107 protein-coding genes (2 of these 107 running past the window's edge) are annotated in these 115,343 nt (G+C 44.2%); 51 read left to right on the top strand and 56 right to left on the bottom strand.

What is annotated here, in order from left to right; translation table 11 throughout:
- Positions 1 to 1,768, bottom strand: the 5' portion of a protein-coding gene (gspD, locus tag ACGHAV_RS03665) for a type II secretion system secretin GspD (RefSeq protein WP_390376583.1). 278 nt of this gene lie to the left of the window's left edge; 1,768 of the gene's 2,046 nt are visible here — the first part of the coding sequence; the start codon lies at positions 1,766 to 1,768; the stop codon falls past the left edge of the window.
- 98 nt (positions 1,769 to 1,866) lie between these two features.
- Complete coding sequence (gene gspC / locus ACGHAV_RS03660; RefSeq protein WP_390376580.1) at positions 1,867 to 2,796, bottom strand: type II secretion system protein GspC; 930 nt, start codon at positions 2,794 to 2,796, stop codon at positions 1,867 to 1,869.
- Between the two features lie 129 nt (positions 2,797 to 2,925).
- On the opposite strand from gspC, the gene hslR reads away from it, so the two are divergent.
- From hslR to ACGHAV_RS03635, 5 genes are all read left to right on the top strand, one after another.
- The gene (gene hslR, locus ACGHAV_RS03655; RefSeq protein ID WP_390376577.1) at positions 2,926 to 3,330 is read left to right on the top strand and encodes a ribosome-associated heat shock protein Hsp15; all 405 of its coding nucleotides are present in this window, start codon (positions 2,926 to 2,928) and stop codon (positions 3,328 to 3,330) included.
- Positions 3,331 to 3,353: 23 nt separating this feature from the next.
- Positions 3,354 to 4,253, top strand: coding sequence for an Hsp33 family molecular chaperone HslO (gene hslO / locus ACGHAV_RS03650; protein ID WP_390376574.1), 900 nt, complete (start codon positions 3,354 to 3,356; stop codon positions 4,251 to 4,253).
- A 634-nt stretch (positions 4,254 to 4,887) separates the two neighbouring features.
- Positions 4,888 to 6,450: a phosphoenolpyruvate carboxykinase gene (locus tag ACGHAV_RS03645; protein ID WP_390376571.1), complete on the top strand. Its 1,563-nt coding sequence runs from the start codon at positions 4,888 to 4,890 to the stop codon at positions 6,448 to 6,450.
- A 280-nt stretch (positions 6,451 to 6,730) separates the two neighbouring features.
- Entirely contained in the window at positions 6,731 to 9,157 is a 2,427-nt protein-coding gene (locus ACGHAV_RS03640) for a TIM-barrel domain-containing protein (protein ID WP_390376568.1), read from the top strand.
- Positions 9,158 to 9,301: 144 nt separating this feature from the next.
- The gene (locus ACGHAV_RS03635) at positions 9,302 to 10,477 is read left to right on the top strand and encodes an MFS transporter (protein WP_390376565.1); all 1,176 of its coding nucleotides are present in this window, start codon (positions 9,302 to 9,304) and stop codon (positions 10,475 to 10,477) included.
- A gap of 17 nt (positions 10,478 to 10,494) precedes the next feature.
- On the opposite strand, the gene envZ is transcribed toward ACGHAV_RS03635, so the two are convergent.
- The 11 genes from envZ to prmA form a co-directional block, all read right to left on the bottom strand.
- The gene (envZ, locus tag ACGHAV_RS03630) at positions 10,495 to 11,829 is read right to left on the bottom strand and encodes a two-component system sensor histidine kinase EnvZ (protein WP_334013996.1); all 1,335 of its coding nucleotides are present in this window, start codon (positions 11,827 to 11,829) and stop codon (positions 10,495 to 10,497) included.
- Positions 11,830 to 11,880: 51 nt separating this feature from the next.
- Positions 11,881 to 12,603: a two-component system response regulator OmpR gene (ompR, locus tag ACGHAV_RS03625; protein ID WP_390376562.1), complete on the bottom strand. Its 723-nt coding sequence runs from the start codon at positions 12,601 to 12,603 to the stop codon at positions 11,881 to 11,883.
- A gap of 194 nt (positions 12,604 to 12,797) precedes the next feature.
- A complete protein-coding gene (locus ACGHAV_RS03620) occupies positions 12,798 to 13,898 on the bottom strand; it encodes a DUF2855 family protein (RefSeq protein WP_390376559.1) in 1,101 nt (366 codons plus the stop codon).
- Positions 13,899 to 14,105: 207 nt separating this feature from the next.
- On the bottom strand, positions 14,106 to 15,011 hold the full coding sequence (locus ACGHAV_RS03615) for a phosphoribulokinase (protein ID WP_334013993.1): 906 nt from the start codon (positions 15,009 to 15,011) through the stop codon (positions 14,106 to 14,108).
- Positions 15,012 to 15,160: 149 nt separating this feature from the next.
- Complete coding sequence (locus ACGHAV_RS03610; RefSeq protein ID WP_390376556.1) at positions 15,161 to 15,913, bottom strand: glucosaminidase domain-containing protein; 753 nt, start codon at positions 15,911 to 15,913, stop codon at positions 15,161 to 15,163.
- A gap of 312 nt (positions 15,914 to 16,225) precedes the next feature.
- Positions 16,226 to 17,518 (bottom strand): phosphoribosylamine--glycine ligase, encoded by a 1,293-nt coding sequence (purD, locus tag ACGHAV_RS03605; RefSeq protein WP_390376553.1) that lies wholly within the window; start codon positions 17,516 to 17,518, stop codon positions 16,226 to 16,228.
- Between the two features lie 20 nt (positions 17,519 to 17,538).
- Positions 17,539 to 18,354 carry a class I SAM-dependent methyltransferase gene (locus ACGHAV_RS03600; RefSeq protein WP_390376550.1) on the bottom strand — a complete coding sequence of 272 codons (816 nt, stop codon included), beginning with the start codon at positions 18,352 to 18,354 and terminating at the stop codon, positions 17,539 to 17,541.
- Between the two features lie 330 nt (positions 18,355 to 18,684).
- Positions 18,685 to 20,283, bottom strand: coding sequence for a bifunctional phosphoribosylaminoimidazolecarboxamide formyltransferase/IMP cyclohydrolase (purH, locus tag ACGHAV_RS03595; protein WP_390376548.1), 1,599 nt, complete (start codon positions 20,281 to 20,283; stop codon positions 18,685 to 18,687).
- 82 nt (positions 20,284 to 20,365) lie between these two features.
- Positions 20,366 to 20,659, bottom strand: coding sequence for a DNA-binding transcriptional regulator Fis (gene fis / locus ACGHAV_RS03590; protein ID WP_012520109.1), 294 nt, complete (start codon positions 20,657 to 20,659; stop codon positions 20,366 to 20,368).
- A gap of 30 nt (positions 20,660 to 20,689) precedes the next feature.
- Positions 20,690 to 21,688 carry a tRNA dihydrouridine synthase DusB gene (gene dusB / locus ACGHAV_RS03585; RefSeq protein ID WP_390376997.1) on the bottom strand — a complete coding sequence of 333 codons (999 nt, stop codon included), beginning with the start codon at positions 21,686 to 21,688 and terminating at the stop codon, positions 20,690 to 20,692.
- Positions 21,689 to 21,952: 264 nt separating this feature from the next.
- A complete protein-coding gene (gene prmA / locus ACGHAV_RS03580; protein WP_390376543.1) occupies positions 21,953 to 22,831 on the bottom strand; it encodes a 50S ribosomal protein L11 methyltransferase in 879 nt (292 codons plus the stop codon).
- Between the two features lie 253 nt (positions 22,832 to 23,084).
- Here prmA and ACGHAV_RS03575 point away from each other — a divergent pair, with 253 nt between their 5' ends.
- Complete coding sequence (locus ACGHAV_RS03575; RefSeq protein ID WP_390376540.1) at positions 23,085 to 23,852, top strand: substrate-binding periplasmic protein; 768 nt, start codon at positions 23,085 to 23,087, stop codon at positions 23,850 to 23,852.
- Positions 23,853 to 23,966: 114 nt separating this feature from the next.
- Here the strand turns inward: ACGHAV_RS03575 and ACGHAV_RS03570 are convergent, their stop codons facing one another.
- The 3 genes from ACGHAV_RS03570 to ACGHAV_RS03560 form a co-directional block, all read right to left on the bottom strand.
- Positions 23,967 to 24,260: a high-potential iron-sulfur protein gene (locus ACGHAV_RS03570; RefSeq protein ID WP_334013986.1), complete on the bottom strand. Its 294-nt coding sequence runs from the start codon at positions 24,258 to 24,260 to the stop codon at positions 23,967 to 23,969.
- Between the two features lie 211 nt (positions 24,261 to 24,471).
- A complete protein-coding gene (locus tag ACGHAV_RS03565) occupies positions 24,472 to 25,101 on the bottom strand; it encodes a flavin reductase family protein (protein ID WP_390376536.1) in 630 nt (209 codons plus the stop codon).
- Positions 25,094 to 25,285, bottom strand: a complete 192-nt coding sequence (locus ACGHAV_RS03560; protein ID WP_334013984.1) for a CPXCG motif-containing cysteine-rich protein — start codon at positions 25,283 to 25,285, stop codon at positions 25,094 to 25,096. Before ACGHAV_RS03560 ends, ACGHAV_RS03565 begins: the two co-directional genes overlap by 8 nt.
- Positions 25,286 to 25,403: 118 nt before the next feature.
- On the opposite strand from ACGHAV_RS03560, the gene ACGHAV_RS03555 reads away from it, so the two are divergent.
- The 3 genes from ACGHAV_RS03555 (at position 25,404) to ACGHAV_RS03545 (ending at position 28,291) form a co-directional block, all read left to right on the top strand.
- Positions 25,404 to 25,691 (top strand): hypothetical protein, encoded by a 288-nt coding sequence (locus ACGHAV_RS03555; RefSeq protein WP_390376533.1) that lies wholly within the window; start codon positions 25,404 to 25,406, stop codon positions 25,689 to 25,691.
- A gap of 96 nt (positions 25,692 to 25,787) precedes the next feature.
- Entirely contained in the window at positions 25,788 to 27,938 is a 2,151-nt protein-coding gene (locus tag ACGHAV_RS03550; protein WP_390376530.1) for an exonuclease domain-containing protein, read from the top strand.
- Between the two features lie 89 nt (positions 27,939 to 28,027).
- On the top strand, positions 28,028 to 28,291 hold the full coding sequence (locus tag ACGHAV_RS03545; RefSeq protein ID WP_334013981.1) for a TIGR03643 family protein: 264 nt from the start codon (positions 28,028 to 28,030) through the stop codon (positions 28,289 to 28,291).
- A 41-nt stretch (positions 28,292 to 28,332) separates the two neighbouring features.
- On the opposite strand, the gene ACGHAV_RS03540 is transcribed toward ACGHAV_RS03545, so the two are convergent.
- The 5 genes from ACGHAV_RS03540 to aroQ all read right to left on the bottom strand — a co-directional run bounded on the left by ACGHAV_RS03540 (position 28,333) and on the right by aroQ (position 32,565).
- The gene (locus tag ACGHAV_RS03540) at positions 28,333 to 28,815 is read right to left on the bottom strand and encodes a hypothetical protein (RefSeq protein ID WP_390376527.1); all 483 of its coding nucleotides are present in this window, start codon (positions 28,813 to 28,815) and stop codon (positions 28,333 to 28,335) included.
- Positions 28,816 to 29,014: 199 nt separating this feature from the next.
- Positions 29,015 to 29,926 carry a hypothetical protein gene (locus tag ACGHAV_RS03535; protein WP_390376994.1) on the bottom strand — a complete coding sequence of 304 codons (912 nt, stop codon included), beginning with the start codon at positions 29,924 to 29,926 and terminating at the stop codon, positions 29,015 to 29,017.
- Between the two features lie 367 nt (positions 29,927 to 30,293).
- Positions 30,294 to 31,637 carry an acetyl-CoA carboxylase biotin carboxylase subunit gene (gene accC, locus ACGHAV_RS03530; protein ID WP_390376524.1) on the bottom strand — a complete coding sequence of 448 codons (1,344 nt, stop codon included), beginning with the start codon at positions 31,635 to 31,637 and terminating at the stop codon, positions 30,294 to 30,296.
- Positions 31,638 to 31,651: 14 nt separating this feature from the next.
- Entirely contained in the window at positions 31,652 to 32,110 is a 459-nt protein-coding gene (accB, locus tag ACGHAV_RS03525; protein ID WP_390376521.1) for an acetyl-CoA carboxylase biotin carboxyl carrier protein, read from the bottom strand.
- 14 nt (positions 32,111 to 32,124) lie between these two features.
- A complete protein-coding gene (aroQ, locus tag ACGHAV_RS03520) occupies positions 32,125 to 32,565 on the bottom strand; it encodes a type II 3-dehydroquinate dehydratase (protein ID WP_390376518.1) in 441 nt (146 codons plus the stop codon).
- 425 nt (positions 32,566 to 32,990) lie between these two features.
- On the opposite strand from aroQ, the gene ACGHAV_RS03515 reads away from it, so the two are divergent.
- Positions 32,991 to 33,728, top strand: a complete 738-nt coding sequence (locus ACGHAV_RS03515) for a hypothetical protein (RefSeq protein WP_390376515.1) — start codon at positions 32,991 to 32,993, stop codon at positions 33,726 to 33,728.
- A gap of 16 nt (positions 33,729 to 33,744) precedes the next feature.
- Here the strand turns inward: ACGHAV_RS03515 and ACGHAV_RS03510 are convergent, their stop codons facing one another.
- From ACGHAV_RS03510 to cutA, 3 genes are read right to left on the bottom strand one after another with little or no spacing between them, the layout of a single operon-like run.
- A complete protein-coding gene (locus ACGHAV_RS03510; protein WP_390376512.1) occupies positions 33,745 to 34,818 on the bottom strand; it encodes a M23 family metallopeptidase in 1,074 nt (357 codons plus the stop codon).
- Positions 34,799 to 36,634, bottom strand: a complete 1,836-nt coding sequence (locus tag ACGHAV_RS03505) for a protein-disulfide reductase DsbD (RefSeq protein WP_390376509.1) — start codon at positions 36,632 to 36,634, stop codon at positions 34,799 to 34,801. The genes ACGHAV_RS03510 and ACGHAV_RS03505 overlap by 20 nt, the downstream gene beginning before the upstream one ends.
- Before the next feature lie 13 nt (positions 36,635 to 36,647).
- Entirely contained in the window at positions 36,648 to 36,968 is a 321-nt protein-coding gene (gene cutA / locus ACGHAV_RS03500) for a divalent-cation tolerance protein CutA (protein WP_390376506.1), read from the bottom strand.
- Between the two features lie 252 nt (positions 36,969 to 37,220).
- Here cutA and ACGHAV_RS03495 point away from each other — a divergent pair, with 252 nt between their 5' ends.
- From ACGHAV_RS03495 to idi, 4 genes are all read left to right on the top strand, one after another.
- Positions 37,221 to 37,757 (top strand): FxsA family protein, encoded by a 537-nt coding sequence (locus ACGHAV_RS03495; protein ID WP_390376503.1) that lies wholly within the window; start codon positions 37,221 to 37,223, stop codon positions 37,755 to 37,757.
- 346 nt (positions 37,758 to 38,103) lie between these two features.
- Positions 38,104 to 38,394, top strand: a complete 291-nt coding sequence (locus ACGHAV_RS03490) for a co-chaperone GroES (RefSeq protein WP_012520088.1) — start codon at positions 38,104 to 38,106, stop codon at positions 38,392 to 38,394.
- Positions 38,395 to 38,434: 40 nt separating this feature from the next.
- A complete protein-coding gene (groL, locus tag ACGHAV_RS03485) occupies positions 38,435 to 40,072 on the top strand; it encodes a chaperonin GroEL (protein ID WP_390376498.1) in 1,638 nt (545 codons plus the stop codon).
- 244 nt (positions 40,073 to 40,316) lie between these two features.
- Positions 40,317 to 40,868, top strand: coding sequence for an isopentenyl-diphosphate Delta-isomerase (gene idi, locus ACGHAV_RS03480; protein WP_390376495.1), 552 nt, complete (start codon positions 40,317 to 40,319; stop codon positions 40,866 to 40,868).
- Here idi and ACGHAV_RS03475 read toward each other — a convergent pair.
- From ACGHAV_RS03475 to ACGHAV_RS03450, 6 genes are all read right to left on the bottom strand, one after another.
- A complete protein-coding gene (locus ACGHAV_RS03475) occupies positions 40,865 to 41,782 on the bottom strand; it encodes a Brp/Blh family beta-carotene 15,15'-dioxygenase (protein ID WP_390376492.1) in 918 nt (305 codons plus the stop codon). The two genes, idi and ACGHAV_RS03475, sit on opposite strands and share 4 nt — an antisense overlap.
- Complete coding sequence (locus ACGHAV_RS03470) at positions 41,761 to 42,906, bottom strand: FAD-dependent oxidoreductase (protein ID WP_390376489.1); 1,146 nt, start codon at positions 42,904 to 42,906, stop codon at positions 41,761 to 41,763. Before ACGHAV_RS03470 ends, ACGHAV_RS03475 begins: the two co-directional genes overlap by 22 nt.
- Positions 42,907 to 42,908: 2 nt before the next feature.
- A complete protein-coding gene (locus ACGHAV_RS03465) occupies positions 42,909 to 43,811 on the bottom strand; it encodes a phytoene/squalene synthase family protein (protein WP_390376486.1) in 903 nt (300 codons plus the stop codon).
- Complete coding sequence (gene crtI / locus ACGHAV_RS03460; protein WP_390376483.1) at positions 43,801 to 45,366, bottom strand: phytoene desaturase family protein; 1,566 nt, start codon at positions 45,364 to 45,366, stop codon at positions 43,801 to 43,803. The genes ACGHAV_RS03465 and crtI overlap by 11 nt, the downstream gene beginning before the upstream one ends.
- The gene (locus ACGHAV_RS03455) at positions 45,359 to 46,216 is read right to left on the bottom strand and encodes a polyprenyl synthetase family protein (protein ID WP_390376480.1); all 858 of its coding nucleotides are present in this window, start codon (positions 46,214 to 46,216) and stop codon (positions 45,359 to 45,361) included. Before ACGHAV_RS03455 ends, crtI begins: the two co-directional genes overlap by 8 nt.
- An 82-nt stretch (positions 46,217 to 46,298) precedes the next feature.
- A complete protein-coding gene (locus tag ACGHAV_RS03450; protein WP_390376991.1) occupies positions 46,299 to 47,018 on the bottom strand; it encodes a bacteriorhodopsin-like in 720 nt (239 codons plus the stop codon).
- 250 nt (positions 47,019 to 47,268) lie between these two features.
- Here ACGHAV_RS03450 and ACGHAV_RS03445 point away from each other — a divergent pair, with 250 nt between their 5' ends.
- Both ACGHAV_RS03445 and ACGHAV_RS03440 read left to right on the top strand, forming a co-directional pair.
- Positions 47,269 to 47,433, top strand: coding sequence for a hypothetical protein (locus tag ACGHAV_RS03445; protein ID WP_390376477.1), 165 nt, complete (start codon positions 47,269 to 47,271; stop codon positions 47,431 to 47,433).
- 259 nt (positions 47,434 to 47,692) lie between these two features.
- On the top strand, positions 47,693 to 48,049 hold the full coding sequence (locus tag ACGHAV_RS03440) for an ArsR/SmtB family transcription factor (RefSeq protein ID WP_390376474.1): 357 nt from the start codon (positions 47,693 to 47,695) through the stop codon (positions 48,047 to 48,049).
- A 44-nt stretch (positions 48,050 to 48,093) separates the two neighbouring features.
- Here the strand turns inward: ACGHAV_RS03440 and ACGHAV_RS03435 are convergent, their stop codons facing one another.
- Entirely contained in the window at positions 48,094 to 49,917 is a 1,824-nt protein-coding gene (locus tag ACGHAV_RS03435) for a DUF885 domain-containing protein (RefSeq protein WP_390376471.1), read from the bottom strand.
- Between the two features lie 263 nt (positions 49,918 to 50,180).
- On the opposite strand from ACGHAV_RS03435, the gene ppiC reads away from it, so the two are divergent.
- A complete protein-coding gene (gene ppiC / locus ACGHAV_RS03430; protein ID WP_390376468.1) occupies positions 50,181 to 50,462 on the top strand; it encodes a peptidylprolyl isomerase PpiC in 282 nt (93 codons plus the stop codon).
- A 65-nt stretch (positions 50,463 to 50,527) separates the two neighbouring features.
- On the opposite strand, the gene ACGHAV_RS03425 is transcribed toward ppiC, so the two are convergent.
- The 3 genes from ACGHAV_RS03425 to ACGHAV_RS03415 form a co-directional block, all read right to left on the bottom strand.
- Positions 50,528 to 51,682, bottom strand: coding sequence for a GGDEF domain-containing protein (locus ACGHAV_RS03425; protein WP_390376465.1), 1,155 nt, complete (start codon positions 51,680 to 51,682; stop codon positions 50,528 to 50,530).
- A gap of 158 nt (positions 51,683 to 51,840) precedes the next feature.
- On the bottom strand, positions 51,841 to 52,524 hold the full coding sequence (locus ACGHAV_RS03420) for a hypothetical protein (protein WP_390376462.1): 684 nt from the start codon (positions 52,522 to 52,524) through the stop codon (positions 51,841 to 51,843).
- A gap of 148 nt (positions 52,525 to 52,672) precedes the next feature.
- The gene (locus ACGHAV_RS03415; protein ID WP_334013964.1) at positions 52,673 to 52,846 is read right to left on the bottom strand and encodes a DUF6435 family protein; all 174 of its coding nucleotides are present in this window, start codon (positions 52,844 to 52,846) and stop codon (positions 52,673 to 52,675) included.
- 475 nt (positions 52,847 to 53,321) lie between these two features.
- Here ACGHAV_RS03415 and ACGHAV_RS03410 point away from each other — a divergent pair, with 475 nt between their 5' ends.
- The 5 genes from ACGHAV_RS03410 (at position 53,322) to speA (ending at position 58,886) form a co-directional block, all read left to right on the top strand.
- The gene (locus tag ACGHAV_RS03410; protein ID WP_390376459.1) at positions 53,322 to 54,479 is read left to right on the top strand and encodes an NAD(P) transhydrogenase subunit alpha; all 1,158 of its coding nucleotides are present in this window, start codon (positions 53,322 to 53,324) and stop codon (positions 54,477 to 54,479) included.
- A 2-nt stretch (positions 54,480 to 54,481) separates the two neighbouring features.
- A complete protein-coding gene (locus tag ACGHAV_RS03405; protein ID WP_334013962.1) occupies positions 54,482 to 54,763 on the top strand; it encodes an NAD(P) transhydrogenase subunit alpha in 282 nt (93 codons plus the stop codon).
- Between the two features lie 11 nt (positions 54,764 to 54,774).
- Complete coding sequence (locus ACGHAV_RS03400; protein WP_334013961.1) at positions 54,775 to 56,163, top strand: NAD(P)(+) transhydrogenase (Re/Si-specific) subunit beta; 1,389 nt, start codon at positions 54,775 to 54,777, stop codon at positions 56,161 to 56,163.
- Between the two features lie 257 nt (positions 56,164 to 56,420).
- Entirely contained in the window at positions 56,421 to 56,846 is a 426-nt protein-coding gene (locus tag ACGHAV_RS03395) for an arginine decarboxylase (protein ID WP_390376454.1), read from the top strand.
- A 126-nt stretch (positions 56,847 to 56,972) separates the two neighbouring features.
- A complete protein-coding gene (speA, locus tag ACGHAV_RS03390) occupies positions 56,973 to 58,886 on the top strand; it encodes a biosynthetic arginine decarboxylase (RefSeq protein ID WP_390376451.1) in 1,914 nt (637 codons plus the stop codon).
- An 18-nt stretch (positions 58,887 to 58,904) separates the two neighbouring features.
- On the opposite strand, the gene ACGHAV_RS03385 is transcribed toward speA, so the two are convergent.
- Positions 58,905 to 60,050: a serine hydrolase domain-containing protein gene (locus ACGHAV_RS03385; protein WP_390376449.1), complete on the bottom strand. Its 1,146-nt coding sequence runs from the start codon at positions 60,048 to 60,050 to the stop codon at positions 58,905 to 58,907.
- Between the two features lie 356 nt (positions 60,051 to 60,406).
- Between ACGHAV_RS03385 and ACGHAV_RS03380 the strand changes: the two genes are divergently transcribed.
- From ACGHAV_RS03380 to ACGHAV_RS03370, 3 genes are read left to right on the top strand one after another with little or no spacing between them, the layout of a single operon-like run.
- The gene (locus tag ACGHAV_RS03380) at positions 60,407 to 61,903 is read left to right on the top strand and encodes an AlkA N-terminal domain-containing protein (protein WP_390376446.1); all 1,497 of its coding nucleotides are present in this window, start codon (positions 60,407 to 60,409) and stop codon (positions 61,901 to 61,903) included.
- A 2-nt stretch (positions 61,904 to 61,905) separates the two neighbouring features.
- Positions 61,906 to 62,376, top strand: coding sequence for a methylated-DNA--[protein]-cysteine S-methyltransferase (locus ACGHAV_RS03375; RefSeq protein WP_390376443.1), 471 nt, complete (start codon positions 61,906 to 61,908; stop codon positions 62,374 to 62,376).
- Complete coding sequence (locus ACGHAV_RS03370) at positions 62,367 to 63,251, top strand: DMT family transporter (RefSeq protein WP_390376440.1); 885 nt, start codon at positions 62,367 to 62,369, stop codon at positions 63,249 to 63,251. The genes ACGHAV_RS03375 and ACGHAV_RS03370 overlap by 10 nt, the downstream gene beginning before the upstream one ends.
- An 18-nt stretch (positions 63,252 to 63,269) precedes the next feature.
- Here ACGHAV_RS03370 and ACGHAV_RS03365 read toward each other — a convergent pair whose 3' ends face one another.
- On the bottom strand, positions 63,270 to 64,691 hold the full coding sequence (locus ACGHAV_RS03365) for a diguanylate cyclase domain-containing protein (protein WP_390376437.1): 1,422 nt from the start codon (positions 64,689 to 64,691) through the stop codon (positions 63,270 to 63,272).
- 218 nt (positions 64,692 to 64,909) lie between these two features.
- Between ACGHAV_RS03365 and glmU the strand changes: the two genes are divergently transcribed.
- The 11 genes from glmU (at position 64,910) to ACGHAV_RS03310 (ending at position 81,247) form a co-directional block, all read left to right on the top strand.
- Positions 64,910 to 66,268 carry a bifunctional UDP-N-acetylglucosamine diphosphorylase/glucosamine-1-phosphate N-acetyltransferase GlmU gene (glmU, locus tag ACGHAV_RS03360; protein WP_390376434.1) on the top strand — a complete coding sequence of 453 codons (1,359 nt, stop codon included), beginning with the start codon at positions 64,910 to 64,912 and terminating at the stop codon, positions 66,266 to 66,268.
- 214 nt (positions 66,269 to 66,482) lie between these two features.
- The gene (locus tag ACGHAV_RS03355) at positions 66,483 to 67,523 is read left to right on the top strand and encodes a Gfo/Idh/MocA family oxidoreductase (RefSeq protein ID WP_390376431.1); all 1,041 of its coding nucleotides are present in this window, start codon (positions 66,483 to 66,485) and stop codon (positions 67,521 to 67,523) included.
- A gap of 137 nt (positions 67,524 to 67,660) precedes the next feature.
- On the top strand, positions 67,661 to 68,464 hold the full coding sequence (locus ACGHAV_RS03350) for a DeoR/GlpR family DNA-binding transcription regulator (RefSeq protein ID WP_390376429.1): 804 nt from the start codon (positions 67,661 to 67,663) through the stop codon (positions 68,462 to 68,464).
- A gap of 2 nt (positions 68,465 to 68,466) precedes the next feature.
- Complete coding sequence (glmS, locus tag ACGHAV_RS03345) at positions 68,467 to 70,299, top strand: glutamine--fructose-6-phosphate transaminase (isomerizing) (protein WP_390376426.1); 1,833 nt, start codon at positions 68,467 to 68,469, stop codon at positions 70,297 to 70,299.
- 355 nt (positions 70,300 to 70,654) lie between these two features.
- On the top strand, positions 70,655 to 71,662 hold the full coding sequence (locus ACGHAV_RS03340) for an ABC transporter substrate-binding protein (protein ID WP_390376423.1): 1,008 nt from the start codon (positions 70,655 to 70,657) through the stop codon (positions 71,660 to 71,662).
- A gap of 19 nt (positions 71,663 to 71,681) precedes the next feature.
- The gene (locus tag ACGHAV_RS03335) at positions 71,682 to 73,577 is read left to right on the top strand and encodes an ATP-binding protein (protein WP_390376420.1); all 1,896 of its coding nucleotides are present in this window, start codon (positions 71,682 to 71,684) and stop codon (positions 73,575 to 73,577) included.
- Between the two features lie 116 nt (positions 73,578 to 73,693).
- On the top strand, positions 73,694 to 74,761 hold the full coding sequence (locus ACGHAV_RS03330; RefSeq protein ID WP_390376417.1) for a GGDEF domain-containing protein: 1,068 nt from the start codon (positions 73,694 to 73,696) through the stop codon (positions 74,759 to 74,761).
- Between the two features lie 249 nt (positions 74,762 to 75,010).
- Positions 75,011 to 76,318 (top strand): OmpP1/FadL family transporter, encoded by a 1,308-nt coding sequence (locus ACGHAV_RS03325; RefSeq protein WP_390376414.1) that lies wholly within the window; start codon positions 75,011 to 75,013, stop codon positions 76,316 to 76,318.
- Between the two features lie 177 nt (positions 76,319 to 76,495).
- Positions 76,496 to 77,500: a purine phosphorylase gene (locus ACGHAV_RS03320; protein WP_390376411.1), complete on the top strand. Its 1,005-nt coding sequence runs from the start codon at positions 76,496 to 76,498 to the stop codon at positions 77,498 to 77,500.
- 102 nt (positions 77,501 to 77,602) lie between these two features.
- Entirely contained in the window at positions 77,603 to 79,774 is a 2,172-nt protein-coding gene (locus ACGHAV_RS03315) for a TonB-dependent receptor (protein ID WP_390376408.1), read from the top strand.
- Positions 79,775 to 79,954: 180 nt separating this feature from the next.
- Positions 79,955 to 81,247, top strand: a complete 1,293-nt coding sequence (locus ACGHAV_RS03310; RefSeq protein ID WP_390376405.1) for an NAD(P)/FAD-dependent oxidoreductase — start codon at positions 79,955 to 79,957, stop codon at positions 81,245 to 81,247.
- Between the two features lie 68 nt (positions 81,248 to 81,315).
- Here the strand turns inward: ACGHAV_RS03310 and ACGHAV_RS03305 are convergent, their stop codons facing one another.
- Together ACGHAV_RS03305 and ACGHAV_RS03300 are read right to left on the bottom strand one after the other, a co-directional pair.
- Positions 81,316 to 81,882 (bottom strand): YceI family protein, encoded by a 567-nt coding sequence (locus ACGHAV_RS03305; protein WP_390376402.1) that lies wholly within the window; start codon positions 81,880 to 81,882, stop codon positions 81,316 to 81,318.
- 22 nt (positions 81,883 to 81,904) lie between these two features.
- Positions 81,905 to 82,432 (bottom strand): cytochrome b, encoded by a 528-nt coding sequence (locus ACGHAV_RS03300; RefSeq protein ID WP_390376399.1) that lies wholly within the window; start codon positions 82,430 to 82,432, stop codon positions 81,905 to 81,907.
- A 331-nt stretch (positions 82,433 to 82,763) separates the two neighbouring features.
- Here ACGHAV_RS03300 and ACGHAV_RS03295 point away from each other — a divergent pair, with 331 nt between their 5' ends.
- Both ACGHAV_RS03295 and ACGHAV_RS03290 read left to right on the top strand, forming a co-directional pair.
- Positions 82,764 to 83,210: a hypothetical protein gene (locus ACGHAV_RS03295; RefSeq protein ID WP_390376396.1), complete on the top strand. Its 447-nt coding sequence runs from the start codon at positions 82,764 to 82,766 to the stop codon at positions 83,208 to 83,210.
- An 81-nt stretch (positions 83,211 to 83,291) separates the two neighbouring features.
- Entirely contained in the window at positions 83,292 to 83,729 is a 438-nt protein-coding gene (locus tag ACGHAV_RS03290; protein WP_390376393.1) for a hypothetical protein, read from the top strand.
- Positions 83,730 to 83,739: 10 nt separating this feature from the next.
- Here ACGHAV_RS03290 and ACGHAV_RS03285 read toward each other — a convergent pair whose 3' ends face one another.
- On the bottom strand, positions 83,740 to 84,684 hold the full coding sequence (locus ACGHAV_RS03285; protein ID WP_390376391.1) for an alpha/beta fold hydrolase: 945 nt from the start codon (positions 84,682 to 84,684) through the stop codon (positions 83,740 to 83,742).
- 179 nt (positions 84,685 to 84,863) lie between these two features.
- On the opposite strand from ACGHAV_RS03285, the gene arfB reads away from it, so the two are divergent.
- The 3 genes from arfB (at position 84,864) to ACGHAV_RS03270 (ending at position 87,236) form a co-directional block, all read left to right on the top strand.
- A complete protein-coding gene (gene arfB / locus ACGHAV_RS03280; protein ID WP_390376388.1) occupies positions 84,864 to 85,280 on the top strand; it encodes an alternative ribosome rescue aminoacyl-tRNA hydrolase ArfB in 417 nt (138 codons plus the stop codon).
- A gap of 126 nt (positions 85,281 to 85,406) precedes the next feature.
- Complete coding sequence (locus ACGHAV_RS03275; protein WP_390376385.1) at positions 85,407 to 86,072, top strand: hypothetical protein; 666 nt, start codon at positions 85,407 to 85,409, stop codon at positions 86,070 to 86,072.
- A 183-nt stretch (positions 86,073 to 86,255) separates the two neighbouring features.
- A complete protein-coding gene (locus tag ACGHAV_RS03270) occupies positions 86,256 to 87,236 on the top strand; it encodes an outer membrane beta-barrel protein (RefSeq protein WP_390376382.1) in 981 nt (326 codons plus the stop codon).
- Between the two features lie 68 nt (positions 87,237 to 87,304).
- On the opposite strand, the gene ACGHAV_RS03265 is transcribed toward ACGHAV_RS03270, so the two are convergent.
- Positions 87,305 to 88,684, bottom strand: a complete 1,380-nt coding sequence (locus ACGHAV_RS03265) for a S8 family serine peptidase (protein ID WP_390376379.1) — start codon at positions 88,682 to 88,684, stop codon at positions 87,305 to 87,307.
- 209 nt (positions 88,685 to 88,893) lie between these two features.
- On the opposite strand from ACGHAV_RS03265, the gene ACGHAV_RS03260 reads away from it, so the two are divergent.
- From ACGHAV_RS03260 to ACGHAV_RS03250, 3 genes are read left to right on the top strand one after another with little or no spacing between them, the layout of a single operon-like run.
- On the top strand, positions 88,894 to 89,391 hold the full coding sequence (locus tag ACGHAV_RS03260) for an RNA polymerase sigma factor (RefSeq protein ID WP_390376376.1): 498 nt from the start codon (positions 88,894 to 88,896) through the stop codon (positions 89,389 to 89,391).
- Complete coding sequence (locus tag ACGHAV_RS03255) at positions 89,388 to 90,245, top strand: anti-sigma factor (protein ID WP_390376373.1); 858 nt, start codon at positions 89,388 to 89,390, stop codon at positions 90,243 to 90,245. Before ACGHAV_RS03260 ends, ACGHAV_RS03255 begins: the two co-directional genes overlap by 4 nt.
- Positions 90,235 to 90,768, top strand: coding sequence for a hypothetical protein (locus tag ACGHAV_RS03250; protein ID WP_390376370.1), 534 nt, complete (start codon positions 90,235 to 90,237; stop codon positions 90,766 to 90,768). The genes ACGHAV_RS03255 and ACGHAV_RS03250 overlap by 11 nt, the downstream gene beginning before the upstream one ends.
- Positions 90,769 to 90,980: 212 nt before the next feature.
- Here ACGHAV_RS03250 and ACGHAV_RS03245 read toward each other — a convergent pair whose 3' ends face one another.
- Positions 90,981 to 92,168, bottom strand: a complete 1,188-nt coding sequence (locus ACGHAV_RS03245; RefSeq protein ID WP_390376988.1) for an MFS transporter — start codon at positions 92,166 to 92,168, stop codon at positions 90,981 to 90,983.
- A 986-nt stretch (positions 92,169 to 93,154) separates the two neighbouring features.
- Between ACGHAV_RS03245 and ACGHAV_RS03240 the strand changes: the two genes are divergently transcribed.
- The 3 genes from ACGHAV_RS03240 to ACGHAV_RS03230 are packed head-to-tail and all read left to right on the top strand — an operon-like array spanning position 93,155 to position 94,944.
- Complete coding sequence (locus ACGHAV_RS03240) at positions 93,155 to 93,712, top strand: DUF3299 domain-containing protein (protein ID WP_390376368.1); 558 nt, start codon at positions 93,155 to 93,157, stop codon at positions 93,710 to 93,712.
- A 5-nt stretch (positions 93,713 to 93,717) separates the two neighbouring features.
- Positions 93,718 to 94,200, top strand: a complete 483-nt coding sequence (locus ACGHAV_RS03235) for a hypothetical protein (protein ID WP_390376366.1) — start codon at positions 93,718 to 93,720, stop codon at positions 94,198 to 94,200.
- Between the two features lie 30 nt (positions 94,201 to 94,230).
- Entirely contained in the window at positions 94,231 to 94,944 is a 714-nt protein-coding gene (locus ACGHAV_RS03230) for a DUF3299 domain-containing protein (protein WP_390376363.1), read from the top strand.
- 50 nt (positions 94,945 to 94,994) lie between these two features.
- Here ACGHAV_RS03230 and ACGHAV_RS03225 read toward each other — a convergent pair whose 3' ends face one another.
- The 4 genes from ACGHAV_RS03225 to ACGHAV_RS03210 form a co-directional block, all read right to left on the bottom strand.
- Complete coding sequence (locus ACGHAV_RS03225; protein WP_390376361.1) at positions 94,995 to 95,780, bottom strand: 5'-nucleotidase, lipoprotein e(P4) family; 786 nt, start codon at positions 95,778 to 95,780, stop codon at positions 94,995 to 94,997.
- A gap of 59 nt (positions 95,781 to 95,839) precedes the next feature.
- Positions 95,840 to 96,769 carry a GTP cyclohydrolase FolE2 gene (gene folE2 / locus ACGHAV_RS03220; protein WP_390376359.1) on the bottom strand — a complete coding sequence of 310 codons (930 nt, stop codon included), beginning with the start codon at positions 96,767 to 96,769 and terminating at the stop codon, positions 95,840 to 95,842.
- 47 nt (positions 96,770 to 96,816) lie between these two features.
- Positions 96,817 to 97,275 (bottom strand): MerC domain-containing protein, encoded by a 459-nt coding sequence (locus tag ACGHAV_RS03215; RefSeq protein WP_390376356.1) that lies wholly within the window; start codon positions 97,273 to 97,275, stop codon positions 96,817 to 96,819.
- Between the two features lie 68 nt (positions 97,276 to 97,343).
- Positions 97,344 to 97,910, bottom strand: coding sequence for a DUF2796 domain-containing protein (locus ACGHAV_RS03210; protein ID WP_390376353.1), 567 nt, complete (start codon positions 97,908 to 97,910; stop codon positions 97,344 to 97,346).
- 129 nt (positions 97,911 to 98,039) lie between these two features.
- Here ACGHAV_RS03210 and ACGHAV_RS03205 point away from each other — a divergent pair, with 129 nt between their 5' ends.
- Positions 98,040 to 100,478, top strand: a complete 2,439-nt coding sequence (locus ACGHAV_RS03205) for a TonB-dependent receptor (RefSeq protein WP_390376350.1) — start codon at positions 98,040 to 98,042, stop codon at positions 100,476 to 100,478.
- A 167-nt stretch (positions 100,479 to 100,645) separates the two neighbouring features.
- Here ACGHAV_RS03205 and ACGHAV_RS03200 read toward each other — a convergent pair whose 3' ends face one another.
- The 6 genes from ACGHAV_RS03200 to ACGHAV_RS03175 form a co-directional block, all read right to left on the bottom strand.
- A complete protein-coding gene (locus ACGHAV_RS03200) occupies positions 100,646 to 101,497 on the bottom strand; it encodes a pirin family protein (protein ID WP_390376347.1) in 852 nt (283 codons plus the stop codon).
- A 12-nt stretch (positions 101,498 to 101,509) separates the two neighbouring features.
- Positions 101,510 to 103,270, bottom strand: a complete 1,761-nt coding sequence (locus ACGHAV_RS03195) for an amidohydrolase (protein ID WP_390376344.1) — start codon at positions 103,268 to 103,270, stop codon at positions 101,510 to 101,512.
- Positions 103,270 to 103,629 carry a c-type cytochrome gene (locus tag ACGHAV_RS03190; protein WP_390376341.1) on the bottom strand — a complete coding sequence of 120 codons (360 nt, stop codon included), beginning with the start codon at positions 103,627 to 103,629 and terminating at the stop codon, positions 103,270 to 103,272. Before ACGHAV_RS03190 ends, ACGHAV_RS03195 begins: the two co-directional genes overlap by 1 nt.
- Positions 103,630 to 103,698: 69 nt before the next feature.
- Entirely contained in the window at positions 103,699 to 104,409 is a 711-nt protein-coding gene (locus ACGHAV_RS03185; protein ID WP_334013918.1) for a hydrolase, read from the bottom strand.
- A gap of 247 nt (positions 104,410 to 104,656) precedes the next feature.
- A complete protein-coding gene (locus tag ACGHAV_RS03180) occupies positions 104,657 to 104,833 on the bottom strand; it encodes a hypothetical protein (protein ID WP_390376338.1) in 177 nt (58 codons plus the stop codon).
- A gap of 147 nt (positions 104,834 to 104,980) precedes the next feature.
- A complete protein-coding gene (locus ACGHAV_RS03175) occupies positions 104,981 to 105,421 on the bottom strand; it encodes a hypothetical protein (RefSeq protein WP_390376335.1) in 441 nt (146 codons plus the stop codon).
- Positions 105,422 to 105,586: 165 nt separating this feature from the next.
- Between ACGHAV_RS03175 and ACGHAV_RS03170 the strand changes: the two genes are divergently transcribed.
- Positions 105,587 to 106,348, top strand: coding sequence for a sulfite exporter TauE/SafE family protein (locus ACGHAV_RS03170; RefSeq protein ID WP_390376985.1), 762 nt, complete (start codon positions 105,587 to 105,589; stop codon positions 106,346 to 106,348).
- Between the two features lie 59 nt (positions 106,349 to 106,407).
- Here ACGHAV_RS03170 and ACGHAV_RS03165 read toward each other — a convergent pair whose 3' ends face one another.
- Both ACGHAV_RS03165 and ACGHAV_RS03160 read right to left on the bottom strand, forming a co-directional pair.
- The gene (locus tag ACGHAV_RS03165) at positions 106,408 to 108,483 is read right to left on the bottom strand and encodes a TonB-dependent receptor (RefSeq protein ID WP_390376333.1); all 2,076 of its coding nucleotides are present in this window, start codon (positions 108,481 to 108,483) and stop codon (positions 106,408 to 106,410) included.
- A gap of 58 nt (positions 108,484 to 108,541) precedes the next feature.
- The gene (locus tag ACGHAV_RS03160) at positions 108,542 to 108,967 is read right to left on the bottom strand and encodes a hypothetical protein (RefSeq protein ID WP_390376330.1); all 426 of its coding nucleotides are present in this window, start codon (positions 108,965 to 108,967) and stop codon (positions 108,542 to 108,544) included.
- 373 nt (positions 108,968 to 109,340) lie between these two features.
- Here ACGHAV_RS03160 and ACGHAV_RS03155 point away from each other — a divergent pair, with 373 nt between their 5' ends.
- The gene (locus tag ACGHAV_RS03155; RefSeq protein ID WP_390376327.1) at positions 109,341 to 110,933 is read left to right on the top strand and encodes a S8 family serine peptidase; all 1,593 of its coding nucleotides are present in this window, start codon (positions 109,341 to 109,343) and stop codon (positions 110,931 to 110,933) included.
- A 52-nt stretch (positions 110,934 to 110,985) separates the two neighbouring features.
- On the opposite strand, the gene ACGHAV_RS03150 is transcribed toward ACGHAV_RS03155, so the two are convergent.
- From ACGHAV_RS03150 to ACGHAV_RS03140, 3 genes are read right to left on the bottom strand one after another with little or no spacing between them, the layout of a single operon-like run.
- Positions 110,986 to 112,551, bottom strand: coding sequence for a sugar porter family MFS transporter (locus ACGHAV_RS03150; protein WP_390376324.1), 1,566 nt, complete (start codon positions 112,549 to 112,551; stop codon positions 110,986 to 110,988).
- Between the two features lie 4 nt (positions 112,552 to 112,555).
- Positions 112,556 to 113,557, bottom strand: a complete 1,002-nt coding sequence (locus tag ACGHAV_RS03145) for a LacI family DNA-binding transcriptional regulator (protein WP_390376321.1) — start codon at positions 113,555 to 113,557, stop codon at positions 112,556 to 112,558.
- A 23-nt stretch (positions 113,558 to 113,580) separates the two neighbouring features.
- Positions 113,581 to 114,951 carry a GH1 family beta-glucosidase gene (locus ACGHAV_RS03140; protein WP_390376318.1) on the bottom strand — a complete coding sequence of 457 codons (1,371 nt, stop codon included), beginning with the start codon at positions 114,949 to 114,951 and terminating at the stop codon, positions 113,581 to 113,583.
- Between the two features lie 216 nt (positions 114,952 to 115,167).
- Here ACGHAV_RS03140 and ACGHAV_RS03135 point away from each other — a divergent pair, with 216 nt between their 5' ends.
- On the top strand, positions 115,168 to 115,343 hold the start of the coding sequence (locus ACGHAV_RS03135; RefSeq protein ID WP_390376316.1) for a sugar MFS transporter. Its footprint extends 1,087 nt past the window's final position; the window shows 176 of its 1,263 coding nt (coding positions 1–176); the start codon lies at positions 115,168 to 115,170; its stop codon lies off the right edge, out of view.

Here is a 115,343-nt window from a genome sequence, read left to right as displayed (position 1 = left end):
GTCCAAGAATCGGAATGTCACCAAGTAACGGCACTTTTGATACGCTTTCTTGTACGTCTTCATCGATTAGGCCGCCAAGTACAATGGTGCCGCCGTCGTCAACTATTACCGTGGTTTTAATTTCACGCTTGTTGATAGAGATATCCACTGATGTTGCACCGCTTACGCTTGATACTTCTTGTTCGATAAGCAGCTGTACTGCGTCGCCTTCGTTAATTTGTGGGGTAACTTTAAGTTTTATACCTACTTCTTGACGCTCTACCGTTTGGAACGGGTTAGAGTTGTTCGCGCCAGTTGTAGTACCGGTAATAATTGGCACTTCCTGACCCACAATAAAGAAGGCTTCTTCGTTATCCATGGTAGTTAGGTGCGGAGTGGCAAGAATGTTCGAGTTAGTGTCAGTACTGACTGCTTGTACTACCGCGCCCCAACCATTTTCAATAATACCCGCAATCATACCGTTAGCGCCGCCAAGTAGGCTTGCTAGGTTAGTAAAATCGCCTTCAATAGTTTCAGTTGATTCAACAACTTCACCATTTGCGGTCACGTTAGTTCGGTTTACTTCACGGTCTTCAGCTTGACGAAGCGCTACAGCAAGCGAGCCTACAGGAATAACACCGTTATTAAATTGCGTGCCGCCGCCGTCTTCGGATACCCACTGTACGCCAAGGGTAGCGCCATCGCCTTCAAATACTTCAACAATAATGGCTTCAACTTGTACTTGCGCACGGCGTACGTCTAGTTGGCGAACTACCTCTTCTAAAGAGCGCATCATATCTGGCTCGGCGGTAATTACGATAGCGTTAGAGTCTTCGTGCGCATCAATGCTGATTTCGCGATTTGAGCTTGAGCGACGTGATGTGTTTGTACCACCTTGTTCTTCTGCTTGAATGCTGGCCGATACGCCTTGTAGAACCTGTACTAAGTCTTCAGCCTTGGCGTAGTTTAAGAACATAACGCGCGTGTTGCCGTTCGTTTCTAGCTCTTGGTCCATGCGCTGAATAAGGTTAATAAGGCGCTGACGGGCTTTTACATCGCCACTTACTATAACCGAGTTTGTTCGGTCGTCTGCAACCGCACGAGGCTCAGACTTACCACCTGTATTTGCTTTACCCTGCGACTTATTAATGCTGTCGATAATACGCACCATTTCAGAGGCTGAAGCATAGCGAAGTTTTACAATTTCGACTTCTTCGTCACCAGCACGGTCAACGCGTTCAATAATTTCTACTAGACGGTTTACTACTGCAGCTCGGCCAGTCAGCATCATTACGTTTGAAGGGTCGTGGCTTACCACATTACCACCGCCGGCTTGGTCATTAAGCTGACGAAGAATAGGCGCAAGTTCACGAACTGGCACATTGTAAACAGGCACAACGCGAGTAATCATTTCATCGCCGTCACGGTTTGCGCCTTCAACAACCGGGATGTTTGATGTTTTTGCGTCTTTAGAACGAACCACTTTCAAAATGCCGCTTGGCATTTCTACAACGGCAAAATCGTAAACCTGTAGTACGTTTAGGAAAAACTGGTAGTACTGGTCTTCATTCAGCATATCGTAGCTACGAACACTAATTTTACCGCGAACGTTTGGGTCGACGATAATGGTGCGTTCAAGGTTTTTACCTACAATATTAATAAATTCATTAATGTCGGTATCTTTGAAGTTAGGCATGTACTCAGCTGCTGTTACTGAGAAACACAGAAGTGCTGTACACATTGCCGTGCCCAAGCGAGATAATATTTTTTGGCCAGTGCGCCTTTTCATTCTAACTTCCTTCATTTCCTAATCTGTCGATGCGCGGTGTAGTTGTTATATTCCGCTGCTTACTACCTATTACCTGCATTGCCGTTCTTTCTATTGTTCTACGACTCAGGTAAGTCTAGATACAGGGTAGTTAAACTGTCATCTCTAATAATTGTTAATGCTATGGTTTGTGCACTTCGAAGCTCTGAAAGTGCTTCTTGCGATTGTTGTAGGTCTGTTAAGTCATAACCATTAATTTCAGTAATCACATCGCCAGCTTGTAAGCCTGCCGACTTAAACAGCTCAGGTTTTTGTCCAGGGCTAACCTGATAGCCAATGAGCTGACCTTCGTTAGTTTGTGGCGAAATAGAAATAAAATCGGTGAAACTTGCTGGGCGCTCGCGAATGGCTGCGGTGGCTTCTAGTGCCTCATCGCTAAGCTCTCGAGCGTCTTCATCGTCATCAGTCGTTTCTTCTGGCTGTGGCTGCAACCGTGCAAGCTGCTCACGTCGACGATTCGCTTCTTCATAGTCGATACCGTCTAGCATTAATGTTTCGTTACGCACGCCGTTTCTAATGATTACGCGGTCGTTGTACACTTTTTGAAGCGTTGCGTTGGTGCCTTCAATTTTTTCACCAAGGCCATAAACTGCTTGGCTGCCGCTGTTTTCGATAATGGCAGTACCAGCTTCTACTTCCGAGCTGGCTACAACACCGGTTAACGTAAGGTTCAATCGGGTTTCTGGTGCATCAGTAACATCAACAACCGCTTCTACCTTTGGCTTGGCTGCTGCATTTCCGAATAAATTTAGCTGTTGTATTTTGCGTATGTCGCCCCCACTTTTGCCTGACGCAGAAGAAAGTACTGGAGCACGCGTTACACTAGGTGTCGCAGACAGCTGTGGTTCAGGTATAATTTGCCACATTAACTTGGCGGCGAACGCGATTAAGTACAAGCTAAGCAGAACCACTACAAACGTATGTAGCTGTTTTTGATGCTGGTTCAGAAAAACAACCAGAGATTGTGGGTTGGGTTTATTGAATGTCATGCTGCCACTTATGGTACTGCTTATTATAATAAAGTGAATTTTTGGTTAACCGCGCTTTAGCAAAACCCATAATAGCCTAGTAAAGGTGGGGGTCACAACACTAAAGCTCCACCATTACGAAATTATTACATGAGCCAATCGGAAAGCAACAATACAACACAAAACGTCAGGCTGGACAAGTGGCTGTGGGCTGCAAGGTTCTTCAAAACCCGAGCAATAGCCAGAGATATGGTGCAGTCGGGGAAGGTTCAGTACAACGGCCAAAGGGCTAAACCTGGTAAGCATGTAGAGCTTAATGCCATGGTAAAAGTTCCGTCTGGTTGGGATTACCGTGAAATAAAGGTGCTAGGCTTAAGTGATAAGCGCTTAAGCGCACCGCTAGCGCAAGCACTTTATGAAGAAACCAGTGAAAGTGTAACAAAACGTGAAGAAAATCAGGCGGCAAGAAAAATGAACGCATTTCACAGCCCTAAGCCTGAAAAACGACCCGACAAAAAGCAACGAAGACAGATTATTAATTTTAAGCAGCAGTAACGTGTTGCAAGACAGGAATACCTATGAGCGATTTTGATAAATTACACCGCTTTCTATTTACTCAAGCAAACTTGCGCGGCGAACTAGTAAGGCTGAACGAAAGCTTGAAGCAAATTGTGCATAGCTACGAGTACCCCGTTCAAATTCAAACGCTGCTTGGCGAAATGGCGGCTGCAACATCGCTGCTTACGGCAACGTTGAAGTTTAAAGGCGAAGTGTCGCTCCAAATTCAAAGTAAAGGCCCGGTAAGCTACGCAGTAATTAATGCAACACACGATCAAACCTTTCGCGGTGTTGCCCGTTGGGATGAATCGTTAGCTACGTTACCTGAAACATTCTCTGAATTGTTAACACAAGCGGTATTAGTTATTACTATTACCCCAGATGAGGGCGAACGCTATCAGGGTGTTGTTGCCCTAGACAAACCTAGTTTATCTGAATGTATTGAAAGTTACTTCGAGCAGTCAGAGCAGCTTGCGACCAGCGTGCATTTATTAACGGATTTAAGCGACCCTGAAAATGCGAAAGCGTCTGGTGTTTTACTTCAAGTGTTACCAACTGATGCCAGCGCCACTGATGTGTCACAAGCAAATGAGTTTGCGCATATTACCAAGCTAACTGAAACGTTAACGCAAGAAGAAATGTTCTCGTTATCAGTAGAAGATATTTTGTATCGTCTTTATCACCAAGAAGACGTTGAAGTATATCCAGCAAAAGATGTGTCGTTTGCGTGTACGTGTTCGAAAGAGCGCAGCGCAGAGGCGTTGCGTCACGTAGAAAAAGCAGAGCTTCTTGCCATTATTGAAGAAGAAGGCGCAGTAAAAATGAATTGCCAATACTGTCATGCGGAATACCGCTTCGATAGCATTGACGTAGAAGCTATTCACAATGGCAACTTTGGTGCTCCGGCTTCAAATCAGTAGTGTTGAACCTGACAATTTAACGCTTAATTAACGCCAATTTAGCAATAGGCCAATTTATCGGTAGGCTACTTCATCGGTAAGCAGAGCTCACGTTTATCGACAGGTAATAAATACGTGAAGCGTTAATCATTCAAAGCACCTAGTTTGCAAAGGTAAACGTAGGTGCTTTTTTGTTTCTGAATTTTGCCAAGCGTGTGCATTGTTTTGCTGTTTCATTTAGCAGTTTTTAAGTAGCAGTTTCCGCCTAGCAGTTTTTACGCCTTTCCTCCGCTTCTTCTTGAAAGCCATAACACTTCACATTTGGTTGATTTTTAATCATTGGTAAGTGTTCAAACTATGTCTGCACGCAGTGTTTTCTTTTTATGAAAGTGAAGCTGAAAATTTTCAAAAAATATTACATGTTTTTTTATTAGGAAATTAAGCGATCAGGAATACGGCTTTTTGCTAAATTCATGAATTAATATGCAATGAAAAGGTTTGCTTTGTAATTAATTTACAATATTTATGAAAGTGGAGGGCGGTAAATAGTGGTTATATAATTTAAAAATGCGCCAAAGCCTTTGTTTACTTTACACTCTAGCGAGTGGTATTTTTTTGAAAGTGCTTTTGAAAAATTACGTATAGGGTGACAGGTATGACCGCAGCAGCTTCAAATCCAACCGAGCTAAACGTAGCTCCGTTGGTTAATCTTTCTAACGCAGAGCTCATCGAACGCGCGGTAAAACGCGGTGAAGGTGTGCTAGACAAAAACGGTGCATTGGTAGTTGAAACGGGCAAGCGCACGGGTCGTTCACCAAACGATCGTTTTATTGTTAAAGAGCCAACAACCGAGAACGACATTGATTGGGGCAAGGTGAACAAACCTTTCGACTCAGATAAGTTTGATGCGTTGTGGAGTCGTGTTGAAGCTTACCTCGCTACTCAAGAACACTTTATGTCTCACCTTCAAGTAGGCTCTGATGTAAATCACGCCTTACCGCTTGAAGTTCGCACGCAAACTGCGTGGCAGCATGTGTTTGCACGTAATCTATTTATCATTCCTGATCAGTGGAATGTAAATAATGAGCAACCATGGCAAATTCTAAATGTGCCTGGCTTTACTTGTGACCCAGAGCGCGACGGTACAAACAGCGACGGTACTGTAATCATCAACTTCGCTAAGAAGCGCGTACTGATTGCGGGCATGCGTTATGCGGGCGAAATGAAGAAAGCCATGTTCTCTGTACAAAACTTCCTACTTCCAGCAAAAGACGTTTTGCCTATGCATTGCTCGGCAAATGTGGGTGAAGAAGGTGACACTACGTTGTTTTTCGGTCTTTCAGGTACCGGTAAAACTACATTGTCTGCAGACCCTAAACGTTTCTTAATTGGTGACGATGAACACGGCTGGGCACCAGGCAGCGTATTTAACATTGAAGGCGGCTGCTATGCTAAATGTATCGACCTTTCACAAAAGAACGAACCAGTAATTTGGAATGCTATTAAGTTCGGCACTATTTTAGAAAACGTAGTGCTAGATGAAACACGTACGCCAGACTACACCGATACATCACTTACGCAGAACTCACGTGCTGCTTACCCACTTGAGCATATTGAAAAACGTGTTGAAGAAAACCGTGGTGGCGAGCCTCGCTCTGTTGTATTCCTAACCTGTGACGTAAGCGGCGTTCTACCACCGGTCTCGGTACTAAGCGAAGAAGCGGCAGCGTATCACTTCCTTAGCGGCTATACCGCAAAAGTAGGTTCAACTGAAATTGGCTCTACAAGCGATATCGAATCAACGTTCTCTACATGCTTTGGTGCGCCATTCTTCCCGCGCCCAGCAGGTGTTTACGCTGAGCTACTGATCAAGCGTGTAAAAGAATTTGGCGCTAAAGTTTACTTAGTAAATACCGGTTGGACTGGCGGTCCTTACGGAACAGGTAGTCGTTTCGATATTCCAACAACGCGTGCCATTATTGATGCAATTGTATCGGGTGAGCTTGCAAACGTTGAAACACAGCACATCGACGCATTGAACCTTGACGTGCCTGTAGCTATTCCAGGTGTTGACAGCAACTTGCTTGTTCCGCAAAACACATGGGCAGATAAAGCGAAATACGAAGAATACGCAGCCAACTTGGTTAACGACTTCAAACAGAACTTTGAAAAATATGACGTTAGCGACGCTATCGTAAAAGCTGGTCCGGGTAACTAATTCATTTTAAATTAGCTATCTGTCTGACCCTTCCCAACGTTCATCACGCTCAACGTGATTGATGTTTAGCCCGCACTTTCGTGCGGGCTTTTTTGTGCCTTTAAAACCTACGGTTAATGCCTAAAGCGTAGCTTGTTAACAAATTTAACATTATGAATACGTATGTTTATTTAAGTTGAGCGATGCACTGGCTATCATTCATCGTACATAAATGGGCTTTAATTAAGCGCGCTTCGTTGTTTTAGTGCGCATCGCTCGAAGCATAAAAAAGGTTTTAAGCATGATAGACAGGAAACAGCGTGTAGCACTAGCATGTGCTGGTTTGGCATTTTTTTCGGCTAGCACGCTAGCGGAAGTACAAACAGCAACACTTGAAAATGCAACGCTTACCATCGATACGGATACCAACGACTTTACGGTTAGGGCGCTGCATAACAACAGCTTTCAAGTAACCTACCTTACGGATAGTGAGGGTACACCTTACGCAAATCTGCCTTCTATGGCACTTCCTGAAAAAACCTTGAGTGCGGTTTCAAAAAACATCGCGGGCGATATTGAGCTAGTAGCAACCGAAACAACCGTTACCCTTAAATTCAATAATATAGCTGCCCATGTTGATAAAGCGACTCACGCCATTAGCTACGCTGTAAACGGCAAAGTAGTAGCGAAAGAACAAGGTGGATTGAGCATTTCGGAAAATGGTGTAAGCCTGTCTTTTACGTTAGATGAAAATGAAAAGTTGTATGGTGGCGGTCAGCGTGTTTTAGGCATGGATCGTCGTGGTCACAGCATGCCGCTGTACAATAAAGCGCATTATGGCTACACCACGTCTTCGAACCAAATGTATTACGGTTTATCTGCAGTGATGTCGTCGAAAAATTACAGCGTTCTGTTTGATAACACCGCTTCTGGTACGTTAGACATTGGTAAAACTAACAGCGACGAATTACTGTTTAGCGCACAAGGCGGCCGCGCCAGCTACATTATGGTGTTGGGGGAAAGTTTAGAAGATACGGTAACTTCAACAGTAGCTGTTACGGGCAAGCAGCCACTTCCACCGCGTTGGTTATTGGGTAACTTTGCATCTCGCTTTGGCTACAAATCGCAGCAGCAGGTAATGGATGTTGTTGATCAATTTAACCAGCAAGATATTCCTGTCGATGCTGTAGTACTAGACCTTTACTGGTTTGGTAAAGACATAAAAGGGCATATGGGTAATTTAAGCTGGGATAAAGAAGCGTTTCCTGAGCCAGAAGCCATGATTGCTAGCCTTCGTGAGCAAGATGTAAAAACGGTATTGATTACCGAACCATTTATTTTAACCACATCAAAGCAGTGGGATAGCGCAACCAGTGCAAATGCACTAGCCACTAAAGACGATGGCACCCCTTACACGTTCGATTTTTATTTCGGCAATACCGGGCTAGTCGATGTGTTCAGTGAAAATGGACAAAACTGGTTTTGGCAATACTACGAAAAACTTGCTGCGCAAGGCGTAGCTGGTTGGTGGGGCGATTTAGGCGAGCCTGAAGTGCACCCAGACGATATTCAGCACATGTGGCAGTCGACAAAAGTAAGTGGCGCAGAAGTGCACAATGCTTACGGCCATCAGTGGGCTAAAACTGTTTATAACAACTTAACAGCGCTTCAGCCTAACACTCGCCCTTTTGTATTAATGCGCTCTGGCTTTTTAGGTAGCCAACGCTTTGGTATGGTGCCTTGGACGGGCGATGTAAGCAGAAGCTGGGGTGGATTAAAGCCACAGGTTGAACTGGCATTGCAAATGAGCGTGTTTGGTTTGGCTTATACCCATTCAGATTTAGGTGGCTTTGCAGGCGGAGAAACCTTCGATGCAGAGTTATATACAAGATGGCTACAGTTCGGTACGTTCTCGCCGGTATTTAGGCCGCATGCGCAAGATAACATTGCGCCTGAGCCTATTTTTCACGCCGACCCTGTAAAGTCTATTGCTCGCGATTTTATAAAACTGCGCTATAAAATGCTGCCTTACAACTATTCACTGGCTATTGAGAATTCCCTTACCGGTATGCCGCTTATGCGCCCACTGGCAATGGCGTTTAATGAAGACAAGTGGTTTGAAGACGCAAACAGTTATATGTGGGGTGATGCCTTTTTAGTGTCACCGGTTACCGAGCCAAATAAAAGCGCGTGGCAAACTTCACTGCCTGAAGGTGTGTGGTTCGATTTCTTTTCTGATACTAAATACCAAGGCGGACAAATGGTTGAATACCCGCTTACCCAAGAAAACTTCCCCGTTTGGGTGAAAGCAGGTGCTTTTGTTCCTATGGTTGAAAGCGTGTCTCGTACCGAAGCATATTCAGCGAAGGCTTTCACTATGCACTATTGGCATGATGAAAGTGTAAGCGCATCGGAATACACGTTTTATGACGATGATGGCGTAAATCCAAACACAGTTGAAAAGGGGCTGTACTCTGCGCTTCATTTCACTGCAACTACCACAAAGAACGGTACGCTTGAACTAATTCTTCACAGTGACGGGAGTTATATTGGCATGCCGAAAACCCGTGAAGTGACTTATGTAGTGCACGGTTTGTCTAAAAAGCCGCGTTCGGCATCAGTTAATGATAAAGCTGCTGATATGCGTTGGGATGATGAGAAGAAGACGCTTTCGGTTACATTCTTAAGTGATTACCAGCAAGAAGTGGTTGTTACACTGGCAAAGTAATCTGCCCTGCGTGCTATATCAGAGTATATTTCTACTTATACCTCACGTAACATAAAGTCGGTTTCATAATCAGTACAAGGTGCGGTTTGCGCCTTGTACTCATGTCTTTCTCACCTTTTTTTCGCAAAACAAAACGGAGCGTTAATGAGCCGACTTGCTGCCACTATTGTTATTTTTGCGGGCTTTTTCCTTATTGGAAAACTGTTTATTTTGTGGGGTATTCTGCTGCCCAACATTGCCACAGAATTAGCGATGTCTGAAATTGTAAGTGGTGCGCTGTTTTCTTTGTTTTCGGTTGGCATGATGTTAGGTGCTGTGCTTGGCGGTAAATATGCAAGCCGATTTGAGTTCATGCCATTACTAGCCAGTTTGTTTAGCATTAACACTCTGTTGCTGCTTATGGTATCAATGCTGAGTTCGTGGCAATGGTTTTTAGTATTAGCTGTGTTTATTGGTGTTGTTAGCTCCACCATTTTTACCATTGGCCATACACTCATAGCGCGAATGTACGCCGAAAAGCGCTTTACTATGATGGGACTTATGGACTTCATGTTCAGTTTAGGCACGTTCGCTGCATCGTTCTTTGTGACGTTGCTTTACCTTATTGAAGAGAATTGGCGCCTGCCCATTCAAGTGCTTGCTGGCGTTATGTTGGTACTGTCTTGCTATGCGTTTGTTGCAGCACGCTCTCAGGCCAAAGTACTTAAAGGGCAGTCCAAAGCGCCAAAGCAAACACTGGCTTTTGGCGTTATTATCAAGCAGCCCGTTTTTATGTTTTTGGCGCTGCTAAGTTTTGGCTACGGCGCGGTGGAATTTGGTAACGCAAACTGGTTTGTAAGCTATGCGCAAAACGGTATTGGTTTTACGGGTGAACAATCGCGCAACCTGTTAGCGTGTTTTACCGCGGGCATGGTCATAAGTCGTCTTACCTTCGCTTTCTTACTGCGTTTTGTGTCGGTGCATCGCATGATGCTTTTAATGGCTAGCGCGTCACTTGCAGGCGTGTTTGCCGTTAAGTTAATACCAAGTCTGTATGGTATCGGTGCGGGTAACTTGCTACTAGGTTTAGGATTGGGCGGATTATTTCCACTGGCACTGTCAGCAGCCATGAATATCGATAGCGACAATGGGCCGGTTCTATCAGGTATTGCTATTATCGGCAATTCTACAGGCGTTCAAGTGTCTTCATTTTCAACTGGGCTATGGGCCAACTTCGTACCGCTTTCCACCGCTTTTTGGGTAATTCCCGTAGGCGGATGTTTACTCTGGCTAGCAACCTATGGCTACAGCAGAAAAATAAAGCAGCAAATTCAGGCTTAAACTAACGGCTAACTTTACTAGTTGGGAAGGTCTTTAAAGGGCGAGAAGGGAATATAGAACTCGGCTACAAGACCTTGTTGAGGGTGATTTCGAAGGGTTACTTCGCCGTCGTGTGCTTCAATTATTCGTCGAATGATGGCAAGCCCCAACCCTGAGCCCGATGAATTTCGTGCTTTATCGCCCTGTGCAAACGGCATAAACACGTTGTTCAATTCGTCTTGTGGAATACCTGGTCCAAAATCGCGCACTTTACAGTACACACGCTTTTCGTGACGGTTATAAAAGCTACTTATTGCAATGTCGTCCGAGCCATACTTAAAAGCATTTTCAATCAAGTTGTCTATTACCCGTTTCATGGCAATACGACGCAGTGGTAGCGGTGGTATAGCATTTAGCTTTAGCTCAATATGGTGCTTTTCGTCAAGATGACGCGCTTGAACTAGTTCAGCAATAATCGCGTTAAGATCGGTTTCTTGAGTTACTTCTTCGGTGTCATAGCGCGCATAATCAATAAACTGGTCGATAATGGCGTTCATATCTTCAATATCTTTAACGATGCCGTCTTTTATCCAGTCTTGATCTTCCGGCAGCATTTCAGACGCTAGACGAATTCGCGTCAATGGCGTGCGCAAATCGTGAGAAATACCCGCAGTCATGATATTGCGGTCGTTTTCTAACTGCTTGATACCTTGGTTCATTCGATTAAACGCGCGTGTAACCTGAATCATCTCTGTGCTGCCTTGTTCACGCAACGGCGCAGGATGTTCACCTTTACCCACAGAAATAGCCGCCTTCTGTAACGCCTTCAGTGGGCGGGTCATGCGCCTTACAAACAACCAGCCACCGGCAACACTTAAGATACCAATTACCATCAGGTACATAGTAAGCGGTGAAATGTTGGCTTCGTTTAACCCAAGTATGGGAATGGAAATCCAGGTGTCGGGATACCGGTTTAACGATATCCAAACAATATACGGGGCGCTTTCGTCGCTAGCTTGCGTGGCAGTACTAATTCGTACGTCTGCCAGTTGATTTAATTGCTTACTTACCTGCGATGAAATGAAGCCGTAGTACACCGCCGTTTCAAGGCCATTCTTACGCGCTACGCTTTCATCAAACACCGATACTTGGGTTTTCTGAAAGTATTCGTCGCGGGTTTTTTGGTTGGTGACAAGCAGATCGTTAGCCAGCACGGCTTTTACCTGTGTGGCAAGCAGACTATTTATTTGCTGATAGCTTGGTTGAATAAAGTAGGTAACAACAGAAACGTAAGACACAATTTGGTTTATCAGCAGCAAGATGCCAATAAGCATTACGGTTTGCCCAAACGCACTCTTTGGAATTAAGCGCATGGCAAACCTTTAGACAAAATCGTGCTGCTGAGCTGGAAGTACATGGTGAAGCTAAACTTGTTCGCCGTCTGGCACAAATACGTAGCCTAAACCCCAAACGGTTTGTATATAACGAGGGTTTGCAGGGTCTGCTTCTAGCATGCGGCGCAAACGTGAAACCTGCACGTCTATGCTGCGCTCAAGTGCACTGTAGTCACGCCCCCTTGCTAGGTTCATGAGTTTGTCACGAGACAATGGCTCGCGAGGGTGCGTTACAAGCGATTTTAATACCGCAAACTCACCGCTGGTTAACGTAAGCGGCTTATCAGCTGCTGTCATTTCGCGGGTAGCAAGGTTAAGTTTGAAGTCGCCAAACTCAATAATCTGCACATCTTTAGACGGTGCGCCAGGCGCTTCAGAGCTGCGACGACGCAATACGGCTTTCGCTCTCGCTAATAATTCTCTTGGGTTAAACGGTTTGGGTAGGTAGTCATCTGCGCCCATTTCAAGGCCAATGATTCGGTCTACTTCGTCGCCTTTTGCAGTAAGCATGATGATGGGCATATCGTTTTCAGACTGGCGAAGTCGACGACAAATAGAAAGTCCGTCTTCGCCTGGCAGCATAAGATCTAACACCATAAGATGAAAATTCTCGCGCTCTAACAATCTGTCCATCTGCTCTGCATTTGCGGCACTGCGAACCTGATAACCTTGCTCTAATAAATAGCGCTCTAGTAGGCTACGAAGACGCATATCGTCATCCACAACGAGAATTTTTGAGGTTTCCTGACCCATACTCATACCTTTTGAAATACTTTTTCTTTCACTATAACCACAAGGTAAGAAATACAAAAGAGAGAAAACGTAAAAGGTGTGTAGTGATTGTTACAAATAGTGTCTATTGAATAAAATCAACCCGTTATTAGCTTAAGCGCTAGCCGCTATTTTTAAAAAGAGCGGCCTGAACAGCACCTTAGCAATAGCTGTTCCTATTTGAACATTAGAACATTAAGGGCTTTTGTATCGGCTTCACCGCTTAAGGTTGAAAGATATAACGATGTTATTGCCTCTATTCCATTAACGTGTTGCTCAAAGAAGGTATCGCTAAGTTGGGTGGCGAACCTTTGCCATGCACTTGCGTACTTCGCCAAAAATGCCTGGTGCCCCCATTCACTTTGGCGCAGCTTAACGCGTGCAGGTGCAAAGAAAATTTCGGCATCTAATGCTTTTGGGTTTGGTTTTTCTTCTGCTTTCCAGTCTGTAGCGCCAATCAGCGTAACCTTTGCTAGCTTTTCACCTAGCACGTCAGTAAGTGCGTTTATAAGCGCGCCGTTTGCTGCGAAGTCTAATAACCAATATTGTTCGGCGCTTAACAGTGCCGCAACATCATCATAGCTCAGTACGTCATCGTAGCAATTTGATGCCTTCACCATGTCTACATTACTTTTAGAAGTAAGACCGATAACGCGATAGCGGGCATTGCGCTTCGCTTTTTGATCTTTAAGCAACTGTGCGGTGCCCAGCGCGGTTTTACTTGAAGCGCTAGAGAGTAACAAGGATTCACCGTTAGAGGTATCGGCCACAAAGTCGTCTAGCACAAACGAGGTCATATACAGCGGTCTAAAGTTTAACTGCCAGGCTTCTCTAGATGGGTTGTAGCCTGGGTCCTTAGCACAGCGAAGGTATTGGTCGTACACGGGGCTAATGCTTTTGCGCTTTTCGTGAATGTCGCTAAAACCATGGTCGGCAACTTTGCCGGCTTTTATTATCCAATGGTTTGCCATAGGCAAGTAGCCAAATACTTTTTCGCCTTCTTTAACATCTGCATGGCGGCTTGCTTTAACCGTGGCAAAGCCCCACACAGGCACTATGCCAAAGCCAACTTCTTCGGTGGGAAAAAAGCCCCAATAGCCCATTTTAAAACCCAGCGCGGCATAGGTAATGTTGTTTGCAGAAAAACCAAAACTGTCGGTTTCTAACAAAACCTCATCCTCATGCAACTGCGCTATATCAAAGGTGGTTTGCACGGTTTTTGTTTGGCTAAGGTTTTCTTGGTTTACCCAAATTTGTTGGCTGGTAAATGTTGTCATACAGTGCGCTTCCTTGGTTCTTTCCCACTAGACTGAACCAGTTACGCACACAATACGACTTACAGTTGTAAATATATTGATATAGTAAAAATGTATAGTGCAAGACATTAAAGAGCGAAGAACGCATAGCTCTAGTAATACGTAGTGTTAACAATGCGTAGCGCTAAGAGTACACTGTGAAAAATGTATATTCAGGAAATAAACGCACTACTCGTCGGTGCTTAACCAGTCCATCTGATGGCCTGCTCTGCGCTTCTTATTAAGAATATCCTCAAGCAGCGGAGACAGAATTAGCTCCATGGCTAAGCCCATTTTTCCACCTGGCACCACCAATGTATTGATGCGCGACATAAAGGCGCCGTCGATCATTTTCAATAAATACGGGTAGTCGACGTTTTTCATTTCACGTCTAAAGCGCACCACTACAAAGCTTTCGTCTTGAGTAGGAATTTCGCGAGCACTAAATGGGTTTGAAGTGTCTACAGTTGGTACACGCTGAAAGTTAACGTGAGTGCGTGAAAACTGCGGCGTAATATAATGGAAGTAGTCGTCAAGGCCACGAACGATACTGCTCATTACCGCTTCGCGAGAATGCCCGCGGTCGGTAGTGTCGCGCACAATCTTTTGGATCCACTCTAAGTTTACGATTGGCACCATGCCTACCAACAGGTCTACATGTTTAGCTACGTCGTTTTCTTCTGTTTTAACGCCGCCATGCAGGCCTTCATAAAATAAAAGGTCTGTATTTTGAGGCAGGTCTTGCCATGGCGTGAAGGTACCTGGCATTTGATTAAACGGTACAGCTTCATCAAACGTATGCAGGTATTGTCTAAATTGGCCCGTTCCCGAGCTACCATATTCTCTGAAAAGTGATTCGAGTAACTCAAAGTCATTGGCCTTGGGGCCAAAATAACTGATATGTCTGCCTTGTTCTTGGGCTTTACGAATTTCAACTTCCATTTCAGGGCGCGTAAAGCGATGGAAGCTGTCACCGCCCACCACTGCTGCATTCACATTTAAGTTTCTGAAAATGTGGCGAATGGCGTTGGTTGTGGTAGTGGTACCCGCACCAGAAGAACCTGTTATTGCAATAATAGGATGTTTTACAGACATAGGGATTCTTGTTGGGAATGACGGGTACTAGTTATAAGCTGATGTGAGATAAGAATCAAGGGGAGTGAAGTTAGCAAAGGAGTCACAAACGTTGCAACTCCTGTTTGGCTGCTTGCACCTAGAAGCGTATTCTCGAGAGGCTTACCAAGTTATTCGGCGTCATCTTCTTGTACATTTGCGTCAAGTTTGTCCAGCGAGCCAAGTTTATTAAAGCTAATCATGTCGCGTAGTTCTTTACCGTATTCGTCCCCACGCTCAGAGTATTTGTTAAGGCCATAGCTTAATGCAACGCCAGTAATCGCTTCTCCTTTTTTGCGAAGATTCTGTCGAATATTACGTAGGGGTTTGTAAGCATCATGGGTATTCAAATTTAACATGTAACTTTTTACAGAATCGGCAGGCGAGCGAAAATCTGCCACTTCATGGGTTTTATTGGTGTCTCGCGATTTAGGCACAATTCCACAGCCTTTGGTGAAGCACCACTGGCCAAAAAAGTTGTTGCCTAATTTGGCGAATCGAGATGTACCCCACGCACTCTCGTTAGCCGCTTGTGCTATCGCTAATGACACCGGAATAATATCAGCACGGCGCAATAAAATCGTACAGGCTGACTCTTGTTCTAGTTCATCGTCTTCAATACGGAATTTTGTTATAAATTCGTTTAATTGGTTTGTTTTACCAGTATCGCATGCGCTTTCAATTTGCTGTCTGTCAGCTACGAATTCTTTGTTTAGATCTACAACAATAGGGGTGAAGTATTCAAAGAATGCGGCTTTTCTGTCGGGGCCAGCGGCGTAAGCAGTAAAGTCTGGCGCTGGCTCTTTAGCGAAAAATGCAAACCACGACACAATAATGGCCAATGACACTACCGCAACTGCCACAAAGGCTTTGCTATTTAACATCAGGTGATACCTCTCTATTTGTATGAATTTCTCGCCTGACACAGCGAATTACCTGAACTCATACTTATTAAACATACATGGTCTAAAACATATCGCAAACTTTGGGATGGATAGAAAGGTTAAGCTTATCTAATAAAGGCGCTGGATTTTCGCCATTTAAGCAACGTAGAAAACGTTGTTTACTGATGCGACGGTGACCATGACGGCTAGAAAAGACTTATTGTTATGAGGAAGAATAAATGGTGAACGCAGCGCATTGCTGCGTCCACTAAGCTAAGTGACAGGTACTCAGCTTTTTTATTTTGTTAGCACTTACTGTGCATTTGCCTCGCGGGCAATGGCTCGATATGCAATATCGTTGCGGAAGTAAACGTCTTTAAACTGAATGGTTTTAAGCAATTCGTACGCTTTTTGCTGCGCTTCAGTTACGCTATTGCCTAGTGCTGTCGCACAAAGCACACGACCGCCAGCAGTTACTACTTTTCCGTCTTTAAGCGCTGTACCCGCGTGGAAAACTTTACCTTCAAGTTTTTCTGCTTCTTCAAAGCCAGTGATTTCGTCGCCTTTGTCATAGCTGCCCGGATAGCCGCCCGCGGCTAGTACAACGCCTACGGCTGCTCGGTCGTCAAAAGCAATGGTTTTGCCTGCTAGTTCACCTTTACAGGCTGCTTGGCAAAGCGGTACTAAATCAGACTGAAGGCGAAGCATAATGGGCTGGGTTTCAGGGTCGCCAAAGCGGCAGTTATATTCAATAACCTTCGGTGTACCGTCAGCCATTATCATTAGGCCCGCGTATAAAAAGCCAACATAGTCGTTGCCTTCAGATGCCATGCCATTCACGGTTGGCATAATCACTTCATCCATAATGCGGTTATGAATGTCTGGTGTAACCACTGGTGCTGGTGAATAGGCGCCCATGCCGCCTGTATTTGGCCCTTTATCACCATCTGCCGCACGTTTGTGATCTTGGCTGGTGGCAAAAGGCAGCACGTTTTTACCGTCTACCATTACGATGAACGACGCTTCTTCACCGTCTAAGAATTCTTCAATAACAACACGACTGCCTGCTTCACCAAACGCGTTGCCTGCTAGCATGTCTTTAATTGCGTCCTCGGCTTCTTCAAGGGTCATGGCAACAATTACGCCTTTGCCTGCAGCAAGGCCATCAGCTTTAACCACAATAGGCGCGCCCTTTTCTCGTACATAAGCAATGGCAGGGTCTATCTCGGTAAAGTTCTGATATTCGGCAGTAGGAATATTGTGGCGTGCTAGAAAGTCTTTAGTGAAAGCTTTCGAGCCTTCAAGCTGCGCAGCGGCTTGTGTAGGCCCGAAAATCATTAGGCCTTCATTAACGAACGCATCTACAACACCTGCAACTAGCGGCGCTTCAGGACCAACAATGGTCAGTTCAACGTTGTTTTGTTTAGCAAAAGAAACTAGCCCAGCAATATCGTTAACATCAATTGCTACGTTTTCTAGCTTTGCTTCGGTTGCAGTGCCTGCATTACCCGGCGCTACAAAAACTGTTGATACATCAGAAGACTGCGCAGCTTTGAAAGCCAGCGCGTGTTCGCGGCCACCGCCGCCAATTACAAGTACGTTCATGAACTGTTCCGTTTTGTGTGTTATTTGTTAGGTTTTATAAATTTTAGTGTCATGCGATTACTCTCGCCAATCGCCATGTATTTTTCGCGGTCTTGGTCATCTAACGCTAAACGTGGTGGCAGTGTCCATACACCTTTAGGGTGGTCTGCACTGTCCATTGGGTTTGCGTTAACATCGCTGCTGGCTTCTAATACAAAGCCTGCTTTTTCAGCTGCTGCAACTACATAGCTGCGCTTCATATAACCGCTTTTCTGCATTGCATCATTTTCAGCGCTTTCCGGAAGCTCGTGCTCTACCACACCCAATACACCACCTGGCTTAAGTGCCGTGAAGAACGCGCCAAACGCATTGTCGATGCCTTCATCGCCTTCGCGCATGTACCAGTTGTGTACGTTACGGAAAGTAAGCACCATATCAGCGGTGCCAGCATCAATAATATCTAATGCTTTTGTTGGGTGGAATGCAGTAACGGTAGCGCCTTGGTATTTTTCACCGGCTTCGGTCTTCTTTTTAAACGCTGCTAGTGCTTTTTTGTAGTACTCGTTTGAGTTTTCATCTACATAGAAGTGTGCCGCAACATACTTGCCGCTTTCCTTAACTACAGGGTAAAGGATGTCGGTATACCAACCACCACCTGGAGACACTTCAACTACTGTCATATTAGGCTGAAGGCCAAAGAAGCGCAGTGTTTGTTGAGGGTTGCGGTATTCGTCACGCGCTTTTGCTTTAGATGTACGTAGGTCGCTCATGGCGGCGTCTGAAATAGCATCGGCAGTAGCAAAGCCTGATGACATACCAAGTGTAGCGGCTAACACGAATTGGGCTAACTTCTTCATTTTTATTTCCTTTCTGTCGTAGGTGTTGTCAATTGTGATAACAGTATTACTACAATTTACTGTAGGACAGATCAAGCCTACCAGTTAACCATGACAGTCACTCTACACCCCAACAGAATAAATCGTATCTTTATCGCTTTAGGTTTGAGGCGCTTTAAGGACGCTTAATTATATAGCCCTTTGAACAGGGATATTGTGACAAGCGCCTTCGATAAAACACTTTAAATAAAACACCTCTATGGCATTGGCGCCGCAGAGGTGCTTCATTTGCGTGCGTGCGTGCGTGCGTGCGTGCGTGCGTGCGTTCGCTCGCAAAGCGATAGCGTACAATTAGTGACGGAAGTGGCGCATGCCTGTGAACACCATAGCAATGCCGTGTTCATCAGCGGCATCAATGACTTCTTGATCGCGCATTGAACCGCCTGGCTGAATAACCGCTTTAATACCGGCTTCAGCTGCAGCGTCGATGCCGTCGCGGAATGGGAAGAATGCGTCAGACGCCATTACAGAGCCTGCTACTTCAAGGTTTTCATCCGCTGCTTTAATGCCTGCAATTTTCGCAGAGTATACGCGGCTCATTTGGCCTGCACCTACGCCCACTGTCATACCATCTTTGCAGTAAACAATGGCATTAGACTTCACGTATTTTGCTACTTTCCAGCAGAACATAAGGTCACGAAGTTCGTCTTCGCTTGGCTTGCGCTTTGTCACAACTTCTAGGTCTTCCATTTCAACCATACCGAAGTCGCGCTCTTGCACTAGTAGCCCGCCGTTTACGCGTTTGAAGTCATAGCCTTCAGTAAGTTGACCAGCCCAATCGCCACACGCAAGAAGACGCACGTTTTTCTTCGCGCTAACCACTTCTTTCGCTTCATCGCTTACCGTTGGTGCAATAATCACTTCAACGAATTGACGGTCAACAATGGCTTGGGCAGTTTTGGCGTCTAGTTCGCGGTTAAACGCAATAATGCCACCAAACGCTGATGTTGGGTCGGTTTTAAAAGCACGGTCGTAGGCACTTAGAATGTCGTCACCAATAGCAACACCACAAGGGTTAGCGTGCTTTACGATAACGCATGCTGGCTGTTCGAACTCTTTAACGCATTCAAGCGCGGCATCGGTATCGGCGATATTGTTGAATGACAACTCTTTACCTTGTAGCTGGGTAGCGGTAGCCACAGACGCTTCTTGGATGTTGTTTTCAACATAGAACGCTGCTTCTTGGTGGCTGTTCTCGCCATAGCGAAGGTCTTGCTTCTTAGTCAGCTGCATGTTGTACGTGCGTGGGAACTCACTGTGCTGGTGGTCGCAATCTGCTTCGCAGCCCGTGCTGTCTAAACGCGCACCAAAGTAGTTTGCAATCATGCCGTCGTATTCAGCAGTGTGTTCGAAAGCTTTAATCGCAAGGTCAAAGCGCGTGTTGTACGTTAATGAGCCTGCATTGTCATTCATTTCTGCAAGCACGCGACCATAGTCAGACGCATTTACAACAATGGTAACGTCTTTATGGTTTTTCGCTGCTGCACGCACCATTGTTGGGCCACCGATATCGATATTTTCAATAGCGTCTTCTAGCGTGCAGTCTTCGTTGGCCACTGTGGCGGCAAATGGATAAAGATTTACCACTACCAAGTCGATTGGTGCGATGTTGTTTTCTTCCATTACTGCTTCGTCAACGCCGCGACGAGCAAGAATGCCACCGTGAATTTTCGGGTGAAGTGTTTTTACACGTCCAGCCATAATTTCTGGGTGACCTGTGTGATCAGAGACTTCTTTAACAGGTAAGCCAGCATCAGCCAGTAATTTCGCAGTACCGCCCGTCGACAGAAGCTCTACGCCAGCGTTATGCAGCGCTGTCGCGAAATCGAGGATACCAGTTTTGTCAGAGACACTAAGGAGAGCACGTTTTATAGGTTTTGGAGTTTGCATAAATTTTAAGTTTCTAATGTTGTAGTGTTGAAACAAAAAGAGCACCGTGTGGTGCTCTTTGGAGGGCAAAGCCCTTGGAATCTTAGTTCATGCCGTATTGCTTTAGCTTCTTGCGAAGTGTGCCACGGTTGATGCCCATCATGATGGCCGCGCGGGTTTGATTGCCGCGTGTGTAAGTCATGACTTCTTCTAGCAGCGGCGCTTCAACTTCTGCCAATACCATTTCGTAAAGGTTATCGATGTTAGCGTTGTCCAGTTGCTTTAGGTACTTGTTAACCGCTTGCTTTACAGAATCACGCAGTGGCTTTTGTGCTTGCGTTTGTGAAGGCGTAGTTACTGTAGTAGTAAAAGGTGAAGTCACGTTTTGATCGAACATAATACTGTGTTGCTCTTAAGTTAGTCATCACTATGCTGCAGGAGAAATCTGTCGGGTTTCTCGTGTTTGCAGCGCTTGAAAATATGCATTAAGTGCTTCGAGTTGCTCATTTGCATCATCGATAGCGTTAAACGTTTTACGAAACTGACGGTCCGTATCATGTTCCGAAAGGTACCAGCCCACGTGCTTACGGGCTATTCTCACACCAGAGATGTCACCGTAAAAATCTTGCACGTTTGTTACATGCTCGCGCAAAATTTCATACTGCTCTGACAACGGAGGTGGTGCTAGGTTCTCGCCCGTTTCAAGGTAGTGTTGAATTTGATTAAAAATCCAAGGCCTACCCTGCGCGCCGCGACCTATCATCACACCATTCGCTCCGGTGTAATCTAATACCTTTTGTGCTTTTTCAGGAGAAGTAATATCGCCATTTGCAATGACAGGAATCGAAATTGCTGCCTTTATTTTGCGAATGGTGTCGTACTCTGCTTCTCCTTTATACATACATGCTCGTGTTCTGCCGTGAACCGCGAGCGACTGTATGCCGTTTTGCTCTGCAATGCGGGCTATTTCAACCCCATTGCGATTTTCTGGATTCCAGCCGGTGCGAATTTTCAGCGTTACCGGAACATCTACCGCATTAACTACGGCTTTAATGATCGCTTCCACTGTGTCTGGGTATTGAAGCAACGCAGAGCCTGCAAGCTTCTTATTCACCTTTTTGGCAGGGCAACCCATGTTGATATCGATAATTTGCGCACCGTTCTCAACATTGAATTGCGCCGCTTGAGCCATAAGCTCAGGATCGGCCCCAGCAATCTGTACTGAGCGAATACCTTCTTCGCCCTCGTGATTCATTCGAGCTTGCGACTTCGCGGTGTTCCATACCTTCGGATTACTCGAAAGCATTTCAGACACCACAAGCCCCGCACCTAAGCGCTTACACAATTGGCGGAATGGCCTATCAGTAACGCCAGCCATGGGAGCCAACATCAAATTGTTCTCTAACGCGTATGGTCCAATTTGTATTGATTTTTGCATGGTTTGTCGTATAGCTCGTTATCTAAAACTGCACAGAAATTAAACACCCGGCTAAAACGGGGCGCTAAGTGTACGCGTTTTCGCAATGCTTGAAAAGGCTAAAAATCACACAAAATTTCACTAAGTGCTCTTGACAGTGAAAAAAAACTGTCACATTAAAGAGCTAACGTAGTTTTATTGTGTGAAATTTAATCAAAAGTCTTACAGCCCCCGAATTAAAAGGGCTGTAATGTGAAAAAAATTAACAATTTGTTAGTGTTTTTTCCCCGACACCCGTGCCCATTCTCCATCAATGGCACTTGGCTCAAGGTCAATATCTTGTTTATAGGCGCTTTCAATACTGTTTACTTGTTCGGCTAAAATACCCGACAGCACAAGAAGGCCGTCTCTTTTACAGTATCCAGTAATAATACTTTGCAGTTCTAAAAGTGGGCCCGATAGAATATTGGCCATCACAACGTCGGCTTCTAGGGATGGTTGGTTTTCTGGTAGGTATACGTCTAAACGGTCTTCTACACCGTTTCGGCGTGCGTTTTCTTCGGTGGCCTGAAGCGCTTGTGGGTCGATATCGATACCAATAACGCGTTTCGCTCCAAGTTTCAGGGCTGCAAGTGCAAGAATGCCCGAGCCACAGCCGAAATCCACAACGGTTTTACCCGTCATATCAATGCCATCAAGCCAGCGAAGACAAAGTGCTGTGGTGGGGTGTGTGCCAGTGCCAAAAGCAAGCCCTGGGTCTAGCATCACGTTTACTGCAGTAGGGTCTGGAACGTCCCGCCAGCTTGGGCATATCCAAAGACGCTCACCGAACTGCATAGGATGAAAGTTGTCCATCCATTCGCGTTCCCAGTCTTTATCTTCTAATGGCTCTAGCTTGTATTTAAAATCTTTGCCCAACACCTTGGCTTTGCCCAAACGTGCGAGAATGCCTTTCATGTCAGCATCGGCTTCAAACAAACCCACTACCTGCGTATCTGGCCATAACAATACTTCGCCAGGCTTAGGCTCGTACATGGGGGTATCTTTTGCGTCAACATAAGTTACTGCTTGTGAGCCGTTAGCGGTCATCATGTCGCCAATTGCTTCAGCGGTATCAGACGTTGTGTTAATTCGTAATTGTAGCCAAGCCATAATGTTCTATTACTAAGGTATTTCCTCTATTGTACAACTGGTGACATTTAAACAAAATGCAGCAATGCAAATTAAACAGTGCGACTATCGCCCTGCACTGGCAAAAAGCTATGCGCAAATTGGCAATCATTTATGAGTGAGTGGCCTTATCGCAAAGGGTTAGCAAACTAGCCTTTTGTATGCTGGTTAATTAAATAGAAAGCATTATAGTCATACTATAAAACGCTGCTTATGAAGAAGGCACATTACACTTATGCGCATAGCCGCTTTATTTACAGTCTTACTGTATTCATTCATCGCTTCATCTGAACAATTAGATGTGGTGGTTGGATGGGACAAACCGCCTTATGTTATGTCAGCCGATCATTCTGGTTTTGAATTAGAGCTGACTCGTGCCATTTTGAAAGAGTTAGGGCACGAACTGTCTCCCATTTATGTCCCTTTCGGACGAACAGCGCGCTTGCTAAAAGATGATGCCGTAGATATCGCACTAACCCTAAACAAAGCGCACAAGGTGTCGGCTGATATTCTTAGCGACCCCTATGTGGTGTATCAAAATGTTGCTGTTACCCGTGAAGACAGAAACATTAAGGTAAATGGCTTAGCCAGCTTAAGAGGAAAAAGCATCATTGCCTTTCAAACTGCTAAAAATGTGCTTGGTAAGGAATATGGCAATACCCTTGCGTCACAACCGAATTATCTCGAAATGGCAAGGCAAGACAGGCAAGTGAACATGCTAATGTTGGGAAGCGTAGATGCGGTGATTATGGATAGAAACATATTTAGCTACTTTAAAGCGCAAAATGACGCCTATGCTGACGATGCTGTCACTATTCACGAGCTTTTTCCGGTTTCAGCATACTGTGCAGGTATTCCCAACCCAAAGTTGCGCGCGCAGTTTAATGCGACACTGAAGAAATTTTTTGAAGACGGCCGTTATCAAGCATTACTCACACGGTTTAGGCTAGAGAATTTGTTCGATAAACTGGTAGAGCAGCAGTTACATATAAATGAAAGCTAACGCTTTTTAATACGGGGCCGCAAATATAAAGAAATATACAGATACAAAAAAGCCCCACTTACACGAGGCTTTTGAAAAACTTAGACATTTTCGGTTAGCTAGCTAATTTGCGACCTAGCCTGGCTTTTTCACCCAAGCACTACACCAACCATTTGCATTAACGAGTTTTCCAGGGAAAATGTTACAAGGGCGGTACTGCTCACCATCTGAACCTTGCACATACATGCAGTTAGAACACTTCGCGCCATCTACCGTTGACTCTGGCTTATAATTAAGCGCCTTTGCGGTTGCATCGTCTGCGCTAAGTTGTTCTTGCGCTTGCGCTCGCAGTGCAACGCCACCCAAAGTAAGGCCAATTAACGTAGAGCCAGACAGCTTCAAAAAGTCGCGGCGGTTTACAGATTTCATAATATTCTCCTTAGAGACAGAAACGATAATGATTCTTTTTTATTCAGCGCCTTAAACGCAAAAACCTGCCCAAAGAGGCAGGTTTTTTGTACATACTTAAATACTATCTGTTTTCGCAGAAAGATCGAATAAAAAGTCTGTAAATCATTTGATCTGCATTAAATAAACTTCACCCTCTTGGGGAAATTCGACCTTTCACGCTAAGGCTAGTTCATTTTTGTTTAAGTTCAACGTTGGGTTTCGCATACGTGTACTGCGCTAGTCGCGATGTACTATGGTAGCTATCTAACCCCGAAATACATGCGCTGCCAGCACCTTCAATATCTGCGTATCCGTCTTCAGTAATTATGTCATTAGGTAAATGTAATTCATGAATTTCGCCAATTACCATTTCAGTGTCGTTCAATAACGTGAAATGCTGAGCAACTTTCAGCCCCATCTTTATGCTGCTTTCTTTAACATAAGGTGCGGGAAAATGTTCACTCATTTGTACGGTAAGCCCTACGGCGTCGAACTCGCTCTCATCTACTTCGTATCTCGCAGAGGTTTGGTGTGCTTTATCCACCCAATTAGTGTGCACATGATTTAACGTGTAGAAGCCCTGCTTTTTGATATTTCCCAGCGAGTCTCGCTGCACAGTGTGCGGACGCATAATCATGCCAAGCAAAGGTGGGTTTGCCCCAATGTGAACAACCGAACTAATAACTGCGAGGTTATGTGTAGTACCGTCAGTAGTGCCCAATAACACTGCTGGTTTAAACCCCGATAAGCTATTAATTAAATTAGCGCGGTAACGCTGTGCTAAGTTATCTATATCGCTTCTCGACAGTACCCTAGTCATTTTCTCGCTCCGCCTGTATCGAAATATCATCGCCGTGTTGATACACACTTAATTCTATGGGCTGGCAGCATACCTGACAATCAAGCACTTGTGTTTGGCCAACATCATACATTTCATCAATTTCAACATCATTGGGTGCCATACAATAGGGGCAAGAAAAGCCCATAGCACGCGTTAAACTCATATCTTCACCATAATTGTTCAATTCTATGGGCTTATTACGAACTGACATTTCCCCGTGATCATCTTATGACAATAAAAGGTATTTACCTGTAAGAGTAACGGTATTAGAAGAGGTGAGTGTGGGCAATAAAGTAGGCACGTGCCCGTGCTGTAGTCGGCATACAAGGCTAACCTTTCATCATCTTATTCCTAAGAAAATGCATCGTCGCACGTATTTCAAAAAACACTACACCAAAGAGCAGCTTCAGGCAGGCGTAAACATTTGCCGGCAGTGCCACAGTGGAATACATCGCTTTTACGATGAAATGACCCTTGCCAAGCAACTGCATTCACTGTGTTTACTTCAAGCCGATGAACAACTTTCTACATTTTTTAATTGGGTTTCAAAACAGCGAGTTAAGGTGTAAATATCACCTGAAGAAGGCCTGTACTTTCATGAATGCTTGATTGTGATACATGTATAAATATACACTATTCACGTTATTGGTTTATAAGAATGTGCTATGCGTAAAGACTTACCGCCGCGTTATTACCTCACGCATTTTTTTGAGTTTTTGAGCTTCTTTGAAGGGGCCAATCAAGAATTACTGAGTGACAGTGCGCAGCAATTTGTATCGCGTTTTAAGGCGTTAAGCGACGACAAGCAATGTATTGTGGTACGCGCAGCCAACAGAAAATACGCCGTAATAGACCGTTCTCAATTCAATTATGCAGAAATAAACAGCCCACAAGCACAAATTGACGAACTTGTTGATGAGGGTTGGTTTGGCGACTTATCTCACGCATCAACCAGTGATATTGCCGGTGTATTAACAAAAGACGCAATAGTTGAGTTACTTGGCGAATATGGCAGTACGCAGGGTTTAAACGCGCTGACCAAGCCAAAACTGATTGCCCTATTAGACGCTGAGATAAAGCAGAAGGGGTGGCCAACGCGATTCGCACTAGATCAGTACTTGGTTTGTTTGTTTGATGATGCATTGCGGTATCTTTTGTTTTTGTATTTTGGCAATACAAAGAGTCGCCTAAATCAATTTTCAATGCGTGACTTAGGCGTTATGCGCACACGTGCAGACTCGGTGTCAGACATAGCGCGCTTCGATCACAACAATGATGCACAAGCAGCATGGTACTACGCGAAGCATCACACTCAGCTCACCTATTATGACGATGACAAAATGCTGTCTTTGTCACACGATGACTTCCCCGCCACTGACGGTGTGTCGGCCTGTTTTTTTAAAGATCAGTTTCTCTATGCGCTAAGCCTTAAGCTGATGGATATAGATAGGGTAAACGGGCTTCGGATCATGTCGCTTGCCGAGAGCGACAAAGCCAAAGAAAAATGGTTAAGAGAAAGCTATAAAGATGGTCAGGTGGAAGAGGTCAAAGCCGCACTTGAGCAAATTATTGATAACCCTCAGTCTGATACGCTTCTTGCTTTTGCCGAAGACTTTTATGCGCGTAAATACCATAAGAAACGTACCAGCACGGTTACTGATATGCTGCGCAATGCAAGCCGCACACTTGCTATTGATGTGAGCCAAAATCAGCAGGTGGAAAGAGGTGTACTTGCCCATTATGCCCGTGAAGGCATTACTGGCTGGCGTACTGAAAATAGACTGTGGCGTAGTTTGTTTGGACTAACATTTTGGAAGCTGCTTTACGAAGAAGATACACTGGTAACAGAGTTTGACAGAAGGCCGCTTTCGCTAAAGCAAAATAACTTTTATGCCAAGTTTGAGAGCGGCATTGAAGCACTGTTAACGCAACTCGATAGCAAAGAAAAGTTACGCTTTCACGTGCACAAAATGGCTACGATGCACTATGGCAAAGTGAACAGCTTATTTATGTGGTCTAGCCATTTACTTACGCCTATTGAAGCGTTAATTGAGCATGCATCGCTTGACGCCATATACGCGCTGTTACGCATGATGTGTCGCGATTTTGAATCGTTGCGCGATGGCTTTCCAGACATAATGGTGTTTGATGGCACGCTGCGGTTTGAAGAAATTAAAGCACCGGGCGATCAACTAAGACGAAACCAGTTGGTGTCTATACAGCGTCTGCAGCAAGCCGGTTTTGACGTGGCGGTAACCACGGTGGAATGGGTACGCGACCCTGCTCAGCCCTACGTGGTGGTAGATATTGAAACGACAGGGGGTAACAACAGCTACAACCGCATAACGGAAATTGGCATGGTTAAATTAATAGCGGGCGAAGAAGTGGCACGCTATCAAACGTTAATAAACCCACAACGTCGAATTCCTTCCAACATAACTAGGCTCACTGGTATTTCAGACGAAATGGTGGCCGATGCACCTGTTTTCGAACAAGTTGCCGACGATATTGCCACGTTTACAGAAGATGCGGTTTTTGTAGCCCACAACGTTAATTTTGATTACGGCTTTATTAAGCAAGAATTTGCACGACTAGAGCAGGTATATAGAAGACCGAAAATGTGCACGGTGCGCGAAATACGCCGCACTTATCCAGGGCTGCCGTCCTATTCTCTTGCTAACCTTACTAGACACTTTGAGATCACGATGGAACGTCACCACCGAGCGTTAAGCGATGCAAAAGCGGCGGCAGAGCTATTGAAACTTGCCTTTGAAAAAGACGATGAAGCTGTAGTCAGCAAGATAAATAGCGCCTGAGAACTACCTCAACGTTCATCACCTAAAAGTGAACGAAAACGCGCGTTGTGCGTAATATTGGGTGTTTTGTGTGGTATTGAGTTTTAATAATGAGTTTAACTGAAGAACAAGAATCTCGCGTGATTGAAATGGCGTGGGAAGACAGAACCCCTTTCGAGGCAATTGAACGCCTATACGGTTTACCTGAGAAAGACGTTATTAAGCTTATGCGTAAAAACCTTAAGCAAAAAACGTTTAAAAACTGGCGCGCTCGGGTAACTGGAAGAAAGACCAAACATGCTAGTTTGCGCCCAGAGGGCGTGGACCGAGGATATTGTCCGTCTCAGTACAAGCCGAAGGGCGCCAACAAGTAAGTTTTCTCAAAATAGTAAGCCTTTCCTAAAAAGTTATTCTCTTACTCTTCAGGTTCGCCACTGTCGGTGGGGGTGACGGTTGTGATTGGCAGCAAAAACGCCATAAGCTGCTGACGTAGCGGACTTGGAAAAATGATAGTGTTGGACGACTGCGCAATTGATTTAGCGTGATGTACCTGTCGCCAAAGATTATTGTAAGTATCGCTTTCTGCCTGCAGCTTCTCTACCCGTTGCATTAGGTCTTCGATAAACTCTGATGGCGTCATTTCTGGACGCTTTTTTATCTCTAGTGCCAGCGACTTTACCACGTATGCTTCCCACTCTTTTCTGTAGCTGTCTGTTAGCCGTTCTGGATAAAGTGTTAGGTCTGCAATGTCTTGTGCTAAATCAACAATGTCTAGTGGGTCGTCGAATAATACGCGAAAAGCAAGCAGCACATCGTCTGAAAGTCGGGATATGGGGAGTTTTTCTTTTAACTGAGCGTATCGGCTGATCACAATTGCACCTTTCACTTCACGTTGCATTTGTACGTGTCGAAACGAACTTCGACTTCAACTTATACTAAAGTATAAAAAACGAGGTGTTTTTAAGAAAGCCGATGAGATTAAAAATACGTAATAAGAATCTTATGAACTCTGCAAAGGTGTGAAGCGTAACCCATTATGCACTGTTAAAGTGTGTACGCGTTCTTGCTGTTTGGCCCATCGTTTGATGGGCCTTTTTTTATTGTGTTAAAGATAGCTTGATGCCTGCTAGTATGCGACTAACGCTATCTACAACATCGGTACGAACAAACCATTCTAAATCATGAGTTGCTGAGACAACTCCGCTAAACTCAATAGAGCCGCCATGTCCGGTACCGAGAAAGTCTTCAATTAATTCAGCACGAGCGCCAAAATCATCATCTATGTACGAATAGTACGCAAAATATTCTATCGGGTAAGGCGAAGTGCTAGTAAAAAGAGTAAATTCACCACTTGCACCAACAACCAATTTTTCGGCAGGGCTGTCTACGCGCTGAACCAGTTCGATAAAAGCAGTATCTTGATCGTTTAATCGATAACGATATTCTCCTCTTATAAAGCTGCCGCTAACCATCCGCTCAATACTGGCTTCATAGCTATGACGCTGATTCATGCGCGCTGAATATTCAATTTCTACGTATTCGTCTTCGTTACCGAAGGTAAAAGCTTGGTCGGCCTGCGCATTGCCTAATTGTCCAATCACCACTTCTAACGCACTGTTATTTTTAAGCGTTCTTACATGCCTAACACCTGTTATCCAACCGTCTTTTGATAAACCCGTAGAAGAAACTCGGCCCTTGAAAGTAGGAATAACCCCTATTTCTGTTTTTCCGTAGTCTCCCTCGTGACGCATAAACAAACGACGCGCATAAATGTAGTCCGTGCTTTCGCTGCCAAAAGTGTTATGACTAGATGAAAAGTCGTCACCTGTTACCACGAAACTGTTGATTGACCATGCATCAGTCACATTTAGCGAAGGGTAATAGCGCAGGCGATATTGTTCGCGGCTGGGTCTATTTGACCGGTTATCGTAACGAATTTGTATGTCGAGTTTCTGTGAAAACACAGCTGTGTTTGCACTTACTGGGAAGATAAAACAGGCTGTAAGCAAAGCGTTGAAAAGTAGAAAAACGGCGGTACCGCGCACGCACAATCCTTAGTACATTAATTTTTGTTTAGTGTATACGCATCTTGAAGTAATACGGGTTTAAAGTAAAAAAAAGCCGACAAGGCTGCCGGCATAAGTGGAGGTGGACTCCAATAAGTTTTGAATCGGTTCAACAGAGCGATTCGGGAATACACATAACTCAATAGCTTGGGACAGGGAGATGTCTCAAAACATGTGATAAGTATAGAGCGTCAGATTGAATGAAAAAATTGCTAAAAATTGATTGTTGTAATCGGAAAAGTAGAATGTATAGCAAATTTTTTGAGGAAAATTGAGCCGCACATAATGTGACGTGCGGCCCAAAGGGGGATTAGGCTAAACCTAATTTCTTCTCGAGGTAGTGAATGTTGGTGCCACCTGCAAAGAAGTTTTCATCGGCCATAATAGCGCGTTGAAGTGGAATATTGGTTTTAATACCTTCTACTACAATCTCTTCGAGGGCATGACGCATACGTGCTATAGCTTCGTCGCGACTTTCGCCAAAGGTAATAAGCTTACCAATCATTGAGTCGTAATATGGCGGTACGTGGTAGCCTGCATAAATGTGCGACTCCCAACGAATACCTAAACCACCTGGCGCATGGAACATATCAATAGGACCAGGGCTTGGAATAAAGGTATTTGGATCTTCCGCGTTAATACGGCATTCAATAGCGTGACCGCGAATTTGAATTTGCGATTGGTCTATTGATAAAGGCTGACCTGCGGCAATACGAAGTTGCTCTTTAATTAAATCAACGCCCGTGATCATTTCAGATACCGGGTGTTCAACCTGAATACGCGTATTCATTTCGATGAAATAGAACTCGCCATTTTCGTATAGGAACTCGAAAGTACCTGCACCGCGATAGCCAATTTCAATACAAGCACGACGACAACGATCACCAATTTTAGTGCGCATTTGCTCTGAAATACCCGGTGCCGGTGCTTCTTCTACCACTTTCTGGTGACGACGCTGCATAGAGCAGTCACGCTCACCAAGGTGAATAGCGTTACCTTGACCGTCGGCAAGTACCTGAATTTCAACGTGACGTGGATTTTCAAGGAACTTTTCCATGTAAACCGTTGAGTTACCAAAGGCAGCGCCAGCTTCCGCTTGCGTTGTTTCAATAGCTTTAATTAGCTCACCTTCGCTGCGCACTACGCGCATACCACGACCACCGCCGCCGCCCGCAGCTTTAACGATGATTGGGTAACCAATGCGTTTAGCAATGGCTTTGTTGCGTTCTACGTCGTCAGTTAGCGGGCCGTCAGAACCAGGTACACACGGTACGCCTGCCTTTTTCATGGCGTTGATAGCAGAAACTTTGTCACCCATAAGGTTAATAGTTTCAGCTTTAGGGCCAATGAAAATAAAGCCGCTCTTTTCTACCGCTTCAGCAAAGTCTGCGTTTTCTGCTAGGAAACCGTAACCAGGGTGAATTGCAATAGAGTTTGTGACTTCTGCAGCAGCAATAATGCGAGGTATGTTCAGGTAGCTTTCGGTTGCCGATGCTTTACCAATACAAATTGATTCGTCAGCCAGCAACACGTGCTTTAAGTTTTTATCCGCAGTAGAGTGCACCGCAACGGTTTTGATGCCTAGTTCTTTACAGGCTCTCAAAATGCGTAGGGCAATCTCACCACGGTTAGCAATCAGTACTTTATCTAGCATAGTGAAGCACTCGCTTATTCAATGATGAACATTGGCTGGTCAAATTCTACAGGATCTTGGTTTTCAACCAGGATTGCCTTAACCACACCGGCTTTATCTGCTTCAATTTGGTTCATCATTTTCATTGCTTCAACAATACAAAGCGTGTCGCCCACTTTTACTTGTTGACCCACTTCAGCAAATGCTTTTGCTGTTGGAGAAGATGCACGATAGAAAGTACCCACCATTGGTGATTTAACAACGTGGCCTTCTGGTTGCGCAGGCTCTGCAGCCGCTGCTGGTGCAGGTGCTGGCGCTGCAGCAGGTGCCGCCTGAGGTGCCGCTGGTGCTGCAAAACTGTAATTTACTGGCGCTTGAACACCCGTTGGTCCACGGTGGATGCGTACAGACTCTTCGCCCTCAGTGATCTCAAGCTCAGCAATGCCTGATTCTTCCACTAGTTCGATAAGTTTTTTAATCTTTCTAATATCCATGTTCTGTCTCTGCGTTATTTTTTCGATTTCGGTAAGTTGATTGCTGCAGTTAGTGCTAGCGAATAGCCAATTGCGCCTAGGCCCACGATAACGCCGGCTGCAACATCAGAAAAATAGGAATGATGACGAAACGGCTCACGAGCGTGAACGTTCGACAAATGCACCTCAATAAACGGGATATTGACACTAAGCAGTGCGTCGCGAAGCGCCACACTGGTGTGCGTGAAAGCAGCAGGGTTGATAATGATGGCGTCAACCTTACCCATGGCGGCGTGCACGCGATCAATTAATGCGTGTTCAGCATTTGATTGAAAATGTTCAAGCGTAACGCTGCTAGACGACGCCTGTGCCTGCAAGTCATCAACGATGTCTTGAAGCGTTTGCGCACCATACTTTTCAGGTTCACGTTGACCTAACATATTTAGGTTAGGGCCATTCAATAACAAAATATTCATGTAGTTTGCTGCTATCTTCGGGAAAATGTCATGGTATTTGTCATTTCAACAAAGTTTTATGACAGTTGCACGAAAAAAAGCCAATTTTTTTGCTCGTTTATGGTGTTGACTACCGATTATAGAGATAGCAAAAGATTTCGCAGCAAAATACTGGTCTAATCAGGTGTTTTCGGTGCAAAGTTTTTTGCTTTTTACTATTTGTTTACATCCGGTGATGCGAGGTTCTGCGCAGTGTCTAGCAGCATGAATCAATGAAGAGACGGTAAAGAGACCCTGAAGATAGGGACACTAAGCATAAGTAAGTATACAAATGCGTTTGCGGCGTTGCGTTACCGCAAAAGAGGTATAAGCACATCAAGTGCTTTGTTCATGTATCATTGCGCTGTTTATCAATAATTAAGGGCTCTGCCGTGCGGTCGTTATCGTTGAAATTATTATTCATGCTATTCCTCTTTGTATTAGCACCACTTACTAAAGCACACAGCCATAAAGAAAAATACAAAGAAAAGCACCAGAGTGAACATGCCATGCATTCACGCATTGGCTATCACGGCATGGCTGTGTTTACTGATGACAGCGCTATTTTCGCCAGTCATTTACCGTTGTATCGTCAGCCCCACGACTTTCAAATTGTTTACAGATTGGCGTTTTACGACAAGGGCGTAGAACAACAGATTCAGCAATACCTTAACGAGAACAGGCGAAGCGATGGACAAGCAGTAATGACACTCCTGCCAGAACAGTTCGACTTAAATGAACTTGCCACGTCACAAACGCCAACGTTGAAAACCCGTTTCTTCATCGATCATTTTGAGCGTGGTGGGCAGCCCATGCTGTTCAACGATAAAAAAGAAGTGCATGTGAAATATGCTACGCCAGTGTTGGTCGAGCAGCTAATCATTGCCGATGGCGAAGCGTCAGAAAACGCTGGCAAAAAAGCAAATTGGTTCAGCGTTTCACTTCCTTCTAAACCACAAACCGCTAGGCTTTTTGTGCACAAAATAGATACCAAACCTTCTTTCGATGCCATTGTGTTAGCCAAAGGGTGTGAAGAGGCTGGGGCATACGAAGGTAATGTGTTGTCAATTGATGCTCTTCGCGACACTTTCGCGCATTGCGACAGTGTTGAAATTCCTTACGCTGACGCACAAGACTTCCAATAGGTCAGGTGATCACACGCTAGTTGATGGCGATGTCTTTGAAGGAAAAAGGCACGCTAATGTAGCGCCCATGATACTTCGCCACATAGATGCCAAAGTGCAAATGTGGCAGCGAAGAGAAGCCGGTGTTGCCCGAATAGCCAAGAAGTTGCCCCTGCTGCACGTACTGCCCACGCTCAACCGCTACACCTTGGTGGCGTAAATGGTAGTATTCGCCGGTGGTGCCATCGCTATGCAGTACCACCACATAATTAGCGTGGCTGGCATAGTCTGGTGTTGGACCACCCTTATTACCATCGGCTTTTGTGTCTATTACTGTGCCTTCTCTTGCGGCGAGCACTGGCGTGCCCACGGGTGCTGCAAAGTCGATGGCATAACGAGAAGCCCCACTGTGGCTAAATGCGCCATTAAACCCCTGCACAATACTGTATTTACTTGCTGGCTGTAGAGGTGACTTGTAGGCAAAATTACTCTCGTGTTGTGCGTTTATAGTGCCAACAGTCCACCTAACACGCATGTTCCTCCAAAATGCGTCTGCATCATCAATGTAACCGAGTGATACAGTGCTGTTCGAGGATAAAAACGTACTGATATGGCTCTTGCGCTCTACTTTTTTGCCATTGCCATTGCCATTGCCATTGCCATTGCCATTGCCATTGCCATTGCCATTGCCCGCTTGTTTCAAATAAAACTGTTTGGAATAGAGTGTAACCGCAACAGGAAGGTTTGTTTTTCCTACAAGCGTTAACTGCCAAACTTCAGCATTGTTAACTGATGGCGTTAATTCAAAACAAAAGCGATTGTTGTCAAAACAACCTTCTTGGCTTTCTTTGGTATTTAAAGGGTTATTTTGATTGTTGCCTTGGTTTAAGCGCTGCTTTTCTAATTCGTCCGAATTGTCTGAAAGCGGCTGGTCATTTTGTTTGGGGGCTCGTTTATCTAACGTTGCATCCGAAGCTGAGACTGCTATCAGTTGGAGCCATAAATATACCAGTAAAGCTGCTAGTAAACCTGCCAATAAAGCAAACAATGCCCCACGAGGCGTAAAAAAGCCTCGTGAAGCAGCAATAGGTTTACGGTGCAGTGTGCCCATTTACCAATGCGTTAACGTGATCTGAGAAGGCTTCTGCATTCATAAAGCCAGTCACTCGCGCTTTTTGAAGTTCTTCGCCCTGCTGATTGAAAAACAGTATGGTAGGCAAGCCTAGTACATTAAAGGTATCGAAAATCTCCTGTCGTTCAGGCGTGTTATCGGTTAAATCCATTTGCACCCACACCGTATTGCTAAGTGCGCTAACTACTTTTTCATTGGGGAACGTATACTTTTCAAATTCCTTACACGCCACGCACCAGTCTGCATAAAGGTCTACCATCACGGTTTTTCCGTCGCGGTTTGCTTCACTAATTTTTTGGCGAAGGTCGTTTAAGTCTCTGGCAATCACAAATTCAGGGTGGCTTTGCTTTTCGCCCCATAAACCTGCATTAATACCGGCTTGGTGCGTCAAGCCAATACTGCCCATAACGCCCATGGCCACAATAATGGCACGCACTAATTTCATTTTTGTGTTTGGTGACGCGCGATTAATAGCCCAGTAGTAACCAAATAAGCCAATGCTTAACCCTGCCCAAAGGAAGTCGGTATATACACTGTTCCAAAGTCGTTCAATAAACACAATGGCAACGGCAAGCATCATAAAGCCAAAGGTTACTTTTACTACGTTCATCCAGTTGCCAGCTTTTGGTAGCAGCTTGCCGCCAGTCATACCAAACAGAATAAGCGGTACGCCCATACCAATGCTTAATTGATATAGCGAAATAAAGCCCAGGGTCATATCGCCCGTTTGAGCAATAAATAACAAAATGCCGGTAAGCGGTGCGGTAGTGCAAGGAGACGCAATAAGCCCAGACAATACGCCCATGACAAACACGCCAACAAAACTGCCGGGAGTTTGGTTGTTACTCATATGCGTGAGCTTTTCTTGATATTTGGCGGGCAGCTGAATTTCAAAACCACCAAATAATGCAACGGCTAACGCCACAAACAATACAATGAATACAGCTAGTACAACGGGGTGTTGTAGTGCAGCTTGAAACTGTGCCCCCGCTACTGCTACTACTAGCCCCAGCAATGAGTAGGTAATGGCCATGCCTTGAACATAAACAAAGGTAAGCCAGAAAGCGTGCGACGTGGTTTTAGGTTTACCTTGCCCAATTACAATGCCCGACACAATGGGATACATAGGGAAAACGCACGGCGTAAAGGCTAGGCCAACGCCTAGTGCGAAAAACAGCGCTAGCGTAAGCGGTAAATTATCTTTATTAATTAACTGCTCGGCTAAGTTGAATTGTTGGCTTGCAACACCTTCTTCACCAGCACCATTTTGCGTTTCTGGGGTCTGGCTTTGTTGCCCATTAGCCAACGCTTCTAAATACACTACTTTAACGGTGGGCGGGTAACACAACCCAGCATCTGCACAGCCTTGGTAACGAATTTTTACCACACCATCTTTAGACGCGCTTTCTATCGGAACGGTAATAGATACATTGTTGTAGAACACTTCCGACTTACCATAAAACTCGTCTTCTATGGTTACCCCTTCAGGGTAAGCAGGCGTACCAATTTCAGCCTGCTTCGCTACGTATTTAAACTGCTTAAGGTATAAATAGTAACCGTCGGCAATCGTAAAGCTAATGGTAAGTTCATCGCCTTTTTGTGCGTAGTCCAGCATAAAAGCTTGGTCTACTGGTAAAAACTGCGGTTCATTGGCAAATGGGTCGTTAAACGCCTCGTTAAGCTGTGCCTGTGATGAAAAGCTTAATGTCAGTAATGCAAATGTCAGTAAAAACATAAACCATAAACGTGAAAGGCGGGGGGGCGGCATAATGTGGGTAAGTAAAGCGTTGATCATTGTTATAGTCTTTTTATTTGGTGCTTTGTAAATACTGTTGTAGCCATGTGCCGTAGCTGTGGCTGGCTTCGGCATTAAGTTCAAGCCATTCTGATACGTCATACGGGTGTAACTCGCTCACTTTATCGTAGGCTTCAAGCACGTAATGTGAATTGGTTTTAATAATGAGCTGGCATTCGGTGTCAGTTTGAATGCTGCTTTCCCACGCGTAAACTGATTGCACACCTCTAATGATATTCACACACGCTGCCAGCTTACTTTCAACTAGCTGCTTGGCAATATCGTGTGCTACCTCTTCGTTTGGTGCAGTGCAAAGCACAACTTTTATGGTCATAGTAAACCCTTTTATTACCTGTTTTAGCGCTATCTGTGCGTAATAAGAGTAGCGGCTGACATGAAGACTTACATAGGCTACGCTGATGCTAAGAAGACCTAGATAGCATGACTATTCTTTCACAGCGGCAGTATATCACGGTTGCTGTCGGTCGCTTATGTGCGCCAATTAACCGAAATAGGCGGCACCTTTTCTTGTTATTACGCTCAAAGCCCCTATAACAGGTTATGAATATTTAAGAGAGGAAGCATTTTGCGGTTTTTATTTATTTTGTTTGCCGTACTACCCATTTTGGAAATTGCGCTGCTGGTTAATGTAGGAAACATTATCGGCGGATGGAATACCATTGGCTTGGTTATTTTAACGGCGTTTATTGGTGCGTACTTTGTAAAACGCGAAGGCATTAGCACCTTACAAACCGCGCAAGCCAAAATGCAGCGAAATGAAGTGCCCGGCAAAGAGCTTGTTGAAGGCCTAATGTTGGTGGTGGCGGGCGTATTACTGGTAACGCCAGGCTTTGTTACCGACATCATCGGTTTTATGTTTGCACTGCCGGGCTCAAGGCACTTACTTGCTGCACAAGTTAGCAAACATATGAAAATGCGTGTGGTAGTACCGGGTATGGGTGCGGGGTTTGGCCCAGGAGCAGGGTTTAATCAAACCAACCAGCATAATCCATTCGGGCAAAATCCGTTTAATGCATCGCAGTCACAAAACGACAATGGTGACGTGTTTGAAGGCGAGTTCACCGACGACACCACAAACGACCCTGACAAGCGACTTAAATAGCGCGCGTTTTCTTTGCCTTTCATCTTCTGAAAGCTTGAGTTTCGAACACAAGTTCACCGCCCAAAAGGTAGTTTTAAAGCTGCCTGTTCATGCGCTTCACTTCAGGCAATTTTCTTTGTTGAACCCACAATAAGTCGCTAAACAAAATCGTTTTAGCGGTAAAAACCAAATTTTTTACATTTTTTTGCTCAAAAACCCTTGAAGTTGTCTGGGTACTACCCCATCTATCCGTGCAGAAACGATTTTAACTGCTCAGCAATGAGCGACCCAGGCACACAGCATTCAGGCAGTCTGAATGTTGGTAATCACATAAACTTGAATAGTGGAATTTTCAGGAGACTTGAAAATGGCAATTCGTCCTTTACACGACCGCGTAATCCTTAAGCGCGCAGAGCAAGAAAGCAAATCTGCAGGCGGTATCGTTCTGACTGGTTCTGCAGCAGAAAAATCTACACGCGGCGAAGTAATCGCAGTAGGTAACGGTCGCATTCTTGAGAACGGCGAAGTTAAAGCGCTTGACGTTAAAGTTGGCGACACCGTTATTTTCAACGACGGTTACGGCGTTAAAACAGAAAAGCTGGATGGTGAAGAAGTACTAATCCTAAGCGAAAGCGACATTCTAGCGATTGTTGAGTAATTACAACTAACGTTAAAACGAATTTTAGAGGAATTTAATCATGGCAGCTAAAGAAGTACGTTTTGGTGATGACGCTCGCAGTAAAATGCTTAAAGGCGTAAACACACTAGCTAACGCAGTAAAAGTAACACTAGGTCCAAAAGGCCGTAATGTTGTTCTAGACAAGTCTTTCGGTGCACCTACTATCACTAAAGATGGTGTGTCTGTAGCGAAAGAAATCGAGCTTGAAGACAAGTTCGAGAACATGGGCGCTCAAATGGTAAAAGAAGTAGCGTCTAAAGCGAACGACGAAGCGGGTGACGGTACTACTACTGCTACTGTACTTGCGCAAGCAATCGTAACTGAAGGTCTTAAGAGCGTTGCAGCGGGTATGAACCCAATGGATCTTAAGCGCGGTATCGACAAAGCGGTAGCGGCAGCAGTTGAAGAGCTTAAAGCCCTTTCTACTGACTGTGCAGACAGCAAGTCTATCGCTCAAGTAGGTACTATTTCTGCAAACTCTGATTCAGAAGTTGGCGACATCATTGCTCAAGCAATGGAAAAAGTAGGTAAAGAAGGTGTTATCACTGTAGAAGAAGGTCAGGCACTTCAAAACGAACTAGATGTTGTTGAAGGTATGCAGTTCGACCGTGGTTACCTATCTCCATACTTCATCAACAACCAAGAAAACGGTACTGTTGAACTAGACAACCCGTTCATCCTATTGGTTGACAAGAAAATTTCTAACATCCGCGAACTACTTCCTACCCTTGAAGGCGTAGCGAAAGCGGGTAAGCCGCTAATGATCATCGCTGAAGATGTTGAAGGCGAAGCGCTTGCTACACTAGTAGTTAACAACATGCGCGGTATTGTTAAAGTTGCAGCGGTTAAAGCACCTGGTTTTGGTGACCGTCGTAAAGCAATGCTTCAAGACATCGCTATCCTAACTGGCGGTACAGTAATCTCTGAAGAGATTGGCCTAGACCTTGAAAAAGTGCAGCTTGAAGACCTTGGTACTGCTAAGCGCGTAGTTATCAACAAAGACAACACCACAGTTGTTGACGGTAACGGCGACCAAGAAGCGATTGAAGGCCGTTGTGCTCAAATCAAAGGTCAAATTGAAGAGTCTTCGTCTGACTACGACAAAGAAAAACTTCAAGAGCGTCTTGCTAAGCTTTCAGGCGGTGTTGCAGTAATTAAAGTTGGTGCAGCAACTGAAGTTGAAATGAAAGAGAAGAAAGACCGCGTAGAAGATGCACTTCACGCAACACGCGCAGCGGTTGAAGAAGGTGTGGTACCTGGTGGTGGTGTGGCACTAGTTCGTGCAGCAGCGAAACTTGCTGACCTTACTGGTGACAACGAAGACCAAACCGTAGGTATTAAGCTTGCACTACGTGCAATGGAAGCGCCTCTGCGTCAAATCTCTATCAACTCAGGTGCAGAAGCATCGGTAGTGGTTAACGCAGTGAAAAACGGCGAAGGTAACTTTGGTTACAACGCAGGTAACGACACTTACGGCGACATGCTAGAAATGGGTATCCTTGACCCAACTAAAGTAACGCGCTCTGCACTACAGTTCGCATCGTCAATTGCTTCACTAATGATCACGACTGAAGCAATGGTAGCTGAGCTACCTAAAGACGACGCACCTGCAATGCCTGACATGGGCGGCATGGGCGGAATGGGCGGCATGATGTAATCTGCCCCTAAGCTTAACGCTTAAAAGAAAGGCGCTACTCGATGAGTAGCGCCTTTTTTGTACCTATTACCTAGACGCCGATTGCAGATGTTGGTCATACATGACTAAACGTGTCGAAAAGTATGTATTGTCGTTAATGCCGGTAATTTATTTAAAAACGAAACACGCTTTCTACGCGTAAAAGAATTTACACAGTGGTTATAAGCCGAAAAGCGTCCATAACACGTTAAATTAAGGTATGCATATGAGTGATTTCGTTATTTTGGTAGATAGCATGGGCAACCAAATGGGTACCTGTGAGAAAATGGAGGCGCATAAAAAGGGGTTGCTGCATCTAGCATTTTCACTTGTTGTTATAAAGCGGACTCAACGCGGCTTTCAACATCTTCTTCAACGGCGTGCTATTAACAAGTACCACAGCGGCGGGAAATGGAGCAACGCATGTTGTTCTCATCCTCGTCAAAATGAACCACTATCACACGCAGTTAAACGGCGAGCCTATGAGGAATTAGGTTTGAAGGAGCTTTCTTCGTTAGAGTACCTTGGTGCTTTTCAGTATAAGGAAGCACTAGATAATGAGCTAACAGAACATGAGTTCGATCATGTTTTTCTCCATATTGCAGACGACCAATCCATGGAATTCAGCCTCAACCCTGACGAGGTTAGTCATGTAGAGTGGGTTGGTGAGGATGAGTTGGAGCAAGCACTATTTCATTCTCCCGACAAATTTACCGCGTGGTTTTCAGCACTGTTTAAACTTGTAAAGTCAAAAAGAGAAACGTGCGGTGTCATTTAGTATGTAAACTTTGAAAGCCGCTTGCTCGCGATAAATTCAATGATGATATGGGGAATGGTGACAGCAAAAAGGCCGATGAATATTAACGCTGTCCAGCTATTTTGCGTGTTGATTTGTTGCAGAAATAAGTATGCCAATACAAATATCACAAGAGTACCCGCCATTGGAAATAAGCTTGTTTGGTAAAGCTCCTGCATTGTCATTTGATTACGTTTTTGTACTAATTTCGTATGATAGACGGCGTGAATGGCGCAAAAGTACAATGTAAAAAAGAGCAGTGGTGGTAGTAGACAAGCCGCGATAATGATGAGCGATAGCGCTGATATTATTTTAACGTCAGACTTTGTGACTAACAAAGTACCTACAGCACCAAAGGTGGCTGCTAAACACGCGCCAAACATAAGTTGCGTAATATATTGTGCGTGTAATGGTGGTACTAATAGCCACACGAAGATTTGTTCTATCTGTGTGCCATAAATAAGTGATGGTGAACATACCACTACTGTACTGGTTAAATAAGCCAGACGTGATGATTTCAGCCCCCAGTCATGTCGAAAATGCAATATACCTATTATTAAAAACGCCACTAAGCAGAGTGTTGGATACGCCAACCAAACTGCAAAGCTGACCACCACAACAAATAGATAAATTGACGTTGTCACTATCACTCTCACCGCGGCCTTGTTTCCAAGAACTATGCTTTTTCGTTTGCTATAACCACTTATCCTTTTGAGTAAAATAATATCGAGTGCGCCATGGGGCATACCGAATATAAAAATGGAAATGAGTGCAAGGACCGTTAAAATATCATTTGAGTAAACATTGCTATGCCAACCAAACGTCAGCACTGCTGCTATTAAAGTGAAGTTTCTAAACAAAGGGAAAGTCGTCATCACTTCATTTTCGGTATACATGCCCGCACAAATAAATCAGTAGGCATCGCTTTTATGACCCGCAGAATATCAAGAATACTCGCGCGTTCGGTCATAAAACGCGTAAACGTATGTGCGTTTGTTTGTTTGAGCATTGCATTAAAAATGGCGGGGGATTGGCTCATATTATGGCGAAGTACGCGCAAAAATATGCTGTCCAGTGCAGTGTAAATGGCATGCTTTCCTAATGAGGCCGGTACTTTTCGCTTGTGAACTAAGGCTTGAGCAATCTCTGTTACTGCACGTTGTATGATGATAAAAGCGTAACCCGATGAAGCTCTTATCATATTGGCATTGATGCCGATGTTATGCCAGTTAGCGCTCTGTACACTTTTGCGTCTAGTATCCATGGGCAACACACCTTGTTCCCAACATCTAATATTGACATTATTGCCGTAGCTGCCGCGCAATATTTCTTGTTCGCACATGCTTTTCATTGTGTCGAGCGATTCGTCATTCATTGAAAAACGCGTTAATTCTACGAGAGCTTCTTGCTCGTTAAAGGGAAGAACGTAAGTGAATTCAAAAGCTTGATTGTCTGCTTTCATCTCTTTCATCAACTGTACGGTATCTGTTGAAATATTAAGATTTGATGTTGATATCCAAGCCCCCACAAAGTACTGATTAATACTATCGGCCTTCGCTGCTGTAAGATGGCAAGCATTGTCGAAGCCATAGTCCGCGGTAAATAGATTTTTATCTATAACTACTCCAACTCCTTCAGTAATATTGGAAACAGTTTGAGCAGTTGCGCCCCAATGAAAGTCAAAATGCTTATTTTTTTCTAATCGAGACAGGGCATATTGGTAAAAAGACGCTCCCATAATGCAACAATAGCTGTCCGTTGATGAAAATAAGGTATTCTCTTCACCTGTCTCTTCGCATGATACAGACCATGATTGCCACGATTTATTGATAAGGGGGGAGAGGTACGGTGGTACATTTTCTCGTCCCCAAAAACACCACGTTTTACTAGTATTGGGCGAGTGCGCTCTTTCAACAATAAGCACTCGACCTTTGTAGCCATTTTCAGCAAGTGACAGCGCGAGCGACAAACCCGCCAGCCCTGCGCCTTTTATAATAATATCGTAGTGCTCTGTCTTCATCCTTAGACTTCAAATGGCATGAGATCAAAAATATTTGTATGTAGCATTTTGGTCGGCATGTCAGTTTGCTTTTCTACCGACGAGGAAACGCCAACGGTCAGCGTTTTCCCAGCAATAAATAATTTTTTAAAACTGGATGTTTTCACCCTCCCTTTCCAGTAACAGTACTCTACGTTTGCTAATTCGAGGCCTATTTGTCGGTAAACGGAGCCTGCAATTGCGATAGCACTGCGACTACTTTTCGGAAGAAACGGTAAACCTTTCCACCCGCTTGCGTAATAATATTCGCTAAGGTTCAGCGCTTTTTGTATCCCGCGAATTACGCGTTGTTGTGTAGCTTTGCTGTTATATACAATGTCTTGTGCACTTGTACTACACCATGTTGCTGGCAGATAGCGTCGGCCCATCTGAGCATCTTCCATCACATCTCGCGAAATGTTGGTAAGCTGCATTGCGATACCTAAATTAATCGCGTTGCCATATCCTTTTTTGTTAGCACCTAGTATAGGGCACATCATTAATCCAACCACGCCCGCTACTCTGTAACAGTATCGAATGAGTTCTCGCTCATTTGCAAAAGCAACGGTTGATAAATCACTTTTAACACCCTCAATGAGCTGTAGCGGTGCTACTGAATTAATGTTTAGTTCTTTCTTGAGAGAAACGAAATCGTCAACTTTGTCACTGTAGTGTGTTTCATTCTCTACTGCAGTTTGTATGTCGCATAGCTCGGCATACGCCTGTGTTTTATCAACGCTCTCATCTGCAATGTCGTCGATGTAGCGACAAAAAGCATAGAGTCTCGCAGCCTGCTCAAGCTTCTCTTTAGATAAAAAGTGTCCAGCAAACCGAAAGGACTTGCCGTGCTTTGACAACACAGAGAGCGCATATGTGTTATTTGACATGAACGTTCTCTGGCTTATTTTCGTTTGCTTGAATACTTGTATGCGCGGATTTGTTTAAGTGGTGCACAGAAGCTTTGAGTGTGTGCTGCGCTTGAGGGATTAAATGTTCCAGTACCTTGGCAGAGGACAGCACACCGGGTAAGCCCGCACCGGGGTGTGTACCTGCCCCACAAAGATAAAGGTTTTCTATGCCTTCCGCTTTGTTATGGTAGCGAAACCATGCCGATTGGGTAAGTGTTGGTGCGATGGAGAACCCCGCACCATCCACACTTAAATAATCTGTTTCGAATTCCTTGGGGGTCATATCAAACTGTTCTACGATGCACGACTTAAGGCCTGGCATTAAAGTGCGTTCAAGGGCATCTACTATTTTGTCAGCATAATCCCTACGTGTTTCATCCCAGTTGACGTCGCCTTGTAAATTAGGAACAGGCGACAAAACGTAAAAACTGTCACACCCTGCTGGTGCCATGCTGGGGTCTGTAGCCGTTGGTCTATGAAGATACAAAGAAAAGTCATCGGCTAAGATATGTTTGTTAAATATGTCATCGAGCAGAGTTTTGTAGCGTTTGCCCAACCAAATGGTGTGATGGGCAATGTCGGTATATTTTTTAGTGGTACCGAAGTAAAGCACGTAAAGACCCATAGAAAGTTTGGCATGCTTTGTTTTTATTTTGGCTGATATGTTTTGATCACTACCACTGATGAGGTTTTTGTATAAAAACTTCGGATCGATATTGGACACTACAATATCGTACGAGCATGTTTTTCCGTCATCATAAATAACACGTTCTACTTTTTTATCTTTAGTCTCTATAGACGTTATTGTAGTGCCAAGTTCTGTTTTGATGCCCACCTCTCTCATTAGCATCGATAGCGCGTTAACGAGCGCACCCGTGCCACCCATGGCAAAGTGTATTGCCCATTTTCGTTCCAAAAAGTGGATCAAGTTGTAAATACATGTGGTGTCAAAAGGATTGCCACCAACTAACATTGGTTGAATTGAAAATGCTTGGCGCAGCTTATCACTAGTTAAATGCTCACAGACAAGTTGCCACACATTTCTATGACAACGTAATTTAACGAGGTTGGGAATTTGCTTTAGCATTTCTGAAAGGTTGTGGAACGGCTTGTCGGCTAATTGGTTGAAACCGACATCAAAAATGTTTTCAGACTCTTTTAACAGAGCTAAGTAACCAGGTACATCCTGAGAAGATATCCGTTCTATTTCTTTTAACGTATCGTCGAGAGTTCCGCCATAATCGAAGGTATCTCCGTCGTCATAAACAAATCGATACCAAGGTTCGACGGGCACAATGTCGATATAGTCATTTATGTTTTTATTGAACAGTGTAAATAGTTCTTCGAAAAGAAAAGGTGCAGTGATAACCGTGGGGCCAGCATCGAAAATAAAACCATTTCGCTCGAAAGTGCGGGCTCTCCCGCCTAACTGAGATTGCCTGTCTACCAATGTGACATCGTAGCCTTTTGCGCGAAGACGAAGCGCTGATGCAATACCGCCAAACCCTCCACCTATTACCAGAGCACTACTCATATTGGCTCCTACATACTTTGCCAAAGAGCTGCTGGCATGCATTTTGTGCAGCAGCGCCACTGTCGCAAGGTAAGGTCGCTAACTCGGTTTCACAGCGTTTCAGTAAGTATTGAGCCCTGGCTCGAGCAAGGCTATACGCTTGTTCTTTATTGGATTCCCTTGCTAGGAGATTTACGATATTAAGCTGACCTGTCGCTTCATCCGACGGCCAATCATTTAAATCATCAACAATTTGATAAGCAATGGCAAAATTACGTAATGCCATAGATGCAGTTTCTGCAGCCTTGCTATTGCCTGATGTCAATAACGGCAAGCAAAGCGCAAGTTGTAGAAGCGGACCGGATTTTTCGGCAGCAATACTTTCGTACTCGGCCAATGTTTTGCAATGCTGATGAATATCCTGGCATTGTCCCTCAATAGTCAACGACACATATTCGCTTACACGACAAATAAGAATGGGTAGTTTGTTTGTCTCTTCAACCTTACTCAATGCTCCGTAAGCGTTCGATAGCATTAAGTCTCCAGCGCACAACGCAATTGCTTTTCCAAAACGCTTCCAAACGCTAGGGCGCCCACGTCTAACTTCATCACCATCTTGCAAATCGTCATGTATCAAAGAAGCGTTGTGTAACAGTTCCACACACGTTGACAGCGCAAGTGTTGTGTTTAAAGGAAGTTCCAAGGCATTACACGTTGCTATACACAACTTAGCGCGAGTACGAGAGCCACCACTTTGTATATGATAATATGCAGCAGGACTTGCTGATGATGCAGAGAGAAGCCACTGTTCCACATTTTCAATTTGTGTACGTTCAAGTTTGCTCGTGCACAATGTTTCTGATTTGTACATTTTTACGCCCTTGCATTTTTAGAAATGTTGCAGTGTCATTTATAACTTGGTGAAGGGCACTCTATGAGTGCCCTTGTTATATTTAAGCATTCTTGACTGGGTTAGCTTCACTTTCGTTAGTAGCTGCGTACCATATCAATAGTCCAAACGCTATTTTGTTAACTACGTCTGCAAGGTTGTATACGATGTTAAGCGTGTCGGCATCGGCCGCACCAACCATGTAACCTAATACATAGCCAATGGGGTATATTGCCCACCCTATAGTTACGACCCAACGCATCGCACCGTATGCATATTTTACTGCAGGACTTGCGTTTGCCTCAGCGGCTTTACCTGCTTCTCCCATAAATACTTCATAAAGTATGTATGCCCAACCCACCATACCAATAACAAACCCGAGGGTGAGATCCATATAACCTGCTTCGCCAAGGTATCCAGGTATCAGCATTACAAGTGTACCAAGCAATAAACGCCAGAAGATGCCTGCACTAGCTACGCCAATTGCGCGAAGGATGAGATAGAACTCAATCATTAACAACGGCACAGTAAGAAGCCAATCAATATAGCGGTACACTGTTGGTGTCTCACCCGTTGCTACCCAAACATCACGCATGTAGAAATAATGTACCGCTGCGATAAATGTAACAAGCGCCGATACAGTCAAAGAGGTTTTCCATTTTGCTGTTACGCCCTGTGTTTCCCATAAAAAGAAAACAGTTGAAGCCATCAGTGCCATAGAAATTAGCCAAAATGAAATGCCGACAAAGTCGTCGGGTTGTAAGTTTGCTGCGGCATGTGCCATGCCAGGAGTGAGCAACGCTAATGCTGCCACAGTTACGACCTTGGCCTTCCCGCTTATTCTGTCTGTACCACTTTTTATTGCTGATATGGAGTTCAATTTTATGTTCATAATCTCACACTCGCGCTTGTTAATTTTTAATGTGCTTTATGTTAATAGTTAGTTAACATGACGTGAATACATTCGAAAAATTGAATGAGATCAAAAATTAACCATGTAGAATTTGTTAAGAACTAAATGAGGAGCAGTTGATATGGTTTTATTAAAAGCGGTAGGTGCAGCGCTTGTAATATTCTCACTGATTTCTGCAGCATGGTTTCTTATGGTCGGAGGGCACGATTTGGCTGTTGGACTGCCTATCGGACTGTTATTAGCGGGAATTCTGTACTTAATTAAGCGCGATGACGAAATGCGTTAATGTGTATTTTGTATCGACGACTGGCGTATGTAGAATGATAAAATCGCTACCGAATATTAAAATTAGTTCACCCTTTGTGTTTTCGTCAATATGCTTGAAAGCAATCAAAAAGAAAGGCGCTACTCGTTGAAATAGCGCCTTGTTCGTATCTATTGTCCTGCCACGGGTTTCAATTTAGCCTTTGGATAGTATTTCCAAAGGGCCATGGTTGTCACAGTGACTGCTTACGCGCTTAAATTTATCAACTACCGAGAAAACAATGTCTAAACACGACACTGACGATGACTCAAACCCTGTACATCACCCGCACAAAACATTACGTGATGCCCTAACAGAAAGTAATGACACCTTTGAGCGGGGAGCGTTATTGTTGAAAGTATTTGCAGATGCAGAACGATTAAAGCTGCTGTCTGTTTTGTATAAAGGCGAGGCGTGCATGTCGGAACTGGCAACACAAGTGCAGATGTCTAGGGTGTCACAGCGTTTGAAAATTTTGAAGAACGAGAACTTGGTGAAGACAAGACGTGAAGGTAAACACATTATCTACAGCTTGGCAGATAATCATGTTTACCATTTAATGAAAGACGCCATAGACCATGTGAAAGAAAAGCTCTAGTTTATTGGCTTTTCCTCACATGACCTGTTTTGACCGCTAACGCGTTATTCTGCTGATTTCTCAGCAATGTAGTCGTCTACCAATTCTTCAAGTATGGCAAGCGGTACCGCGCCGTTTTTAAGTACAACGTCGTGGAAATCACGTAGGTCGAATTTATCGCCTAATGCCTGTTTGGCTTTCTCGCGAATTTCCAAAATCTTAATCATACCCACCTTGTAAGACGTAGCCTGACCTGGCATAACAATGTAACGCTCAATTTCAGCCGTTACGTCGCTAAGTGCCATACCTGTATTGCTTACCATATATTCAATGGCTTCTTCGCGGGTCCAGCGCTTATCGTGAATGCCAGTATCTACCACTAGACGCACCGCTCTAAATAGCTCGGCTTGTAATCGACCAAGGTTATCAAGCGGCTTGTCTTGAAAGCCCATTTCCCACGCAAGGTACTCTGAATACAGTGCCCAGCCCTCGGTGTAGGCAGTAAAAGGCGACATTTTGCGAATAAACGGCATGCCTTCTAACTCCATTGCTACTGCAATTTGGAAGTGGTGACCTGGAATACCTTCATGGTAGGCCAGCGTGCGCATGCTGTATTTAGGCGTTGCTTTAATATCGTAAAGGTTTGCGAAGAAGCGGCCTGGGCGAGAGCCGTCAATCGCTGGCTGCTGATAGTAAGCACCTGGCGCAGTCTTCTCTTTGAACTCAGGAATACGTACTACTTCCATGCCAGCTTCAGGTCGAATTCTAAATGCTTCGCTAATGCCAGCGTCAATTTCATCCAGAATAATTTGGTAGTCTTTCAGAATTTGCTCGCGTCCCGCATCGCTGTCTTCATAATAGTGTGAAGGGTCTGCCGTTAGTGCATCCATGGCTGCCGAGAAGCCCTGCGTTATGTCGTAGCCCTCGCCTGCAAGTATGGCCAACATTTCGCCCTGAATTCTTGCGACTTCTTTTAAGCCAAGGTTGTGAATTTCGTCGGCTGTCATGTCGGTGGTAGTGAAAAAGCGAAGTGCATTAGCATACACTTTATCGCCGTCAGGCAAGTGCCAGTAACCGTGGTCATTGCCAGCTTTAGCTTGAAGCGCGGTAAAATAGTCGATAAATAGCTGATAAGCGCGATCAACATCGTCATTAATTACTTCTTGTGCTTGCGCTAAATAGGCATCTTGTTGTTCGGCGGTAAGTGTTTCCACCTTTGCCATTTTGTCTTTAAGCGAGCTATACAAAATGTTGTCTTCAAGCGGCGATGATACAAACCCGTTCATTTCATCAAGTACGCGGTCAATCACAAAGCGCGGAGGAATAATGTCTTTTTCTTCACGTAGCTTTAAGCCTTCTAGCACTTGAGCAAACTTTTCGTCCACTGCGCGCAAACGGCTTAAGTAATTTTCTACGTCTGTAGCGTCCTTAATTTGATGTTGAGCTTCCATAAAGCTAGGAAAGCCGTTTTGTACACCAAATAGCTGGTTTACTGGATAGCTATGGTATTGAAATGGCTCGTTGCTAATAAGGTAATCAAGCAAGTACAGCGTAATTTCTTTTGATAGTTGCTCATCTTTGCTCAAGTCTTCGTCGCTGTAGGCATTTACTGCATCGCGGATACGACGGGCTTTGGTAAACATTTCTTTGCCTTTTTCAAGACTAGCATCGTCTAGCTTAGCGTTGTGGCCTTTAATGCCCATCGATTCAAGAAACCCTAGTGAAGTGAGTGTTTCAGGGCTCTCAAAAGCAACCTTCACCATTTCTCGGTTTAGTAGGTTGTTAAAGTAAAAAGGTTTATCGGCATACCATTCGTGAGCGGCAAACGAACCGCCAGCAAGTACCACCACCAGCAAGCCGGTGCCTATCCATTTAAAAAATCGTTTCATTTTTTTGTTATCCAAGGTTTTTTAAAAGCGCTTATATTATTGAAACTTAGCTCCAGCCTTTACGTTAACGGAAAATGTATTAATTAGTAAGCTTGTTTTGTAAACGATTGTGAAAAATGGGAGGGCTGCTTTCTTTGAAAGTGGTGTTTAAAAGCGGTGTTTGAAAGCTATATTTAAAAGAGCTTGCGCCGCCAGAATTAGTTACTCTGCAGATGGGTGTGCGATATAATTACTCTATTACCCGCAAACAAAGTAAAGGGCTTATGGCTACTGCATCTGCTATTCATATCTTGGTGAAAACCGAAAAAGAAGCGCTCTCAATCTTGGAGCAATTAAAAAAAGGGAAAGACTTTGCGACGCTTGCTAAACGTCACTCTACTTGCCCATCTGGCAAACGCGGCGGCGATTTAGGTGAATTTCGTCGCGGTCAAATGGTTAAAGCGTTCGATGACGTGGTGTTTAAAAAAGAAGTGTTAAAAGTGCATGGGCCGGTAAAAACGCGATTTGGCTATCACTTAATAAAAACCTTGTATCGCAGTAAGTAGACGAGAAGTAGCGCACAAATTGAACGAAACTACGGCGCAAAATGATCACTAGCGCGGTGCTAGTGTTAGTTTTGCAAAGAATTTGGCGCGGTGTTTTGTGTAGCGTCAACAGGTACAGCGTCGTCAAATACAGCACATTGATTCTTGCCCGCATGTTTCGCTCTATACAGCGCTTGGTCGGCGCGGGAATATAACTCGTTCATAGACAGTGGCTTTTCGCCCTGTGTGGAAAACGCAATATCGCATGAAGCGGTAACTTTATAACGCGGTGGATTATTGGCATGTTCTATATTGAATTTGCGTACCTCGTCACACAGAGACTTACAAAACTTAATACCTTCTTGGCGGCTGCTACAAGTGCTTACAATAGCAAACTCTTCACCGCCTGTTCGAAAAGCATATTCGTTTGTTCTTCTGCTGAAGCTAAGAAATAGTTCCCCTACCTCCCTTATAACATTGTCTCCTGCGGGGTGGCCGTATTTATCGTTGTACTTTTTAAACTCATCTAAATCTAAAATAACCAGCATCAAAATTTTGTTTTCACGATACGCGCGATTGATTTCGTAACCAACAATACGGCTAAACTCTCTGCGGTTTAATAGCCCCGATAGTTCATCTAATTTGGCAATATCTACTATTGCCTTTTCCGTAAGGCGCACATATCGAATAAGGAAATACCACAGCACTAGCACAACGAAAAACGCAATTATCATCGACATAATAAGGTAAAAGCCGCGCTTTTCTTGGTTTTCATCTATTTTAAACTGGGTGTTGGTCAACACTTCATTTATGCCACTGCTTAGTCCATGACTAAAAGCGGCTTTGTATTGCTGGTACTTATCGCTTTTAAGTAACGCTAGCGCTTCTCTGCGTTTGTTGTCTGAGACCAGTTCAAACGCCTGCGACTCCATAGCAATTAATTGGTCATTGGCTTGAGCGGTCTCTTCAAAGAAGCGGGCAATTTTGGGGTCAGTAGCCTTCGCTCTCACTAGTAGCTCATCAAGCGTAACTTCATATCTTATATATCGCTCTCGCCATCTTGGGTCATCATCTAGTGTGGCAACCAGCGTCGACATAGTAAGTACTTCATCATGATAAGCAATGTCTTGTGCAATAAGTTTAAGCGATTGAAATTGTGTAGTTAGGGTGTGCTGTTTATTGAAAAAATACACGGTGCCCGCGGCGGTGAATATCAATGCCACTAGTGCAATAGAGAGCATATAAACAATGTGTAGCGCAAAGAATATATACGCTTTGGTACAAAATGACTTTTTTTCAGAGCAAGTTACCAAAACAACACTTTGTTATGAGTGTAGAAGCGCTTTTGGTGTGTCGAAGTGAATATAGGTAAAAGCGTAAAAAATTGCGCTGATCTTTGCTAGTTTCCAGGTTCCCATTTCTCACCACAAACATAGTGCTTAGCATAAACCGCATAAGGGTTGCTTTTTTCATGAATGCTAGCGCGCATAGCACTGTTATGATCAACGGTGATAAAAGCGGTTTCTTCAGCAACGCCTTCTTCATTCAACGGATAAAAGCTTGTTGAATAGTCGCTAAGTAACATGCGTTTATCCATACCATTATCGGTTAGTCGTACTCGTGTCACTGCCTTGTAAGCGGGTTTGGCGTTTCCAAGGCTCACTATTTTTTTAAAATAACGGCCTTTGTCAGTTTGAAGCTGTGAGAAGCCGTTTAATGTTGCCACAAAGGTATTAAAATCGATGCTTTCTCGTTGCAGCATAAAGTCATGATGAATAATGCTGCCGTCTTTGGCGTGGCTAAGCTGCGTATTAATATCGCCCTTACCTGCGGTATATGCTTGCTCTTGTTCAAGTGATGAAAGGAACGCTTGCCCCTCTTCAGCATAATGAATAAGTGCTTTGGTGTTCATATTTACAAAGTAATCGCTTATGCCTGCGGGAATGACTTCGAACAACATGATGTCTGGCGTTGCTGCGCCGCGGGCCTCAGGTGTTTGGGGGCCTTTTGCAACACATTTATCTGAAATAAAGTAGTAGTACTGCCCCGCCTCTATGGCTTGAACGGGCATTGAAGAAAACATGCAGACAGTAATCATGCCAAGGTATGTGATGCACTTGCGTGCGCTACTTTTGATGATGCAACGAAGCTGCATAAAGAATTGCCCTAAAATCACTTGCTCAACTTGGGAGCTATTGTAAGGGCATGAAGCACAAAGGGCGAGTAAAGCTTTACTTTGTGTTTTCTAAACGTTCTATTTCTTTCCAAAGCTCTTCAGATTGTGCAGTAAGCATTGAATAAGTTTTTATATCGCCATTGCGCTGAGCGTGCATCGCTTTCTCTAGTAACGCATCGTATTGCTTGCGCAGTTTCTTGGTGGGATTTGATTTAAAAAGGCCAAACATCTTGGTTATCTCATATGTAAACAGTTACCCAATTAACGATAGAAGGATGAAATTCGATCACATCCTATTGATATTGTCTTTGAGTATAGGCGACGGGGTTTAGTCCTTTAACGTTATTCTCACCTTTACGTTTGTTTGTTTTTTGTTCGCCTCTGCTGGAAGCTGAGAATAAACACCGCAAATCAAAACACACTCTCTAAAACCAATGTTCTCTCTTATATAAATATTAGTTATGTCTTTTAAGTAAACGATACTAGTGCTCAATGGGCGTTCCACGCTATTTTGGCGCTGGTCAGTGCGAAAACTGACCTGTAATGGCCTACTAGGGCATTACTAATGCAATATTATTACAGCCAAAATTAAACCATTTCTGGTTTAAATTTCGCCAAGTAATGCTAGGTATAAGCGAATTAAATGGCTCTTGGGTGAACAAAGAGTGTCATTCTCGGGGTAGATGAATCAATAGGAGAAGCGTGTGAAAATCATAATACTCAATGAGTCGAAGACGCCAGATCCGCTAAACAATGTGGAAAAACGTTGTGCAGTTACACCAAGTAGTGTGCAGCGGCTGGTAAAGAAGGGGGCGACGATACTGCTTGAAAAAGGCGCTGGTCAGTCCTCTGGGTACTTAGATAAGCAATATGAAGATGCAGGTGCGTCTATTATTGATGATGTGAATGATGCTCTATCAACCGCAGACATGTTGGTTGCAGTAAATAAGCCGGCTACCGATCAGTTAGCGCTGATGAAAAAAGGGGCCGTTGTGGTTGGCCACCTCGACCCTTTCTTTCAGCAGTCGCTTATTGAAGATATTGCGCAAAAAGGCTTAACAGCAATTTCTGTTGAAATGATACCGCGCTCGTCTCGCGCGCAAAAAATGGACGCATTAAGTTCTCAGGCCAGCCTTGCAGGCTATGTCATGGTAATGCAGGCAGCAAACCAACTACCTTCAATTTTGCCAATGATGATGACGCCCTCTGGCACCATAAAACCTGCCAAAGTATTTATTATTGGTGCTGGCGTTGCTGGCCTTCAAGCTATTGCTACGGCGAAGCGTTTGGGTGCCAATGTACTTGCCTACGACACGCGTGCGGTTGTAGCAGAGCAGGTAGAGTCGCTAGGTGGCAAGTTTCTAAAAATAGATATTGGTGAAACCGGGCAAACTAAAGATGGTTATGCCAAAGAGTTGACCGACGAGCAAAAAGCAAAACAGCAAGAAGCGCAGCGTGATGCTATTGCCGATTCTGACATTGTTATCACCACCGCGCAGCTATTTGGCCGCAAACCACCGGTGCTTATTTCAAAAGACACTCTGGCACTAATGAAGCCGGGTAGCGTAGTGGTTGATATGGCTGCAACTTCTGGCGGCAACGTTGAGGGTTCGGTTGCCGGGCAAACCGTTGAAGTGAATGGAGTGAAAGTCATCGGTAATGGCTACTGGAGTCAATACGTTGCAAAAGCAGCCACCGATATGTATGCCAACAACATCTACAACCTTGTTGATGAGTTCTTCAATGATGAAAACAAAACGTTTGAGCTGAACTTAGAGGACGACATTCTTGCAGGTTGTGTAATTACACATGACGGCAAAATAACAAACGACATGCTACTTAATGCTTATAAAGGAGCTTAATCATGGAAATCATCTACTTACTTTTCATTGTGTTACTAGCTGCTTTTTTGGGTTTTGAGTTAATTCGAAAGGTGCCTGCAACGTTACATACGCCGCTTATGTCGGGCTCTAATGCGATATCTGGTATTACGCTAGTTGGCGCGTTAGTGGCATCGGGCAGCGACAACAACTTGCTTACCACCATTTTGGGTACTGCCGCGGTTGCGCTGGCCAGTATTAACGTAGTGGGCGGCTATTTGGTAACCGACCGCATGTTAAGCATGTTCAAAAAGAAAGATAAATAAGGAGTACGCAAGTGAGTGATATCGTAACCATAATCAACCTTGCGTATGTAGCTGCTGCGGCGCTATTTATTACAGGTCTTAAATTATTAAGCCATCCCGATACTGCCAAAAAAGGTAACTTTGTTTCGGCGTTGGGTATGCTGGTGGCGGTGGTTGTTACACTGCTAGATCAGCAAATTATTAGCTACCACTACATTTTGCTTGGTTTCGTGCTTGGTGGCGCCTTTGGTGCATGGAAGGCAAAAACCGTAGAAATGACTGCCATGCCTGAAATGGTTTCACTGTTTAATGGCTATGGTGGTGCCGCATCACTACTGCTTGGCTGGGCAACGCTGGCTGGTATGAATGTGCTTACCTTAAATACAGAAAGCACGTTTACTTTCGTTACCTTGTTTTTCACTATTTTGGTGGGTGGTATTACCTTCTCAGGCTCGGTGGTAGCATGGGGTAAGCTATCGGGTAAGATGAGTTCTAAAGCCGTTATTTTTACTGGCCTTCGAGAACTATCTATTCTTCATCTAATTGCCATGGTAGTCGTGGGTTATCTATTTGCAACCGATCCTGGCAACGATATCTGGATTTACTGTGCTATCGCATTGTCTTTAAGTTTTGGCTTGTGGGCAACTATTTCTATTGGTGGTGCAGATATGCCGGTAGTTATTGCCTTATTAAATAGTTATTCCGGTGTTGCAGCGTCTGCTGCGGGATTAGCAACAGGCAATACTATTTTGATTGTAACAGGCTTACTCGTTGGGGCATCAGGCCTTATTCTGACCAATATAATGTGTAAAGCCATGAACCGTTCGTTGATGAACGTGTTGCTTTCAGGTTTTGCGAAGCCAGTTGAAGCCGGCGAAAAAATTGAAGGTGAAATTAAAGTACTGGCAGCACAAGATGCTTTTTATGTACTTGAAGCTGCTCAAGCGGTATTGGTTGTGCCTGGCTATGGTATGGCGGTAGCACAAGCACAGCATGCGGTGCGTGAACTACAATCGTTACTTGAAGAAAATGGCTGTACGGTGGATTACGCTATTCACGCTGTTGCTGGTCGTATGCCGGGACACATGAATGTACTGTTAGCCGAAGCCGACGTACCTTACGATCAGTTATACGAGATGGATGATGTGAACCCTCGTATGGAAAATTACGATGTGGTCATTGTTATTGGCGCAAACGATGTGGTTAACCCAGCTGCAAAAGAAATGAAAGGAAGCCCTATTTACGGTATGCCTGTCATTGAAGCACACCGCGCTAAAACGGTATTTGTGTTGAAGCGCTCTGCAAACGCAGGCTTTGCAGGGGTGGATAATCCACTGTTCTTTAAAGACAACACTCGCATGGTGCTAGGTGACGCAAAAGACACTATTAACAGCATTATTCGTGAATTTGGTGACGATTAAATCTTTACTCACTTTTCACACACAATGAAAAGGGGCAAAAGCCCCTTTTTTTGTGCTTTTTTATAATCGTAAGCGCTTTACAAACAGATAAGATTAAACCTATCTACTAAGGTTGTAGTAACACGCTATCGCTACTAGTATGGTATGTCTGTTGTGGGAATGTGATTTTGTAACATTAACCTCCCCAAGTTCATGTAGTAATGCCGCATATAGACAGGTAACGGCACAGCAACGAAAAAGAAGAGATGTAGAAACTTATGCCAACGGCCCCTTTTAACATCGAGCAATTTCATAATTGTCTCTTGGTAACACTTCGCGGTAAGTGGGACATGGCTACCAATATTCAATACCTTGCTCAGCTATCAGAGAGCTTAAAACGCCGCAGGGGAAGACCCTTCCACCTTTTGGTTGATATGCGCACATGGCAAATACCAAAATCAGATTCCTTCAACCAAATGAAAGCGCCGATTAAACTTGATAGACGCAACCAATTGAGCGAAGTGTGGTTAGAGAATGAAGACACTGATGCCGACCACATTGCTAATAAATTTTTTAGCGAACAAAGATTCTCGTTAACACGTACTAAGGATGAGCAGGTATTTTTGACGCATAGCAAAACGCTGGTAGATGAAGTGGTTATGTCGTACATCCGTTCGTGGATTGAAAACGATACGTTTCGATAAACAAAATTAGTCGCGACAATCGATATTTTACATCGCAACAAATGTTGTGTTGTCTATAATACGCTGCTTATTTTTGCACATACTATGCTAAGCATTACTTAGCCCACTTAACAATAGGTGAATACATTGTCAGATTGGAGCATCGAAGAAGCAGAGCGCGTCTATGGCGTGTCTCAATGGGGTGGCGGCTATTTTAAAGTTGGTGAAAATGGCAACGTTCACATCACTCCAGTGCCAGAGGATCCAAGTATCCAGATTGACTTTAATTCGGTAATCGAAGATATACGAAAAGAAGGCGTACAGTTTCCTGTTGTTGTACGTTTTCACGATATTCTGCGCTCGCAAGTGGCAGGATTAAACAAAGCGTTTAGAAGCACCATCGAGGAAGCCGAATACCGAGGTGAATATCAAGGTGTTTACCCCGTTAAAGTAAACCAAATGCGCGAAGTAGTTGAAGAAATTGTTGATGCGGGCAAGCCTTTTAACTACGGATTAGAAGCAGGCTCTAAAGCCGAGCTTTTGACTGTATTGGCAATGAATACCAATGAACAGTCGCTAACGATATTAAACGGCTACAAAGACGATGAAGTCATGCGTCTAGCACTACTTGGTAGAAAGTTAGGACGTAAGGTTGTTGTAGTTGTTGAGAAGTTCACCGAATTACTGCTATTGGTGAAAACGTCGAAAGAGTTGGGCATCGAACCAATCATTGGCGTGCGCTCTAAAATGACGGTTAAAGGTCGTGGAAAATGGGAAAGCTCAGGTGGCGAACGCGCTAAATTTGGCTTAACCATTACTGAAATTATTAACGCAGCGCGCTACCTTGAAGAACAAGGCATGGCGCACTGCTTGAAGCTGCTTCACTTCCATATTGGTAGCCAATTAACCGATATTCGCGCAGTAAAAGAAGCGATTACTGAAGGTGCTCGCATTTATGCTGACCTTCACAAAATGGGCTTTGCATTAGACTACGTTGATGTAGGTGGTGGTTTAGGTATCGACTACGACGGTAGTAACTCTACGAATGAGTCATCGCGTAACTACAGCATGCAAGAATACGTAGCTGACGTTGTGTATGGCATGAAAGAAATGTGCGACCTTGAAGGCGTTCCGCATCCTCATCTTGTGAGTGAAAGTGGCCGCGCTATTACCGCACACCACAGCTGTGTTATTACCGAAATTGTTGGTGAGATTAAGTCTAATGCTGCGACTATGGATACGTCTGCGAGAGAGGGCGAGCATATTTTCTTGAAAAATATGCGTGAGCTTGCCGACACGTTCGACGAGCAAACCAACATGCACGAAATTTACAACGATGCATCGCAGTATAAAGAGCAAGCGTTAGACGCCTTTAAGCTTCGCGTGTTGCCTCTTGAAGAGCTAGGTAAAATTGAAACGCTTTATTGGCAAATCATGGAGCGTTTGCAAAAGTGGTATCGCAACGAAGAGTACGTGCCTGAAGAGCTTCAGGAGCTTGATTACAGCTTATCTTCGCAGTACTTATGTAACTTCTCTATTTTCCAATCGGCGGCCGACACGTGGGCTATCGACCAGCTTCTTCCGGTTGTGCCGCTTACGCGCATGAACGAAGAGCCTACGGTAAATTGCTCACTTGTTGATATTACCTGTGACAGTGACGGCAAAATTGACCAATTCACTATTGGCCGTGAAATTACCGACGTGCTGCCTATGCACCCGCTTAAGAAAGACGAGCCGTACTACGTTGGCTTATTCTTAACGGGCGCATACCAAGACGTGATGGGTGATATGCACAACTTGTTTGGTCGATTAAACGAAGTGCATATTTACAGCTACGACGACGACCCAGAAGATTTCTATATTGAAGAAGTTGTTAAGGGGTCATCGGTAGAAGACGTACTTAACGTAATGCAGTATAACCCGCGTGCTATGGCATCAGACGTAAAACGTTTGATTGATAAGCAGGTGTGGGACGGAAAGCTAAATCCTCGTGAGGGTGTACGCTGGACAGACTTTTATGAAAAGTGCCTAAACGGGTATACCTACTTAAAGCAAAATTGATTGATTAAGTCGGCAAACTCACTGTTTGCCGACGCTCTCGAAATAGCGTTTCCAAAGCTGCGCTGTGGTGTTATTAATCATGTTTGATTCGGCGTTCATAAGCATTACATAGCCCACCTTATGCTCTGGCGAAAAGGCTACATCAGCACGGTAGCCCTTTACCCAGCCTCCGTGATAATTCAGCTTAACGCCATCAATATCGTAAATGCGCCAACCTAGTCCGTAAGAGGCATCGTCAATCATGCCTCGCCATCCTCGACGATAGGTTTCACGCTTTGTTTTCACTCGCTCGGTGGTAACAAATTCAATCATTTCCGGTGATACGATGGTAGGAAACTCGCCCAACAACGCTTGAAGATAAACCGTCATGTCGCTAATGCTTGCATTAACGCCGGCGGCTGGGGCGAAGCGATAATAATTGCTTTCAACCTTGCCCTCGCGCCACTTGTTACGTGCAATTGCAATATGGGGTTGCGCCCACGACGACGATGCTAGCAACTCACCTTTACCCACACTGGCCGTTTTCATGCCTAGCGGTGCAAAAAGTTGGCTGTGTAGCTGTGCTGAGTACGAGGTGTTGTGGTTGCTAAAGTAGTATTCCAGCGCCCCAAAGAGTGCGTTTTGATAGGTATAACATTCACCTGGGCTACAAAGAGGTTCAAGTTCACCTAGCGAAGTTAATACGCGCTCTAGAGAATAGTCTGCCTCAATAAGGTTGTCATAAGCGTTTGGCATAAAGCCGCTTGATTGCCCAACAATATGCTGAAGCTGAAGGTTTTGCATACCCTTACCGGTAAATGGAATAGTCGGCAGTAACGTTGTAATAGGGGTTTGCCAAGACAATTGGTTTTGTTCTACCAATTTTGCAGAAAGAATAGAGGTGAAGGTTTTAGACACAGAAGCTAAACGGAAAACCGTGTCTTTGGTTATGCTGCTTCCATTTCGTTTACGCGTTTTACCGTACACATAAACACGAGGCGCCTTTCCTTGCTCGTAAAACACAAAGGCGTAACCGGGAACATTGTATTTGGTGGCTTCTTTTTTTACATAGCCAGCATAGTCGTCAAGCCAATCTGCTGAGGTGTGCGAGGTAAACAACAAGCACAATAGTGCTTTGCACATAAACGGTAAGCGCCACTTCAATATGCGCATGTAATTCAGCATAGGTTTAGCTCGTTAACCTCGGTGATGTATGAATAAAAAATATAGGCGCGTTGGATTTTTGTTTGCAATCTCTTTATTTGCAATATTATGCGGATAGCGCGCTCAATGATCAAATGTGCTTCAAATTGAATACTTTGCTAGCACACTGAAAACTTCAGTTGCAACGCATAATAGTGAGTTCTGATTTTGTCGCACGTTGCTGATTAAAGCGCGTTACACTTGTTTGCACATTACAGAGTGACAAGGCCAGTGGCGCTGAACTAATGTTCGTTAGAGTATTTTGAATACTATTGACTTCGTAAGCTATGGCGCTCAAAAGCTATTGATCTCCAAAACAAGGGTGCAAGAAAATACCAATGCAAGAGAATAGCCTCGCAATAACTAAAGTTAACCAAGGTGTTTATGCTAAAGCGCGCTTGAGTCGCGACCCCAGGTTTGACGGTCAATTCTTTGTGGCGGTAAAAACCACAGGTATCTTTTGCCGACCTATTTGCCCAGCCAAATTGCCAAAAGAGGAAAACGTAACGTATTTCACCCATGCTACAACGGCTATGGCGCAGGGTTTTCGACCGTGTTACCGATGTCGCCCCGACAGTGCACCACAATCAAGTGCATGGGAAGGTGTAAATACAACGTTAAGCCGTGCTATGAAATTATTATCAGCATTGCCCATACAGTCTGTCGCTCATATTTCATCGCGCCTTGGCATTAGCGAACGCTACCTAAATAAACTAATGATTAGCGCTGTCGGCATTTCGCCCAAACAGTTTCAAAACATGCAGCGAGCGCTGTTTGCTAAGCAGCTAATTCAACAGTCTGCGCTTTCGTTTACCGACATCGCACACACCGCGAGTTACGATTCACTTCGCCAGCTTCAGCGCGCCATTGCACAGTACTGCAATACCACGCCATCTGCACTTCGCAAAACGAAGGCAGCAGCGCACAGTGACATAACACTTTTTCTATCTTATCGACCGCCTTATGACTGGGCGTATGTGAGAGCGTTTTTAAGTATGCGTGCTATTTCGGGCATGGAAAACGTAACCGAAAACAGATACGAAAGATGGTTCAACCTTCAGGGTGAAGTAGGATATTTGCGCGTTGAGCATATAAACGCTAGAAACGGCTTTAAGGTAGCTATCAACATACCTGATTTATCGCATTTACACAGTATTATTGAAAACATTAAAGGCATGCTAGACCTTAATGCCGACCCCGCGCTTATTCAGCACAGCCTAGTTCAGGCAGGCTTATCGGAAAACGAGGTGCTAAGTGGCATTCGGCTACCCAGTGCATGGAGTGTTTTTGAAAGCGGTTGTAGAGCTATTTTAGGTCAACAAGTAAGCGTAAAAGCGGCTATTGGGCAGGTTTCTTTGTTGGTACATACGTTAGGTGCTAAAGCTAAAACCGCGAAAACAGATAAGCCTGACGCCATTCGCATTAACAGCAGCATACACAATGTTAGCGGTGAAGACGCCTATTGCTTTCCTACACCTGAATCTGTTGCTTCAGCTGATTTACGTTTCTTACGAATGCCTGATGCACGCCGCGAAACCTTGAGGCGCTTTGCTCAGCTTTTTTCAGAGAATAGTTCACCAGAACACAGTGAGATATTGGCCTTGAAAGGGGTTGGGTCTTGGACGCTTGATTATATAAAAATGCGTGGTGAGCGACAGCCAGATGTGTACCTAGAAGGCGATCTAATTGTAAGAAAAATGGCCGCATTACATCCAGTTGAACCTGAAAAAGCTGCACCATGGCGAAGCTATTTAACGCTTCAGCTTTGGAAATTAAGCGATAACGCGCAGGGCAAAACAGAAAACAAAGAACGAAAAAAAGAGAAGGATAAATAGCCGTGGAATTCACGCAATGTATTGATACAGCAAAAGGCCCACTGCTGATAACAGCAAACGATGAAGGCGTTACGGCAGTTGCTTTTTTAGATACGGCGCCAGAAAGCGTACGCCCGAATGCTATTACGCAAGAGGCGTCACGTCAGCTTGCAGCGTATTTCAGTAAGAAGCTTCAAGTATTCGATTTGCCACTTACGCCCAATGGAACAGAGTTTCAGCAACAGGTTTGGCACGCATTACTACACGTACCCTATGGCGAGACAGCCAGCTACCTTGATATTGCCAAAGCAGTTGGTAACCCTAAAGGTGTTCGTGCTGTAGGTATGGCGAACGGTCGTAATCCTATTGCTATTATAGTGCCTTGCCACCGTATAATCGGCAGTAACAAAACGTTAACTGGCTATGCTGGTGGACTTGAACGAAAACAGTATTTGCTAAATTTGGAGGGCGCCCAAGGGGTACTATGGCAGTAAAACATGTTATCGCGCTTTTGGTGCTGGCGGGTATTTGGGGGGCGTCGTTTATTTTTATGCGAGTTGCAGCGCCTGAATTTGGTATTTATGTGCTGGTTGCCATCCGAACATTGTTGGCTACCGCTGTGTTATTGCCGCTGCTATTACTCACCGGTTCGGTGAAAGATATAAAACAGCATTGGCTTGCAATTATGCTGGTGGGGCTGGCAAATACCGCAATACCTTTTGTACTGTTTAACTACAGCAGTTTGCATTTAGAAGCCGGCGTTAATGCTATTTTAAATGCTACTGCACCTATGTTCGGTGCCATTGTCGCGTGGAGCTGGTTAGGCGATAAACTAAGTAAATCGGCTATTGTCGGCTTGTTTATCGGGTTTGTAGGTGTCTCGGTTATTAGTCAGCAAAAGCTAGGCGAGGACGAGATAAGCTTTCTGCCCATTTTAACCGCCCTATTGGCAACGCTAGGATACGGTATTGCAGCCAGTATGATGAAGAAATGGCTGCAAGGCGTGAAGCCATTAGTGGTTGCAACGGGGAGTCAGGCAATGGCAACGGTTGTGTTGGCCCCCTTCGCACTAGCAACACTTCCAGATGCTATGCCCAGTACTAATGCGTGGTTTAGTGCAGTAGCGTTAGCTATTGCAGGTACAGGTATTGCGTACATTTTGTACTTTAAACTAATTGCTGATATTGGCCCAGCCAAGGCTATTACTGTGGCTTATTTAGTACCACTGTTTGGCATTATTTGGGGCGTGGTGTTCTTGCAAGAGTTGCTTTCTGCTCAAACTATTGTGGGTGGTAGTATGATTTTGCTGGGTGTTGCACTAACTACTGGTGTGGCTAAAAAGCCGCGATTCAAAGCGAAGCGCGGCTAGTGAAGACATAAAGTATGCTTAGTCGATAAGTTGAGAGCGTACTAAATTACAGCCGTCTCTTTTTGCTTGGTAAAGCGCATCTTCAGCGTGCGCTGTCACCTCTTGCATTGGGCGAGTTGACGCGGTGTACGATATGCCGATTGACGCAGTAATTTGCAAATCAGGGTGTTCCACCAAAGGAGGCAGCGTAGCAACGCCATGACGTAAGTTTTGCGCAAGATCAAAGGCTACGTGAGGGCCTGTGTTAGGTAAAAGCACGATAAATTCAGTGCTGCTCCAACGGCCTAAGATATCTTGTTCGCGAAGCTTTTCGGCTAAATAAGACACTACTTTTTCTAGAATATCGTCGCCCGTGTTTCGGCCGTGCGTATCAATGATGTCAGATAAATGGTCTACATTAATCAACATCACGCTAAGTGAATTATGCTCTGAAAGTAGATTTTTGTAGATAAACTCTAAGTTGTCTCTTTCTGGAAGGCGTGCAGTATGCCTAACCACTAATTCAGGCTGCATGTCTTTTCTAAAGTAGTACAGCAAGTTGTAAATAAGCAAAAACAGTGAGAATACCACAACCAGCAAGGTTACAACGCTAAATATGAACGCTTGAGAAATTTCAGCTTGTCTATCTTCTAACGGGCTTAATAGAAATACTGTCCAGCCAAACTGGTTCAACTTAACTTCGGCTATTAGGTAGTCTTTTTGATCGATAGTAACCAATTTATTGTTAAGCGCTTGTTCGTTTTGAATAGTTAGCGGAAGGCTTGAATACCAAGGAAGCTCAGATAGGTTGGTAAAGTCTGAGTACGATGCAATTAGCGACTCGTCAGACGACAGCATAATATCGCCAGAACCGTCGACAAACAAAAAGTCGTATCCGTACTCTTGCTTGTATGTATCAAAAATCTCAATAAAACTACGCAAGCTTTTGCCCACACCGAAGAACCCTAAAAAACGTTCTGCTTCGTCGTGTATTTTTATGTCGATATAAAAATGCGTGTCTTCCCATTTACCAATATCGGCAACCGAGTCTTGTGGGGCGTCTTTATATTTAAAATACCAGCTTACTTCACCTTCAATAAGGTCAATGATGCTGCCGTCTGAGTTATATTGTTTGCGTTCTGCTTCACTGGCGATAAAAAAGGATAAGCCAAATTCTTTTTCAAGACGATCCAGTGTCTTAAAAACGGTGGCTTCGTTAACCTTTTCACCATCCATTAAGTCAACCAGTTCTGTTGAGTGGCCTAGTGCTTCGGAAATATGCAAAGGCTTAAGTATCTGCTCAACAATAAGCGAAATAGCAGGCGAAAGAGACTGCTGTTGTGCGCGGCTTTGCTCGGCAACAATTTTTGAAATACTGAAATGAACCAGCGTTACAATTGCGATTACCACTACCGCAAATAGCACTAGTATGCTTCGATGAAGTGTTCTAAATGTGTTCACAGACTGCGCATGCTCCCTTGCCTGACTGAACCTTTCTTAATTTTAAGTATACCTGCTGGTAAAATGAACTACTAGGTAAATAGCTTAAACTTTAGATTAAAAACTTTTTTGTCCTCTTCAACCTCCTCGTGTCATTAAAAGCAATGAATCGCTGACATCTCTATGCGCCTTCGTTAAACTATGCGCGTTTTTATTATTTTGCACAAAAAAGGAATGATATGGCTTTCTCAGTGGTTGTTTTGGCGGCGGGCAAAGGTACGCGAATGAAATCTGACTTGCCCAAAGTACTACATAAAGTTGGCGGTGTACCGATGGTTCAGCGCATAATCAATACTGTGAAGTCGTTGGGTGCAGATGATATACACCTAGTTTATGGACACGGTGGAGAGCAGCTTCAAGCCACTATTAAAGAAGATAACCTAAACTGGTGTTTACAGGCAGATCAGTTGGGTACAGGTCACGCAGTGCAGCAAGCCGCTCCGCACATTAAAGACCAAGAAGACGTATTGATTCTAGTGGGTGACGCCCCATTAATTCGCGAAGAAACATTAAGCGCATTAAAAGCGGTGAAAGCCAGTTGCGATTTAGCGCTGCTTACTGTTGAACTAGACGACCCAACAGGCATGGGACGTATTGTGCGCAAGAATGACAATATCACCGCTATTGTAGAGCACAAAGATGCTACAGACGCGCAGCGTGAAATTAAGGAAATAAATACTGGCATGATGATGATGTCAGGTGCCGACCTTAAGCGCTGGTTAGGTAACTTAAGCAACGACAACGCACAAGGCGAATACTATCTTACCGATGTAATCGCAATGGCTGCTGCCGAAGGCAAGCGTATTCAGTCGGCACAGCCTGAATCTCCTGTTGAGGTAGAGGGCGTGAATAACCGATTACAGCTTTCTAATTTAGAGCGTGCTCTACAGCGTCGTCAGGCAAATGAGCTTATGATGGACGGCGTAACGCTTCTTGACCCAGCGCGTTTCGACCTTCGCGGCACACTACACACCGGCAACGATGTTGTTATAGACGTAAACGTTATAGTTGAAGGCAACGTAACGTTAGGTAATAACGTGACTATTGGCGCTAACTGTATTTTGCGTAACTGCCATATTGCCGATAACGCGGTAATAGAAGCTAACTCGATAATAGAAGAAGCGCAGGTGGGTGAAGCATGTAATGTGGGCCCTTATGCACGACTTCGCCCGGGTGCAGTTATGCACAAGCAGGCGAAAGTTGGCAACTTCGTTGAGATGAAGAAAACCGTGTTAGGCGAAGGTGCAAAAGCGAATCATCTTACCTATTTAGGCGATGCAGAGGTTGGGCCTAACGCGAATATTGGCGCAGGCACCATTACCTGTAACTACGACGGTGTTAATAAGTCAAAAACACGTATTGGAGAGAATGCGTTTATAGGTTCTAACTCTTCATTAGTAGCGCCTGTTGTAATAGGCGATGGAGCTACGGTAGGTGCTGGTTCGGTGATTACCACCGAGGTTGAAGACAAAGCACTTGCAGTTGCACGCGGCAAACAGCGCAACATCGCTAACTGGCCTCGACCTACTAAAAAATAAAAACACATAGTTAAAAAAAAAATACCTAGTTACTCACAGCAGCAAAACCTGTTTGCTCGGTGTTAAGTTACGGTTTCAAAAGCGGCACACATTATCTTTTCAATGCGTGCCGCTTTTTTATTTCGCTATATTCCACTTTCAGATTTACGATTGTGTAAAACGGGTTTGTCTGCTTTGAATATGCTTTACTAAGGCTTAAATTTAAGGAGTCGCTATGATTTCTACACTGTTAGTTGGGTTTGGCTTTTCTGCACAAACCTTTCATCTTCCTTTTCTGTCCTATCTTTCTGATTTCTCTATTGATGGAGTAGTGTCATCGCGACCAAGTGAAGTAAAACACGTATTACCCTTGGCAAAGGTTTACAGTTCGCTAGAAGAAGCACTTGAAACTAATAACCAAGCTCACCCTGCGTTCGATTTAGTCATCATCACCACACCTAATCATTTGCATGCGCTACAGGCAGAGCTTGCACTTAACCATGGTTGCAACGTTTTAGTGGAAAAGCCGTTTACGCTAAACGCCGAACAGTCCAGTGCATTAGTTAATTTAGCCAAAGAAAAGCAAAAGCATTTGTGTGTTTATCACAATCGACGTTTCGATGGCGACTTCATTACCTTGCAATCACTTATTAAAGAAGGCGCTTTGGGCGAAATCAAGCGCTTTGAAAGTCGCTTCGACCGCTTTAGACCCGTACCTAGAGACCGCTGGCGTGAAAATGCAGGCCCTGGCAGCGGCATTTTTTGGGATTTAGGGCCTCATCTTATTGATCAAGCGCTTCAGTTATTCGGAAACCCTTTGTCAGTGTCTTCCGATATTTATACATTACGCGACCAAGGGCAAAGCGACGATGCGTTCGACATTACACTTTACTACGCAGATAAGGTGGTGAAGTTGGGGAGCTCTGCATTTCAAGGAGGGCAAACTCTTCGATTTGATATACAAGGTACAAAAGCAAGTTACCGCAAGTTCTATTTAGATCCTCAAGAAGACCAATTGCGCCAAGGTAAGGAAATAAACAGCAGTGATTGGGCAAATACACCTAGCGCACAACACGGTGTACTCGCTAACGGCGAGTCGAGTTCAGTGATTACAACTAAACATGGAAAGTATTTAGCATTTTATGAAAAACTCGCCAGCGCTATACAAAATGACACGCCGCTGCCAGTTAGTGCAGAGAGTGTTGTGCCCGTCATTCAGATAATAGAAATGGCTATAGAGGCAAACAAACAACAGCAGCGACTGATGCTTATATAAACAAAAAGCTTGCACTCTGTTTCACATTAAATTACGATTCTTTCGCTTTGAAAATAATAACTTTCGTTTCGAAAGTTATTATTTGGTTTCAGTGAATATATTTTTATAAATTATTAAGTATTGTGGGTGCTTGTTAAGTGAAAAGCAGTAAATCGGTCGAGCTACGTCGCAATAACATTGTTGCTCACGTGAACCAGCACGGTCATACGCAGGTCGAGACACTTGCATCTCAATTCAATACTTCTGAAGTTACCATTCGTAAAGACTTAGCTGCACTTGCAGAGCAGGGCAAGCTTATTCGTCAGTTTGGCGGGGCGGTACCCGCTTCAGGTTTCACAAATAGTGCAATAATCGAGGGTGATGCAACAGAAAATGTTCATCAAAAATCAACAACATCCTTATTGCCTATCGGTAAAGCCGCAGCCGGCTTAATTAAGTCAGGGCATAAGCTGGTGATTGACTGCGGTTCAACAACAGCAAGCTTGTTGCCATTTTTATCGAATAAAAACAGCTTAGTGGTTATGACCAATGCGCTGGCTACCGCGAACTTTCTTACTCGTTGTGAAACCGAGCCCACGGTGCTGATGACCGGAGGTACTTGGGATGCACAATCACAGTCTTTTCAGGGCGCAATGGCCGAACAACTTGTTAGTGCATACAACTTCGATGTTGCCTTTATTGGCGCGGCAGGTATTGACGTAAACCGAGGCACTACCACTTTTAATGAACTCACTGGCGTCACTCGCGCGATGGCGAAGGCGGCTACCAAAGTGGTCGTAATGGCCAGTTCATCAAAACTCAATCACAAAATGCCTAATTTAGAGTTAGGTTGGTCACAAATTTCAGTCTTGATCACCGATGAAGGTATTCGGGATGAAGATAAGCAAAATATAGAAAATCAAGGCGTTGCAGTTATTGTTGCACCGCAAAATGGAGAATAACTATGTGTGGAATCGTTGGCGCTGTAGCCGAACGTAATGTTGTTGAAATACTTCTTGAAGGATTAAAGCGTCTTGAATATCGAGGCTATGACTCGGCTGGTGTTGCATTACTTCAAGATGATGGCAGCCTGAAGCGAATTCGCCGTACAGGTAAAGTACAAGAACTGGCTGATGCCGTAGCACAAGAAGAGGCATTGGGCGGCACAGGTATTGCGCATACGCGCTGGGCAACTCACGGCGGCGTAACTGAGGCGAATGCACACCCTCATTTCTCTAATGACCGCGTTGCAGTTGTTCACAACGGTATTATTGAAAACTACGTAAACCTTAAGGCAGACCTTGCTGATAAGGGCTACACATTCACTAGCGACACTGACACTGAAACTATTGCCCACACTGTGCACGAAGAGCTTAAATCGGGTAAAGCGTTGCTAGAAGCTGTGCAAAGTGCGGTAAAAACCTTCCACGGTGCTTACGGCACGGTAATCTTGGATAAAGAAGACCCAAGCCGTGTGGTAGTAGCGCGTTCTGGCAGCCCATTGGTGATAGGTCTTGGTTTGGGCGAAAACTTTATTGCTTCAGACCAGATGGCACTATTGCCCGTTACCCGTCGTTTTATCTTCTTGGAAGAAGGTGACGTTGCAGAAATTACGCGTCGTGAAGTGAAAATTTTCGACAAAGACGGCAATGCCGTTGAGCGTGAAGTTATTGAATCTAATATCGAGCATGATGCCGGTGATAAAGCAGGTTACCGTCACTACATGCTTAAAGAAATTCACGAACAACCTACCGTTGTACGCAATGCACTTCAAAATCGTATAGACGAGAACGGCCTAATGCCTGGCGTATTTGGCGAAGGTGCGGCAGAAATCTTTAGCAAAGTAAAACACGTGCAAATTATTGCCTGTGGTACTAGCTATCATGCCGGTATGACAGCACGCTACTGGCTTGAACAGTACGCCAATGTTTCATGTAACGTAGAGATTGCTTCTGAATTCCGCTACCGCAAGTCGGTGGTACATCCTAACAGCTTGCTCATTACTATTTCTCAGTCAGGTGAAACAGCAGATACCCTTGCAGCATTGCGCTTAGCAAAAGAGCTAGGCTATATGTCTAGCCTTACAATTTGTAACGTACCTGGCTCATCTTTGGTGCGTGAATCAGACCTTGCGTTTATGACCCGCGCAGGTGCAGAAATTGGCGTAGCTTCAACCAAGGCATTTACCACTCAGCTAACCGCGTTCCTAATGCTTACGTTAGCGCTGGGTAAAGAAAATGGCATGACCGATGCCGACAGTAACGCCATTGTATCTGCCCTTCACAGCTTGCCGGCAAAACTTGAAGAAACCCTGGCAATCACGGGTGGAATTGAAGATTTAGCAGAAGAGTTTGCTGATAAACACCACAGCTTGTTCTTAGGTCGTGGCGATCAGTACCCAATTGCAATGGAAGGTGCGCTTAAGCTTAAAGAAATTTCTTACATTCACGCTGAAGCGTACGCGTCTGGCGAGTTAAAACACGGTCCACTTGCGCTTATTGATGACGAAATGCCGGTAATTGTTGTTGCACCAAACAATGAGTTGTTAGAAAAGCTTAAGTCGAATGTGGAAGAAGTAAGAGCACGTGGCGGCATTATGTATGTGTTTGCTGATAAAGATGCTGCTTTTGCGGGCGATGAGACTATGCGTGTTATTGACGTACCGCATTGTGAAGAACCCATTGCACCGATTATCTACACGCTTCCGTTACAGCTTCTGTCTTACTACGTAGCGTTAATTAAAGGTACCGATGTTGACCAACCGCGTAACTTGGCAAAGTCAGTTACGGTTGAATAAGCGACGCGGTAAATCCCACACCCTTTAAAATCTCAAACACCATCTTTATCGCGCTCTCTGTCAGTGCGTGAAGGTGGTGTTCTTGTTTCTGCTCAGCCCAGAAGTATCCATTGCGTCACTTTTGATTGCGCTTTTGTACAGCGTGAAATTTCTTTTACTACCTCTTTGTTCTCTTGCCCCAATAGCCAGTAACAGAACGTGGAAAACGTTGTTTTTTAATTAACGACTACGTTAAAAGCGCCCAAGTTGTGAGGAAAAAGCCAATATTCGCTACGAACTTCCTTTGAAACCCAAGCGAATAAACATATGATGCACAATGTATTCTGTTGTTTTCATTAAATTAAATGGGCAAGCAATGATAAGAATTTTTTGTGCCTTGTTCTTTTTGTCGTTTAGTTCTCTCTTAGTAGCCAAAGAAACGGTGAACATTGCCATAGTTGAAACGCTTTCTGTTGATATTGTGACAGAATCTCGTCTGGCTTTTGTTGATGAGTTGCAGCGTCTATTGCCTGAAAAGCATATTCAGTTTTCCGTTTACAATGCACAAGCCTCTGAGCAAATGGCCACAGATATTCTTGCAGCCATAGCCTCTCAATCGCCTCCTGATCTTGTGGTTTCTGTGGCAACACTGGCAACAAGAGCGCTGCATAGTGCCGATGCACTTATTCAAACACCAAAACTCTTTATGGTGGTTTCTGCACCTGTAGAAGAAGGTATTGTTTCCGCATTAGGTGAAGTCAGTTCTCGCAATATTACAGGCGAGGCTCATGTGCTTGATGCAAAGGTTAAATTAGACATGCTTGACGGTATTTTAAGGGCATCCAATATCTCTGAACCGCTATCGATTGCCCTTATTCACTCAACATATCCTTCATCCACCAATTCGGTGAATCAGCTGATGGCGCTTGAACATGAGTATGAGAACATTGACCTAGTGGCCATTAGTACGCCCTTTATAGAAGGGCGCGACGGCCTATTACGCATGTCATCAGACATAACCGCGTCGCTGCATCAATTTGAGGGAAAACTTGATGGATATTGGCTGTCATCTGGTCCGTTGGTAGAACTAGACGGTTTGGTAGATAACATTTTTAACGAGACTGAGTTACTGCCGCTTTTTGCTGAAAATATAGAGGCGGTGCAAGAAGGCGCACTGCTTGGTGTGGTGTCTGAGCCTCAAAGTATTGGTAAGTCAGCGGCAAAAAAAGCAAAGCGCATTTTAGAGCGTAAGTCGGCAGAGGGTATTCCAGTTACAAAAATGGACACTTACACGGTTGCCGTTAATGTTTCTACTGCAATAAAACTAAAGCTGCCAATTCCTTCGAATTACCTCAAGCTTTCGAAAAATCACATTTATCAGTAGAGCCCTTAAAGAAATTTTTATGCGTATTAAGTCAAAGCTTCTTGTGATGTATATCCCTATTCTATTAATCGGAATGGCATTAACGGGTTACTGGGCGTATTTAACCGCGTATGAATCGGTGCGAGAACGCGAATACAAGTTGCTAACTCAAACACTCACCCTCTCTGTGTTAGCTTTGATAGAAGAGCGCAGAGAACTGTTGATAGATTCTGGGTTGGAAAATGAACCTGTATTTATTACGGCTTATCAAAAAGAGGTGTTTGAAGAATTAAACGCTTTGCATATCGCCACCGGTAGGCATTTTTCGATAAGCAGCAAAGAAACAGATACTATCGTTTTTAGTACCTTAGATGAGAGCTTCAGGCCAAATACAGAAGGTGCACAGAAATCAACAATTAGCGGGCACTTGGTGGCCTTTGGTGAGTCGCTATCAAATGGACAAGATGTACTTTTTGCGTGTGCTGAATCCGACCCATGGGAATGGAAAGTTACGGTTATACAACAGGCCGATGCACTACAAGCGTCTTTATCAAAAATTGCTTGGATGACGGTACTGGTCATATTGTTCGCTGTGGCTACTGTAAGTTTAATTATGGGGCGTGTTACACAAGTATTGGTGCTATCTCCCATAGAAAAAATTAAGTCTGCAGCCAGTCGAATAGCAACCGAGCACAAAGCGGTACAGATTGACTTAAATCAGGACGATGAATTGGGCGAGTTAGCCCGTGATGTTGAGTTAATGTCTGCCAAAATTGAACAATATGTTGATCAAGCTCAGCAGGCCAACAAAGCCAAAACGGATTTCTTGGCGGTAATGAGTCATGAAATAAGAACCCCACTTAATGGAATTCAAGGTTTGGCAACGCTACTGTTAGACACTTCTCTTACCGATAAACAGCATAAATATGCTACTGATTTACGGGCTTCGTCCACTATTCTTGCTAACGTCATTAATGACGTACTCGACTTATCAAAAATTGAATCGGGTATGTCAGAAGTTGATGTTACGGAATTCGATTTAGACACTATGCTAGGCGATCTCATCACGCTTCTAGGTACCAATGCCAGCGCAAACAGTACGTCGTTAAGTTATCAAAGCAAAAACTTGGCATCTGTTCGGGTTACCAGCGATATCACTAAGCTGCGTCAAATTGTGATCAACTTAGTAAGCAATGCTATTAAGTTTTCTCACAAAGGCAGTGTTTTTGTGTCTGCGAAACTGAAAAAGCCGGTTACAGCCTCTTCATCACCCAATAATCTTGTGATTGCGGTAAAAGATACGGGAATAGGTATTGAGCCTGAACGCTTAAGTCATATTTTCGATAAGTTCACGCAGTCTGATTCGTCTATAACTCGAAAATATGGTGGAACTGGCCTTGGTCTATCGATTGCCAAAGAGCTTGCACAGCTGTTGGGAGGCGATATTAAGGTAGTGAGTACCGTTGGTGAGGGGTCATGTTTTACGGTAACCGCCGAAGTACAGGCGCGAAGCTTACCAGAGAATACATTATCAGAGTTGGACCAGGGCGCAAAAGGCATTAAAAGTGTACCAGAGGGGCTACGTGTACTTCTTGCTGAAGACAACGCAATTAATGCAGTGGTTGCTCAAGCATTACTTGAGCAGCTTAAGTGTAATGTAGAGCATGTAGACAACGGCTTAAAAGCAGCAACTCGGGTTGAAGAGGGTGGTATAGATGTAGTCTTTATGGATGTGCATATGCCTGTTATGGATGGCATTGAGGCCACACGTCGCATTCGCAAAATGAACGAAGATAATGCTAAGGTGCCTATTATCGGCTTGACTGCAGAAGCGTTTAAAGAACGTCATACGCTCTTTAAAGAGGCGGGAATGGATAGTATTGTTACCAAACCTGTTACGTTAGAAGCGCTTAGGGAAAGCTTACAATCACTCTAACGAGTTAACCTTTATTATTAGCAAACAGACAAATGCACTATTTGCACGTTACACTCATTTAAGAGTATTGCGACATCAGTCGATAACATAAGTGTCATTTGCTATGGGTGAAATACGTGAAGCTAAATAAAGCCAGTGAAATAATTCGCCTGCGTATTGCGCTTATTATCGGAGGATGCCTTGTTGTAGGCTTTATGGTGGCTGACTATATGTTACTGCCAGCAGACATGCACCAGCTGTATACCTTCGACCGCCTTCTTCTTCAATTACCAATTATCTTCTTAATGGTTGCTGGCTCATATTGGCGTGGTTTTGCGCAATATAAGCACTACTTTTTTACGTTTCTCCTTATTGCGCTCACCTACAGCAATTACTGGCTTATTTGGGTATGTTGGCATAATTTTAAGTTCGATTTCCCCTACGAGGGCACAATTCTATACGCCTATTACTGTGTTTTTGCGTTAGGCATTCCATTTAAAATGGCGCTAATGGCCAGCACCGTAAACGTAATTGGCTTTGCCGTTTTAATGTTCATTGCCCCTGTGTATGGCGATAGAGTACTTATATCGACGGCATTTGTTGGTGGTTCACTTTTTGTGTGTGCTTACGCTAAGTATCGATTAGATAGAAGCCTTGCCCTACTTGAAGAAACAAATCACAAGCTGCTGAAGCTGAGTAAATACGACCCCCTATCTAACCTTTTAAACAGACGAGCGTTACGGGAAGAAAGTACTAAATTACTTGCGTTCAGTAGACGTCACAATGCATCTATCGCTATTTTAATGATAGACCTAGACGATTTTAAAAAATATAACGATAGTTTTGGTCACCAACAAGGTGATGAAGCAATTCGGCGTCAGTCAGCCATGATGAAGGCGGTTTTTAAACGAGAGTCAGACATACTGGGCCGATACGGCGGTGAAGAATTTATCGTAGTGTTAAGTGGTGTGACTGAAGCACAGGTAAAAGAGCGTTGTGAAGCATTATTACAGGCGTGGAAAGACGAAGAAATGCCCCATGCAAAGGATGCACAGCATAATAACATGAGCTGTTCTATAGGCGCTGTTCTAATAAACAATTCTGAAAGTACAAATATAGATTTGCTCATTGATGATGCTGATAAAGCGCTGTACCAGGCTAAAGAAGCAGGGAAAGCGTGTTACGTGCTTTCGCCTCGTCGATAACATCATCTTTCTCTTCGACGTTATCAACCCTTAATAAGCCTTAACCAAGTGCCATTAAAGATCTATTAACAAGGTTGTGATCTAAGGTTAACTTTGTGTTATCAATTTTGCTTTTAAATGCATCGAAGTTGCAGCTAAAGTTGTGAAAAATGCGATAAATAAGCGTGAATGTCGTTAACTTACATTGAACAAAAGAACTCATGTCCGTAGAATGCGCGCTGCATTTTTTCCGTCAACCATGGGTATTTTATGACGCAACAGTTCTCTTTACGTACCTCAGTATGCATAGCGTTAGCTACACTAGCTTCCTCTTCTGCGCTTGCTGCTGGTTTTCAAGTCAACGAACACAGTGCAAATGGCTTAGGGCGTGCTATGGCCGGTCAGGCAGCGAAGCCAGAGAACGCTTCAATCCTTGCAACAAACCCTGCAGCCATTGGCGTTTTCAAAGAAGCCGAGTTCAGTAGTTCAGTAAGTTTCATCGATCCAAATGTTGATGTAAACGGAACAGTTAACTATGCCGTAGGCGGCCAAGTGATTGCAGCAGCTGACGCAAGCGAAGATGACATTGCCAACACAGCCATTGTGCCTAGCTTTTTCTATACGCGTCCTATTAATGAGCGCGTTTCTGCAGGTGTAGGCGTTTTCACTACCTACGGCTTAACGTCAGATTATTCAGACGACTTCAATGCACTGCATTTTGCAGATACAGCCGAAGTTAAATCGGTAACTATCAACCCTGCTGTTTCTTACAAAGTAAATGATACGTTGATGGTTGGCTTAGGCTTAAGTGCAACCTTTGCTGACGCTCAAATTAATTCTGCAGTATCGGAAAGCCTATCACCAATTTTAAGTGCAAATGCGCAGACAACCATCCCTGCCACTACATCTATCTTCAAGCTTGAGGGTGATGATTGGGGCTATGGTTGGAATGTGGGTGTGTTTTGGCAACCTACAGAGATGACTAACATTGCGTTATCGCATCGCGCTGAAACTAAGTTAACACTTGATGGTGAGGTGACATCTAGCTTAACAGCATCACTAAATCAGCCTGGTAGCCTAGATCTAAATTTAGCTGCTATTACAGAGCTCGCTATCGATCAGAAAATAAATCAGCAATGGTCGGTGCAAGCAAGCGCAGTATTCACTGATTGGAGTACGTTTGAAAAGCTTGAAGCAAATCTAGCCGACGGTACTGATTTTCTTATTAAGCAAGAGAACTTCGACGATTCGTGGCGTGCAGCGCTTGGCGCTACTTATATACTCAACGACGAGTTTACGCTTCGAGCAGGCTTTGCCTATGACGATGGCGTAGTAACGGTAGAGAATCGTTCACTAAGTATTCCTGACACAGATCGTCATTGGGTGTCGGGTGGCTTCACGTATACTGTAAGTGAAGACACGTCTATCGATGCAGCTTATGTGTATATCAATGGTCGTGAAGCAAACATCGATAAAACGCGCGCGCTAAATGCAGAAGGTACTTTCACTTCGACATACACCGGAACGCAGTCGGCAACAGCCCACATTTTAAGCGTTCAGCTAAATACGCGTTTCTAAAATCGCACTTACTTCCATTTGAAACAAAGGCAGCACTTTACGCTGCCTTTTTAATTCAAGCTTCTTACTCACCTATTTTTATATCCTGTTTGAACACATCCTCGCTGTTTTTGTCGTTTTTTAATCTGCATTTAGTGATACGTTATGTGTACATTGAAAATGTATAGCGAACAAAGAATGAAACGCATTGAAAACGCTGCCTTTATTTTACTTATTTTATTTTTTCTAAATGGCTGCGTCATTGTTCATAAATCGGCAAAGCCGTCTTTTGGCACACAGGATTTTACCCAGCCAAGTTTTACTGCAATTACTGTGGCCTATGCGCCAGAAATGGACGGTATTTTAAATCGTATAGAGGCCGACCCTAATGCTGACATTCATACCACTACCAGCATTAAGGGCGTGACCTATCGCTTAGGTACTTATCACGACGAGCCTATTTTGGTTTTTGCAACGGGAATGAGCATTGCGAATGCGGCCATGACAATGCAAATGGCGCTAGATTACTTTCCCGTAAAGCAAGTTGTGTATATGGGTATTGCTGGTGCCGTAAACCCCAAGTGGCAGCCTGGTGATGTGATTGTGCCAGAGCGTTGGTACTACCATGACGAGAGTGTATATACCAACGCAGATCCAAAGAGACCCGGTGAATACATTTTGCCTGAGTATTACGCCGTGTTTATGAGTGAGCAGGAAGAAAGACGTGCTAAAGACCCACACATTCCAAACTATAAACCTTTTCATTTTATTCATCCCGACGAGGTACTAATTGTAAAGGATGGTATGGATGAGCCTAAGGATACGGCATATTTCAGTGCAACCCCTACGCTTCTTGATGCTGCGAGAAATGCCATAGCAAGCATTCCAACCCAACGAGTGCTTGATGAACGCGACGCCAAACTGCATGTTGGCGGAAACGGCGTTACCGGCTCGGTATTCATGGATAATCGTGAATATCGCAAGTGGACACATGAGGTTTTTAATGCCGAAGTAACAGAGATGGAATCTGCCGCGGTGGGACAAGTGTGCACGGTTAACAATGTCGACTGGGTAGTGATACGTGCAATTAGTGACTTAGCCGGTGGTCAAGAAGGAGTGAATGTAGAGCACAAGTATGACAAAGAGGTATCGCGAATTGGCGCAAACGTATTGTTCTCAGTGCTGGATGAATTGGCAAAATAAACACAGCTTTGTCTTTAAATTATAGAGTTTTAACGTATGCAAACACGCTTATGTTGCACAATGTTCTATAGTACCGCCGATTTAAATTTGTAAGGATAAAAGATGACCGCAAAGCCGTTGTTTACAAGGTCGCTTCTAGCACTATGTTTTACCTCTATTTATGGGGCTGCATTTGTGCCAGCCATTGCCTATGGGCAATACACATCCACTGCATCCCAAACAAAGCGCGCAGAGCTTACTGAAAGCGCTCCACGCGGAATACAACGGGCTGGACGTGACGCAGAAAACATTGAGCGTATAGAAACGACGTCGTCGCGCTTAATAGGTAAAGCAAATGCAAACGGCTACGTTGTGTCATCTTTTAATGAAGATACGTTGTCTTTTTTATCCTTTCAGCATATTCAAGAAAGCCTTAATTATGTTGCAGGTGCAGGCGTGCAGCGTGGTAATGGCCAAGAATACTTACCCGCACTTCGCTCGCCCGTGCTAACAGGTGCCGGTGCCTGTGGCGGCATTTTAGCCGCTGAAGACGGCGTTCCTTTGCGTGCCGCTGGCTTTTGTAACATTAACGAGCTTTTTGAAGCTCATGGCGAAATGGCCGAGCGCATAGATGTAGTAAAAGGGCCTGCCTCTGTTTTGTATGGTTCAAACGCTATACATGGCGTTATTAATGTTATTACTCCAGATACCACGCGAGGCGGTGGGCTTGCCGCTTTTGACTATGGTTCGTTTGGATATCATCGACTTAAGTTTCGCCAAGGGAAAGACTTTGGCAACAGCGGTATAGGCATTAATGCCAGTATCACGCGCGACACTGGTTATAGAGACGACGAGGGTGTCGATCAAGAAAAAGTAAATATTCGCCATCGTTTTGAAAGCGATGCCTTTTCTGTCACTACGGGAATGACCTACACCAACCTCGAACAAGACACAGCGGGTTTTATTGTTGGTGAAGATAGTTACAAAGATGAAGATATAGCGCAAAGCAACCCTAACCCTGAAGCGTTTCGCGATGCCACCAGTTTGCGATTGTGGAGCAAGCTAGATATGACATTTGACGATGGGCATGCGCTTACTGTTACACCGTATATTCGCAATCAAGAAATGGATTTTCGTATGCATTTCTTACCCGGCAAGCCGCTTGAACAAAATGCACAAGACGGTTTTGGTGTGCTGTCGCAGTTTAACTATGTAGTGAACCCTGCGTTTAATATTGATATAGGTATAGATGCAGAATCTACTGATGGTGAGCTTATGCAGGCACAAGATAGTGAAACTGTTGGCTCAGCGTTTTTGGTCGAAACAGTGCCTGTTGGAAAGCATTACGACTACACCGTTGATGCAAGGTTAATCGCCCCGTTCTTTGCTTTAAATTGGCAGCAAAATACATGGTTGTTGTCACTTGGCGGTCGTTATGAGGATATGCAGTACCGCTACGCCAACAATATGAATGTTGGGCGCGTAAGAGAAGATGGCACTGCCTGTGGATTTGGTGGTTGCAGATATTCACGCCCAGAAAGTGGCGAAAACAGCTTTAGTAATTTCAGCCCCAAGTTTTCAGCAAGCTATAAACTTACCGATAAAACCCAATTGTACCTGGGAGCATCGCGTGGTTATCGTGCGCCGCAGGCTACAGAGCTTTATCGTCTGCAGCGAGCGCAACAGGTTGCCGATTTAGACTCAGTTAAAGCAACAAACTACGAGGTAGGTGTAAAAGGGTTAACTGAAGGTGGACGCTATACAGTTTCTTTATATAGCCTTAGAAAAGATAACGTTATCTATCGCAATAGTGATTTCTTCAATGTAAGTAACGGAGAAACATGGCACCGCGGTATAGAGCTAGAGTTAAGCCAGGCTTTCGGTAACAGCTGGCGTATTGATTTCGCGGGCAGCTATGCGAAACACACCTACGAGCATAGCCAGCTTTCAGGTGAAGTTGATATTAAAGGCAATGACATTGATACCGCACCAGCGCTCCAGTTTAATACTAGGGTGAGCTATGCGTTTAGCGACGCATTACAAGGCCAGTTAGAATGGCAGTATGTTGATGACTATTTCACTGATGCAGAAAATCAGAATAGCTACGAAGGTCATGACCTGCTGCATGCTCGCTTTATCTATGCACTGAGCGACACAATTACCCTATTTGCTAGAGTGAATAACGTGCTAGATACGCAATATGCAGAGCGTGCCGACTTTACTAGTTTTACTGGTCCACGCTTTTTTCCTGGGCGTCCTCGAAACGTTATGTTTAGCGCGTCTGTCGCATTGTAATTTACCAAAGCTATTGCCTGAACTGCTTGTTATTCAAGCGGTTCAGGCGTAATCTTAGCGTTATTAATACCTACACATTTAGTGTCCGTAACGCCTATTCGCATGGGTTACAGTCTTGCCTCGTATAACGGTTTTCAACGCAGTCGTTATACGTGGAATGATTGTTAATAGGTAAAACCCATGCAAAAAATAGTTGTCGTTGGTGGCGGTGCTGGTGGCCTTGAGTTAGCCAGCCGTTTAAGCCGCACGCTCGGGAGAAAAAAACACGCTGAAATCACATTAGTCGACCGCAGTCGAACGCATATTTGGAAACCCTTGTTACACGAAGTAGCAGCGGGCGTCATAGATAAACACTCAGACGGTGTGGATTACGCTATTCACGCTGCGTCCCATCACTATCGTTTTCAGCTAGGCGAAATGTGCGCCTTGAATACCGATAAAAAAACCATAACGCTGTCGCCACTGATAGACGAAGAAGGCTGCCAAGTGCTGCCTGAACGTGAAGTACCTTACGACCAGCTTGTTCTTGCCATAGGCAGTGTAAGTAACGACTTCAATACGCCGGGCGTAGCTAAACACTGCTATTTTTTAGACTCGCTAAAGCAGGCAGAGCGCTTTCACCGCGCGTTGTTAAATCAGCTTATCCGTATTAATCAGCAAGAAGATAAAAACGCAAAAATTGATGTGGCTATTGTGGGTGCTGGTGCTACAGGCACTGAACTCGCCGCGCAGCTTCATCATGTTGCCAACTTATCAAAAGCTTACGGTATGCCAGACATGTCAGCATTACGTTTGAAAATTACTATCGTAGAAGCAGGAGAGCGTATTTTACCAGCGTTGCCAGAGCGCATTGCCAATTCGGCAAGAAAAGCACTGTATAAACTGGGTGTAGACATAAAAGAACAGACCATGGTGGCAGAAGCTGATGCAAAAGGCCTAATTACCAAAGACGGCTCGCGCATTGATGCTGATTTGATGGTGTGGGCAGCAGGCGTAAAAGCGCCTGATTTTATAACAGATATGAATATATTTGAGACTAACCGCGCCAACCAAATATTAGTAGATAAACAGCTTAGAAGTACCACACATAGCGACATTTGGGTGTTAGGTGATTGCTGTGGATTTCAGCAAAACAATGGAAAGTGGGTACCGCCGCGAGCGCAGTCTGCGCATCAAATGGCCGATGTAGTTGCACATAATATAACATCGTTATTTAACGGTAAGTCGACAAAAGATTTTACTTATCAAGACTACGGCTCGTTAGTGCACTTAAGTAAATACAGTACGGTTGGCAGTTTAATGGGCTCGCTGTCTAACAGCAGTATGTTTATTGAAGGGCGTTTGGCTAAACTGGTTTACGTGTCGTTGTATAACATGCATCAATTTGCCGTTCATGGAAAAGTTAAAGGTGCGCTAAAGCTGGTGGTGAAAAAACTCAGTCACGCGTTAAGCCCTAAACTGAAACTACACTAAGCGATAATTTTATAGTAAAAATCAAAAAAGCCCCATTGTTTGGGGCTCTTCAGAGATGTGATTGGCAATTATTGCTTAACACCTTCGACGTGTAGCTCAAGCTCTACCGTTTGAGATGCAGGACCGAGATCGTAATTAATACCATAATCTTTTAGTGCAATGGTGGTTGTGCCCATAAAGCCAGCACGGTATCCACCCCAAGGATCTTTACCTTCGCCAATCTTCTTAGCTTCGATAGAAATAGGCTTAGTTACACCATGAAGCGTAAAGTTACCCATTACGTCCATCATGCCATTACCTTTATCTACAATCTTGGTGCTTTCAAACTTCGCTTCAGGGTAAGTGTCTACATCAAGAAAATCATCACCCTTTAAGTGCTTGTCGCGCTCTGCGTGATTTGAGTCTACGCTGTCGGTATCAATGGTTACCATAATTTTGGCATTGTTAGGCATTGCTTCGTCATAGCTAAACGTGCCTTTAAAATCGTTAAAACGGCCTGTTAGCCACGAATAACCAAGGTGTTGAATTTTAAAATTAATCGACGCGTGAGCGCCTTTACTGTCAATGACATAGTCTGCGGCGTTCGCAGTACCAAGTGAAAGCGCAGCAGCAAGTGCAAGTGTTAACTTCTTCATTGTATCTCCTTACGTTCTATAATTAGTGAAGCCGTAACATCTGCTTCATGGTGTCGTCTTTATTGATAAAGTGGTGTTTTAATGCAGCGAGCGCATGCACTACTGCAAGACCAATCAGTGTCCACGCGAGGTAGAAATGTATATCACCCGCTACGTCTTCTTGATTCTCAAACAGTTCGCCAAGTGCAGGCACCGATACCCAATTAAATACTTCTATAGCGCGGCCATCTGCGGTCGAGATAAGGTACCCCGACATAAATAAGCTCAGTAGAACAAAATAAATAGCAGCATGCCCAACCTTACTTAAGCGCTTTTCAATTGCTGAGCCGTGGGGTGCCGGGCGTTTGGTTCTAAGCCTTATCAATAAGCGAAACAGCGTAGCGGCAAGCAAAATTAGGCCAACGCTTTTATGCCAATGAGGCGCAGTTTTATACCAGTCACTGTAATAGGTTAGGTCAACCATCCATAAGCCTGATGCAAACATGCCAATAACAATTAGCGCAGTTATCCAGTGCAAAGTTACGATGGTTTTCGGCCAGCGGCTATTCATATTCGTCCTATACGAAAAGTTATACCGCAAAGTATATGTTTTGCGGTACAGATTGAATATTGCATTTTTTCAGCAGTTTTGTTCTTTTTTTTAGAATGAACTGCGAGATTTTGATAAAAATTAAGCTTATTTTCATGGTTTGCTTAAACGAATTGATGTGCAATAAGGATTAGTGCTAGCGATTATTGCGCCTATATTTGCGTTAACTGCAGTTTCGTTGGGTAAATTGTCTTTTTATATGAATCTAGACCATACTGAAACAGACAAAAAACAACGCTGAAGAAATCGAAAAAGCACATGATTTCGAATTGTTTTATGGGGCGAGAAGATTATGCGAAGTGCGCATGGTGCATATGCAATAACAAGTTGCGGTGATGTAATGGCTGTAAAGGCGCATGGTCCTTGGAATGCTGAATGTATTAAACAGTTTGCCAACGATTACCGCGAAGAGCGAGCTATCTTCGAGAATAAGCGATGGGCAGACATAGTCTCGCACATTGGAGAGTCGTTGTTTGTTCCCGAAGCAGAAGCTGTATTAAAAGCTGCTATTACAGCCGTTGCGCAGGAAGGGTTATGTCACGTAGCGATTGTTATCGGGCGCTCTACTGCACGTTCGTTAACGAGATCTCAGCTTAAGAAAATGTATGGAAAAACGGGCGTTGATTTCGCTTTTTTTGATACTGAAACGGAAGCAGTGGTTTGGCTTACCGAAAATGGCTACAAAGTAGACCAATCAAAGCTAGAAGAGCATTTAGCGAAAGTTCCTGTTACACCCTAAAAGCAAACGCCATAGTGGTATGTTTTTCGCACTAGATTTTTACCGTATAGAGAAACCTATCAGTACAATGGAGCAAGAAGTATGTATAAAACACTCTTCCCCACCAGTGTTGTTACGAAAGCGTTCACATGGGCCTATCAAGAGCTAGGCTTAGAGTTATCTCAAGCATCTGAAATACTTGGTATTTCACCTGCTTCACTTGCTCAAACTACGCTTCTTGGGTTTGAAAGCAATACGCCTGAATATAGAAAGCAGCTAGCGTTTATTCGAATGTATCATTTACTCATTAGTGTGTCAGAAGGGGACACGGCATACATGACACGTTGGTTTGCCCAGTTCAATATTGCTTTGGAAGCGTCGCCATTTGACTGCTGTAAAACGCACGAAGGGATTGAGCAAGTGAGCGACCTTTTGCGTTCGGTGAAGTTACGCAGTGAACTTAATCACGAATCATACTCGGCAATAAGCGAGAAGCTGTCTGCATCAGCACTTGGCGGCGAAAGGGTACGCGTACATTAGCCCTGTCTGTTCATGCACACGCATCTTCACTGTCAAATAGCACTTCCTCAATAAAGCTTGCACATAATGCAGGCTGTGTCATGGGTAACATATGTCCCGCTTCGGCAACAATCTGCGTGCGCGCCGAAGGCAACTTATCCACTACAGCTTGGATATGGTCTTTGGGGTTTAATATAACGTCTTGCCCCCCATACAGAACACCAACAGGACACGTTATATTTCCGTACATTGATGACTGTCTATGTAAGCTTCCTTGCGCTGATACTGTATCGCGACTACCTTCGTAAAAATGACGGCTATGCAATGAAAGAAGGCCTCCACCAGTAATTGCAAAGTCCTTTGGAACGGGCTCTGGAGAAAATATTTGCGCAATTTGTTTTCGGCCCATGGCTACCCGAAGTGGGCTTGCGATAGTTTTTGAGACGGCGCGTCTTGCGGTATGGTTTGGAATGTACAACATTGACAAAGGGCCTGCACCGCCTTTGAGCATAGTAGTTAAAGGGCATATTAAGGTGACTGCACGAATCTTCTGAGGTGCATCAAGGGCCATGCGCAATGAAATGCCTCCTCCCATTGAATGACCAACCAATGCCGCTTCGGAAATATTTTCCTTGTCCATCCATTCAAGTAGCATTTGGCTTTGCTTCTCAAATGTTGATGGCGTTGAAGTCATCCTGCTGGAAAATCCGCTTCCAGGACGGTCGACAGAGTATACTGTGTAGTGTTGCGCTAGAATGTTGGCCAGCTCGTAGAAGTTTCTACTGTTACCAAGAAGACCGTGTACGAGTATTATGGCTGGGCCACTGCCACTTACTTGCCAGTGAATAACACCACCGTTTACTGTTGTAAGCTTGCCTGGCGGTGAGAATTGAGACTCTATGCTTTTATCAATTTTCTGAGTGTAAAACACCGCAAGGCCAATAAGTAAAACGATAACCAGCAACACAACAAACATATTATTTCTCTGCATACACGTATGAAATTCAAACTATCTTCAATAGCGCTACGCGTCAACTAGCAAGCTGCTATCACTGGTCATAAGCTTCATTTATACTGAATGCGTGTTAAAGATAGAAATCCTTTTAACCTGCGATGTCTATCAAAAATTCAAAGCAAATATGCTCAGGAATGTCGATGGAAATAAACATAACTGCACATTTATCAATTGATGAAAGTGAAATTGATATGCAGGCAATTCGCGCCCAAGGTAGTGGCGGGCAAAACGTAAATAAAGTGAGTAGTGCAATTCATCTTCGATTTGATGTGAACGGCTCCTCTTTACCCGACGACTTAAAAGACAAGTTGCTCTCCCTTAACGACAGCAGAGTAACCAACGATGGCGTGTTTGTTTTAAAAGCGCAGAATTTTCGTACCCAAGAGCAAAATAGGGAAGACGCAATAGTGCGCTTATGCAACTGGATAAAAGCGGCAACGGTCGAGCAGAAGCCCCGAAAAGCAACAAAAGTAAGCCGTGCAGTAAAAGCAAGGCGTGGAGACGCCAAAAAACAGCAAAGCGCCAAGAAAAAGCTAAGAAATAAAGTGGATTTTTAACGCAAGCTAACGATCTTCCAACGTTGAGCTTTTAGATGTACATAAAAAAAATTTTTAACTAAGCGGAATAAAAGCCCTGCGTTATCCGTTATCTCATTGTCCTTATCAATAAAAGGAGATAACAGGATGAAATCACTAAATACAGCAGTACTATTTGCCTTAGGTTTAGCCACTACACACACTGTTGCACAAGAAGTTAGCTTTACTTCTAACGCATCGACAGAAAATTCTGTTTCAACCTCATTGTCGCTATCACAACCTAGCGCGTCAGCAAGCGCAAATCAGAATGCACAAGTTAATTCTGAAATTAACAGTGAAGACGGGCAACAAGATGAGGCAATGCCTTCAGAAGATACTGTTGCTGATGACACAACCGAACAGGCAGGCAGTAATCTTAATCAGGTTACTTCAGTAACCCAAAACGCTTCTTTATTAACTTCAGCTTCTGCGGTTTCAACGGCAACGTCGAGTGGCTTACAGGCAGCAACTGTTGCAACTCAAGCTGTACGAGGTAGTGTGCAAGGGGCAGTAGAAGGCACAATTGGCTCGTCAGTTCAAAATACTGTAGGTACAGCGGTCCAAAACACGGTAGGGGCATCTGTTCAGAACGCCGTGGGGACTTCTGTTGAAAGCGCCGTAGGCACTGTCGTCCAGAATACCGTAGGTGAGTCTGTAGATGGCGCTATTGCATCTACAGTTGAGCAGACTGTATCTGGTAGCATCGAAGATACAGTAAATGCAACAGTAACCAACTCGGTTACCTCAGCAGTTGATGGCGCTCTCGGCCTCTAAATTAGCAACAAGCATAACAAGCCATAACATTGTTATGGCTTGAGTACTTCTTCTATCCAAGGCGTTTTACTTCTCGCCGCTTTTCTTCAGTTTTTATGTACTCCTAACCGCGCTATCAATTAATCAGAAATCTAGATTTTATGATGTTGCGTTACGGGGGCACGTGTTTGGAAGGTTACAGTTATGAATGCACTTCATTGTAAACAGATATTGAACAGACAAGCTAATAACAAGTGTACTCTTGTTGTAAGTGTCAGCGTGCTATCTTCTATCGTGTTATCACTCTCTGCCAGCGCTAATAATAGCGCTAACCAAAGCGCTAAAAAAGACACAAAGTACACGCTGTCTGGATCAGCATATGTAGGGGTTCGTCACGATTCTAACGTAAGTGTGAGCGAACTAGATACCAATACTGCACTGTCAGATAACGCACTTCAAACCAACGGTAAACTTCAATTAAAGCTCGCACCTACAAAGAAGTGGACGTCTACATTTTCTGTATCTCGTGCCGACACTCACTATAATAATTTAGATGACTTCGATTTGGGTCTAACCACTTATTCAGTGCAAACCGACTATGCTTTCGACATAGCAAAGCTTGGTGCACACTATTACCACGCAGAAGCTCACTTAGGCGGAGAAGGCTTCCTTACCTATCAACAACAAGGCGTTTCGGCCGGGAAGCAATTGGGTAAACAGGCCTATTTAAGAGTAAGCGCGGATAATATTGATAAGACGTTTGATGTAGCAAAGGAGCGTGACAGCGAAGCAAATGCATTGCGCAGCGACGCTTTTTACTTCTTCGATTCGAGCGACTTCATTCAACTGGCTTTGAAGTATCAAAAAGAAGATGCACTCGACAACGTATTTGATTTTACCAGTGTTGGCGCCGACGTGGCGTATACCCACCCATTGTCGATGTTGAATAAGCCGTTGTCGTTATCTTTCACTTATACATTTGACTCACGCAACTATAGTCGCGCGTCACAAAGTGATTTACCGCGAGAGGATGACAGGCACCGCGTTGAGATAAAAGCGAACTATGAAGTGCATAAACATGTGAAACTATCGTTTTCTACAGAATACGGTGACTATGCCTCAACATTCACCGGCGCTGACTATGAAGAGACTATTGCAGAGCTTGGTGTAAATGTGCATTTCTAACTCCCAACACTGGTAAGCGGCAAACGCCAAACACTAAACACTCATGAGAAGACAGTGGTTTGTAGAGGCTATCTTAATAGAATGCCAAAACCAAAAACGGTATCGCGGCCAGGTGCTCCTGCGTCAATGGCGCTTCGCTGCATCAACGCTAACGCACTCTGTCTATTTTTATTTTTTCGCAGTAAACATGCATATTTTGCTGCGATTATTGGGGCAGCCATAGACGTTCCTGTCTGTCGTATTGTTTTGTTTGGAGGCAATGCGGTTTCGACAGATACACCAAGCGCTGCGAAATCGACATATTCGCCTTGATTTGCCCAGCGATAAATTCGATTGTCGCTGTCTACCGCTGTCGCGCCTAACGTTTGTGGGTATGCAGCAGGATATAAAGGCAGTGACGCTGGCCCTTCGTTTCCAACGGCGGCAATAACCTGTATTCCTAACTCGTCAAGTTGAGTAATAGCGGCCATTAAAAGCGGGTTATTTGGCCCAGCCAAACTCATATTGATAGCATCCACTTGTAACGATGCTAAATGGTTTATTCCCTTCAATAGTGCCGAAAGCGTTGCGCCTCGACTTATGCTGTTGCGAGTATAAAAAACATTGGCATTGAACAACTGGCTGCCTGGCGGCAATACATTGGCCATTAAGCTTGCAACTGACGTTCCGTGTTCACTTGAGCCTTCTGCGCCCTCAATTAAGAACGACGCTTGCTCTATCTGTATATGCGAAAACAAAGGGTGATCACTGGTGATGTGTGTATCTATCATTCCCATTCTTAACGGGCTGTCACATTCGATATAACCCGTGTGGCTATCTTCCGCTCCAGTGCTTTCAGTTTGTGCGTGGTTAACAGACCGGTGTTCGTTGGCAGATTTAGGCAATGAAGCTTCACGCTTGCTTTGTGATAAATAAATGTGATTCCTAACAACTTGTGCTTGAAGCGGTTCTGGCAAACTGTTGCGAATTAACGACACCGTATCGGTATCACCTTCCACTTTTACACGAAAAAGCCATTTAGAAAGCGACGACATAAAATGCTTTTCAAGAACCGAAATAGCTGGGTGGTTAAAATAGTCGATGTCACTTTCTTCTCCCATGAATAACCACTCTTTTTCTACCGCGATAAAGCCGTCTTCAACCGATATTTCTTGAATTATCGGTTCGCCATCAACCGACAAAATGGTGCTTGCATTGGGTACAGTAAAACGTGGTGTCACACCGCTTATTGTATTTGAAACAAGAGTTTGTGTTGCTAATGAGCCTTTTTCTAACTTCGTTTTGGCATTGTTTTCAACTTGCTCTCGCAAGCGCGAAAAGTTTGAAGGTAATCGCTCTATAACTGGTGTAACGGGTGTAATGACTTGACCCGCTGCAGGAAGTATTTGAGCAGATACTGCGGTGCTAGCGAACGACAATAAACAAGCGTAGAGTTTTGCATATTTCATTATCTTACCTCATCAACAATAACTGCCATGCAAACAACAGTAAGCATGGCACAAATTGTGCCATGCTCTATATGGTTTCACTTTCTTCTTGCACTAGTTGCAACTAAAAGAATAACGCCAAACAAGCAAAAAAATTCCATAAGGTAGGAATAAAAATGAAAGTGACCCGTTAACTACATAAATCGGTTCATTAGCATAGGGCTTTAAAAATGAAAGATGAGTTAACCAAGCTCGTACCGTCTTTAAGAAAGTTCGCGTATTCGCTTACAGGCAACATGCACGATGCTGACGACTTGCTTCAGAGCACACTGGAAAAGCTATTAAGCAAATCGGTGCCCGAGGGAGCAACATTAATGGCATGGTCTTTTCGGGTTTGCAGAAATTGCTGGATTGATGAGTATCGAGCAAAAAAAGTACGCGTGAACGCGAAAGAGGCATTAGAACACGAAATAAAAGAAGGACAGATTCAGGTGGAAATGGATGAAGCTATTACGCATGGTGTTACGCTAAAGCAAGTGTCTAGTGCTATGGACGAACTGCCCTACGAACAGCGAGAAACCCTGTCTCTGGTAGCCGTGCAAGGAATGAGCTACAGCGACGCTTCTGAAGTACTTCAAGTGCCTACAGGCACCATAATGAGCAGGCTGGCGCGTGCTCGCGCTAAGCTCTCAAGTTTGTTAAATGGTCAAAACGAGGTGCTGTCATGAAAGTAAGCGATGAAATGCTATCTGCGTTTTTAGACGGGGAGCTATCAAGCCGCGACATGGATAACGTGCGTGATGCCATAGCAGAAAATGTTGCTATTGCCGACAGACTAGCGGCTTTGGCTGAAGTAGATATGGTAGTGAAGGCAGCGGCAGAAAAAGCAACGGCCACAGCATTACCAAAAGAGATTATTGATTTACTGGCAACGGATAGCGACAACGCTGTTACAAATGTGACTTACTTAGCGAAGCCCGATTTAACTGCACCCAAATTAGTAAAGCAGGAAAAATCGTCGGCGAAAGACAGTGTAAATACGCAAAGTGAATCGGTAGCCAAACTTCAAAGCAATAATGAAAAGGCTTCTTGGGTCAAAATGCCAATGGCATTGGCCGCCAGTGTTGCCTTACTTGCGGGCTTAGTTTTCTTTCAGTTAGGCGAAGAGAATCAACCAATACCGCAAGGTTCCCACTGGGCTAACGTGTCTAGCGCGCTCAATAATAATTTAACTGGCGAAACAGCGCGTTTTTCGGGTGATGTTTCAGTAACGCCACAGCTTTCGTTTGTGAATGCTAAGCTTGAGTATTGTAGGCAAGCTGAAGTGATGTCGAGTGAAGAGTTAAACGTAATGATTGCTTGTAAGGATGAATCAAACGGTTGGCAGTTGGTTGCAAGCAAATTAGGTGCCTCGGGCACAGATGATGCGCTGTATCAAACGGCAAGTAGCGCTAAGCTTATGGAAGAAGAACTTGATGCACTAATGGTTTCTGCGCCTTTAACGCGTGAGCAAGAGCGAGGCGCGGTGAAACAAGGTTGGTTTGTTCAAAGCAACAAAGAAGGAGTTAAAGATGAAAACTAATATATTTCGGTTAATGCTGACAATGTTGATCACACTTTCTGTGTTTGGCTGTGCCAGTCAGCCTGATTATAAACAGGCTGCAAAGGGCGGTTATGGCTATACAGAAAGTAAGCTAAGCGACACGCAATACAGAGTTCACTTTAAAGCAAAAGGTACTGATAAGAGCAAAGCGATGGATTATGCCATGCTGCGTGCGTCGGAGCTTACGTTGCTGGCAAGCTATGACTGGTTTGTGGTTACAAGTCGCGAAACGCTAATAGACAAAGAGACGGTGCAAACTGCTCCTGTTAGTGGTTTCAATCAGCGTTATACTCGCGTTAAATCATGTGGGTTGTTGAGCTGTCGTACCTCTTATCACCCTACTACGCAGTTTGAAACTGGCGTGTATGTTGGTGGCGTTCAACAAAGTGAAATTGAAACGGTGCTAAATATTGAGATGGGCAAAGGTACAAGACCAGCAGGACAGGCCAGTTTTGACGCCCGTGAAGTGCAAGAGAATTTAGCGCCTCAAGACGACGAATAGTGTTAAAACAAACATTTAATTAGCCAAAGAAAAAGGGGCTATATAGCCCCTTAAAAACCACAACATAACTTGGAAAACACATTTACATACATAAAGCCGCACACTCAACGACCTTACGTATTAATTAAGATAGCGTAAAAACAAAAAGGTTCCGCTTGTTTGAAAATAAATAGGTAAAATTTTTAATACCTATAGACGTTTGAAAAACACGGTTACCTAGCGCTATTTTGATGTGTTGCCGCACGAAGCGTCATAAATACAATGCAGGTTATGAGAGCAATGGTAATAGCACTAGCCAAAAATGGAAGCGCAATGCTGTATTGATAAAGCAGTGCAGCTACGGGCGGACCAACCACATATCCCATCGCGGTGGTAGCAGTAATTAACCCGGTAATTTTAGCTTGTTGTGCAGGTGTGCAATAGGTTGTGGCAGAAGCCGCTAAAGAGGGATAAGCCATCCCCATCCCCAAGCCCATAACAGCCATTGCCACATACATCATGGAAATAGACTGCTGAAGAAAAAGCAAAATGTACGCAATGACTAACAGTGGTAAGGAAACCTGTATCATAGCCTCGGTACTTACTCGGGCTTTTTGCACTACAAAAAACTGAACCGACAGTGAGGTTACTGCGCTAACCATCATTGCAAAACCCACAAGCCTTGCACCTTCAACAGGTGATAACGAATAAAAGTCTATAAAAAAGAAGCCTATTGATTGCTGCATCATGGCCATAGCACAAAATACACACACACACGCTACAACAAATACATACGGGATCTTCGAGGATGGCGCTTCATTTACCGTTTCATTCGCGTTGCTATGCTGCGCTGAGGTAGGGGTAAGTACAGGAAGTTTGAAATAAACAAGCACTAATGCCAGTAGCGTAAGTAGAACAATGCTGTACAGCGGCGCAAGAAGCCCAAAACCTACCAATAAACCAGCATAAGCGGGCCCAATGATTTGCCCTACACTGCTGGCAGATGTGACTTTACTTATAGCGCTTACTCTTGCCTTAGGTGAGCTTATTGCTACGGCGTAACCCACAGCAGAGGGTGGTGTTGCCGACATAATAGTAGATTGCATACTGCGCGAGAAAAGCAGAGCTAAAAACAGGTTGGTGCCGCCTATAATGCCTGAAAATCCTGCCATCCAAGCACTTGCAAAAGCGAATGTACCTAAACTGTAGCCAGCTAGGCCCACCATAAGAATGCGCTTGACCCCCGCCCGTTTGGCTACTTTGCTCCATACACTAGTGCCTAGCGCAAATATAAGCGCTGAACTCGACATGATCGTTGCAATATGGAACTCAGAGAGCGACGCTTCACGGCCCAACGATGGAAGCGTAGTTAACATGACACTTTGCCCAACAGATGTCGCAAGTAATGCGCAAAAAAGCACTTTAAAAATTATGGAGCTGGAAGCTGTCGATTGCAAAAAAGGAACGCCTTGATGAAGGTGGATTGATCCACGGCGAGTATAACACAGAGATTGCCTTGTCTTTTGCGGCATTGCCTACTGCATTGCGAGTGTGGGGAGCATGAAACAAAAAAATGCCCGCCAGAGGCGGGCCAAAATCAGAGGTTTGTAAAGGCCGGGATAAGCCTTTGAGGGGAGAGGCATGTTGCACTGTGACAACGCACTGATAAAAGGTTACCAGTGTCCTCGCATGGTCTCGCTGAAGCAACACACATTTACATCCAACGAATCCAAATAGGGTTACAATCCTTTGCTCTGCAAGACATCAATGTCGAACTTGTGGTGTAGGTACTCAGCGCTTAGTTGCAATCCGTATACAACAAGTGCTCTGCGTCCTGCGAGTTTTGTGAAGTCTTCACTGACTTCACCACATCACCATCAAGCGATACGACGAACCTTCGACAACTTCCTAATAGTGATAACCGCAACATCCTTTTATCCGTGTCGTTTAATCCTTCGAAAAAATTCGCCCTAACTGCGCCTTCTTTCAACAACCTTGCTATCGCTATGTGTATTTCGGTCTTCCCTTACTAACGCGTTCCGTACGTCGTGATACACATCGTCTTTGTCCGTTACCTCTATGTATGCGTTATCCGTGCCATTGCTTAAATATGATTCTGAAAATAAATTAAATTATTGAAATTTAATGTTTTTATGTATTTTAAGCTGATTGATTGATAAGAGATAAAGTGAAATGAACCTAAGAGATATGTACTTTTTTCCTACCACTATGTAGCGTTTTACACACAGCGTCGCTTTTTGCAGAACATGCGATAATTACAAATCAAACATCGATAAGCGTTTAGCGTGAGCTGTCATTTAGTGTTATGTTATATCGTGTTTAACTTTTGAAAAAAACGTAGGTTATGATTACTGTGTGTCGTGCTTTTTTAACAAGCGTCGTGTTTATGTGCTTTGTAGCGCTAGCCACTTCAATTTTTGGTCAAATTAATGTTGCACACGCGGCTAATGCGCCAGAGTATGAGGAGATCGATTGGGTAGCACTTATGCCAGAAGATGACTTAAGCGCACTTATGAATCGACCTGAATTTTTAAATGATATTGCTGATGGTTCTGCACAAGACTCGGTAGACGATTTTAAATCTCAAATGTTAGAAGACGAACAAGCGCAGCGGTATCAATCGGCCCTTACCTCTACTCGTGTTATCGATGCTTTTAACGGAAAAGCGGTTAGAATACCTGGGTTCATTGTTCCTCTTGAGCAAAACGAGAATCAAGAGGCAACCACGTTTTTTATTGTCCCTTATTTTGGGGCATGTTTGCACATGCCGCCGCCTCCGCCGAATCAAATTCTATTTGTTGAGTTTGAAGAAGGGATTGAAATTGAAAATCTCTATGACCCTTTTTGGTTTGAAGGGACCGTAGAAATTGAGCGTCACGAGAGTGCAATAGGTACATCTGCTTACTCGTTGAACCTTCATCATTTTGAGTACTACGAGGAGTGATAATAATGTCACGCACTATTACACATAATTTGCCTTTTATACTTCCTAAGCGCTTTGTTATAGGCCTATTCTGCTTTTTCACAGCCTCTTTTCCAGGTGTAGCCTGTGAGCTTCACGCTGGCATGGAAGGAATGGGATTTGGCTTTCAGCATCCGTTGATGCAGCAACATTTAGCGCCCAAACGCGACGCGGTAATTGGACTACGTATCGATAGAAAACGCACAATGCAGCAAAATGAATCGCTAGACATACCATTACGATTCACCGTACCGCCTAGTTACGAGCAAATTAATGTTGATGTTACTACTAGTGATGGTTTGGCCTTGTTGTCACAAGAGCGTTTTAAAATAAACAGTACCATGGGTAAAGAAAACATAAGTTTTAAAGCGCTTTCGCAAGGAACGCATGAACTGACTTTAAAAGTGTACGCACTTAAAAGTAATGTGCCGGTAACCTACACACGCAAAGTAAAGGTTATCGTAAGCTAGTCAACGCACTTTTAGGCAGTCAATACGGTTATGCAGAAGGGAAACTTCACAATAACGCTTATACAATTGATGTTCGTTGTGGTGTTTTTGTTGTTGGGTAGTGCTACAGGGTTATGGATAACTGGGCAAGGCGCCGGGCTGGTAACTGGGCTATTAACCCTGTTTTCAAGTAATAGCACTGCTATTTACCAAGCATATGATAATGGCTTTAATCGTGAGTCTTACCCAGATATAGAATGGGAAGCGTTACTTCCTGAAAATGAAAAAGCACTTATCGGTAGGCAAGCCACCGAACCGTCTACTTCAAGCGAGAATCCGCTTCACGAGCAAGTATTTCAATCTATTCAGCGAACGTTTGATAGCAACTATCAGCAGGCCCTAGTTTCAACCAATACAGTGTCAGCACTCAACAACACGCCTGTGAGTCTGAACGGTTTTATTGTACCCGTAGAGGCAAATGCAGAACGTGAAATCACGGCTTTTTTCGTAGTGCCTTACTTTGGCGCATGTATTCACTATCCACCTCCGCCGCCCAACCAAATTGTCTTTATTAACTTAGGCTCGGTGGGGTTAAGTGGCATTGATATACAGCAAGCTTATACCTTTTCAGGTGTGTTAACGACAGGGCTGTATGAAGATCCGCAGGGAACATCAGCCTATATTTTGGATGCGGTTCATATCGCAAAGTATGACGGAAAGAACGCGCAAGGCTCATTTCATTTAGAAGGAGCCTTGGCTAACTAAGAGGTGCTTACGTGCTGCTTTTCATTATAAAGAGCAGTTAGTAATAACAACTACCAAGAACCGTACATCGGGTTAGGCAGTAAAAAAAGCGTTTTGCCGATATGAGGAAGCAGTTCATCTACATCGGCCGATTCCTGCGTTGTGTTTGCAAAGTCTTCAATGTTGTCGCCCACTTGCATAACAATGTTATGAGGTGTTGACCACGCTTTTTGGTTTGTTGAGATACTACAGTTAACCGTTCCCTTCTTAACCGACAGGCGACGTAAGTCTTTATCGTTAATTATGCCCTCTTGGCCCATCGCCGCTTTATCTGCCGGTGTTCTTCCCAGCATGCACGCATTCTCAGGGGTTAAGGGTAAACCTAGAGCAAGTAAGTTTTCCCACGTGTGGTTATCAAGCGATTTGTCTCTATTCGTAACCAAGGCTATTTTGCCGCCTCTTTCAATTACGCGTTGAATAAAGTTGCTTACGCCGGGCACCAATGTGGCCTCTTTGCGAACAACCCATGCATTCCAGCTTTCAGACGAATATCCTAACCCAGCCGATTCACGTTCTCGTTGATATTGGCTGTTATCTAATACGGTTTCATCAACGTCCATTACCACCACATCATTGTTGTTGAACGCCGAAGGCAGTGCCGCGATAGCGTTTGAATACACATACCGCGCTAGCGTTGGGTACTCTTTACTTTCTGTTTGATATATAACAGCAGATGATACCGAATGCGCTTTTGCGCCGGCCAGAGGGGTATTCGGTGTGCTTGAGCATGCGGTTAGCAACATAGCAGCGCTGCTAATCAAGCAAGTAGCAGGTAAGTTAAGCGACAAACGTAACAAAACAAAATCCTTTCTATAAGTATTAAGCAGCAATAACCTTAACAAAAAACACTGTGTTTTTAACGCTGTATAACCGTACCGCTGCTTTGTGCAATGGCGTCATGTGCGTGAAGGCTTTCTTGATGCTCTACTTTTACATGAAAATACGTTGCTTGGTAATACATACTAAACGCGTTGTGTAAGCGTCTTACCGCATCTTCAACAAACATCAAATTTTCAGCATTACGCTTGGCAAAAGCTTGCTCGTCTTCGCGTTTCACTGCCGTTTGCAGCGGGGTGCCTAATGTGTTTTCAATTAAATCGATGATGTCAGTATAGTCGGGAAGTTCAGGATCTCTAAGTATTAGTGTTACATCAGCAAAAGAACGCTGTGCATGCGCTGTTGCGATACTTCCTTCTTTTGAAGCAAGCCATGCACTTACTGTCTCTGCATCGATATTCTTATCGCTAAATTGCTGCGTAAATGCATCGGCAAGTGCTTTTCTCGACAGCGACGCCGAACAAGGGCACGTACTTGAGTAGGGCACGCTTATCGCTAGCGTTAAATTTAAATGCGCTTTTTGTTGGTGTGCAGTAATCGCCATTTTGTAGCTTTGATAGCCCGATGCCTTACTGGCCAGTGCAGGTCGCAGCAATACTAAGTCAGTATGCAGCGTTAAAATTGCTTCAGATGAAAGTCCCGCTTGTGACTGGATAAGCGCAAGCATAAGAGGCTTGAGTGTATCTGTGGTTAACGTTTGGTTACTTAGGTGTGATTGTAGCAAGTTATATAGGCGTGACATATGGATGCCTTTGGCATCCGCATCATCAAGATTTACAGTTACATCTACTGTTGCCTGACTTGCCAATAATTGACCGCTACTACTTTTAATTGAAAGCGGAATGGCAATGCCAGCCATACCTACTTGGTCAATTTTTCCGCCTAATTGCGTGTTCTTTTCGGTGGTAATATCAGGAAGTGACGGTACATTCGAAGCGCTTGATGACAAAACTAATTCCTCAGAAAATCAAAAAAAAGAAGAAGGCGTGCCCTTTATTATGCCTGCGTATATGACGTGTTGGTTTGACGCAGTCGATAATTTGCGGTGTGAGCGATAACCACAAAAATGGAAGCAACAATGGTGATATAGGTTTCGCTGTTTTCGCCTAAGTCGTGCAGGTCTATGTGCAAAGGTGCCATAAGTGGGCTTTCAAGTAACATTGGTGAGCACAACAGAACTAGGCCAATGATGCCCATGCTTAATACCCATGCTTGTTTGTGATGACGAAAACCCAGAGTGAGAGCGAGAAGACCAACAGGTAAGATAAAGAATAAAAGCGCATGATGAAGGGTTTCGCCGCTAAAAATGCTATATGCGGCTAGAGAGGGCACAGCTACCAGTAATAAAGGGGTAGCAATACAATGCAAAATACAAAGTGACGACAGCACCATGGCCAATCGGTCGGACATGATTTGTGTTTTACCAGTGCTATTTTGATAGGTTACGAGTGACATTGTCGCTCCTCTTTAAGATATGATTTCGGGTTTAAAGGTTAAAAGAGAAATAAGCCTTAGCGTACTGCTTAAAATCTGATAACAGCCTGATTACCTGATAACTTTACAGCGCTTTGTTGATTCATTGTTACCCAATGCGCATTCACCGTATGTAGCGCTTGCCATATCGCAAAGCCATTAAATGTTGCTTTGTTGATGCCGTTTGCACACTTAAGTAAATAGGCAGCACGAAAATCTTCATGTTTATCGTTTTCATGACTATGTTCTTCATGTTCATGTTCATGTTCATGTTCATGTTCATGTTCATGTTTATGCTCATGCTCACGTGTTGCGGCGGCGGTAAAAATTGTAGGCACTTCTACCACCGTCTCTACAACTGAACATTTTTTATCGAGAGTAAATAGAGCATGGAAATCGTCGAATGTATTTCTGGAAGCGGCAACGGCTGAAAGTTGTGCTTCGGTTTGTGGTGTATGCTCGAAACCTAGTACATCAGACGCAGGAAGTTGCAAAACAAACTGCCAATCCTTACCCGCCTGCAAAACCTGAAGCGTACCAACTCCATGCTGATGCACAGCAGCATAAGATGGTGCAGAAAATAGGGCCATAACGGCAATTAAGCGAAAAATAGTCATCGTCACCCTTCTCTAAAAACTTTACTTATTGCAAATGATTTTCACTCAATACTTGCTTAATTGTTATATTGTAACATAACATAATTGGCAATTGTTATATTATCACATTTATTTGCAGAGGCTGTATTAATGAAACTTACTCAGGTGGCAGTAGGCATATCGCTGTTATTGCCAGCGTCGCTAATGGCGCAAACCTTGAAGGGTATTGTGACAAATACTCAGGGAAAACCAGTTGCAGAGGCTACGGTAGAAATTGAGCGTTTAAAGCGCTCTGTTTCAACAAACGAGAAAGGCGAATTTGTATTTTCTGACCTGTCTGCGGGCAATTACGACCTACATATTTTCGCACCGGGTTTTGCGCATTTACACAAAGAAACTCAGGTAGACAACGCGTCAGATACAATGTCGCGCTTTGTACTGGCAAACAGTGCCATTGAAGTGATTGATGTGCATGCAACGCCTATGCACCTATCGGTAATGGAATCAGCAACACCAGTTAGTGTATTGTCGGGCGAAAACCTAAGGCGCCAGCAAGCCGCAACATTAGGTGACACCCTTGAAAAGCTACCTGGTGTTCAAACGAACTTCCACGGTAACGTTGCCAGTACGCCAGTAATTCGCGGTCTAAGTGGTCCTCGTGTGCTGATTACACAAAACGGGTTGGATGTAAGTGATGTGTCGCGTGTTGGTCCAGACCATGCGGTAGCGGGTGAAGCGTCTACAGCACAGCAAATTGAAGTACTTCGTGGCCCAGCAACATTGTTCTTCGGAAGCGGTGCTATTGGTGGTGTAGTAAACGTTGTAGACCAGCGTGTATCTACATCTTCAGAGACTCGTGGCGAGTTTCTTGTTGAGTCGCAAAGCGTCAACGATCAAAAGCTAGCTACATTTAATATGACCACTGGCACAGATAATATTGGCGTGTACTTTGATGGTTTTTATCGTGATGCCAACGATTATGAAACACCAGTTGCCCCAGATATTGACGATCCTGACGGCGAACGAAAAGTTGAAAACAGTGGTGAAGAATCTAACGGCTTTACCCTTGGCACCAGCTATTTGTTTGATAAAGGCTACGTTGGGGTAGCCGTAGAACAGTTTAATCGTGAATACGGTATTCCTGGTCATAGTCATGGCGGCGTAGACTCTGTTTTTGCAGACCTTGAGCAAACCCGTGTTCAACTGCTTGGTGAATATGACGTGCGTGGTGAGTACATTCAAAGTGTTCACGTTCGAGCAGGCGTTACCGATTATGAGCACGTCGAAATTGAAGGTAATTTTGCCGGTACGGAATTCAGCAACGAAACTGAAGAGCTCCGTTTAGAAGTACTTCACCAGCCCTTTATGGGGTGGGAAGGTGGCCTGAGCATTCACTACAAGGGCAGAGATGTTTTTGCGCAGGGTGAAGAGGCTTTCACACCACCTTCTGAAATGGAAATGTTCGCACTTGCGCTTATGGAAGAACGTCATTTCGGCGACCTGCTAGTTCAGCTTGGTGGAAGAGTAGAGCGTGTAACGCTTGACGCAGCAAGTGTGTTACTTCCTGAGCTAGACGCGCATGAGCACCACGATGACCAAGACCAAGACCAAGACCAAGACCACGACCATGATGAAGAAGGCCATAACGATGAGCATGACCATGACGACGACCACGACCACAGCGAAAGCGAGCTAATTCGTCAGTTCACTACCGAGCAAGAGTTCACGCCAGTATCATTGTCAGCAGGTGCGGTTTACACAATTAATGATAACTACAACGTAGGCATTTCATTATCGCGTTCACAGCGAGCACCGTCAGCGCAAGAGCTTCTGTCTTTTGGCCCACACATTGGTACACGTACCCATGAAATTGGTGCGCTGTTTGATTTGTCTGAAGAAGGCGAGTTCGTGCTTTCTGAGCAGCCTATCGACCTAGAAACGGCTAACAACATTGACCTTACGTTCAGAAAAACTCAGGGCGATGTGGGCTTTGTATTCAACGCATTCTACAACCAAGTAGATAACTACTATTACCAAGATGGAACAGGCTTGTTTGCCGAAAGTGGCCACGACCATTCTCACGGTGAAGAGCACAGTCATGGCGACGAGCATGATCATGGCGACGAACACAGCGATGAGCTGCCGGTTTATCTATTCCGTTCAGCTGATGCTATTTTGCATGGATTTGAGTTTCAAATTGGTTGGCAAGCTACTGAAACACTTAAAGTGGATGCATTTGCAGATTACGTTAAAGCGCGTCTTAAAGATGGCGGGGCGCTACCTCGTACGTCGCCAATGCGTGTTGGTACACACATTCAGTACACCCTAGATAATGTTCGTGCTGACCTTGAAGTTACCCATTTCGCGAAGCAAGACGACATCTCGTCTTTCGAGACCGAAACCGATGGTTACACGCTGGTCGATGCCACTGTAACTTACGACGTGCCATTAGGTGACGTAGATTTATCGGTTTACTTAAGTGGTAAAAACTTAACTGACCAAGAAGCACGTGTTCACACTTCATTTCTTAAAGACATTGCGCCGCGCCCTGGAAGAAACCTAGCGTTTGGTGTTCGTGGCTATTTCTAAGTTGTAACGAGCGCCCTTATTCTGGTTGGTTGTGGTGATGCAGAGACGACCATTGTATAGCTTCCGCCTTTAGAAGCACCGGATGATGATCACGACGGTGATCACAATCACGATTAATCGTTGATTGTATAAAGAAAAAGGTCCCCATGTAGGCGACCTTTTTTGTATTAGGGCAGCGGAATAAACTCGCGATCATCGCCCGGAATGGTAGGAAACTGTCCATTCTTCCAACGCGCTTCAGCTTCTTCAATTTTCTCTTTTGAATAAGCAAGAAAGTTCCATTTCAAAATAGGTTGTTTCGGCAGCGCGTAACCGCCCAGTAAAAAGTAACGGCTATTTTGTAAGGTGGTAATATGACTTTCGTCATCAAGCAAAACAAATTCGCCAGCTTCAAAAGTACTATCACCCATTTCCACACTTCCTGAAATAACATAGCAAGCAGTTTGCGACGTGCCGCAAGGACGTTCTATTTCGGCGCCCGCTTCAGTTATGACGTCTAGATAAAACATAGGCGAATAGGTTTTTACCGGTGAGGTATAACCGTAAGCCTCACCTGCAATTAAGCGCATTAGCACCTTTTCACGATGAATATAGGGTAGTTGAGCTTTATTGACGTGAATAAAGCTGGGCTCCATATCGGCTTTCTCTTCCGGTAGCGCAATCCAGCACTGAAGGCCGTTTAACACGTGGTCGCTGCCGCGTGTTTCTATGGTTTCCCTTTCCGAATGCACAATACCTTTACCTGCTGTCATCCAATTTACATCGCCTGGCTGAATTTCTTGAATAGTGCCTAAACTGTCGCGGTGAAGCATACTGCCTTCCATCAAATAGCTAATGGTGGCTAACCCAATATGCGGGTGGGGTCTTACGTTAATCCCGCTGCCAGCCGGAAAGTGCGCGGGCCCCATGTGGTCAACAAAAACAAAAGGCCCTATGCTTCTTGCTTCAATATGAGGAATGATTCGGCTAACCGAGAAACCGCCTAAATCTTTTTTATGTGATGTAATCAATTTTGCCATGGGTAAACTCGCTTAGCGTTGTTCAGTGAAATTAACCGGCGACCACGAAGGTATCGCTTTTATTGGTGCCTTATGTAAACGCGTAAATTCGTCTTTATCTGCAAATACAACCTTACCACCTACAACGGTAAGCTGAGATTGAGTGTTAAGCAATGCATCTTCGTTAACATTCAATATGTCGTGATTAAGAATAGCAAAGTCAGCATAAAACCCGGGGGCTAATTGCCCTTTCACATTTTCTTCCCCCGACAATGCAGCACTACCTTGAGTAAAAAGCTTGAGAGCTTTTAAACGGCTAATGGGCTTACTACCAATATCAAACTGCCCAATCGTTTTACCTGTTACCGCCCAGTAATAGGTGGCCCAAGGGTTAAAGCTTGAAACCCGAGTGCCATCAGTGCCTAAGCCCACTGTGATGCCCGCTTCTAACATAGCGTGAATAGGTGGTGTACGGGAAGCTTGTGTTTTGCCATAGCGTGAAACAAAGTCTTCGCCTGCAAATGCCATACGACCTTGCACCGCAATAGCACCGCCCAATACTTTAACGCGCTTTATATTGCTTTGGGTAATAGTTTCAGCGTGATCAATTATCCAACGTACACTATCTACACGCTGTGTTTTATTAATCTTTTCCAAAACATTGAGTATTCGAGTTATCGATTCATCATAAGTAGCGTGTAATCTGAACGGCCATTCTTCAAGAAGATGAAGACGAATGACCTCTTCTAAAGCGTGCTCGGCTTCACTTGGAAGTTCAGGGCGCGGGGCACGAAAGTTTTCATAATCTGATGCTTTGTAGGTAAGTAATTCACCGCCACCTTCTATCACATAGCCATTGTCTAAGTGCGAATGATGGTTCTCGTTGGCCTCAAATTTATGCATCCACTGCATAAAATGTAGCATTTCATTAGCGGGAACCTGCGGAAAAAGATAGTTTGATACACGCAAAGGTAACTCGCCTTGCTTCGCTAAGGTTTCGCTAGCAATGTAATCATCTGGGAAACTGTGACCGCCACCTCCTGCATCAACTACACTGGTTACACCAAGGCTCAGTAATTTACGATAAAACTGGCGGCTAGAATTTAACTGCGCTTCTGCATCCATTTGAGGCAAAGCCGCAATAGTTTTATACAAAATCATTGGGTTTGGCTGTGCCAGCAAAACACCAGTAGGAGTACCGTTTGCGTCTCGTTCAATCACACTGCCCTCTGGAGCTTGGGTTTCACGCGTAATACCCAATACTTCCAACGCTTTTTGATTGAGCACTGCACCAGAATAAAGGTGTAGCACAAAAACTGGCGTGTTCGGTGCGATAGCGGTTAGCTCTTGTGGGGTAGGCAAACGCTTTTCTTTAAATTGGTATGGGCTGAAACCGCCAACCACTCGTACCCACTGCCCTTCAGGCGTTCGTTCAGCCTGCTCTTTAATCATTTGAAGGCCTTGTTCTAACGTGGTGATACCTTCCCAACGGGTTTCTAAATTATAAAATCTGCCACCCCGTGTAACGTGAAGGTGTGAGTCATTAATACCAGGAATGAGCCGCTTGCCCTTGGCATCAATTATGATGGTGTTGTCGTCGGCTTCGGTTAGCAGGGCATCTGCGTTATTTGAAAACTGGCTAAACACGCCATCATCAACACTTACAGCAGAATAGTGGTTACCATGAAAATCGGTGATGTTAGCGTTAACAACGATAAGCTCAGGAGCGGCCATTAGTGCTGCACTGAACAATGACGTTGTTGCCGTTATGGCAGTAAGAAGAGTTTTAATCATTACTTTTCCTTAGAAGTTAAAGGCTGTGCCTGTTTGCCTGCTTGTGATGAAAAGTAAGTGGCAAGCGCATTGATGTCAGCATCGCTTAAACCCGACGCATTGGGACGCATGATGCTAGCCATCCCGCCTTTGCGTTTACCATCTCTATAGGCTTTTAACGCATACACTAAATACTTTTTGTTTTGTCCTGCTAAGTTGGGATTGCTTTCGATAGTAGAAATGCCCGTTTCGCCGTGACAGCCCATACAGTATTGTGAAAGCGCCTGCCCTTGGGCGTATTGTGTATTCTCTACACTGGCACTGGCAGTGGCCAAAACCGTTAAGTTACAGAATATGAAAAATAGAGTGGTCGCTTTCATCACATGCTCCTTACTTTGAAAGCGGCAGCCTTTTAATTGCTGCCGCAAAGCGTTTTGTTAGCGTAAGGTTTACTGGCCTTCTTTGGCGTTAAACATTTCAGTAGCGTAGATAAGACCTAGGCCATAACCACCTGCGTGTTCTTTTGCAATGTCAGTTACATCTACGTAGGTGTCAGTGCGAGCCCAGTCACGTTGTAGTTCAAGTAGGTATTGCAACCACGTTATTGGCTGTGCGCCGGCTTGTATCATGCGTTGAACCGCCATATCATGTGCTTCTTTCGAGACGCCGCCAGATGCATCAGTAACGAAATACACTTCGTAACCTTCTTCAATGGCTGATAATACTGGGCCTACGCCACACACTTCAGTCCACAATGCAGCGATAACAATCTTGTTCTTTTTGAAGCTTTTAACTTTGTCTGTTACCCGCTTGTCTTCCCATGTATTCATGGTTGTGCGGTCGATAGGTCGTTGTTCTGGAAACACCGCTTTTAACTCAGGGAACAGAGGGCCGCTAAATGATTTTTCTGCAACCGTCGTTAAAATAGTAGGTACGTTAAACGCTTTCGCTGATTTAGCTAAGCCGGTAACGTTGTTGCGCACATCTTCTATAGAGTGAGAGCGAGTAGCAAAGGCCATCTGAGGCTGATGGTCGATTAAAATAACTGTGTGGTTATCTGGAGTAAGTAGGCTAGATGCTGGTTCGCCTGCGTGAACAGATGGAGCAAGTAGTGATAAGCCCGTTACAAGTGTTGCCATTGATTTTTTGAAATTGAACATAGTGCTTTCCTATTGGTTAAAGAGATTGAGGTACTTCGTAAACCTTGGAAATAATCTTATGTTCTATTTGTTTTGTTTAAAATGCGTAAAAGAGACTCTATTTGTTCTATAAATTAGAATGAATGATTAAAGAGTAAAGGTGTTGATTAACTAAGGGAGTGTTAGAGCGCTGAGCGAACTCAGCAGAGATGACGACGCTTGGTTATAGCCAGCAATTAGAGCGGGTAGTGGAAACAAATGTTTGGGTCTAAGCTTCAAAGATATAGACAACAAAAACAGTACGCTGCTTTATGCAGTCCTGAATGTCTTTTTCAGTTAAACCACCGTTGGTTAGTACTTCTTTAGCAATATCTTTGGCACTTTCGGTGCTATCTTCATTAAGTAGCGTTGCTAACGCTTTATCTAAATAGGGAGCTGTAGACATACAAATACACCAGAGCAACGGTATTAGGCTTAAACGTATGCAAAATGGGGTGCGATCATTCCTTTCTATCAAGTTTGGTTAAGCGTTTAATTATTAAAAAAATTAAAAAAGGGCGCTAAAGCGCCCTTTTTGCAAAGCAATATAAACTTAGCCATTAAATGCTTTGTTGTACTGCTTAGCGAATTTTGCAAGTGCCATACCGTTACAAGCTACTTCAGATGGGTTAACGTTAGTTGCTAGTTTAGCTTTCGTGAACTCAACGTTAGATGTAGCAGCTGCAATGCATAGTTTGCTTTCGAAAGACTGAGTCCCTTCTTCGAAAATTGCATTAATATTTGTATTGCTTTTCTCTGCTTTTTTGTAAGCACGTGCGAAATCAGCAATTGGTGTTTCGTTGCACAGTACTTGGTCTTGGCTGATTGTGCGAATGTTGTTTTGGCGAAGTACGTCTTCAAGTGAGCTGTTAGATTCTGCTGCTGCAACGCAAGCCTTTGTAAATTCGGAGTTGTCGCTTGGCTCAAACTCGAAAGCATTCGCAGTAGATGTAATTGCAGTAACAGCAAAAAGCGGTAATAAAAATTTAAACATGACCATTCCTGTAGGGTAAGTGTTAATCAAAAAAGCATCAAAAGTTGTGCGCATTTTAACCATGTGCTCAGCTTAAGCAATTGAGTATTATTTTTGTTTAGGATTAGTTTTTATAATCTAAACGATCCCAAATTGTCACATTTGTAGGGGAAGTGTTAATTGGATATGTTGGAAACGTTATTAACGGCAAATGAAGCCGTTGCTCCCTCAGTAGTGCTGGTTCTTATTGTGGCTTCTTTCTTCACGTCGTTAATGACAGCAACGGTTGGTATTGGCGGCGGTGTACTACTTTTGGCAGTTATGGCCGGAAGCCTTCCAGTTGCGGCGTTAATCCCTGTTCACGGGCTTGTTCAGCTAGGCTCGAATGGCAATCGAGCTGTGATGACACTTAAGCATATAGACAGGAATATGCTCAAATTTTTTGCTTTAGGTGCAGTAATTGGGGCCTTTCTCGCATCATTTGTTGTAGTGCAGCTGCCGCTTGTGTTTATTCAATTCGCCGTGGCGGCGTTTATTTTATTTTTGGTTTGGGGAAGTAAACCCAAAGCCCAAGAAATGAAGCCCGCAGGACGGGTTATGGCCGGTTTTGTTACTACATTAGTATCGATGTTCGTAGGTGCTACTGGGCCGTTGGTTGCTGCTTTCGTTCATCGGAACAACTACAGCAAAATGCAAATTACTGGCACTTTTGCTAGCTGCATGACGCTTCAACATGGGTTAAAAGCCTTTGTGTTTACGTTTGTTGGGTTCTCGTTTGTGCAATGGGCTGGGTTGATTGTCGCAATGGTACTAAGCGGAGCGTTAGGCACTTACGTTGGTTTGAAAGTGTTAAAGCGTGTTCCAACACAAAAATTCATGCTGGCTTTCAAGCTGGTAGTGACCTTACTTGCTTTTAGGCTGTTATGGCAGGCTTTTCAAAGTATGTAGATTGGGTAGCTAACCATTGTTTGCCCTTTATGAAAGGGCAAACAATGTATGCTACTCATTTAAAATTGATAGCTGAATGACATTTGCCATTCTTGCCCTGCGCCTGGTAAACGATCACCTACTGCAACTGAGGTATTCATCACTCTATTAACGCCACCCGTATGCGGTGTGTAGTGTTTATCGAATACATTATTAGCACTTACCGTAACTTGCATGGCAGGCGTTAATTGCCACAGTGCGCTTAAATGCACTAACCCATAGCCGCCTGTTCCACGCTCACTTTGCAACATGGATACATGGCTTTGTCGCCCTGCAAGTTCAGACGTTAAGTGAAAAAACGCGGGTGAATTAAACAGTGTAGATGCCCACTGAACGCGAGTAATCAATTGTTCAGGCGCGATTCTGAATAATGCATCATCAATGTCGTCTCGCTTTCCATGTTGAAAGCTTGCAACCATATTTAGGCTGAGCGAACGAGTAATTTCACCATTGACGGTAATGTCTGCACCCTCTATTACGGCATCGGTATTGGTCCATTGAAATGGCGTTCTTCCTGACATCATCGTGGACACCATGTTTGCTGCCATATTCTGACTGGGGTTACCGGTAATGTAGTCTTCAATATCCTGATAAAACAAGCGAGGGGAAACAGTCCAATTGTTAAATGACATGTCCAGTCCAATTTCAAACTGTCTTGCTGTCTCATGGGTTAAATCAAGTCTGCCAATATAATTAAACCCGTCTGCCATACCGCCCGTTATTCCCAACGGCAGCCATGTATATCGCTCGAAGTACGTTGGCGCTCTATTTTTCTGTGAAATGCCCAGCACGATGTTAGTGTACTCAGTAAAGTGATATGCCGTGGTAGCTGCAATATCAATCATGTTGTCGCTTTGACTGCGATCTGCACTGTTGAAAGTATTTACTAGTGTAGCGATGGCATCGTTCATCATTACCATATTTGAGCCAGCAAGGCCTGCATCAGTTTCAACACGGGTGGCGCGGATACCCAACGTACTTTCATAAGTTGATGATGCGATATCCCACTGTGCAAACACACTACCCGTGTCACGCTCTACATTTGTGAAATTATTTACGAAAAACATGGCATTGTTCGGATTAGTGATAACGGAGTTATTTCTGTGATGTTGTACGTCAACACCGAGTGTTAGTGCGCCAGACATAAAAGGTTGAACGTAAGTGGCACTTATTCCCTGAGCCACAGAATCGGTATCGTTTTGTCTTGCCATAGCTGGGGTCATTGGCATGCGCTGAGTAAAATTATCCATAATGTGCTGGTTGTCATTGCCAAATACGCTTATTGATAAAACGCGATCGTCTGTTTGACTGAACCGATAGCCAAGTCGATACCATGCTGCGTCAATAAATTTGATATCCATCGCAAGTGCTGGTGTGCCGCTTTCATTCGTGTTTAGCGTTTGATAACTCACATCGAATTGATGTTTGCCTAACTCGTACCCCGCCCGCAGTTTCGCGTCATTACGTAGGTAATTGCTGTTAGGTATTTCCAAATCATTGCCAGACTCGCGCTTTTCACGCTGTTGATGCATAAAAGCACCGCTTATAAATCCATTGTCAGAGGCGTAAAACGCATTGCCTTGAACCTGCTGTGCACTACCGGGAGTTGTGAAACTGGTATTTATATTACCTTGAAAACCGTTAGCCATAGAAAAGAGGCCAGCTGCGTCTGACTGAATATTCAATTTGCCACCGAGCGTTTGAATACCTGCGCTTACGGGGACAACTCCTCTGTATAGTGTTGCCGTAAGTCCTGGTTCGGGTAGGACATGCGATAATGGAGAGTCCATTGCATTTGGCCCCGCGCCATTAATATCGACACCATCGATAGATACGCCTACGCGGTCACCAAATAGCCCACGATATTGAATCAGCGCGGTAACCGGGCCGTTTCTGGAAATAGACAAACCTGGGAGGCGCACTAGCTGGTCGCCAAAATCAGCTTGTGTGTTAGTGGTAGGTACAATAGTAGCTTGCTCGGTAAGCGTTATAGGGGAGCCGATAACAGTGATAACTTCAGTAGCCGATGCTAAGTTTGGTAATAACAAAGTAGAAAGCGCAGCAGACAATGCTGTTGCAACAACAGTTTTTTTCATAACAGTTCCAAAAAATACTAAAAAAGAGGCACGTAAAAATTGTGCGATACGATTTTATTTACAGAATGTTATGAGGCGGGGCGCGGCCATGAGGTGCGGCATACGCAAATGCAGTGTAGGGACGCTGTGCAATACGTGTCAACAGAGCTTGATGACGAAGTTCTCTCGTTACAAGCGTAAGGTCCGCGGTAAGTGTAATAGGTTGGGGAATATCAGCTAACGTACTATTGATACAATCAACATTGTGTGGCGGTGGACTTTCGAATCCATCTTCAAAGTCTGGACTAATAAAAACAAACCTACCCTCAAGCTCAGAAGCACTTACTGAGATGTAGCGCATGTGCGTACCAGTACAGATCAACTCGATATCATCATCAGTGAAGGCTTGAGCTTGCTGCATCGAAAAAGAAGCCAGTCCAAATGCCAAAGCATTTTGAAATATGAGGCTCAAGCAAAGCAGTGTTGTGATGATGTGTCGGATCATTCCATGTCGCGGCTGTGAGTTATTCCCTAATAATAAACATAGCTTTGATGTTATGGCTAATTATTATTTTTCGCCGCAGTTGGGCGTTTCGTATATTTCACCACAAAGCGCGACATGCAAGGCAATGTCGACAACATAAAAAACAAATGAACCCTAGTTTGCGATATCAGTAACTAAGGGTAACTACCTATTTTCTTTTCACGCGACAATACGCAGTCTGTGTTTACGGTTTGTAAGTATTTTTGAAGTGTAAATGTAAGCTTACAGCGTAAAGTCGCTAAGCAGTATTTTGTACACAATGGATGATAAAACTAACTGCTAAGCACCTATACCAAGCATCGCAATGCGATGAAAAAACAAAATAGGTTGTACCATGTTGAAAATGAAATCTAGCAAAACTCTTGTTTTTGGTGCCGTAATGTCTGCATTGGGCGTATCTGCAACATCAAACGCACTTGGCCTTCCTAGGCATTTCCAAACAGAAGATTTACCCGGGATTATCGCACCAAGTAACACACCAACCGACAGGTACCTTGTAGAGGTTAAAACTTCTGCTCTTACACACTCGTCACTTGAAAATGTAGCAAACACTTTAACAGCGTCCTTAGGCGGTACGGTTAATAAAGTACTTGATAAACATGGGCTCATTGCAATCTCATTAGACAAACAAGCGTTCAATGCAATTCTGAACCACCCATTGGTAGAAAGCGTTGAACTTGATGTAAAGCGTTACCTGAAAGCGCAAACGACCCCTTATGGCATTCCGATGGTACAGGCCGATCAAGTAAATCAGGCCGACACACAAGCCAAACGCGTTTGTGTTATTGATACCGGATATAATTTAGGTCATCCCGATTTACCAACCCAAAACGATGGCTTAACAGGCGAATCAAATAACTTCGCCGTGGGCAGTTGGAATCGCGACGGTAATGGCCACGGTACTCACGTTGCCGGTACAATTGCAGCGTTGGATAACCAAGAAGGTGTAATTGGTGTTTACCCTGGTGTAAACATGCATATCGTAAAAATTTTCAATGATTTGGGGCAATGGACATTTGCGTCTGATCTGATTGATGGTATTGACCAGTGTAAACAAGCAGGGTCTGATGTTGTTAATATGAGCCTAGGTGGCAGTGGTTCATCTCAGTCTGAGGCTAATGCTATGCAGCAGTTCGTCGACGACGGCATGATACTGGTTGCTGCGGCAGGTAACGACGGTAACAGCGATAAATCTTATCCGGCATCATACGATGCAGTAGTATCGGTTGCAGCATTGGATAGCAGTGAAACGGTTGCGAGTTATTCACAGTTTAACGACCAAGTAGAGCTATCTGCGCCTGGTTCCTCAGTGCTTTCTACCTATCCGTCATCACGCTATGCGTCACTGAGTGGTACTTCAATGGCATCACCGCATGTAGCTGGCGCTATGGCATTGGTATGGAGCTTCTATCCACAGTGCACAGGAGAAGAAATAAGAAGTGTTATGGCCAGCAGTGCAAAAGATTTAGGCGCTCCAGGTTACGACATTAACTATGGTCATGGTCTTATTCAAATTACAGACGCACTTGCTACGCTTGCTAATGAGGGATGTGAAGCGCCTGCATTACCTGAAGAGCCTGTTATAGAACCTACACCTGAGCCAGAACCACCAGTAGAAGAGAATGCCTCGTTAGACGAGACCGTAACAAACCTTAGTGGTTCACGTGGCAGTTGGAAGCGTTTTGAAGTCGATGTACCAGCGACGGCAACAGTATTGAGAGTAACTATTGAAGGCGGTAACGGTGACGCAGATCTATACCTTAACTTTGGCGCTCAAACTCAGACCAATCGGTGGGATTGTCGTCCATACCGTTATGGCAATAATGAAGTGTGTACCTTCACTAATCCAGAAGCGGGTACATGGCATATTGGCGTTAGAGGCTATGATGCTTACAACGGCGTTACGCTGAATTACAAATACGAATAAAATGGATGTGGGAAAAGCGTTTAGCAAAATGCTAAACGCTTTTTTCTCGTTATTATCTAGACGCTAAAGACAGTGAAATCTCTTCTAATGTTCTTCCCTTTGTTTCTGGGAAGTACCTTACCACTAGAAATAAACTGATGACTGCGAATGCGCCATACAGTGCAAAGGTGATGGCAGCGCCAAAATTCATTAGTTCCCAAGGAAATACCAGCTGTACAACAAAGCTGGTTAGCGCGTTAACAACACCCACTAACGATATGGCAAGGCCGCGCGTTTGGTTGGGGTAAATTTCTGCAAGCATAGCCCACATAACCGGGCCAAGTGACACTGCGAAAGACGCTACAAACGCTATGATACCAAACAGTACCAAAAGTGCATTCATGCTAATACTGCCGCTTAAAAAAGTCTGCTGAAGTGCATCATACTCTTGTTGCGAAAGTGCACTTAGTAGCGCCTGTTTGAATGAAACATCGGAGTAATACGTTTGATTCACCATGCTAGCAATTTTCTCAGCTACGCCTTCCATGTTTTGCGTTGCTGCTACAACAGTTTCATTGGTAAGTGTATAGGTTGCATTGTTAAACCCATACGCACATATCGCCATGCTGATAATAACGCCACATAAGCCAACAATAAGAAGAGGTTTGCGTCCCCATCTGTCTATGGTAGCCATGGCCACAATGGTAAAAACCACGTTAGCAATACCAATCCATACTGCTTGCATGAAAGCCGCATTGGTACCTACACCGCTTTGTTCAAAAATGGTAGGTGCGTAGAAAAAGATAACGTTAATACCTGTGATTTGTTGGGCGATGGCAAGAATAACGCCAATCATCAAAGGGAAGCGCATGGCCTTTGCTGCCAGAAAGCCGAAGCGCTCTTTTGTAGACCAAGACTTTTCAGATAATGACGACTCAATGTCGTTAAGCTGAGCCTGTGCCTGATTTTCATCAAACAAGATAGCAATAACTTGCTTTGCTTCGTCGTGTTTTCCTTTGAGCATTAACCAGCGAGGGCTGCGTGGGACGGTTAGCAATAACCCAAGCCACAGTAAGGCTGGAAGCACCTCAAGGCCAAGCATGTAGCGCCAAGTTTGTGTGCTAATACCTAGCTGCATTATCCAGTCAGCGTCACTGTAGCTCAGCTGTAATAAGTAATAATTGGTGAAGTAGGAAATCGCAAAGCCCAAAACAATATTGAGCTGGTTAACCGAGACCATTTTTCCGCGATTTTCTGGAGCGCTTATCTCTGATATGTACATAGGCGCGATAATGAGCGAGCAAAATGCGATGCCACCAATAAACCTTGCTAACACTAGCAGCTCAAAAGAAGGAGCAAGTGCAGAGCACACTGCGGAAACAACATAAAGCGCGGCAATAATAATAAGTGCTTTGCGCCTACCGATAGCATCGCTTATGGCGCCAGCAAAAATCATCGCGATAAGTGCACCTAGCGTTGGAGAGCTAACAACAATGCCCTGTTGCCAATCACTTAAACCAAATTCAGTATCAATAAAGCCTATTGCACCCGATATTACGCTGGCATCGAACCCGAATATAAAGCCTCCCAATGAGACAATAAGGGTATAGTACAGCGAAGGTGGAAAGGTTTTATTCATATTTTTATACTGCGGCTAAGGTATCTCGTTTCACAATTTGTGGAACGAATAAATGCTTTATTGGAGTTTGGCTCTTTATGTCGTAAACATGCTCTAACACCCAGTGTGCAGCCATCTCGCCCATCGCCTGAATAGGGTTATCTACCGTGGTAAGTTTAGGGTACAGGTAGCGTGAGAAAAGCACGTTATCAAACCCAACAATGGAAAGCTGTGAAGGGATCGCTTTACCGGCTTCTCGTGCTGCGGTCATTGCACCAGATGCCATTTCGTCATTTGCGCAAACAAGCGCGGTCATCTGTGGAAATTGTTCACTAATACACTGCATGCCCTCTTGGCCTGATGATTCGTGATAGTCTCCTTCAAACAACGCGCCTTCTGAAAAGGTAATGCCTGCTTCTTCAAGTGCTCGTTTATGGCCTTTCAGGCGGTCGCTAGCATCTTTCTTAAACAGCGGGCCGCTAACGTAACCAATGTGTTTATGACCCTGTTCTATAACCGCTTTCGTGGCAATGTAACCACCAGTTTCGTTATCAACAAAAAAACAATTGTCATCAATATCGTCAATTTTACGGTTAATTAAAACAACAGGTACCTTGCCGTCTACTAAACTTTTAAGGTAGTCATCAGATACAGCCTCGGCGTGAAGAATCAATGCATCGCAGCGCCGACTCTTTAGGAACTCTATCGCTTCCTTTTCACGGGTTTCATCAACGTGGCCGGCGGTAATGACTACATGCTTACCATTCTTTTTAAGCACTTGCTCAACGGTACTCATTAAATCACCAAAATACGAGCCATGTAACTCAGAAACCAGAAGGCCTACGCTGTTTGTGCGATTTGACGCAAGCGACTGTGCAATGGCATTAGGCTGATAGCCCAACTTTGCCATGGCGTCTTCCACTTTCTTCCTTGTGCGTTCACTGACCTTTGCGTTGCCATTCATCACTCTACTGACAGTAGCAAGAGAAACGCCCGCCGCTTCTGATACTTCGTATATTGTTGCCATGAAATTCGGTACTTATCCTTTATTTATACTGCTAATGTACCATTAATTCTGTTCTTAACCAGTTCTGAGTAAACATGTGCGCTTTGTTTGAGCGTTCTTTTTTGAGTGTCGTAGTCAACGTGAACAATGCCAAACCGTTTTGAATAGCCTAAAGCCCACTCGAAATTATCCATCAAACTCCACGCAAAGTAGCCTCTTATGTCTACGCCGGCTTCAATTGCCACATTGACCGCATTTAAATGGCTGTTGAAATAGTCAATGCGATCCACATCGTTTACCTCACCGTCTATCATTTCATCGTCCATGGCTGCACCATTTTCGGTGATGTAAATAGGAGGCAACGCATATTGCTGGTGCAAGTTTACAAGTAACTCAGTAAAGGCATCGGGTGTTATCTCCCAGCCCATTGCTGTAAGAGGCGTGTTTGTAGGCTCAACTATTTCAAAGCCAAAGTTAACGTCAGCGCTATCGCTCGGCGTGGCTTTGTACACAGTGCGGGTGTAATAATTTATGCCAAGGTAATCAATAGGTTGAGAGATAATATCCATATCACCTTCTTCAATGTCAGGGCGATCCACATCCCTCAGTTGATGGATTATGCTTGGGTACTGGCCGTCAATGACAGGCTTTAAGTACCATTGGTTGTGATATTCATCAGCCAGTTTTGCAGCAATTTTATCTTCTTCATTGTTTGTTGCAGGATGGCAAGTACTAAAGTTAAGTACGATTCCATGTAGACTATTAGGGCACGTGGCGCGCAATACTCTCAAAGCAAGGCCATGGGCTAAAAGTAAATGATGGGCAGCTTTCCTACCTCTTCCGACGCCGGTTAAACCTGGTGCGTGTACACCTAATTCGTAACCCAAATAAGCAGAGCAAAATGGTTCGTTTAACGTGGCATAGGCGTATACTTTATCGCCTAGGGTGCTTGCAACAGCGGTAGCGTACTTCTCAAATGCATAGGCTGTGTCACGATTCAACCAGCCGCCATTATCTTCTAAATGCTGTGGTAAATCCCAATGATATAAAGTGACGAATACTTTTATACCTCTTCGAACAAGTTCATCAACCAAATTTACATAGAATTGCATGCCCATTTCATTGACGTCACCATCACTGGTCATAACGCGCGGCCATGAAATGGATAGTCGATATGCATCAACGCCCAGTGAACTAATGAGTTCTACATCATCTTTCCATTTCTCAATGTGCCGACAAGCATCGTCACCGTTGCTATTATCTGAAATTTTGCCGGACTGCGCACAGAAAGTGTCCCAAATACAGGTCTCTCGACCTTTCCTGTCTCCCTCAATCTGAAAGCTAGATGTCGCCACGCCAAACAAAAAGTCTTTTGAGCGCATTAATGAGTTGGCAGGAAGGTTGAACGTTCGCATTTGCTAGCTACCTTGGGGTTAACGAATCTCTACTATTTGCACTATTCTTATACTAGTGCGGATTAAGTAAATAACATGATATTTACATTGAATTTAGAATTACTTCATGTAATTATCCATTTCATGTAAGCGCTTACAGCCTTGTTAATGTTGAGTTGTAAGCGCTTACACAGATAATTTAACATTTAATACAAAAATAGCAAACAGAGGTTACTCGTGGACACGCCAGCGCAGCCAAACAATACGGTAGCGGAAAATGCTACAGCGAACGGTGGATACCGCTTTGCACTTATCTCTCTTACCACGCTGTTTTTCATGTGGGGGTTCATAACCTGCCTGAACGACATTTTAATTCCCTACTTGAAAGGGGCTTTCAATCTTAGTTTCACACA

The organism is Alteromonas sp. MTD1 (assembly GCF_042848195.1).
In the GTDB taxonomy this organism is placed as follows: Bacteria; Pseudomonadota; Gammaproteobacteria; order Enterobacterales; family Alteromonadaceae; genus Alteromonas.
This window is presented reverse-complemented; position numbering and strand designations above follow the sequence as displayed.

Excerpts from the sequence above, each read along its gene's own strand:
- ACGHAV_RS03140 (WP_390376318.1), bottom strand. The coding sequence starts at position 114,951 with ATGCGAACGTTCAACCTTCCTGCCAACTCATTAATGCGCTCAAAAGAC.
- ACGHAV_RS03175 (WP_390376335.1), bottom strand. The coding sequence starts at position 105,421 with ATGTTTAAATTTTTATTACCGCTTTTTGCTGTTACTGCAATTACATCT.
- ACGHAV_RS03185 (WP_334013918.1), bottom strand. The coding sequence starts at position 104,409 with ATGTTCAATTTCAAAAAATCAATGGCAACACTTGTAACGGGCTTATCA.
- ACGHAV_RS03645 (WP_390376571.1), top strand. The coding sequence starts at position 4,888 with ATGACCGCAGCAGCTTCAAATCCAACCGAGCTAAACGTAGCTCCGTTG.
- ACGHAV_RS03600 (WP_390376550.1), bottom strand. The coding sequence starts at position 18,354 with ATGAAGAAGTTAGCCCAATTCGTGTTAGCCGCTACACTTGGTATGTCA.
- ACGHAV_RS03260 (WP_390376376.1), top strand. The coding sequence starts at position 88,894 with ATGAAAGATGAGTTAACCAAGCTCGTACCGTCTTTAAGAAAGTTCGCG.
- ACGHAV_RS03355 (WP_390376431.1), top strand. The coding sequence starts at position 66,483 with ATGATTTCTACACTGTTAGTTGGGTTTGGCTTTTCTGCACAAACCTTT.
- idi (WP_390376495.1), top strand. The coding sequence starts at position 40,317 with ATGAGTGATTTCGTTATTTTGGTAGATAGCATGGGCAACCAAATGGGT.
- ACGHAV_RS03420 (WP_390376462.1), bottom strand. The coding sequence starts at position 52,524 with ATGTTTTCTTCAATGCCCGTTCAAGCCATAGAGGCGGGGCAGTACTAC.
- ACGHAV_RS03155 (WP_390376327.1), top strand. The coding sequence starts at position 109,341 with ATGTTGAAAATGAAATCTAGCAAAACTCTTGTTTTTGGTGCCGTAATG.
- ACGHAV_RS03565 (WP_390376536.1), bottom strand. The coding sequence starts at position 25,101 with ATGACTAGGGTACTGTCGAGAAGCGATATAGATAACTTAGCACAGCGT.
- arfB (WP_390376388.1), top strand. The coding sequence starts at position 84,864 with ATGGAAATAAACATAACTGCACATTTATCAATTGATGAAAGTGAAATT.
- ompR (WP_390376562.1), bottom strand. The coding sequence starts at position 12,603 with ATGGGTCAGGAAACCTCAAAAATTCTCGTTGTGGATGACGATATGCGT.
- ACGHAV_RS03550 (WP_390376530.1), top strand. The coding sequence starts at position 25,788 with ATGCGTAAAGACTTACCGCCGCGTTATTACCTCACGCATTTTTTTGAG.
- envZ (WP_334013996.1), bottom strand. The coding sequence starts at position 11,829 with ATGCGCTTAATTCCAAAGAGTGCGTTTGGGCAAACCGTAATGCTTATT.
- glmU (WP_390376434.1), top strand. The coding sequence starts at position 64,910 with ATGGCTTTCTCAGTGGTTGTTTTGGCGGCGGGCAAAGGTACGCGAATG.
- ACGHAV_RS03195 (WP_390376344.1), bottom strand. The coding sequence starts at position 103,270 with ATGATTAAAACTCTTCTTACTGCCATAACGGCAACAACGTCATTGTTC.
- purH (WP_390376548.1), bottom strand. The coding sequence starts at position 20,283 with ATGCAAACTCCAAAACCTATAAAACGTGCTCTCCTTAGTGTCTCTGAC.
- ACGHAV_RS03165 (WP_390376333.1), bottom strand. The coding sequence starts at position 108,483 with ATGAAAAAAACTGTTGTTGCAACAGCATTGTCTGCTGCGCTTTCTACT.
- ACGHAV_RS03540 (WP_390376527.1), bottom strand. The coding sequence starts at position 28,815 with ATGCAACGTGAAGTGAAAGGTGCAATTGTGATCAGCCGATACGCTCAG.
- ACGHAV_RS03340 (WP_390376423.1), top strand. The coding sequence starts at position 70,655 with ATGATAAGAATTTTTTGTGCCTTGTTCTTTTTGTCGTTTAGTTCTCTC.
- ACGHAV_RS03215 (WP_390376356.1), bottom strand. The coding sequence starts at position 97,275 with ATGTCACTCGTAACCTATCAAAATAGCACTGGTAAAACACAAATCATG.
- ACGHAV_RS03290 (WP_390376393.1), top strand. The coding sequence starts at position 83,292 with ATGTATAAAACACTCTTCCCCACCAGTGTTGTTACGAAAGCGTTCACA.
- ACGHAV_RS03265 (WP_390376379.1), bottom strand. The coding sequence starts at position 88,684 with ATGAAATATGCAAAACTCTACGCTTGTTTATTGTCGTTCGCTAGCACC.
- ACGHAV_RS03405 (WP_334013962.1), top strand. The coding sequence starts at position 54,482 with ATGGAAATCATCTACTTACTTTTCATTGTGTTACTAGCTGCTTTTTTG.
- ACGHAV_RS03190 (WP_390376341.1), bottom strand. The coding sequence starts at position 103,629 with ATGAAAGCGACCACTCTATTTTTCATATTCTGTAACTTAACGGTTTTG.
- ACGHAV_RS03235 (WP_390376366.1), top strand. The coding sequence starts at position 93,718 with ATGTCACGCACTATTACACATAATTTGCCTTTTATACTTCCTAAGCGC.
- ACGHAV_RS03325 (WP_390376414.1), top strand. The coding sequence starts at position 75,011 with ATGACGCAACAGTTCTCTTTACGTACCTCAGTATGCATAGCGTTAGCT.
- ACGHAV_RS03470 (WP_390376489.1), bottom strand. The coding sequence starts at position 42,906 with ATGAAGACAGAGCACTACGATATTATTATAAAAGGCGCAGGGCTGGCG.
- ACGHAV_RS03285 (WP_390376391.1), bottom strand. The coding sequence starts at position 84,684 with ATGTTTGTTGTGTTGCTGGTTATCGTTTTACTTATTGGCCTTGCGGTG.
- ppiC (WP_390376468.1), top strand. The coding sequence starts at position 50,181 with ATGGCTACTGCATCTGCTATTCATATCTTGGTGAAAACCGAAAAAGAA.
- ACGHAV_RS03450 (WP_390376991.1), bottom strand. The coding sequence starts at position 47,018 with ATGGCACATGCCGCAGCAAACTTACAACCCGACGACTTTGTCGGCATT.
- ACGHAV_RS03240 (WP_390376368.1), top strand. The coding sequence starts at position 93,155 with ATGTGCTTTGTAGCGCTAGCCACTTCAATTTTTGGTCAAATTAATGTT.
- ACGHAV_RS03385 (WP_390376449.1), bottom strand. The coding sequence starts at position 60,050 with ATGCTGAATTACATGCGCATATTGAAGTGGCGCTTACCGTTTATGTGC.
- prmA (WP_390376543.1), bottom strand. The coding sequence starts at position 22,831 with ATGGCTTGGCTACAATTACGAATTAACACAACGTCTGATACCGCTGAA.
- ACGHAV_RS03295 (WP_390376396.1), top strand. The coding sequence starts at position 82,764 with ATGCGAAGTGCGCATGGTGCATATGCAATAACAAGTTGCGGTGATGTA.
- ACGHAV_RS03415 (WP_334013964.1), bottom strand. The coding sequence starts at position 52,846 with ATGTTTGGCCTTTTTAAATCAAATCCCACCAAGAAACTGCGCAAGCAA.
- ACGHAV_RS03435 (WP_390376471.1), bottom strand. The coding sequence starts at position 49,917 with ATGAAACGATTTTTTAAATGGATAGGCACCGGCTTGCTGGTGGTGGTA.
- ACGHAV_RS03545 (WP_334013981.1), top strand. The coding sequence starts at position 28,028 with ATGAGTTTAACTGAAGAACAAGAATCTCGCGTGATTGAAATGGCGTGG.
- ACGHAV_RS03255 (WP_390376373.1), top strand. The coding sequence starts at position 89,388 with ATGAAAGTAAGCGATGAAATGCTATCTGCGTTTTTAGACGGGGAGCTA.
- ACGHAV_RS03505 (WP_390376509.1), bottom strand. The coding sequence starts at position 36,634 with ATGATCAACGCTTTACTTACCCACATTATGCCGCCCCCCCGCCTTTCA.
- ACGHAV_RS03575 (WP_390376540.1), top strand. The coding sequence starts at position 23,085 with ATGCGCATAGCCGCTTTATTTACAGTCTTACTGTATTCATTCATCGCT.
- ACGHAV_RS03270 (WP_390376382.1), top strand. The coding sequence starts at position 86,256 with ATGAATGCACTTCATTGTAAACAGATATTGAACAGACAAGCTAATAAC.
- ACGHAV_RS03200 (WP_390376347.1), bottom strand. The coding sequence starts at position 101,497 with ATGGCAAAATTGATTACATCACATAAAAAAGATTTAGGCGGTTTCTCG.
- purD (WP_390376553.1), bottom strand. The coding sequence starts at position 17,518 with ATGAACGTACTTGTAATTGGCGGCGGTGGCCGCGAACACGCGCTGGCT.
- ACGHAV_RS03160 (WP_390376330.1), bottom strand. The coding sequence starts at position 108,967 with ATGATCCGACACATCATCACAACACTGCTTTGCTTGAGCCTCATATTT.
- ACGHAV_RS03395 (WP_390376454.1), top strand. The coding sequence starts at position 56,421 with ATGCCAACGGCCCCTTTTAACATCGAGCAATTTCATAATTGTCTCTTG.
- ACGHAV_RS03315 (WP_390376408.1), top strand. The coding sequence starts at position 77,603 with ATGACCGCAAAGCCGTTGTTTACAAGGTCGCTTCTAGCACTATGTTTT.
- crtI (WP_390376483.1), bottom strand. The coding sequence starts at position 45,366 with ATGAGTAGTGCTCTGGTAATAGGTGGAGGGTTTGGCGGTATTGCATCA.
- groL (WP_390376498.1), top strand. The coding sequence starts at position 38,435 with ATGGCAGCTAAAGAAGTACGTTTTGGTGATGACGCTCGCAGTAAAATG.
- ACGHAV_RS03610 (WP_390376556.1), bottom strand. The coding sequence starts at position 15,913 with ATGTTAAATAGCAAAGCCTTTGTGGCAGTTGCGGTAGTGTCATTGGCC.
- ACGHAV_RS03640 (WP_390376568.1), top strand. The coding sequence starts at position 6,731 with ATGATAGACAGGAAACAGCGTGTAGCACTAGCATGTGCTGGTTTGGCA.
- cutA (WP_390376506.1), bottom strand. The coding sequence starts at position 36,968 with ATGACCATAAAAGTTGTGCTTTGCACTGCACCAAACGAAGAGGTAGCA.
- gspC (WP_390376580.1), bottom strand. The coding sequence starts at position 2,796 with ATGACATTCAATAAACCCAACCCACAATCTCTGGTTGTTTTTCTGAAC.
- fis (WP_012520109.1), bottom strand. The coding sequence starts at position 20,659 with ATGTTCGATCAAAACGTGACTTCACCTTTTACTACTACAGTAACTACG.
- ACGHAV_RS03510 (WP_390376512.1), bottom strand. The coding sequence starts at position 34,818 with ATGGGCACACTGCACCGTAAACCTATTGCTGCTTCACGAGGCTTTTTT.
- ACGHAV_RS03150 (WP_390376324.1), bottom strand. The coding sequence starts at position 112,551 with ATGAATAAAACCTTTCCACCTTCGCTGTACTATACCCTTATTGTCTCA.
- ACGHAV_RS03335 (WP_390376420.1), top strand. The coding sequence starts at position 71,682 with ATGCGTATTAAGTCAAAGCTTCTTGTGATGTATATCCCTATTCTATTA.
- ACGHAV_RS03300 (WP_390376399.1), bottom strand. The coding sequence starts at position 82,432 with ATGAATAGCCGCTGGCCGAAAACCATCGTAACTTTGCACTGGATAACT.
- ACGHAV_RS03250 (WP_390376370.1), top strand. The coding sequence starts at position 90,235 with ATGAAAACTAATATATTTCGGTTAATGCTGACAATGTTGATCACACTT.
- glmS (WP_390376426.1), top strand. The coding sequence starts at position 68,467 with ATGTGTGGAATCGTTGGCGCTGTAGCCGAACGTAATGTTGTTGAAATA.
- ACGHAV_RS03455 (WP_390376480.1), bottom strand. The coding sequence starts at position 46,216 with ATGTACAAATCAGAAACATTGTGCACGAGCAAACTTGAACGTACACAA.
- accC (WP_390376524.1), bottom strand. The coding sequence starts at position 31,637 with ATGCTAGATAAAGTACTGATTGCTAACCGTGGTGAGATTGCCCTACGC.
- ACGHAV_RS03570 (WP_334013986.1), bottom strand. The coding sequence starts at position 24,260 with ATGAAATCTGTAAACCGCCGCGACTTTTTGAAGCTGTCTGGCTCTACG.
- ACGHAV_RS03275 (WP_390376385.1), top strand. The coding sequence starts at position 85,407 with ATGAAATCACTAAATACAGCAGTACTATTTGCCTTAGGTTTAGCCACT.
- ACGHAV_RS03210 (WP_390376353.1), bottom strand. The coding sequence starts at position 97,910 with ATGACTATTTTTCGCTTAATTGCCGTTATGGCCCTATTTTCTGCACCA.
- ACGHAV_RS03370 (WP_390376440.1), top strand. The coding sequence starts at position 62,367 with ATGGCAGTAAAACATGTTATCGCGCTTTTGGTGCTGGCGGGTATTTGG.
- ACGHAV_RS03230 (WP_390376363.1), top strand. The coding sequence starts at position 94,231 with ATGCAGAAGGGAAACTTCACAATAACGCTTATACAATTGATGTTCGTT.
- hslR (WP_390376577.1), top strand. The coding sequence starts at position 2,926 with ATGAGCCAATCGGAAAGCAACAATACAACACAAAACGTCAGGCTGGAC.
- ACGHAV_RS03440 (WP_390376474.1), top strand. The coding sequence starts at position 47,693 with ATGTCTAAACACGACACTGACGATGACTCAAACCCTGTACATCACCCG.
- ACGHAV_RS03615 (WP_334013993.1), bottom strand. The coding sequence starts at position 15,011 with ATGTCTGTAAAACATCCTATTATTGCAATAACAGGTTCTTCTGGTGCG.
- ACGHAV_RS03445 (WP_390376477.1), top strand. The coding sequence starts at position 47,269 with ATGGTTTTATTAAAAGCGGTAGGTGCAGCGCTTGTAATATTCTCACTG.
- ACGHAV_RS03560 (WP_334013984.1), bottom strand. The coding sequence starts at position 25,285 with ATGAGTTTAACGCGTGCTATGGGCTTTTCTTGCCCCTATTGTATGGCA.
- ACGHAV_RS03490 (WP_012520088.1), top strand. The coding sequence starts at position 38,104 with ATGGCAATTCGTCCTTTACACGACCGCGTAATCCTTAAGCGCGCAGAG.
- ACGHAV_RS03635 (WP_390376565.1), top strand. The coding sequence starts at position 9,302 with ATGAGCCGACTTGCTGCCACTATTGTTATTTTTGCGGGCTTTTTCCTT.
- accB (WP_390376521.1), bottom strand. The coding sequence starts at position 32,110 with ATGGATATTAGAAAGATTAAAAAACTTATCGAACTAGTGGAAGAATCA.
- ACGHAV_RS03205 (WP_390376350.1), top strand. The coding sequence starts at position 98,040 with ATGAAACTTACTCAGGTGGCAGTAGGCATATCGCTGTTATTGCCAGCG.
- ACGHAV_RS03145 (WP_390376321.1), bottom strand. The coding sequence starts at position 113,557 with ATGGCAACAATATACGAAGTATCAGAAGCGGCGGGCGTTTCTCTTGCT.
- hslO (WP_390376574.1), top strand. The coding sequence starts at position 3,354 with ATGAGCGATTTTGATAAATTACACCGCTTTCTATTTACTCAAGCAAAC.
- ACGHAV_RS03465 (WP_390376486.1), bottom strand. The coding sequence starts at position 43,811 with ATGTCAAATAACACATATGCGCTCTCTGTGTTGTCAAAGCACGGCAAG.
- ACGHAV_RS03170 (WP_390376985.1), top strand. The coding sequence starts at position 105,587 with ATGTTGGAAACGTTATTAACGGCAAATGAAGCCGTTGCTCCCTCAGTA.
- ACGHAV_RS03425 (WP_390376465.1), bottom strand. The coding sequence starts at position 51,682 with ATGCTCTCTATTGCACTAGTGGCATTGATATTCACCGCCGCGGGCACC.
- ACGHAV_RS03305 (WP_390376402.1), bottom strand. The coding sequence starts at position 81,882 with ATGAAGAAGTTAACACTTGCACTTGCTGCTGCGCTTTCACTTGGTACT.
- ACGHAV_RS03380 (WP_390376446.1), top strand. The coding sequence starts at position 60,407 with ATGCAAGAGAATAGCCTCGCAATAACTAAAGTTAACCAAGGTGTTTAT.
- ACGHAV_RS03310 (WP_390376405.1), top strand. The coding sequence starts at position 79,955 with ATGCAAAAAATAGTTGTCGTTGGTGGCGGTGCTGGTGGCCTTGAGTTA.
- ACGHAV_RS03180 (WP_390376338.1), bottom strand. The coding sequence starts at position 104,833 with ATGTCTACAGCTCCCTATTTAGATAAAGCGTTAGCAACGCTACTTAAT.
- ACGHAV_RS03620 (WP_390376559.1), bottom strand. The coding sequence starts at position 13,898 with ATGACAACATTTACCAGCCAACAAATTTGGGTAAACCAAGAAAACCTT.
- aroQ (WP_390376518.1), bottom strand. The coding sequence starts at position 32,565 with ATGAATATTTTGTTATTGAATGGCCCTAACCTAAATATGTTAGGTCAA.
- ACGHAV_RS03475 (WP_390376492.1), bottom strand. The coding sequence starts at position 41,782 with ATGTATACCGAAAATGAAGTGATGACGACTTTCCCTTTGTTTAGAAAC.
- ACGHAV_RS03320 (WP_390376411.1), top strand. The coding sequence starts at position 76,496 with ATGAAACGCATTGAAAACGCTGCCTTTATTTTACTTATTTTATTTTTT.